This window comes from Paenibacillus alba (genome assembly GCF_013204855.1).
Lineage (GTDB): Bacteria > Bacillota > Bacilli > Paenibacillales > NBRC-103111 > Paenibacillus_E > Paenibacillus_E alba.
The window spans coordinates 173,014-288,356 of sequence record NZ_JABMKZ010000006.1 but is presented as its reverse complement, the minus strand read 5'-3'; the positions used below and the strand labels follow the sequence as shown (position 1 = coordinate 288,356).

The 115,343-nt window shown below is 42.9% G+C and carries 102 protein-coding genes, 4 tRNA genes and 1 pseudogene (2 of these 107 only partly in view); 12 read left to right on the top strand and 95 right to left on the bottom strand.

Annotated elements, in window-relative coordinates; translation table 11 throughout:
* From glmS to HQN90_RS11490, 13 genes are all read right to left on the bottom strand, one after another.
* Positions 1-921: the 5' portion of a glutamine--fructose-6-phosphate transaminase (isomerizing) gene (gene glmS / locus HQN90_RS11550; protein WP_173218334.1), read on the bottom strand. Its footprint begins 882 nt before the window's first position; the window shows 921 of its 1,803 coding nt (coding positions 1-921); it begins with the start codon at positions 919-921; its stop codon lies off the left edge, out of view.
* 26 nt (positions 922-947) lie between these two features.
* Positions 948-2,114: a DegT/DnrJ/EryC1/StrS family aminotransferase gene (locus HQN90_RS11545; protein ID WP_173218332.1), complete on the bottom strand. Its 1,167-nt coding sequence runs from the start codon at positions 2,112-2,114 to the stop codon at positions 948-950.
* 63 nt (positions 2,115-2,177) lie between these two features.
* Complete coding sequence (locus HQN90_RS11540) at positions 2,178-2,810, bottom strand: acetyltransferase (RefSeq protein WP_173218330.1); 633 nt, start codon at positions 2,808-2,810, stop codon at positions 2,178-2,180.
* 15 nt (positions 2,811-2,825) lie between these two features.
* On the bottom strand, positions 2,826-3,422 hold the full coding sequence (locus HQN90_RS11535) for a sugar transferase (RefSeq protein WP_173218328.1): 597 nt from the start codon (positions 3,420-3,422) through the stop codon (positions 2,826-2,828).
* A gap of 22 nt (positions 3,423-3,444) precedes the next feature.
* A complete protein-coding gene (locus tag HQN90_RS11530; protein ID WP_173218326.1) occupies positions 3,445-4,410 on the bottom strand; it encodes a glucosamine inositolphosphorylceramide transferase family protein in 966 nt (321 codons plus the stop codon).
* On the bottom strand, positions 4,398-4,559 hold the full coding sequence (locus HQN90_RS11525) for a YwzD family small protein (protein ID WP_173218324.1): 162 nt from the start codon (positions 4,557-4,559) through the stop codon (positions 4,398-4,400). Before HQN90_RS11525 ends, HQN90_RS11530 begins: the two co-directional genes overlap by 13 nt.
* A gap of 55 nt (positions 4,560-4,614) precedes the next feature.
* Positions 4,615-5,658, bottom strand: coding sequence for a UDP-glucose 4-epimerase GalE (galE, locus tag HQN90_RS11520; protein WP_173218481.1), 1,044 nt, complete (start codon positions 5,656-5,658; stop codon positions 4,615-4,617).
* A 22-nt stretch (positions 5,659-5,680) separates the two neighbouring features.
* The gene (locus HQN90_RS11515) at positions 5,681-6,754 is read right to left on the bottom strand and encodes an EpsG family protein (protein ID WP_173218322.1); all 1,074 of its coding nucleotides are present in this window, start codon (positions 6,752-6,754) and stop codon (positions 5,681-5,683) included.
* A gap of 21 nt (positions 6,755-6,775) precedes the next feature.
* The gene (locus tag HQN90_RS11510; RefSeq protein ID WP_173218321.1) at positions 6,776-7,660 is read right to left on the bottom strand and encodes a glycosyltransferase family 2 protein; all 885 of its coding nucleotides are present in this window, start codon (positions 7,658-7,660) and stop codon (positions 6,776-6,778) included.
* Positions 7,661-7,664: 4 nt separating this feature from the next.
* Positions 7,665-8,774 (bottom strand): glycosyltransferase, encoded by a 1,110-nt coding sequence (locus HQN90_RS11505; protein WP_173218319.1) that lies wholly within the window; start codon positions 8,772-8,774, stop codon positions 7,665-7,667.
* Positions 8,759-9,913: a glycosyltransferase family 4 protein gene (locus HQN90_RS11500; RefSeq protein WP_173218317.1), complete on the bottom strand. Its 1,155-nt coding sequence runs from the start codon at positions 9,911-9,913 to the stop codon at positions 8,759-8,761. Before HQN90_RS11500 ends, HQN90_RS11505 begins: the two co-directional genes overlap by 16 nt.
* A 9-nt stretch (positions 9,914-9,922) precedes the next feature.
* Positions 9,923-10,798: a UTP--glucose-1-phosphate uridylyltransferase GalU gene (gene galU / locus HQN90_RS11495; protein WP_173218315.1), complete on the bottom strand. Its 876-nt coding sequence runs from the start codon at positions 10,796-10,798 to the stop codon at positions 9,923-9,925.
* A gap of 15 nt (positions 10,799-10,813) precedes the next feature.
* Positions 10,814-12,643 (bottom strand): nucleoside-diphosphate sugar epimerase/dehydratase, encoded by a 1,830-nt coding sequence (locus tag HQN90_RS11490; protein ID WP_173218479.1) that lies wholly within the window; start codon positions 12,641-12,643, stop codon positions 10,814-10,816.
* 471 nt (positions 12,644-13,114) lie between these two features.
* On the opposite strand from HQN90_RS11490, the gene HQN90_RS11485 reads away from it, so the two are divergent.
* The gene (locus HQN90_RS11485; RefSeq protein ID WP_173218313.1) at positions 13,115-15,517 is read left to right on the top strand and encodes a right-handed parallel beta-helix repeat-containing protein; all 2,403 of its coding nucleotides are present in this window, start codon (positions 13,115-13,117) and stop codon (positions 15,515-15,517) included.
* Positions 15,518-15,583: 66 nt separating this feature from the next.
* On the opposite strand, the gene HQN90_RS11480 is transcribed toward HQN90_RS11485, so the two are convergent.
* From HQN90_RS11480 to HQN90_RS11325, 32 genes and pseudogenes are all read right to left on the bottom strand, one after another.
* Positions 15,584-17,719: a right-handed parallel beta-helix repeat-containing protein gene (locus tag HQN90_RS11480; RefSeq protein ID WP_173218311.1), complete on the bottom strand. Its 2,136-nt coding sequence runs from the start codon at positions 17,717-17,719 to the stop codon at positions 15,584-15,586.
* Between the two features lie 98 nt (positions 17,720-17,817).
* On the bottom strand, positions 17,818-18,921 hold the full coding sequence (locus HQN90_RS11475; RefSeq protein WP_173218309.1) for an acyltransferase family protein: 1,104 nt from the start codon (positions 18,919-18,921) through the stop codon (positions 17,818-17,820).
* The gene (locus HQN90_RS11470) at positions 18,914-20,677 is read right to left on the bottom strand and encodes a class I adenylate-forming enzyme family protein (protein WP_173218306.1); all 1,764 of its coding nucleotides are present in this window, start codon (positions 20,675-20,677) and stop codon (positions 18,914-18,916) included. Before HQN90_RS11470 ends, HQN90_RS11475 begins: the two co-directional genes overlap by 8 nt.
* 14 nt (positions 20,678-20,691) lie before the next feature.
* Positions 20,692-22,248, bottom strand: coding sequence for a lipopolysaccharide biosynthesis protein (locus tag HQN90_RS11465; RefSeq protein WP_173218304.1), 1,557 nt, complete (start codon positions 22,246-22,248; stop codon positions 20,692-20,694).
* Positions 22,245-22,808, bottom strand: a complete 564-nt coding sequence (locus HQN90_RS39320) for an acyltransferase (protein ID WP_173218302.1) — start codon at positions 22,806-22,808, stop codon at positions 22,245-22,247. Before HQN90_RS39320 ends, HQN90_RS11465 begins: the two co-directional genes overlap by 4 nt.
* Positions 22,805-23,998 (bottom strand): glycoside hydrolase family 88 protein, encoded by a 1,194-nt coding sequence (locus tag HQN90_RS11455; RefSeq protein WP_173218300.1) that lies wholly within the window; start codon positions 23,996-23,998, stop codon positions 22,805-22,807. The genes HQN90_RS39320 and HQN90_RS11455 overlap by 4 nt, the downstream gene beginning before the upstream one ends.
* Before the next feature lie 19 nt (positions 23,999-24,017).
* The gene (locus HQN90_RS11450; RefSeq protein ID WP_173218298.1) at positions 24,018-25,199 is read right to left on the bottom strand and encodes a glycosyltransferase; all 1,182 of its coding nucleotides are present in this window, start codon (positions 25,197-25,199) and stop codon (positions 24,018-24,020) included.
* 4 nt (positions 25,200-25,203) lie between these two features.
* On the bottom strand, positions 25,204-26,403 hold the full coding sequence (locus HQN90_RS11445) for a glycosyltransferase (RefSeq protein WP_173218296.1): 1,200 nt from the start codon (positions 26,401-26,403) through the stop codon (positions 25,204-25,206).
* Between the two features lie 15 nt (positions 26,404-26,418).
* Complete coding sequence (locus HQN90_RS11440; RefSeq protein ID WP_173218294.1) at positions 26,419-27,576, bottom strand: polysaccharide pyruvyl transferase family protein; 1,158 nt, start codon at positions 27,574-27,576, stop codon at positions 26,419-26,421.
* 14 nt (positions 27,577-27,590) lie between these two features.
* Positions 27,591-28,628: a glycosyltransferase gene (locus HQN90_RS11435; RefSeq protein WP_173218292.1), complete on the bottom strand. Its 1,038-nt coding sequence runs from the start codon at positions 28,626-28,628 to the stop codon at positions 27,591-27,593.
* A gap of 2 nt (positions 28,629-28,630) precedes the next feature.
* Positions 28,631-29,824: a glycosyltransferase gene (locus HQN90_RS11430; protein WP_173218290.1), complete on the bottom strand. Its 1,194-nt coding sequence runs from the start codon at positions 29,822-29,824 to the stop codon at positions 28,631-28,633.
* A complete protein-coding gene (locus tag HQN90_RS11425; protein ID WP_173218288.1) occupies positions 29,817-30,422 on the bottom strand; it encodes an acyltransferase in 606 nt (201 codons plus the stop codon). Before HQN90_RS11425 ends, HQN90_RS11430 begins: the two co-directional genes overlap by 8 nt.
* Positions 30,419-31,183: pseudogene (locus tag HQN90_RS11420) on the bottom strand (glycosyltransferase family 32 protein); the annotation flags it as partial. The gene HQN90_RS11425 and the pseudogene HQN90_RS11420, both read right to left, overlap by 4 nt.
* A 156-nt stretch (positions 31,184-31,339) precedes the next feature.
* Positions 31,340-33,139, bottom strand: coding sequence for an ABC transporter ATP-binding protein (locus HQN90_RS11415; RefSeq protein WP_173218284.1), 1,800 nt, complete (start codon positions 33,137-33,139; stop codon positions 31,340-31,342).
* Positions 33,139-34,338, bottom strand: coding sequence for a nucleotidyltransferase domain-containing protein (locus HQN90_RS11410; RefSeq protein ID WP_173218282.1), 1,200 nt, complete (start codon positions 34,336-34,338; stop codon positions 33,139-33,141). Before HQN90_RS11410 ends, HQN90_RS11415 begins: the two co-directional genes overlap by 1 nt.
* 18 nt (positions 34,339-34,356) lie before the next feature.
* Complete coding sequence (locus HQN90_RS11405) at positions 34,357-34,812, bottom strand: lasso peptide biosynthesis B2 protein (protein ID WP_173218477.1); 456 nt, start codon at positions 34,810-34,812, stop codon at positions 34,357-34,359.
* Positions 34,799-35,107, bottom strand: a complete 309-nt coding sequence (locus HQN90_RS11400) for a lasso peptide biosynthesis PqqD family chaperone (RefSeq protein WP_173218280.1) — start codon at positions 35,105-35,107, stop codon at positions 34,799-34,801. The genes HQN90_RS11405 and HQN90_RS11400 overlap by 14 nt, the downstream gene beginning before the upstream one ends.
* Positions 35,108-35,110: 3 nt before the next feature.
* On the bottom strand, positions 35,111-36,046 hold the full coding sequence (locus HQN90_RS11395; protein WP_173218475.1) for a phosphoenolpyruvate carboxykinase (ATP): 936 nt from the start codon (positions 36,044-36,046) through the stop codon (positions 35,111-35,113).
* 143 nt (positions 36,047-36,189) lie between these two features.
* Positions 36,190-36,324, bottom strand: a complete 135-nt coding sequence (locus HQN90_RS11390; RefSeq protein ID WP_144028442.1) for a paeninodin family lasso peptide — start codon at positions 36,322-36,324, stop codon at positions 36,190-36,192.
* Positions 36,325-36,339: 15 nt separating this feature from the next.
* The gene (locus HQN90_RS11385; RefSeq protein WP_173218278.1) at positions 36,340-38,271 is read right to left on the bottom strand and encodes a lasso peptide isopeptide bond-forming cyclase; all 1,932 of its coding nucleotides are present in this window, start codon (positions 38,269-38,271) and stop codon (positions 36,340-36,342) included.
* 193 nt (positions 38,272-38,464) lie between these two features.
* Positions 38,465-39,484 (bottom strand): nucleotidyltransferase family protein, encoded by a 1,020-nt coding sequence (locus HQN90_RS11380; protein ID WP_173218276.1) that lies wholly within the window; start codon positions 39,482-39,484, stop codon positions 38,465-38,467.
* Positions 39,453-41,249 carry an ABC transporter ATP-binding protein gene (locus HQN90_RS11375; RefSeq protein WP_173218274.1) on the bottom strand — a complete coding sequence of 599 codons (1,797 nt, stop codon included), beginning with the start codon at positions 41,247-41,249 and terminating at the stop codon, positions 39,453-39,455. The genes HQN90_RS11380 and HQN90_RS11375 overlap by 32 nt, the downstream gene beginning before the upstream one ends.
* Positions 41,250-41,276: 27 nt before the next feature.
* Positions 41,277-41,729 (bottom strand): S24/S26 family peptidase, encoded by a 453-nt coding sequence (locus tag HQN90_RS11370; protein ID WP_173218272.1) that lies wholly within the window; start codon positions 41,727-41,729, stop codon positions 41,277-41,279.
* Positions 41,716-41,985, bottom strand: a complete 270-nt coding sequence (locus HQN90_RS11365) for a PqqD family protein (RefSeq protein ID WP_173218270.1) — start codon at positions 41,983-41,985, stop codon at positions 41,716-41,718. Before HQN90_RS11365 ends, HQN90_RS11370 begins: the two co-directional genes overlap by 14 nt.
* Positions 41,982-42,767, bottom strand: a complete 786-nt coding sequence (locus HQN90_RS11360; RefSeq protein WP_173218268.1) for a hypothetical protein — start codon at positions 42,765-42,767, stop codon at positions 41,982-41,984. The genes HQN90_RS11365 and HQN90_RS11360 overlap by 4 nt, the downstream gene beginning before the upstream one ends.
* A gap of 2 nt (positions 42,768-42,769) precedes the next feature.
* Positions 42,770-42,970 carry a hypothetical protein gene (locus HQN90_RS11355; RefSeq protein ID WP_173218266.1) on the bottom strand — a complete coding sequence of 67 codons (201 nt, stop codon included), beginning with the start codon at positions 42,968-42,970 and terminating at the stop codon, positions 42,770-42,772.
* An 11-nt stretch (positions 42,971-42,981) separates the two neighbouring features.
* On the bottom strand, positions 42,982-44,694 hold the full coding sequence (locus HQN90_RS11350; RefSeq protein WP_173218264.1) for a hypothetical protein: 1,713 nt from the start codon (positions 44,692-44,694) through the stop codon (positions 42,982-42,984).
* Between the two features lie 20 nt (positions 44,695-44,714).
* Positions 44,715-45,998 carry an efflux RND transporter periplasmic adaptor subunit gene (locus tag HQN90_RS11345; protein ID WP_173218262.1) on the bottom strand — a complete coding sequence of 428 codons (1,284 nt, stop codon included), beginning with the start codon at positions 45,996-45,998 and terminating at the stop codon, positions 44,715-44,717.
* 43 nt (positions 45,999-46,041) lie between these two features.
* Entirely contained in the window at positions 46,042-46,707 is a 666-nt protein-coding gene (locus HQN90_RS11340; protein WP_173218260.1) for a CpsD/CapB family tyrosine-protein kinase, read from the bottom strand.
* On the bottom strand, positions 46,688-47,455 hold the full coding sequence (locus tag HQN90_RS11335; protein ID WP_173218258.1) for a YveK family protein: 768 nt from the start codon (positions 47,453-47,455) through the stop codon (positions 46,688-46,690). The genes HQN90_RS11340 and HQN90_RS11335 overlap by 20 nt, the downstream gene beginning before the upstream one ends.
* Positions 47,456-47,662: 207 nt before the next feature.
* The gene (locus tag HQN90_RS11330) at positions 47,663-47,959 is read right to left on the bottom strand and encodes a helix-turn-helix domain-containing protein (protein WP_173218256.1); all 297 of its coding nucleotides are present in this window, start codon (positions 47,957-47,959) and stop codon (positions 47,663-47,665) included.
* On the bottom strand, positions 47,956-48,978 hold the full coding sequence (locus HQN90_RS11325) for an HD-GYP domain-containing protein (RefSeq protein ID WP_173218254.1): 1,023 nt from the start codon (positions 48,976-48,978) through the stop codon (positions 47,956-47,958). The genes HQN90_RS11330 and HQN90_RS11325 overlap by 4 nt, the downstream gene beginning before the upstream one ends.
* A gap of 261 nt (positions 48,979-49,239) precedes the next feature.
* Here HQN90_RS11325 and HQN90_RS11320 point away from each other — a divergent pair, with 261 nt between their 5' ends.
* Positions 49,240-49,896 carry a hypothetical protein gene (locus tag HQN90_RS11320; protein ID WP_420851045.1) on the top strand — a complete coding sequence of 219 codons (657 nt, stop codon included), beginning with the start codon at positions 49,240-49,242 and terminating at the stop codon, positions 49,894-49,896.
* 137 nt (positions 49,897-50,033) lie between these two features.
* On the opposite strand, the gene HQN90_RS11315 is transcribed toward HQN90_RS11320, so the two are convergent.
* Genes HQN90_RS11315 through HQN90_RS11300 form a run of 4 tightly spaced genes read right to left on the bottom strand, consistent with a single transcriptional unit; the run spans position 50,034 to position 54,360 of the window.
* Positions 50,034-50,978, bottom strand: coding sequence for a DUF1861 family protein (locus tag HQN90_RS11315; RefSeq protein WP_420851044.1), 945 nt, complete (start codon positions 50,976-50,978; stop codon positions 50,034-50,036).
* A gap of 19 nt (positions 50,979-50,997) precedes the next feature.
* Complete coding sequence (locus HQN90_RS11310) at positions 50,998-52,077, bottom strand: mannose-1-phosphate guanylyltransferase (RefSeq protein ID WP_173218252.1); 1,080 nt, start codon at positions 52,075-52,077, stop codon at positions 50,998-51,000.
* A complete protein-coding gene (locus HQN90_RS11305; protein ID WP_173218250.1) occupies positions 52,070-53,179 on the bottom strand; it encodes a glycosyltransferase in 1,110 nt (369 codons plus the stop codon). The genes HQN90_RS11310 and HQN90_RS11305 overlap by 8 nt, the downstream gene beginning before the upstream one ends.
* Positions 53,179-54,360: a glycosyltransferase family 4 protein gene (locus tag HQN90_RS11300; protein WP_173218248.1), complete on the bottom strand. Its 1,182-nt coding sequence runs from the start codon at positions 54,358-54,360 to the stop codon at positions 53,179-53,181. The genes HQN90_RS11305 and HQN90_RS11300 overlap by 1 nt, the downstream gene beginning before the upstream one ends.
* A 322-nt stretch (positions 54,361-54,682) precedes the next feature.
* On the opposite strand from HQN90_RS11300, the gene HQN90_RS11295 reads away from it, so the two are divergent.
* Complete coding sequence (locus HQN90_RS11295) at positions 54,683-55,261, top strand: 50S ribosomal protein L25 (protein ID WP_173218246.1); 579 nt, start codon at positions 54,683-54,685, stop codon at positions 55,259-55,261.
* 41 nt (positions 55,262-55,302) lie between these two features.
* Here HQN90_RS11295 and HQN90_RS11290 read toward each other — a convergent pair whose 3' ends face one another.
* From HQN90_RS11290 to HQN90_RS11260, 7 genes are all read right to left on the bottom strand, one after another.
* On the bottom strand, positions 55,303-55,536 hold the full coding sequence (locus HQN90_RS11290) for a helix-turn-helix domain-containing protein (RefSeq protein ID WP_079414172.1): 234 nt from the start codon (positions 55,534-55,536) through the stop codon (positions 55,303-55,305).
* Between the two features lie 90 nt (positions 55,537-55,626).
* On the bottom strand, positions 55,627-55,995 hold the full coding sequence (locus HQN90_RS11285) for a response regulator (RefSeq protein ID WP_173218244.1): 369 nt from the start codon (positions 55,993-55,995) through the stop codon (positions 55,627-55,629).
* On the bottom strand, positions 55,988-57,730 hold the full coding sequence (locus HQN90_RS11280; RefSeq protein WP_173218242.1) for an ATP-binding response regulator: 1,743 nt from the start codon (positions 57,728-57,730) through the stop codon (positions 55,988-55,990). Before HQN90_RS11280 ends, HQN90_RS11285 begins: the two co-directional genes overlap by 8 nt.
* A complete protein-coding gene (locus HQN90_RS11275; RefSeq protein ID WP_173218240.1) occupies positions 57,730-58,278 on the bottom strand; it encodes a heme NO-binding domain-containing protein in 549 nt (182 codons plus the stop codon). The genes HQN90_RS11280 and HQN90_RS11275 overlap by 1 nt, the downstream gene beginning before the upstream one ends.
* A gap of 24 nt (positions 58,279-58,302) precedes the next feature.
* A complete protein-coding gene (locus HQN90_RS11270) occupies positions 58,303-59,343 on the bottom strand; it encodes an HD-GYP domain-containing protein (protein WP_173218237.1) in 1,041 nt (346 codons plus the stop codon).
* A gap of 507 nt (positions 59,344-59,850) precedes the next feature.
* A tRNA-Leu gene (locus tag HQN90_RS11265) sits at positions 59,851-59,932 on the bottom strand.
* Positions 59,933-59,947: 15 nt separating this feature from the next.
* Positions 59,948-60,019 (bottom strand) — tRNA-Glu (locus tag HQN90_RS11260).
* A 149-nt stretch (positions 60,020-60,168) separates the two neighbouring features.
* Between HQN90_RS11260 and corA the strand changes: the two genes are divergently transcribed.
* Entirely contained in the window at positions 60,169-61,098 is a 930-nt protein-coding gene (corA, locus tag HQN90_RS11255) for a magnesium/cobalt transporter CorA (protein ID WP_173218235.1), read from the top strand.
* A gap of 56 nt (positions 61,099-61,154) precedes the next feature.
* Here corA and HQN90_RS11250 read toward each other — a convergent pair whose 3' ends face one another.
* The 4 genes from HQN90_RS11250 to HQN90_RS11235 all read right to left on the bottom strand — a co-directional run bounded on the left by HQN90_RS11250 (position 61,155) and on the right by HQN90_RS11235 (position 63,716).
* Entirely contained in the window at positions 61,155-62,897 is a 1,743-nt protein-coding gene (locus HQN90_RS11250) for a methyl-accepting chemotaxis protein (RefSeq protein ID WP_173218233.1), read from the bottom strand.
* Between the two features lie 150 nt (positions 62,898-63,047).
* Positions 63,048-63,136, bottom strand: a tRNA-Ser gene (locus HQN90_RS11245).
* A gap of 8 nt (positions 63,137-63,144) precedes the next feature.
* Positions 63,145-63,220, bottom strand: a tRNA-Asn gene (locus HQN90_RS11240).
* A gap of 22 nt (positions 63,221-63,242) precedes the next feature.
* Entirely contained in the window at positions 63,243-63,716 is a 474-nt protein-coding gene (locus tag HQN90_RS11235; RefSeq protein ID WP_173218231.1) for a SprT family protein, read from the bottom strand.
* Between the two features lie 113 nt (positions 63,717-63,829).
* Between HQN90_RS11235 and HQN90_RS11230 the strand changes: the two genes are divergently transcribed.
* The 3 genes from HQN90_RS11230 (at position 63,830) to HQN90_RS11220 (ending at position 65,186) form a co-directional block, all read left to right on the top strand.
* Entirely contained in the window at positions 63,830-64,183 is a 354-nt protein-coding gene (locus tag HQN90_RS11230; protein WP_173218229.1) for a hydrolase/acyltransferase, read from the top strand.
* Between the two features lie 223 nt (positions 64,184-64,406).
* On the top strand, positions 64,407-64,571 hold the full coding sequence (cmpA, locus tag HQN90_RS11225) for a cortex morphogenetic protein CmpA (protein WP_144028447.1): 165 nt from the start codon (positions 64,407-64,409) through the stop codon (positions 64,569-64,571).
* Between the two features lie 255 nt (positions 64,572-64,826).
* Complete coding sequence (locus HQN90_RS11220; RefSeq protein ID WP_173218227.1) at positions 64,827-65,186, top strand: hypothetical protein; 360 nt, start codon at positions 64,827-64,829, stop codon at positions 65,184-65,186.
* Positions 65,187-66,190: 1,004 nt separating this feature from the next.
* Here the strand turns inward: HQN90_RS11220 and HQN90_RS11215 are convergent.
* The 6 genes from HQN90_RS11215 to HQN90_RS11190 form a co-directional block, all read right to left on the bottom strand.
* A complete protein-coding gene (locus HQN90_RS11215) occupies positions 66,191-68,518 on the bottom strand; it encodes a Tex family protein (RefSeq protein ID WP_246362221.1) in 2,328 nt (775 codons plus the stop codon).
* Between the two features lie 76 nt (positions 68,519-68,594).
* A complete protein-coding gene (locus tag HQN90_RS11210; RefSeq protein ID WP_028553893.1) occupies positions 68,595-68,945 on the bottom strand; it encodes a type II toxin-antitoxin system PemK/MazF family toxin in 351 nt (116 codons plus the stop codon).
* A 3-nt stretch (positions 68,946-68,948) separates the two neighbouring features.
* Positions 68,949-69,230, bottom strand: a complete 282-nt coding sequence (locus tag HQN90_RS39315) for a CopG family ribbon-helix-helix protein (RefSeq protein WP_326072266.1) — start codon at positions 69,228-69,230, stop codon at positions 68,949-68,951.
* A 215-nt stretch (positions 69,231-69,445) separates the two neighbouring features.
* Entirely contained in the window at positions 69,446-70,618 is a 1,173-nt protein-coding gene (alr, locus tag HQN90_RS11200) for an alanine racemase (protein WP_173218225.1), read from the bottom strand.
* 151 nt (positions 70,619-70,769) lie between these two features.
* Complete coding sequence (locus HQN90_RS38630) at positions 70,770-72,137, bottom strand: YecA family protein (protein WP_246362219.1); 1,368 nt, start codon at positions 72,135-72,137, stop codon at positions 70,770-70,772.
* Positions 72,138-72,291: 154 nt separating this feature from the next.
* The gene (locus HQN90_RS11190; RefSeq protein ID WP_173218223.1) at positions 72,292-73,470 is read right to left on the bottom strand and encodes an outer membrane lipoprotein-sorting protein; all 1,179 of its coding nucleotides are present in this window, start codon (positions 73,468-73,470) and stop codon (positions 72,292-72,294) included.
* 215 nt (positions 73,471-73,685) lie between these two features.
* Between HQN90_RS11190 and HQN90_RS11185 the strand changes: the two genes are divergently transcribed.
* Positions 73,686-74,765 (top strand): acyltransferase family protein, encoded by a 1,080-nt coding sequence (locus HQN90_RS11185; RefSeq protein WP_173218221.1) that lies wholly within the window; start codon positions 73,686-73,688, stop codon positions 74,763-74,765.
* Between the two features lie 93 nt (positions 74,766-74,858).
* Here the strand turns inward: HQN90_RS11185 and HQN90_RS11180 are convergent, their stop codons facing one another.
* The 5 genes from HQN90_RS11180 to HQN90_RS11165 form a co-directional block, all read right to left on the bottom strand.
* On the bottom strand, positions 74,859-75,143 hold the full coding sequence (locus tag HQN90_RS11180; protein WP_173218219.1) for a hypothetical protein: 285 nt from the start codon (positions 75,141-75,143) through the stop codon (positions 74,859-74,861).
* Positions 75,144-75,239: 96 nt separating this feature from the next.
* Positions 75,240-75,785, bottom strand: a complete 546-nt coding sequence (rfbC, locus tag HQN90_RS11175; protein ID WP_173218217.1) for a dTDP-4-dehydrorhamnose 3,5-epimerase — start codon at positions 75,783-75,785, stop codon at positions 75,240-75,242.
* A gap of 104 nt (positions 75,786-75,889) precedes the next feature.
* Positions 75,890-76,015, bottom strand: coding sequence for a hypothetical protein (locus HQN90_RS39310; RefSeq protein WP_275942563.1), 126 nt, complete (start codon positions 76,013-76,015; stop codon positions 75,890-75,892).
* Between the two features lie 85 nt (positions 76,016-76,100).
* Positions 76,101-77,507, bottom strand: a complete 1,407-nt coding sequence (locus HQN90_RS11170; RefSeq protein ID WP_173218215.1) for an undecaprenyl-phosphate glucose phosphotransferase — start codon at positions 77,505-77,507, stop codon at positions 76,101-76,103.
* Positions 77,508-77,513: 6 nt separating this feature from the next.
* On the bottom strand, positions 77,514-78,380 hold the full coding sequence (locus HQN90_RS11165) for a glycosyltransferase (protein ID WP_173218213.1): 867 nt from the start codon (positions 78,378-78,380) through the stop codon (positions 77,514-77,516).
* 174 nt (positions 78,381-78,554) lie between these two features.
* Between HQN90_RS11165 and HQN90_RS11160 the strand changes: the two genes are divergently transcribed.
* Together HQN90_RS11160 and HQN90_RS11155 are read left to right on the top strand one after the other, a co-directional pair.
* Positions 78,555-78,815, top strand: a complete 261-nt coding sequence (locus tag HQN90_RS11160) for a hypothetical protein (protein ID WP_173218211.1) — start codon at positions 78,555-78,557, stop codon at positions 78,813-78,815.
* Complete coding sequence (locus HQN90_RS11155; RefSeq protein ID WP_173218209.1) at positions 78,793-79,377, top strand: hypothetical protein; 585 nt, start codon at positions 78,793-78,795, stop codon at positions 79,375-79,377. Before HQN90_RS11160 ends, HQN90_RS11155 begins: the two co-directional genes overlap by 23 nt.
* Positions 79,378-79,413: 36 nt before the next feature.
* Here HQN90_RS11155 and HQN90_RS11150 read toward each other — a convergent pair whose 3' ends face one another.
* The 19 genes from HQN90_RS11150 to HQN90_RS11060 form a co-directional block, all read right to left on the bottom strand.
* Positions 79,414-80,364, bottom strand: coding sequence for a glycosyltransferase family 2 protein (locus HQN90_RS11150; protein WP_173218207.1), 951 nt, complete (start codon positions 80,362-80,364; stop codon positions 79,414-79,416).
* Positions 80,351-81,211, bottom strand: a complete 861-nt coding sequence (gene rfbD, locus HQN90_RS11145) for a dTDP-4-dehydrorhamnose reductase (RefSeq protein WP_173218205.1) — start codon at positions 81,209-81,211, stop codon at positions 80,351-80,353. The genes HQN90_RS11150 and rfbD overlap by 14 nt, the downstream gene beginning before the upstream one ends.
* Positions 81,211-82,230 carry a dTDP-glucose 4,6-dehydratase gene (gene rfbB / locus HQN90_RS11140; RefSeq protein ID WP_173218203.1) on the bottom strand — a complete coding sequence of 340 codons (1,020 nt, stop codon included), beginning with the start codon at positions 82,228-82,230 and terminating at the stop codon, positions 81,211-81,213. Before rfbB ends, rfbD begins: the two co-directional genes overlap by 1 nt.
* Positions 82,231-82,251: 21 nt before the next feature.
* The gene (galU, locus tag HQN90_RS11135; protein ID WP_173218201.1) at positions 82,252-83,121 is read right to left on the bottom strand and encodes a UTP--glucose-1-phosphate uridylyltransferase GalU; all 870 of its coding nucleotides are present in this window, start codon (positions 83,119-83,121) and stop codon (positions 82,252-82,254) included.
* Between the two features lie 11 nt (positions 83,122-83,132).
* Positions 83,133-83,684 (bottom strand): dTDP-4-dehydrorhamnose 3,5-epimerase, encoded by a 552-nt coding sequence (gene rfbC / locus HQN90_RS11130; RefSeq protein ID WP_173218464.1) that lies wholly within the window; start codon positions 83,682-83,684, stop codon positions 83,133-83,135.
* Between the two features lie 14 nt (positions 83,685-83,698).
* Complete coding sequence (locus HQN90_RS11125; RefSeq protein WP_173218199.1) at positions 83,699-84,442, bottom strand: sugar phosphate nucleotidyltransferase; 744 nt, start codon at positions 84,440-84,442, stop codon at positions 83,699-83,701.
* 4 nt (positions 84,443-84,446) lie between these two features.
* Complete coding sequence (locus HQN90_RS11120; RefSeq protein WP_173218197.1) at positions 84,447-85,238, bottom strand: glycosyltransferase family 2 protein; 792 nt, start codon at positions 85,236-85,238, stop codon at positions 84,447-84,449.
* Between the two features lie 18 nt (positions 85,239-85,256).
* Complete coding sequence (locus tag HQN90_RS11115; protein WP_173218194.1) at positions 85,257-86,060, bottom strand: sugar phosphate isomerase/epimerase family protein; 804 nt, start codon at positions 86,058-86,060, stop codon at positions 85,257-85,259.
* Positions 86,041-86,826: an NAD(P)-dependent oxidoreductase gene (locus HQN90_RS11110; RefSeq protein ID WP_173218192.1), complete on the bottom strand. Its 786-nt coding sequence runs from the start codon at positions 86,824-86,826 to the stop codon at positions 86,041-86,043. The genes HQN90_RS11115 and HQN90_RS11110 overlap by 20 nt, the downstream gene beginning before the upstream one ends.
* Entirely contained in the window at positions 86,823-87,830 is a 1,008-nt protein-coding gene (locus HQN90_RS11105; protein WP_173218190.1) for a glycosyltransferase, read from the bottom strand. Before HQN90_RS11105 ends, HQN90_RS11110 begins: the two co-directional genes overlap by 4 nt.
* A complete protein-coding gene (locus HQN90_RS11100; protein ID WP_173218188.1) occupies positions 87,827-88,951 on the bottom strand; it encodes an FAD-dependent oxidoreductase in 1,125 nt (374 codons plus the stop codon). The genes HQN90_RS11105 and HQN90_RS11100 overlap by 4 nt, the downstream gene beginning before the upstream one ends.
* Positions 88,952-89,462: 511 nt before the next feature.
* Positions 89,463-89,666: a hypothetical protein gene (locus HQN90_RS11095; protein ID WP_173218186.1), complete on the bottom strand. Its 204-nt coding sequence runs from the start codon at positions 89,664-89,666 to the stop codon at positions 89,463-89,465.
* Positions 89,667-90,871: 1,205 nt separating this feature from the next.
* On the bottom strand, positions 90,872-94,252 hold the full coding sequence (locus HQN90_RS11090; protein ID WP_173218184.1) for a hypothetical protein: 3,381 nt from the start codon (positions 94,250-94,252) through the stop codon (positions 90,872-90,874).
* Between the two features lie 93 nt (positions 94,253-94,345).
* Positions 94,346-94,696 carry a hypothetical protein gene (locus HQN90_RS11085; protein WP_173218182.1) on the bottom strand — a complete coding sequence of 117 codons (351 nt, stop codon included), beginning with the start codon at positions 94,694-94,696 and terminating at the stop codon, positions 94,346-94,348.
* Positions 94,697-94,832: 136 nt separating this feature from the next.
* The gene (locus HQN90_RS11080) at positions 94,833-95,930 is read right to left on the bottom strand and encodes a hypothetical protein (RefSeq protein WP_173218180.1); all 1,098 of its coding nucleotides are present in this window, start codon (positions 95,928-95,930) and stop codon (positions 94,833-94,835) included.
* 14 nt (positions 95,931-95,944) lie between these two features.
* The gene (locus HQN90_RS11075) at positions 95,945-96,784 is read right to left on the bottom strand and encodes a glycosyltransferase (protein ID WP_173218178.1); all 840 of its coding nucleotides are present in this window, start codon (positions 96,782-96,784) and stop codon (positions 95,945-95,947) included.
* Positions 96,777-99,206 (bottom strand): class I SAM-dependent methyltransferase, encoded by a 2,430-nt coding sequence (locus HQN90_RS11070; RefSeq protein WP_173218175.1) that lies wholly within the window; start codon positions 99,204-99,206, stop codon positions 96,777-96,779. The genes HQN90_RS11075 and HQN90_RS11070 overlap by 8 nt, the downstream gene beginning before the upstream one ends.
* 45 nt (positions 99,207-99,251) lie before the next feature.
* Positions 99,252-100,898 carry an ATP-binding cassette domain-containing protein gene (locus HQN90_RS38625; RefSeq protein ID WP_246362218.1) on the bottom strand — a complete coding sequence of 549 codons (1,647 nt, stop codon included), beginning with the start codon at positions 100,896-100,898 and terminating at the stop codon, positions 99,252-99,254.
* Between the two features lie 15 nt (positions 100,899-100,913).
* Positions 100,914-101,693 (bottom strand): ABC transporter permease, encoded by a 780-nt coding sequence (locus tag HQN90_RS11060; protein WP_173218174.1) that lies wholly within the window; start codon positions 101,691-101,693, stop codon positions 100,914-100,916.
* 185 nt (positions 101,694-101,878) lie between these two features.
* Between HQN90_RS11060 and HQN90_RS11055 the strand changes: the two genes are divergently transcribed.
* Positions 101,879-104,398, top strand: coding sequence for an O-antigen ligase family protein (locus HQN90_RS11055; RefSeq protein ID WP_173218171.1), 2,520 nt, complete (start codon positions 101,879-101,881; stop codon positions 104,396-104,398).
* A 38-nt stretch (positions 104,399-104,436) separates the two neighbouring features.
* On the opposite strand, the gene HQN90_RS11050 is transcribed toward HQN90_RS11055, so the two are convergent.
* The 4 genes from HQN90_RS11050 to HQN90_RS11035 form a co-directional block, all read right to left on the bottom strand.
* Complete coding sequence (locus tag HQN90_RS11050; RefSeq protein WP_173218169.1) at positions 104,437-107,418, bottom strand: DEAD/DEAH box helicase; 2,982 nt, start codon at positions 107,416-107,418, stop codon at positions 104,437-104,439.
* Positions 107,415-108,989: an SWIM zinc finger family protein gene (locus tag HQN90_RS11045; protein WP_173218167.1), complete on the bottom strand. Its 1,575-nt coding sequence runs from the start codon at positions 108,987-108,989 to the stop codon at positions 107,415-107,417. The genes HQN90_RS11050 and HQN90_RS11045 overlap by 4 nt, the downstream gene beginning before the upstream one ends.
* Before the next feature lie 133 nt (positions 108,990-109,122).
* Complete coding sequence (locus HQN90_RS11040) at positions 109,123-109,374, bottom strand: hypothetical protein (RefSeq protein ID WP_173218165.1); 252 nt, start codon at positions 109,372-109,374, stop codon at positions 109,123-109,125.
* A gap of 149 nt (positions 109,375-109,523) precedes the next feature.
* Positions 109,524-110,201, bottom strand: coding sequence for a Rossmann-fold NAD(P)-binding domain-containing protein (locus tag HQN90_RS11035; RefSeq protein ID WP_173218163.1), 678 nt, complete (start codon positions 110,199-110,201; stop codon positions 109,524-109,526).
* A 213-nt stretch (positions 110,202-110,414) separates the two neighbouring features.
* On the opposite strand from HQN90_RS11035, the gene HQN90_RS11030 reads away from it, so the two are divergent.
* On the top strand, positions 110,415-114,665 hold the full coding sequence (locus HQN90_RS11030) for a GGDEF domain-containing protein (protein ID WP_173218161.1): 4,251 nt from the start codon (positions 110,415-110,417) through the stop codon (positions 114,663-114,665).
* Between the two features lie 303 nt (positions 114,666-114,968).
* On the opposite strand, the gene cysC is transcribed toward HQN90_RS11030, so the two are convergent.
* Positions 114,969-115,343 carry the 3' portion of an adenylyl-sulfate kinase gene (cysC, locus tag HQN90_RS11025; protein ID WP_173218159.1) on the bottom strand. It continues 222 nt past the right edge of the window, so 375 of the gene's 597 nt are visible here — the last part of the coding sequence; its start codon lies off the right edge, out of view; its stop codon occupies positions 114,969-114,971.

Below are 115,343 nucleotides of genomic sequence, written 5' to 3'. Positions count from 1 at the left end.
CGCTAATCCAGCGTGGTAGCTTGTACCACAAGCAATAATATAGATCCGATCAGCTTTCTTCATGCACGTGCGAATCTTGCTATCAATAACCAATTCCCCAGCAGCATCTTGATATTTGGAAATAACCTTGCGAATAACGACCGGCTGTTCGTCGATTTCCTTCAGCATATAGTGCGGGTAAGGCCCTTTTTCTATATCGCTGGCATTCAGCTTGACGTGAAAAGGTCTGCGCTGAATGACCTCACCGTTCAAGTTTTGAATCCTTTTGAAGTTCTGCCGCAGAATGACGATTTCCTCATCCATCAATTCGACAAATTGATTCGTTACTTGCAGCATGGCCATAGCATCACTAGCAATAACATGGAAATCTGGACCGAGTCCGATCAGCAGCGGGCTCTTATTTTTCCCCACATAGATCGTTTCCAAATCTTGATTGTCTAATAAGGCAACGGCATAGGAACCTTTGATCTCCAAGAGCAGCTGCCTGAAAGCCTCCTCCACAGCTAATCCACTGTCCACCCATTTATCCAGCAATTGCACAATAACTTCTGTATCCGTTTCACTAGCGAAAGGTGTTCCCAGCAAGTATTGTGTTCTAAGCTCTTCATAGTTTTCGATCACTCCGTTATGCACAACCGTAAATCGCCCGCTGTTGCTAAGATGAGGATGAGCATTTCTCCGACTTGGCTTCCCGTGCGTGGCCCATCGGGTGTGACCGATTCCTACTGTCGCCTGCTCCTGCTCATCGATTGCCTCGCGAAGGGCAGCAATGCGGCCCTGTTCTTTGTAGACATGCAGTCCACTGTCGTTTAACAGGGCGATCCCTGATGAGTCATAACCTCTGTATTCAAGCTTCTCCAGCCCTTTCACTAAAATTTCCTTCGCATCTTGATTACCGATGTATCCGACAATTCCGCACATGGCTAATGATACCTCCTGTATAGTAGTTAACTGGAATGAATCGTTTGCAGGATTGATTTCTTCACACACGAGATTACCCTGGTCTGGTCATCTTCTGTCATTTGAGATCCGGAAGGCAGACATAAACCTTTATGAAACAATTGTTCAGATACCATTTCCTTGTCCTGATGCGGATAAAATACGGCTCCTTCAAACAGCGGCTGCAGATGAAGCGGCTTCCATACCGGACGAGCTTCAATGTTTTGTGCCGTCAAGGCTGCGAACACTTCCTGCACGCTAGCCCCCGCTTCTTGCTCGTCTATGGTTAAGACGGTGAGCCAACGATTCGAACGGGAATTGGCTAGTTCCGGCATGAAATGAATGCCAGGTACAGAGGACAACGCTTCTTGATACCTGTCAAAAATCAATCTTCTAGCTTGAACACGCTCATTCAGCACCTCTAATTGAGCTCTGCCAATGCCTGCCAGCACATTACTCAGCCGGTAATTAAAGCCCAATTGGCTGTGCTGGTAGTGGGCAGCTTGATCTCTTGCTTGTGTAGCTAAAAAACGAGCTCTCTTTAGCTGTTCCATATCATTAGACACCAGCATGCCGCCGCCTGACGTGGATATGATTTTGTTCCCGTTAAAGGAATACACGCCAAATCGGCCAAAGGAGCCGCTTGCTTTGCCGCGATAGGTGGAACCCAAGGATTCAGCCGCATCCTCGATAATCGGAATATCAAAGTCATCGCACAACTGAACAATTTCGTCCATTTTAGCACTTTGGCCATAGAGATTGACGACGATAACGGCTTTGGGCAATTGCCCCGCGCGCCTCGCGTCAAGCAGTGCGCGCTCCAGAGCCTGTGGCGACATATTCCATGTCTCCGGCTCAGAATCAATAAAGACAGGCCTTGCTCCGCAATAGACAATTGGGTTTGCGCTGGCTACAAAGGTAAGGCTTGAGCAGAAAACCGTATCGCCTGCTTTCACATCCAGCAGCTGCAAAGCGAGATGAATGGCCGCTGTCCCTGAGCTGACTGCCGCGGCATCCTTAACGCCTACATAGGCAGCAAGCTCCTTCTCAAAAGCGTCCACATGCGGACCCAGCGGCGCGATCCAATTTGTATCAAAAGCATCCTGGATATATGTCATTTCATTCCCGCTCATGTGTGGAGGAGAAAGAAATATTTTCTTATTTTGTAGCGACATAGAATTAATTTCACTGCCTTCCTAATTGGTGATATAAATCAATAGCCATGTTCCCTCAGATTCCTATGAAGACTTAGCAATCATCCGTGCAGGCGTGCCTACTGCTGTACGATAAGCTGGAATATCATGGATGACTGTTGCACCTGCTCCTACAGTCGCCCACTCCCCCATCCTCTTTCCTGGAATAATCGTTGCACCTGCACCGATCATAGCCCCTTCATGGGCAACGACAGCGCCTGTCAGCAAGGCTTTTGGGGCGATGTGGACATAATCACCGACATAGGAGTCGTGTTCAACGATTGCGCCCGAATTAATGATAGCGTGATCCCCTATGATTACATCGGCATTGACAATGGTATAAGCCATGATCACCGACCCGACTCCGATTGAAGCACTTCCGCTAACGATGGCAGAATCATGAATGAGAGTCACATAGCTTTCGCTGGTTAAACCAAGTCGATCTGCAATGGTCTTGCGAATTTGATTGCTGCCGATTCCAATCACAAATTTGAGCGAGCTGATCTGATCTGCCAGATCATGTGCGGAGGATATAGGACCTCGGTAGACGTCGCCAACGAGTTGTAATTGTTCATACTTGTCATCCAAGATAGCCCTGACCGTGTACCCTTGCTTCGATCCGATTAAATCCTTGATTACTTTGCTATGACCGCCTTCACCTATGAGGGCAAGATCCATTATGTATCACAACCTTCATGAGAGGTTCGAACCCGAGAATTTCTCCATCGTTACATGATTGCCATGACTGATCCCATCGGACTTCAGAACCTTCACAACGGTTAATGCGAGGATTTTCATATCAAGAAGAAAACTTTGATTCTCCACGTACCAGACATCCAGCTTAAATTTATCTTCCCAGGAGATTTGGTTTCTGCCGTTGACTTGGGCCCATCCGGTAATGCCCGGCCGAACCAGATGCCGTTTGGCTTGTTCCTCTGAATAAAGCGGCAAATAATCCATTAATAGCGGTCTTGGCCCTACCAAGCTCAAATCCCCTTGAATCACATTAACCAATTGCAGGAGTTCATCCAGACTATACTTCCTTAGCAATTTGCCAAATGAGGTTAATCTAACGGAATCCGGAAGCAATTTCCCCGCGTCATCGCGTTCATCCGTCATGGTACGAAACTTATACAGTTGAATCGGTTTCCCATGCAATCCAGGTCTCTGCTGCTTGAAGATCACAGGAGCTCCCAGCTTGAATCTTACGAGAACCGCGACAATCCCGATGATCGGGAGAAATAAAACAAAGCAAGGAATCGCTGCCAATAAATCAAATAATCGCTTCATATGCTATCTTCTCCTACTGATCTTAACTAAACATCCGTGATTTAATCCGATCCAGCTTCCATGCAAAATAGTTCCACCTTTTCGTCCTCTGGCCATCTACCGCTACCAGCCACTGCGTATCGCTAATCATGAGCTGGTCAATATGGTGCATGCCGTCTTTCCGCCAGTCTCGCTCTTTATTCGTGCCTCGCAGCACGAGCGACACTTCCTCATCCGTATACTCAAATTCAGAAAGTGTATGTACTTTGAACACGCGCACAGAATTTCCGTAATATTGGGAACCATCTTGGGTATAGCGGTACAGTTGACTTCCCATTGCGACGAGGCGTCCTCCAGGTCTTGTAATCCTTTTGTCATTCGTAATGATAGGATTATGAGGATGCTCCATCCATGGACCCAATAACTGGTCTGCGTGGAATAAATGAAGGTTGCCTCCTTCGGAGCCGGCAAATATCCACCACTTGTCTTCATGCTTCACAATGGAAGGATCCAGGAAGTTTCCTTCAAATAACACCGAAACGACTTCCCATTGGAATGGAAATTGCTTCGCCTTGTATAACAATACACGCCCAGCTCCTGAGGTCTCCGGCAGCATATAGACGTCATCCCCGATGACAAACACCTGCGGGTACGACAGATGAAAGCTTTCACGCAGCACAATTCGCTGATATTCCCACTTCGCTCCGTCATCACTGATCGCTAAACCAATTTCCCCCCGTGCCGAGCCCTTATTAAAGACTTCAAAAAACAAGTAAAATTTCTGCTTATATGTGATGATAAAAGGGTCCGCTACAAATTCGGCTTGCACATCACGAACATCGGATGCTTGCAGAGAGGGCGTATCCAAATTGGTCTCCATACAGAAAGTCGAAATCATATGTTCGGATTGGAAAACCTTAATTGACCAAATTTGAGCAACCATTCCCTTCTGCATCAAAGACAGCAAATTCGAGAATTTCCGCATAGATTTGCTGTTTAGGATTGACAAGTCACTTCCTCCCTCAGGACCAACATAATCTGCCTTTTTATTTCTTCAATGAGCTCATTGGCCTTCAGATGTTCCGATTCCTTACCGATCCTGTAGACGTCGATGACAATTTCTCTCATCTGTTGACTTGTCAATGCAGATATATCCATGAATAAGACCTCTTTATCTATTAATAATGTATGTGTGGTGTCTACAGGATCACTGCTAGGATATTCCCGCGCGAAGCAGAGGCTTCTCCTTGTTATACCCTTGCGGATTATTCACTTGCCAACGCCAAGCATCCTCGCACATCTCTTCAATGCCCTTCTGGGCAACCCAGCCGAGTTCTCTTGCCGCCTTGGAAGGGTCTGAATAACAGATGCCGATATCTCCTGGCCGCCGGTCCGTCATCCGATACGAAATATGCTGGCCGGTTACTTTTTCGAAGGAGATCACCATTTCCATCACGCTGTAGCCACGCCCAGTCCCTAGGTTGTACGCTTCTACGCCCGTAGATGACAGCACCTTCTCCAGTGCTTTCAAGTGCCCTCTAGCCAGATCCACAACATGGATATAATCCCTTACCCCCGTGCCGTCCAGTGTCGGATAATCGCTTCCGTAAATGTGCAGCTCCGTTAACTCGCCTACGGCCACTTGCGTAATATAAGGCATCAGATTATTCGGTTTTCCACTCGGGTCCTCACCTAGCTTGCCACTGCTGTGAGCACCAATTGGGTTAAAATAACGCAGCAGCGCAATACTCCATTCCCTATCTGAAGCATACAGATCGGTCATGATCTCTTCGATCATTAGCTTCGTTCTCCCATAAGCGTTCGTTGCGCTAAGCGGGAAATCTTCAGAAATCGGCACGCTGTCCGACATGCCATACACCGTAGCGGATGAGCTGAATACGATTGCCTTAACCGCATATTCCTGCATTAACTGGCAGAGTACGAGCGTGCCCGTAATATTATTATGGTAGTAGCGAAGCGGGAGCCGAACCGATTCCCCTACGGCTTTGAAACCAGCCAGATGAATGACTGCGTCTATCTCATTTTGCTCAAAAATGATTTCCATTGCCTCTCGGTCCAAGAGATCTGTCTCATAGAAGGTGAAATCCTTCCCCGTTAATTCCTTCACCCGTCTTAGCGATTCCATACTGCTGTTGGCAAGATTGTCTACAACCACGATCTCATATCCTGCATTTAATAATTCCAAACAGGTATGACTCCCTATATAACCAGCACCACCAGTAACAAGGACTGCCATCATCTATACCCCCTATCCATTATTAGAACCTTAAGTAATCGCTATTATAAAAAATATGCAAGGTCACTACGTTCTCGTAGTAGAAATACACGAAATAAAAAGCAAGAATCGCGTAGTAAATCAGTTTCTGCTCTCTTCTGACAAATAAGCTAATGACCCATGACATGAGAATGACATTATATAAGCCGAAGTAGATCGTGAACCTCGCGAAAATCCAATTCTGCGTAGCCACAGCCATGATCACAAAATTCAGCAAGGACATATTCACGATGTAATCGCTTTGCGGAAATAACGCTCTGAGTTTATGTCTTCCCAAATAAGCAAACACGAGAGGGACAGCGCTCACGGCTACGCGAATGACATTAGCTCCGCCTTCCTGAAAGTTCTTGTACTCACTGTAATGCGTATCCGCGATAGCTGAGAATATGGCATCCGACAACACGTTATATCCCAGAATTAAGATGACCGCCATGAATAGGAGTACGAACGTCGAGGCTGCCCATGCCTTTCTTCGAACAATGAAATAGATAGGAATAAGGATTAGAGCACTCTCATGAAAAGTAGAAGCGAAGGCAACTACGAGAAAGTACTTTTGCCAGCTTCCAGAGAATAAATACTTGGTAGCCGCAAATACAAGGGCAGATGCCAGAAACTGGCGAACGCCGTTCATCGAAACAATGTACAGCCCCGATGTGATATAGACATAGATACTCATCTCAAATAGCTTTGAATACTTGTAGAACACATAGACAATGAGCACATTGGTCACTAGTGCAGTTAAGAAGATTAACAATTGCGGATTCGCCGTAAATGATTTCAAAATCATTTGCAGGATGCCAAAGCCAATATCCTTTTCTGCCAGAACCTGCTCCCAGGTGAAATCATTGAGCTTGTAGGCATACATATAAAAGAACGTATCGCCTATGTTGTTGCGCAGCCCTGCTATGACAACAAATGTAGCCATAACGATGGCAGCCAACCATTTATTAGGCTTTATCATTAGTGGTCCAGAGCCGATTGTCACTGGTTTGCCCAAATATCTGGAGAAGAAAGATGCCACATAAACGACAATCAGATTAACCCATAAGATAGCCATTTGGATATTCCTTTCGCGTGCCTAAGAGATTCTTGTTTTCCTAATCATGTACCAATAGAGGACGATTCCCAGAGGAATAGCTAGAAAAGTCAGCACCTTAGCCGGTGTTTCCTTCATAAACCTGCGATTCCCCGAAGTCATGCTGCTCGACACATAGTGGATGGATTGCCTGAATTTGAATAATAGGCTGGCATAGGGAAGCTTCATAAGTTCTTTCCTGTAGAAAGCAAATCCCTTGGGGTTCTTGCGATACTGCTTGAACATATTCATCGAGGAGCCGTCCGGCAAATACTCCACACAGCAAAGCACTTCATTCATCAACAGCATTTCATATTGTTGATCCAGCTTATAATACTTATAAGCTAAGCCCACATACTTCTCATTCTCAAAAATGGGATAAGGATAGCTGCGGGTTAGTTCTGTTCGATACACCAGCTTCTTATCCCCCGTCACGCGATGCTTGCTGTATAGCTCAAAAAGTGTTGAGCTTGCAAGCTCTTCAGGCATCCTTGAGCCAATGATGCGGCCATCGGTGAAGGCGTCGAGCCCAATGATTCCACTTACACGATCATGTCCGTGTTTCTCCCAGAAAGTGTTTATTTGTTCTACAGCGTTATCCGGCATATAATCATCGGAATCAATACAGACATTTAATTCCGTGTTGATCAGTTGATAGGCGGTATTATGGGCTCCATGCATCCCCTGATTCTCCTGATGATGATAACGGATAAGAATTTCATTCTCCGCCTGCCAGCTTGCCACCAGCTCATGCGTGTTGTCCGTAGAGCCATCATCAATAATTAACCAGATGAAGTCTTTGGAGGTTTGCCGCTTCAGACTTTCGTAACAATGAACCAGACAATAGGCTCTGTTATAAGTCGGTGTAAACACGGTAAGCTTCTTCATACGATCACCTCGATATGCCTAAATAAAAACCTTCTGTCCATGCTGCTGTACTCTTGATGTCGTAGCCTTTGTTCGATAAGGATAAAGCCGGAATCTGACGGGGGAAGTTCCCCGTTATGATTTGCTTCATTCTGTCTACCCACAGCTGCTTGTCGCTTAACGACAGCCGCTCTACCAAATGAATATCCATATCCACTTCCTGGGTAATTTCGTCAGAAATAAGGCAAGGCAGCCCTGCGCCCTGCGCCTCAATGAGCGTGACAGGCAATCCTTCGTGCAGGGAAGGAAATACGAACAGATCAAAAGCTTGCAGCAAGCGCGTAATATCACTGCGGACCCCGAGGAATCTGACCTTGTCCTGCAAGAGACAAGCTTTCACTTTCTTCTCGATGACAGCTCGCAGCGGTCCATCTCCAGCTAGGACCAGCACTGTATCCGGTCTCTCCCGATTCATTTGAGCAAAGACGTCAATGAGGAAGGCATGATTTTTCTGATGAGCGAATCGGCCCACATGGCCAACTACATAACAATCCGGTGAAAGCTTCAATTCCCGCCGAACTTGCGCTCTCACCTCGGGGGAAAACGCAAATTTATCACTCTCGATGCCATTTTTGAGGATTACCGCATTTTTCTCTTTTTTGTCAAACAGCCATTCTGCTGCTTTCGTCGAACAGGCTAGAAAGTGCGTTGCACACGAGGTAATGAAAGTACCGGCAAACCATTTATAGAGCTTAGCGGCAATTCCGCCTTCACTGCTCGTATTATGACTATGGGCAATTCGTATAGGTGCGCCCGCTTTTTTGGCGGAACGCAGGACGAATCCACTCATTTTATCCATATGGGCATGCACAATTTTATAATTTGTATACGTCGCGAAAAATTGATCCAACGCTTGGATATACTTCCCATGACCAATCTCCGAAACATAGGGAATCCGATGAATGATTCCCCCCATCCCCATAATCTCAGCATCATAGGCTCCTGCTTTGCAGGTTAAGAAGTCGAATTGGACCTTGGTTCGATCCATATTCCGATATAGATTCATCAGGAGCGTTTCGGCTCCGCCTCGATTCATATTCACGACAACATGCAGAATTCTTATTGGATCGCCCACATGACTTCCACCTTTTCGTCCATAAATAGGGAATATATTCTGCTCTTTTCTTCCAGCACCTGATGGATGGCGTATCGACTTTCAACCCATTCACGCCCGCTCTTCCCCAGCTTCATTCGTAATGCCTGGCTGTGAGCAGCCTGCTTAATTTTCTCAGCCATAGCTGTATGATCATTGGGAACGATAAGCCAGCCATTCTGCTCATTGCGTACCAGCTCATTATGGCCTCGGTTTTCACTTGCTATAATCGGAAGTCCGCTCGCCATGGCCTCCATGAGATTCACCGGCAGTCCTTCGCGCAGACTTGATGCTACTGCCACATCGCACATCTGCAAAAGTTGATCGATATCACTGCGATACCCCAGAAATTCGACCCGATCCGCCACCTGCAACTGCTCGGCTAGTTCCCGGCATTGTTCTTTCAATGCTCCTTCACCGGCAAGCAGAAGCTTGACTTTGGGTGCATCCTCTTTGGCTGAAGCTAAGGCACGAATAAGCATTTGCTGATTTTTATTGCTATTAAACTCTGCTGCATAGAAGAGCAGAATGTCATCCGGTTGATACCCGTTTGCCATCTTTAACTCCCGCTTATAGAAGTCTTCCACCGGTTTGAACCGTTCTGTATTCACCCCAACGCCGTGAACATGTTCAACCCGACTTGCCCGGAATCGGTGCTTAACAGCTAATCGGTAATCTTCCTCATTAATTGTTATCAAGCAGTCCGTCAAATAAGAAAGCAATTTCTCTAAGGGATAATACACCAGCCAATGAAGATAAGGCGCTCCCTTGCAAAAGTGAAAACCATGCGCGGTATAGATGACCTTCGTGCCCTTCTTCCGCGCTTGTCGCGCTGCGAGGCGCGCCAGCACACCGCCCATCGGGGTATGGCAATGGATGATATCATAGTGATTCTCATTGATAATTGACTTTAATTGCGCGTAAGCTTTTAAATTGGCTTGCTGGAGTGGGGATCGTTGAATGGGGATGTTCATCTTCTTGTCGACATACGGAAGCTCCATATTCCCGTTCGCGGCAATATGGACTTCCCAACCCTGCTCTTTGAACCATTTCATATAGGGGATATGGAAGGCTTTGAAGTGATAATCAACAGTGGCACATAACAGCACTTTCTTCGGCATCCGCATCCCCTACTTAATGAGTTCCTTCTCCAGGATCGAAGAAAGGTATTTCAACAGTTCATATTTCAGATCCTCACGCTGAAGCGCGTAGTCGATGGTGGTTTGAATAAAACCTAATTTCTCGCCCACATCGAATCGTTGGCCTTCAAATTCGTAAGCATACACAGATTCAAGGCGATTCAATTCCGCAATGGCATCCGTGAGCTGGATTTCCCCACCGGAACCTGGCTCTTGATTGCTCAGAATATCGAAAATCCGCGGTGTTAAAATGTAACGCCCCATAATCGCAATGTTCGATGGCGCTTCCTCTTTCTTCGGCTTCTCCACTAAGTGATTAACGCTAAATAACCGCTTAGTGATTTCCATTCCGTCCACAATGCCATAGCGGGACACCTCATCGGCCGATACATGCTGCACACCGATAATGGATGCTTCCCTTTGCTCATATTGATGAATCATTTGCTTCAAACAAGGCGTATCTGCCCGAACAATATCGTCGCCGAGAAGAACAGCAAACGGTTCATCACCGATGAACTTGCGCGCGCACCAAATGGCATGTCCCAGACCCTTAGGCTCCTTTTGCCGAATATAATGAATCTCTACTTTGGACGACTTTTGAACTTCCGTTAACAGCTCGAATTTCTGCTTCTCAAACAAATTCTGTTCGAGCTCAAAGCAATTGTCGAAATGGTCCTCAATCGCTCTTTTCCCTTTGCCGGTGACGATAATAATGTCCTCGATTCCCGACTCAATAGCTTCTTCAACGATGTATTGAATGGTAGGCTTATCGACGATGGGCAGCATTTCTTTGGGCATAGCTTTGGTTGCAGGCAAGAATCTGGTTCCTAAACCAGCTGCTGGAATAATCGCTTTTCTTACTCTCATGAATGTTTGCTCCTTTTAGCCAATCGAGACTAGCTTTTTCGGTATTGGAATGACTTTGCTATTGGCTAGATCTAATAGTTGCGTTCTGAGACTTTCTTTATCCAACGTAGCGTAGGTAGAGATCATTTCTTTGATTTCTTCCATATACAGATTGGCCGTTTTGCCAATATAAATTTTCGGGAAGACATGCTTTCCATCGATTTCATCTGCTTTTAACAATTCTTCATACAGCTTTTCTCCCGGTCTCATTCCGGTGAATTCGATGCCGATATCTTCTAAGGTATTGCCTGAAAGCTTAATAAGATTCTTAGCCAAATCAACAATCTTGACCGGTTCTCCCATATCTAGAACAAAAATCTCTCCACCTCTGGCTAAAGCACCCGCCTGGATAACTAATCTGGAGGCCTCGGGAATCGTCATAAAGTAACGAATCATGTCAGGATGCGTAACGGAAACAGGACCGCCTTTGACAATTTGCTGCTTGAATCGAGGAATTACGCTGCCACGGCTCCCGAGCACATTGCCGAAACGTACAGCAACGAACTTCGTCTTGCTTGATTTATCCATATCTTGAATGATCATTTCGGCCATTCGCTTGGTCGCGCCCATCACACTGGTTGGATTGACAGCTTTATCCGTAGAAATCATCACGAAGGTATCCACCTCGTATTGACTTGCGGCCATCGCTACATTCATCGTGCCGATGACATTGTTCTTGAACGCTTCTTCCGGATTTCTCTCCATAAGAGGCACATGTTTATGCGCAGCGGCGTGATACACGACATTTGGCTTATATTTGTTCATGATCGACATCATTTTTTTGACATCCTGTACATCTGCTATTTCAGTAATGAATTCAATCTCTGTATGCCCATCAGAGTCCTTTAATTCCATCTCAATGCTGTAGATGCTGTTCTCGCCATGACCCAGTAAAATTAACTTCTGAGGACTGAACTTCGTAACCTGACGACAAACTTCCGAGCCAATCGAGCCTCCGGCGCCTGTAACCAGTACGACTTTGCCCGTGATATATTCGGAAATACTTTCAATATCCAGCTCAATGGGTTGGCGGCCTAGCAAGTCCTCGACCTGCACGTCCATGAAATGATTCACGGACAGCTTCCCGGATACCAAATCTTCCAGCATCGGAAGGGTTTGCGTCCTTGCTTTGGTTTTCGAGCATTCTTGGAAAATAAGATTTAATTCCTTTTTTCCCAAGGATGGAATGGCAATAATGATGTTGTCGATGTTTAACTCTTCCACCGCTTTTTCGATCTGATCAACCCCGCCATACACGGGTATTCCAAGAATATCCAAACCGTGAATATTCACATTGTCATCAATGAAAACAACAGGAATGAATTCCGCATCATTGCTTTTAATTAATTGCCTCGCGACCATCATCCCAGCTGAGCCTGCGCCAACAATGAGCGATCTTTTTTTATTAACAGACTTATTCATGTAGGTACTTACAATAAGTCTCCAGCAGAAACGAGAGCCTCCGATTAATAGCGAATGCAGCATCCATGTCACAGCGAGCAAGCGAAAATAAATATCATGGACAACGATTTGCTGAACAAACGCAACAGCAATCATCGAAAAGGTGATCGCCTTAAAAATAAACAGCAACTCCGTGATGCTCGCATGCTCCCATGCCTTCTTATAAAGCTTATAGATGAACGAAAAGATATGATGACTCAGCAGCAAGGTTACTGAACTGACAACTAAGGGAAGAGACAGGACATGAAGGTTGGCATTTACCAAAAAGTGACTAAAGAAAATGGACGTTAACACGATGACAGAGTCTATTATGACTAATAGGGATAAACGTTGACGATATGACAGAATAATTCACCCTTTCATTAAAGTTCTTAAGTATAGGGCCTTTGAGGAAAGACCTTATAATTAAAGCCTTTAATCCTTCTAGGGCATCTAACCCTGCCTCGCACCACACTTTTGACGACTGGCGTCTAAGGCTTGCATCGCCCACAGCATGATCGAGTACTTCCTTTGATAACGGTAAGGAGGCATCACCGGCTGATCCATCAGCTTGCGCGGGAGTTCTTTATAAAGAATAACAGCTCATTGCATGCTCTAAATTCTTTTATAAAGAACGCATAACTTTCTATTAATTCTTTATAAAGAACATTTATTCAAAAAAAAATAGGTGAATCTGCTCTTTCTTATCTTGTTTTTATTGTAGTTCTTTATAAAGAACGTGTCAATGGGGAATATTTATTTAACCTTCTAGTCTATAACCCTCACTCATCGATCTAGCAATTCATACACTATACAAAAACGAAGAGGTGAGTATAGATGATAAAAGTTAATCTTAGTGATCTTGATGATATTAATCTAACCACCAAACTTCCTTCAGCGAACGATGTTCTCAGTTATGATAGCACGCAATCCAGCTGGGTACCCAAGAGTCTGAGCATTGATAGCGCTGTCTCCAAACCTTATGTCATCGATCTGGCGACATGGAATATTAAAAATGACGGAACAAGTTCTGCCGCTACAACCAAAGGCATTAACGACGCTTTAGTGTGGGCAAGCTCTCAAGGAATTACCCATTGTCTCCTCCCCAATGGTACCTATACACTCAAGATCGATAATACCTCTTTCTCTTGCCTCCTTATCCCCAGCCGCATGCACTTTGAAATGGCCGACGGCTGCCTCGTGCAATTGGAAGCTACCTCTTCTCCTTGGTATAGAATCTTTAGTTTAAAAGGCACATCTAACTCGAGAATATCAGGCGGAACCGTCATTGGCGATAAGAAATCGCATATCTATCAATTAGCCGTCAAGTTTGTACGCGGCGGAGTCAACCCGGATGGTTCCCTAAATGCGAATCCCAATTTCATCCGCAGCGAGGTTGTAGACAGATACAGTAATCCAGGATTACTTAAGAGTTTCCGATTATGGAGCATGACTGGCGTTAGTTCCACGGGTTATAGCTTCTTTCAATATAAAGATACGGTATCCAGCAGCACCTTAGCCGGGTCTCGAACGAACGGTCTGTTCGCTCCGGCATCTCCAACAGGACGTGGTTGGTTTGCAGAAATCGAAAATGCCAACAAGATGATATTCACCATTGATATTACATCCTCCCCACTTACCGACGATCAGATCGCCCAGCTTGCTGCCAAAGTCGATTCTCAGAATTATACGCATGAATGGGGACATGGGATTGAACTTGCCGGCGCAAACCATATTCAAATAGATAACGTAGACATCAGTAATTGCACGGGGGACGCCATCTTCGCATCCTGGTTCGAATACAAGCTTAATCCCGCAGATTACACGCAAGATCAGATGGGCTCCCATATTTATATCCATAACTGTGATCTCCATCACTGTAGAAGACAAGGAATCTCTATCGCAGGCTCCAATGACGTCACGTTTACGAACAATAAAATACGTTACATCGGTAGAGCTGACGATGGGAAAACCGAAGATGGCACAGCTCCCATGTTTGGCATCGATATTGAATCCATGTGGTCAGAAACCAACATACCGACCTGGCGCCCTGAATTAAATCAAGCAGGCTTTGAGCTCAATACAAGAATATATATTAGAGACAATTATTTGTTGAACAATAACCGCGGGCACTTCGTGAATGCCGATGGTATCTATGTGACCTTGGACAACAATACATTTGAAGGCTATAATGTCGGCGGAATAAGCTCCTATTTGAACAATATGTATGTGAAATATCTAAACAACACAATGATTAGTTGTGAGCTTACCGTTAAAGGGGACAATTTCGTTGATGGGGCACTCTGCACGAATGGGAATATCAAAATTGCCGACATCGCGGGAGCTGTCATTACGAACAGCAAGGTTGTAAATGGACTCTTCTACGGCTCAAGTACCTATGGTTACTTTGGTACTCCTACTGTTGATCTTGCAACTGGTACCTTCACCTTCAGCACGCCGCACGGCTTAGGAAATGGCGCAAAGGTTATCTTTGAGCAATGGATTGGCAAGGTTCCTGCGGGTGCGAGTGTCGATAAGCTTTATTATACGGTAAATATTACTGCAAACAGCTTTCAGGTCTCTGAAACTTTAAGCGGAAAGCCCATCACCATCACGGATATCGGCACGAATGGATTCAATCTAAGCCGTTATAATTATGGCCGATGTTATATCTCTGATATTACGGTTGAACGAGACTGGCGGGCTGATAATTCGTTATCACCGAATTTCCAGCTGCTTCTCACAGGCGGCATTCTCCGGAATATCACGGTCAAAAACTTTGAAATGGATATTCGAACGCCAGCCAACTATGCAGGCAGACCGATTACCATCGACGGGATTACACTGATTGAAGGCGGGGCCAATTTCGAAGCCTGCAATTTAAGCAACAGCTCGTTCCTACGCGCAAAAACAGGCATACTTGGAGGCGATATCGCTCTAGGCTCCAATGATGCACGTTATACAAGAAAAGTCATCGCTGATAATTGTTTATTTCAAAATGTTGGTATCAACTACAACGGGAACGTTACGAATAATCGCAGTACGCTGATCAACTCAAGCATAGGCAAAACTGACAGTACCACCATAGCGGTTGTTACCAATAGCTACCTCGAGAACACCAAAATCAATTTGCACTGGCTTACTCGTGATAAATCCGTGACCATAGCGAAGTGTATCTTCAATAATGTCACGACAGATATTAATGCAAATACCAGAATGCTGGATAACCTTACCCTGTAACTGGATAGCAAAAAGGAAGGATAAGCGGCCTCGCCGCTCACCTTCCTTTGCTGTTTTTCCGAGCAATTAATTGTTGCTGTGGATGTCGTTTGCTTTTAACTTTAAAATGGCCTTATTCAAAATGTTATTCCATACCTGGAAAGCAGGCGCCCCTGTTCCCACATACATCGTTGAAATCCCAACAGCTTCCATGTTGGAAGTAATCGTGTTCCCTTTGATCGTCGCGGATAAAATGAGATTGGGCTGCGCTTTTTTCCAGAAATCATTCAGCTTGATAATTTCAGTGGAAGCTGTAGTAATCCCACTTGCGGTAATTTGATTATTTTCGATATGCACCTTTTTCGCAGCAGTTACCGAAATGGCCGAAGTATTGCCAGATAGATTGAATTTAGAGTTGGTGATGGTCAGATCCAAATTCTCATTGCCAGCAGCTAATCCGCCATAGCCTGTAAATGAGCAATTATTAAATACATATTTACCGGGTTTCCCAACACTCGGAACTGCTTTGCCTCCATCGCTTGGACCATTAAACACACAGTTATTATAAGTCCCCGGCGGTAAATCTAAGCCATAAGTTGAATTGTAGCCAGTAACGGTCAGGTTATCAAAAATATTGCCCTCCACATTCCCGCCAGAGACCGCTCGCAAAGCAGGTGCTCCAGTAATCGTGACATTCGTTAGATGGACAGGATTTAGCCAGATGGATAAACCTGCTTCAGCGGTTTTTTTCGTCAGATTGATTGTAATATCCGAAGCCGTTACACCAAAAGGCTTGGAGCTGCTAATCGCGAAATTCGTATTGGTTGCTGTCATCCCCTTGATGTTAATATTAGGTCCATCGAAATGAGTCAGCGAGTCACTGATGGCATTGCCTATGAAGGTCACATCATGACTGGCATAAATACTTGTCCCTTCAAAATTATTGTCTTTAATTGTTGCCCCTGTGAAAGGATCAGAGACAGCAAGCCCAATTGCTCCAGTAGAAGCCAAATGGTTATTCTCTAATAGGCCGTCGTGGCCGTCGTAGAAGATAACATCATATCTGCTGTTCTTGTAAAACTTATTATTTTTTATGGTAATGTTTTCATTAATAAATCCGTTATCGCCGGCGCCGCCTTCAACGTCGATTCCCGCCATTGGCGCTGTACCGCCTTTGCCACCTATATCATGAAAAGCACTATTTTGCACGGTAACATTTTTACCTCCGCTAATACTCAATCCTTGTCTACGATTAAACGAAGAATCGGCATTCCGGATCGTAATATTGGTAGACTGCACCCTGTTCCATATTTCCACATAGGTGCCTTTTTGGATAGTTCCGCTAAACGCAAGCCTCATAGAATCGCTTCCTGCTGGAATAGACACATACTTCCCTTGCGGTTGTTGCTTTACTTTGGCGAGAAAAGTGCCGTTCGCTTTGTAAAAATAAATATCATAGACATCCGGCAGCTGATGACCGTTGTCAATGATGAGGCTGTGCGTCAAATCGAAGGATGGGTCTGTTAATTTCCAGCTTGCTTTGGTTCTTATTTTCGATGAATCCTTCGTCAGATTGCCTTGATCATCCAGGCCGCCTGATTCGAAGCCATTTTCATACAAATCCTGCATATACCCGCTGCCGCCGGCTATATAAAGCCCGTCACCCGTAAAGTTCTGGGTCTTTACGCCATCAATCGTAACATTAATCGCACCTTTGGTAGCAATCCCATACCCGCCTTCATGGGTGCCTCCTTTGGAATAATCATGTGTATCTCGATCGCCGCGATACGTTCCACCAGCAATGGTTACGTTCTTAACGCCTACACCGACAAGCAATGTCGTGTAGCCTTGAAATCCGTTTTGTTCCTTTTGAATGACCGCTTTCTCATCAAGCCAAAATTTCATATCACTAACCATGTTGATTCGTCCGCGTGCATCCCAAGTCCCATCCGTTCCCTTGGCAATCAAATACGTTCCCGCGGGAACCTTAAAGACGTTGAACCCCTGATCATGCGCCCATTTCAGTGCATCATTAAAGCCATCCGTCGTTTCAGCAGCATGCGAATTATCATTGTAAATATGCCATTTGGCTAAATCGAGCTCATAGATACGTTCTTGACTAGAAACAGAAGCAGGTGCAGCCGTCTCGGCATACGAAGCATGGGGCCATACTGGAAGCAAGCAAAGGCAGACGGAGCACAAAATAAAAACAAACCTATACATGTTAGAATATCAATCCTTTCACTTCTTAGAGGTTCTCCATAAAGAGACCATTTCAAACGATGACTAGCAACCGGAAGACGACAAATTCCCTGTTGCCTCTAGATGCTTTGGTCGGAATGACCTTCTTTGCGTTTCCCGTACATATAAAGGGGATTCAGCGCAAAAGCGCTGCTCCACTTATACAGAAGCAGACTAACAAGGAGGCATTCCATAAAGGTTAGCATCACATAAACAACATTCTGCTGACCACTCAACACTGCCACGTCCCAGTTCAGCAAGAAGAGGTTCAGTTGCATCAAAAGAATATGCCCGCAGAACGTCACGACACTAAATAAGTTAATAAATTTATGATACTTTTGAATCGCCTGACTTTTGACATGAAGAATCCAGTAAAAAAGCAGAACCGTATTCGGAATAATGCCGATGGTTATCTTGTACTCAGCACTCCACGCTGTGAACTGCAACAAGTAGATGAGCTCCAGCGTTGAAATGATCGCCGCCATCATAATCATCGGCCATACGCGAGCACGAAAAAACTTCTCTTCGTATTTGGCTATGACAATGCCGGTTAACACAAATGGGAACCCAAGGCCCAAATATCGATAGATGAACAATTTGAAATAGTCTAGCATGGGAATTCCAGATAGAAGCTCATTAAGACTCGTTCCGAGGACAGCCCGAAGACTACCGGTTAAGAGCAGACTTAGAAGAAAACCAAGGATCCCAAGAATCAATGCAGCGCGCATCCCGCTCCGCTTGATCAGCCAATAACAGACAAACATACTGAATAAAAGCGGTGGTATGAACCATAACTGAACTGATGGACCATTCAGAACAACGGCCGCGCTCAGGATCTTGGCTTGTAGGATAAGGTTACCCATATTAAGCCCGCCGTGAATCAATTCAGGGATAATATACTGCCCCATAAACAGTAAACAAAACGGAATGTACATATACAAAATTCTCAAGATGTTCCTTCTCATATACGTGCGAGAGTCACTTGCATTCGTCCATCCTTTATACGCTAGGAAGCCTGCAACAGCATAGAAACAAGGAACAATCGCACCTAATGGCAGTGCAAGAAATCGAAGTTGAGGATTGGCGATCGTGCCCATATAACGATTGAACATGAGGTGGGAGAACAGGACAAGCAAACAGCCAACCAGCTTGAATATGGTAATGCCCGGATAATACCTACGCATACACTCTTTCCTCTCCCATTCCTTTCATGACAAGCAATTTAATGTCTACGACAGATATTTTGCCTGTTGAAGATAACGGCAGTTCAGATAAGAATACGATGTGTTCTGGAATTTTAAAGGCAGAGACCTGCAGTGCCAAGCTGTTTCTAATGGATTGCGCATTCACATTCGATCCCTTCCTTGCGACAATACAAGCACAGACCTGTTCGCCATATAATTCGTCAGGAATCCCTAGCACGAAGGCCTCTTCTACCTCCGGGTTCGCCAACAAGGAATCCTCAATCTCGAGTGGTGATATTTTCTCTCCGCCTCGGGATATGAGGCGATGCAGTCTGCCGGAAATCGTCAATAGCTTATTCTCATCCAAATAACCTAGATCACCTGTTTTGTACCATCCGTCTGGGGTAAAATGCGGCCATCCCTGCTGGTTCTTGGCATTGCTCAGGACTCGATGGCTTCGTACCGCAATTTCACCTTGCTGAGGGCTGGGCAGCTCCTCCCCTGTTTCAAGGTGGATGATTTTCACCTCTACGCCTCGATCGATTTTGCCGGCCAGACTATGCTTGTTTTGCTCAAATTGTTCAAAATCGACAGCTCCGCTTAATAAATGGGAGCGGGTAAGCAGCTTGAATAAAAGAGACAACAGCAGATTTCTTTGTCCGCCAATGAAGCAAGTTCCATTGGCAATTGAGCCTGCTTCAGAAGAACCATAAGTGACCATAAAAAAGAGCAGGCGAAGCTCTTCGCTGACTCTGCGGAGCAGTGAACTGCTGACTGCAGCTGAAGTAAAAGAAATGCCGATAAGCGTCGACAACGAGGAGAAATTCCCTTGTGCAGCAGACAGAATCCGTTGAACCATATATGGCGTGCCAATCATAATCCGGCAAGCTTCCTTCTCTGTGATCTTCATCGCCTGTATAGGATGGAAATAGCTAAGCATGACAATGCGGATATTGCATACCTTCAGATTCGTAAATATCGTTCCAAACCCGCCAAGGTGATAAAGCGGCAGCAAATTGATGACGGAGAAATGCCGGGCGATTACATCCGTCATCTTCTGCAGCATCCCCGTCAACTTCCCTGATTTCTTGCCGACAGGGGTAGCTACTAAGAAGGAAGCTGTTGTGCGAAGCACCCCTTTGGGAGAGCCAAGAGTGCCTGAGGTGTGCAGCAGGATGAGCGGATCCTTGACATTCGTCAGCGAACATGCCGCGCGCAGCTCTTCCTCTTCGGTAAAGGAAGCCAGTTTCACTAACTGCGTAAATGAACGTAACGGTGCGGGTTGATCATCGTCAGCATCCACAACAAAAATATGCGCAGGAAGCCACGGGGATGCCAGCTCACTTTGGCGACAATCTGTGATGATGTCCATAAGCAGGGATGGATAGTGCAGATGATGCCCTTCTTTTCCAATAATCATAGCTTTAGGACTTGCGCTTTGCAGATAGGCACGGATTTCATCCTTCTTCGAGTAGGAATTAAGAGGAACGATGACAGCTCCAACGCAAGCTGTAGCGAACATCGAAAGAATCAGCTCCATTCTTCCCGTCATGAGCAGAGCGATTGAATCGCCCTTCTTAATACCTAGATGAAGGAAACCCCGCGCCAGAAGTTGAACTTCCTCCCATATCGTGCCCCATGCATAATACTGATGCAGCTCTGGAAAACAATAGGCAATATCACTTGGACATGTCTTTGCACGCTTATTCAGAAGATAAGCAATCGTATCCGGATTAAATTGAAAAGACTCTTTCATTGAAGACGCTCCTTTCACAATTCCCGTTGATTCAGGGCTGCTGCTGGCATCACTTTCCTCTGTACCTTCATCAATATGCCTATAGCAATTCTCGCCAAATATTTAAATTCATCGCTTCTATGGAAAATAAGGATATAAACTAAATTCGGTACAAGTAGACAAAGCAGCGCTTTTGCTCCAAAGGTAAGGATGGAATGGACGTCAATGAGATGAGCGAAGAATTCAGTAAGCAGGCAAGTCCCCACGCCTATCGCTGCATAGTAGAAGTAACGGACAAAGTACCGTAGAACGGACAATTGAAATACTTTTTTATACACAAAATACGGCGTAGTCCAAAACGGCACTAACATGGCACTAATCAAGGTACCAATGAATACACCCGCAATTCCGATCGATTTTACTAAAATAATAGAAAAAACGAGATTGACGGCTGCTTGGCACAGGGGCACATATCTGTCTTCATGGAAGATTCCCGCCGTTGTCTTAACGGTTGTTATGGAGTTTCTCATGCCTCTTTCGTAGAAGGTAATGACCAGAACAATCAACACCAGCTTATCCATTAGAAATTGCGAACCAATCCAAAGCGTGATAAACGGCTCGATCGTTATGAATAAAACAATTGCAAACAAGGAATACAACCAGAAATTAAGCAGCATGGTCACTTTATATACACTGTATATTCTTTCTTTGGTCTCCTTCGCCACTAAGTTGCCTACGCTATGATAAATATTATTGAAAATCTGATTAATAAACGTCCTGCAAATGTCGATTAACATAAAATAGTTGGAGTATAAGCCAACAGCAGCAACGCTTACATAATAAGAAATAATCAGATTATCCGTTCCAAAAATTAAGTAGGAGCCTACGTTTTGCAGGATTATGGCTTTAATATTTTTGATTAGATTACTTTTGGTCAGACTGTCAATTTTGCCTGCGATCTTCTCCTTGAGAAAAGGATATAGCTTATCAACAATCATCGATAAAATGATGTTGTTCGTAATCGTAATGACACTGTCAATAATTAAATATACCAAATAGTTCTGCGTCGTATAAAGAATTGCGATCTTCAGACAAGTCGAAAGGATCGATGAGACCGAGAACAGCCCCGTTATGATGTATCCTTTCTGATTCACATTAAGAAAAGAACTCTTGTACTGAAATAAATAAGGAGTAACCGTATTGATCAGGAAGACAAGATAAATCAGATGGATATGTGAGACACTCGATTCTTTGACAAAAAAATTAAGAAACGGCAGGACAGCTAGGCCCAACACAAGAACGACAACTGCAATCGCTAAATACGCTTTCTTATACAATTTCATCAGCATCAAGATCTTATCTTTATCCTGATCAGCCACTGGTTTATACAGATTATAAATAATACTTGACCCGATACCGGCCTCCGCTAACGAGAGCATCGCTAATATATTCGTGAACAGACCATTAACGCCTAAATAATCCAAGCCTAGCGTGTGAATGAACACTGTTCTTGAAAAAAAGCTTAAGAACGTAATAATCAATTGATTGCCAAGTCCTACACCTATGTTGATCAGCGAATTTTTGGTTCTCATACGACGAACCCTATTTCATCTAATAATTCTTCGTACATTTTATTTTTGTTAAGTGCAGTGATATTGCCCATATGTGTATAGGTAACATCGTAGTTTTTACTCATTTTTAGAAGACTTCTGCTTTTTTCGAGATACGCTTCTACGGAAGATACAACTTTAGCTGGATTGCCAACAGCAATGCTGCCTGCAGGTATTGATTTCGTTACAACACTTCCGGCACCAATGATTGAATTGCTACCTATGGTAACACCAGGCATGATTAACGCCCTTGCGCCAATGAAAACACCATCTTCAATCGTAATGGCTCCAATCTTCGTCATATTAATTAAGTTTTTGGTGCTGGCGTCATGTGCTAGTAGGTAAGCTTGCGGCGCGATCGTCACATTATTTCCTATTTTGATTAACCAGCAATGCGTATAGTCGAATACAACCCCGGGTTGAATGGAACAATTCTCCCCAATCTTCATCCCCATTTTCACATAATCCTCCAGCCAAATCTCTTCTAAGAAATACTTTCTAATTCTAACCTTCACAAAGGTCATCATTCTGCGTATGATCATCTCTTCACGACCTTAAAACCATGATTAAAGTTCATCATTCGGATACAAAAGCCTTGCGTGAAAGGCAGGATATTGAATAACATGGAGTACACCCCAATGTCTTTCGTATCTCCTTGCGAGAAATCTACAGCCCCATTCCGTCTCGTTACCTTCATCAAATAATTGGATGCTTGATTGGCGCTGTCTAAACACATGTCCGCAATTTCTTCGATTTTGGATGCATTCAACATAAACCAGCCCAATGTAGCCGTAGTAGATGAATCTGGCCGGCATTCACCTCTGGTTACGGTCCAGTTCCAGTTGCCATTCGCCTGTTGAAAGACGATTGCCGCTTTGGCAAATCTTTTCACACTTTCCTCTAAAATGGCTTTATACGTATGATCACTGGGCAGTTCATTCCAAGCGTCTATGAGACCTATGGCATACCAGCCAAGCCCTCTACCCCAACCAAATAAGCCTAGTGGCAGCTTATCATCTACTTCATAGGCATGACTTGGGATATGATGCCCCTCCAGCATCCCGCGCTCTTCATAGGCTTTAATCTGTTTCAATGCCAAATCTACACATTCATCTTTCTTATAACGAATGCCGTATGCAACCAGGAACGGACAAACAAAACCAATCGTATCCACATACCGATAGCCCTTCATAAAGGTACGGTATTGAACTGTACCATCATGACCAATATGATCTTTGATCATGTCCCATGTCGCATCAAGCGCCAATTTGTAGCGGTCTGTTTCAATAAACCCCAACTTCATGACGGCATACGCCAAAATGGCTGTATCCACATGTTTAGGTGTTTCCAGCCACTGGCCCTTACTGTCAAATTTCAAATTCAGAAACCTCATAAGCGCTTTTTTTGCTTCTTTATCATCATTGTTAACTAAATATTCAGACATCCCCAATAACAATGCCGCTTCCTGCCAATGCTGAATGGCAGTCTTCGTGTAATTTCCTTTCAACATATCAATGACGACTAATCGGGTGTGATCGGTCACTTTAATCTTCGGAGTCGTATGCAGCCACTTAAGCCCAACTTTGGTGATGGATTTATTCCAAATTTGTTTATCTTCATATCGTCCAATATGAATGCGACTCAGCCAGTCCCTGAATAACGGAACGATGTCAATGATGATTGTAATCGCAATGATGCTTATCAGCACTATACCTACCAATTGAATAATCACTTGAGCAGTCCCCTTTGCGTTACTTAAACATTTCATAAAGCTTATGGATTTCTGATTCTGTTCCTAATTGCTCGTTGGATAGCTGCATTGAAAATTGTTTTCTTAATGCAGGATTATCAATCAATGCTGCTATGCCTTCAAACAAGGATTTCGAGTTCATATCTACGATTAGGCCATTCTCATGATCGTTTATCTGATCTTTTGCCGTATTAAAGTTCGTTACAACGATAGGCTTTTGAAGAATTTTGGCTTCATCTACAGCTATGGATTTCCCTTCAAAACGGGAAGATTGAATGTAAATATCAGCGGCTTTGATATACGGATATGGATTTTCCTTTAGACCAATCAGTTTAAACGTATCCTTCAATTCATTTTCTGCTATTAACTTTTCTAAATTTTTTCTTTCTTCGCCTTCACCTATGATGTACCACTTCACCTGATATCCGGCTTGAACAAGTTCTTTGCATGCATCGATAGCAAGTTCAAAGCCTTTATGATGATTTAATCTGCCTACAGAAACAAGCTTGAGCTCATTCCCCGGCCAATTCACTTGCTCCAATGCTAAATTATGTATAGTTGCTGGAGATACAATATTATACATAACCTCAATCTTTTCGGTGTGCATCGGAAAGTTCTTCTTTAAGATTTCCCGGCACTCTTCCGACACTGTGACTAAATGGTCCAGTTTACCAAAATAGCTTTGATCTATATAAGCATCCATGCCCATCTTATTATAGTCACTATGAATAAATCCTAATTTCTTACCAGCATTCACTTTATCTATGCAAAAATAAATCGGATTCTTCTCGAGATATCCGACGGCTATATCATATCTTGTATGTAGGTTGGGCAATGATTTGGATATGTATTTCCATGCCCTTTGCTCAGATCTTGCCGAATTTTTTTCATTCTTATAAATAAAACCGGCAAGCAATCTATTTAGGGCTATTTTAAATTTTCCTTTACCTAGGCAATCCTGGAACGCCTTTTTCATCGACATATCGAAATACCGATAGTCACTTGGCTCTTCCAACACATTGACAGCACTAGGGATTTTGCAAAAAAACATTCCCTCATGCTTGAGTAAAAATAAATCCACATCGTAGTGCGAATAGTCCATTGTTTCCAGCAGTGAGATAAGTGCTTTCTCAGCGCCGCCACAGGTTAAGTTATTCATTATGAACAATACCTTTTTTTTCATCGTCTCACCTATTTATAAGTTCATAGAACTTGTTTATTTCATCTTCAGTACCCAGTTGTAAGCTTGCCAAATTAGTTGTTAACTTCGTTCTCAGCTCTGCATTAATAATCATTTTCTCAATCTCATCGGCAATCGCATCTGAATTCATTTCCACAATCATGCCATCAATCCCATGGGTAATTTGATCTTTAGCGGTACTGAAATTCGTTACAATAATGGGTTTATTTAAGATTTTGGCTTCATCAATAGCAATGGATTTCCCTTCAAACCTTGAGGTTTGCGAATAAATATCGGCTTGCTTGATGTAGGGATATGGATTCGATTTAAGGCCTAATAGTTTAAAATGGTTCTCTAAGTTGTATTCCTTGATTAACGCTAGCAGCCGTTCTCGTTCATCACCATCGCCAATAATGTTCCACGAAATATTGTAGCCGCGGTCAATTAGCTTTTTACAAGACTCAATGGCTATGACAAAATTCTTTTGATAATGCAATCGTCCTATCGATAGGATGACAATTTGATTTTCTTCTTTTTCGAACAGTTCTTCATGATGTTGATCCGCCATTGAGTTAATGAAGGTGGGGGAAACAATATTATAGATAACGTTTACTTTCTCCTTTTGTTCAGGAAATCTACTCTCAAGCACAGTCGCACATTCCTGGGAAACGGTAACAATTTGATCTAATTTATCAAAATAGGCTTGATCAAACACAGGATCCATGCCCAATTGATCATAGTCAATATGCACCCAACCTATTTTCCTGGCAGCTGAGTCCACCTTATCCACACAGATATAAGTGGCCGTTTTTTCCAAAAAACCAATTGCGACATCATAATTCCCTTTGATATTCTCCAGCGATTTGGAGATGTACTTCCAATTATATTGTTCTCTTAAAGCGACATTTTTCAAGTTTCTATTCCTGAAGGTAAACATCAATCTGTTGTAGGCTAGCTTCCCATTGCCTTTGCTTACTAATTTCCATAGCGATTGAAGCAGCGGCAAGCTAAACATATGATAAGTATCCGGCAATGGAATGATCCGTACTTCTTTTGGGACGAACTCTACAAATAGTCCTTCATGCATCAATAGGAACAAATCTACACTATACAAATCAAAATCAATTTTGTTTAATAACGTGACTAAACTTCTCTCTCCACCACCCGATGTTAAACTGGGCATAATAAAAAGCAATTTTTTTTTCATTTTATACCTCATTTACTAAACTAGTTGATTTAAGTACTCAACAGCTTTATAAGACATTTCTTTGATGCGCGGAATCGTTTGGCGTAGTGTCGCTTTTATTTCATCTTCTTCTTGCAACATTTCATCAAATTTACTTTTCAGCTTTAATCCATCCGATATTTCTTCAATACCCAACACCAATTTCTCTTCCCCAAATATGTCTTTAGCAATCCCTTTCGACTTTACACTGTAACCAAGTACCATTGTTGGAACATAGTTGGAGTAAGCCGCTATCGTTGCATGCGTTCTGGCACCAATGAAAAATCTCATTCTTGCAATATACCCTTTGTACTGGATAGCATTTAAATCATTGGGCAATAGAATCACCCTACCCGTATGTTGAAATTCCTCGTAGTACTTCTGAAGAACTTCATAATCATCGTTTCCTGTCTGGATAACATGTGGTGTTAGCGCAATCGTCATATCGGTTTTATCTAAAATATGAACGATCAATTCTTTTACTGCGACTTGGGATTTGGCATTTCTCTCCAAAACAAGAGGACTGAAGTTAAGTCCTACGGTGTTGCCCGCCTGCCATCCATCCGGCAGATCCAATTCTTCTTTTTCCATCGTAAATGCGGGATCTGCACACAATTTCACATTATCCAAACCCTTGTCTTTCAACATTTGATACGTTAATGTTTCTCGGGCAAGTATAAGATCAAATAACTTTAAATCTGCTAATTTTCTCTCTGACATATCTTCCTGACCTATCGAGCAGCCCCATAAAACGAGTTTCTTCCCCTGTGCTTTCACTCTCTTGTTAATCTCATACCATCCTGGTTGTTCCCCATAGCAGTAATTATCCCCGCCAATGGAAAGACAAATGTCCATATTCGGAATGTGTTTGACAATATTTTGATGAATTTTACCAAGCGCATACGATTCATCTTGAAATAACTTCACTTGCACCGAGGAGTACAGCCATTCATAGGAGTACCTCTTCAGGCGACGGGACGACCCATCATAAATTCCATCTAATTTGGAGATTAAACGGTCTGTTTCCGGTTTTCCTGAAGCAAGATACACTTGCGATCCATGGATTTTCTCTTTTATGATATTCGTTGAGGATCGTACGATGGCCTCGCATCCTCGATTTAGACTGCCATTATGAGCAAACATCATTATTTTCATTCGACTTTTCTCCTTCAAAATGATTTACTTCTAAATCTACTGTACATGGTGCAAAGGTATAGCCCTAGCGTTGACTTTCTGCGAATCAGATTGGCCATAACCTTCTCATTTCTCCCCAAATATCGATATTCATGATGGTAAAAGAGAGGTAAAGCCTCCTTAACATAAGGATTTGTAATCATCTGCGTGACGTATTTCAGCCTTTTACTAAAACTAAGTTTGTTCGTTGGATTCAGATACACATAAATATTAGCCATCACACTTCGAATGAACTTAATTGCTCTCAATTCCTTGGTCTTAACTGGATCTATGTAATTGAAAGTTATATCTGATATGTCCCTTACATATACCTCCAGTGCCTTTCTGAAGTAATCCTTCTCCAATATGTTTCGAGTTGCGCTTCCCTCAACTTCTCTATAGTGATAGCCTCTATAATTCTTATAAGTGACCGTCTGCGCATGTACGAAAAATTTCATATTAAACATGCCATCTTCACCTAATGCCATTTTCTCTGGAAATTTCACATCATTGTCTATAATCAATTTACGTTTGTACAGCTTGTTCCACACCGCGTTCAATTGATCTGATTTTAAAAAGTAAGTTAAAATCTCGCGTTCTATGTATTCTCTTGTCAATCTTGTATCCACTGGGAATGGATAACTTGTAACCACTTTAAGTCCTTCCAATTCACTCTCAAAATTAGTTATAACAACGTCATAATCTTCTTGCTTCGCCGCATGATAGAAAGTTTCATACATATCAGCATCTATGTAATCATCCGCATCTACAAAACCTACGTACTCGCCCGCCGCTGCCTCCAGCCCCTTGTTGCGGGCCATGCTTACACCTTGATTGTTCTGATTAATCAGCCTGATCCTTGAGTCTTGCTTGCAGAAGCGCTCAATTATTTGCTGACTGCCATCCGACGAGCCATCGTTAATGAAGATGAACTCACATTCTCGCAACGTCTGGGCAACAAGAGATTCCACGCATGGCACCAAGAATTTCTCAGCATTGTATAAAGGAATGACGACACTTACCTTTGGATTCATGACTAGATCACTCCATACAGCTTATTTAATTCAAAGGTATTGCTGTAATCTTGGGACTTGATATGAGCAATCAAATCATTCCTTAATTCGTTTCTTCCATACAACAGCTTAATCCCTTCAGCGATCCCTTCCACACTTAACCCGCAAATAATGCCATCGACGCCATCCTCAATCTGACTGCTCGCTGTTGGATACTTGGTTATAAGAATGGGCTTGCCTAAGATTTTGGCTTCCGTCACGGTGACCGCTTTGCCTTCATATCTGGAGGGCTGCACATATAAATCACAAAATCTGATATAGGGATAAGGATTCATCTTTTTGCCAACAAGGATAAAGCTCTCCTCCAGCCTGTTTTCTGCAATTAACTGTTTCAGCTGCTCCTCATAGCCGCCATATCCGACGATGAACCATTTAATATGAGTAAGACCTTGATCATGCAGCAGCCTCAGTGCTTTAACAGCCATATCGAATCCCTTCACATAAGACAGCCTGCCAACGGATACAAGATTAAAGGTCCCTGAGAAGCTTTCGTTCAAGTGAAAAGGATCCTCGGCCATATGCTGAATAAAAGAAGGAGAAGTAATATTCTCTATTAATACAATCTTCTCTTGCAGCGAAGGGTAGCTGTGGATAAATGCCTCTGTACATGCCTCAGAGATCGAGGCTATCGCATCGAACTTACGCCAGACTGACAAGTCTATCTGATTGTCTATTTCTAATTCACTGTAATCCGTATGGATCCAGGCGATCTTCTTCACTGCGCTAACTTTATTCGCGACAATATCATGCGGCCAAGCATAGCTAATGGCGAGATCATATTTTTTTTCAAAACGAGGTAGCAGGTACGTTGTATATTTCAGCACAAGCTGCATTTGAATATAGCCTGAGCCCTCTTTGAGTTTCCTAAGCTTCGCCTTTATCCCAGCCAAGCCTTTGCTTAGCACCCGGATGAAGAGAGCGGAGAGATGTCCCTCTTTCAAACAATCCAGCATGGATTTTCGAAATACGGTGTATGCTGGAATCTCAGGCAAAAGATTGACACGATCCGGGATTAAACTCAAAAAATCACCCGAATGGTTGCAAATGAATACATCCACCTCATACTTATCGTAATCAAAGCTCTCCAGCATGTTGATTAAGCTTCTTTCAATTCCGCCAATTTCCATGTCATAGACAGTGATTAGTATTTTATGCATATTGAATATAGCTCTTTTCCCTTTTATTTAAGAACAGCGTGTTCGCAGGCACATTCCCCTTCACAACACTTCCCGCTGCGATGACGGCGTTATCACCGATGACGGTGTCCCTTAGTATCACAACGTTGGAGCCAACCCACACATTCTCACCTATGATGACTTCTCCCATAATGAGATGTTCATCTGTAAAATGCTTAAAATTATGATCATGGTCATTAATACTGACATTAGGGGCTATTTTCGTGTTCTTGCCGATAGAGATTCGGTATACACAGTTGATGTTGCAGTTATCATTGATAAACACTTTGTCGGCGATATGCAGTTCACCATGATGATCGACTCGGATACTTGCATTTTTCCTAATAAACACAAACTTGCCGATATCAATCCTGGCGTGCTTGCTGAAGGCTTCAATTCTGCTGTTAGCTTGGAGAGAGAAGATCGACGATTTAATATTTTTAAAATAAAGAAGCTTATTGAGGTAGGCTCTGAGAATGCCTATGGCATGTGACAGATTCATAACTATGGTGTAATACAGTCCTCTGCCGCGGCTTTCCGCAATAAGTGTCTTCATTATTTTTCGCAAAATAGGTATCATTCTGTTCTCCCAATGGACTTATTTGAACTAAGCAGCCTTCGTAGTCTTGCAATGTTATGACCACCTATGACTTTGGCCAGCGTCAACTTCATCTGCCCCTTCCATCTTGCCTTCGGCGGGAGCCAGCTTTTATAGAAATGGTGCATGGCGTAGGTTTGTTCTGTGGTGAAGGTTCTACAGTTGATGTAATCATAGGGGGAGAAATAGATTTGCGGATAGAAGGTGCCCATGCCGGGTATTTCTTGCCATTGACCATTGGGGGCAATCCCCATATCGCCTAGTATTTTCGTAATCATCGCTACATTCGTTAAGGAATCGAAGGTCCCGTCCGCGCGCAGGAAGCTTTTGTCCTGATAAGAGTCCATAAATACTTGAATCAGCTTATTCCCTTTGGCTGCCCCAATCGTACTCGTCGCAATAAAATTCTCCTGCTCGAATCCCCAGAAGGATTCATGGTGCAATAGATCATCAAATGACTTATAGACCTCTACATCCGTATCTAAATAAATGCCGCCAACGTGATATAAAGCGTGAACTCTGGCGTAATCGCTGACAAAAGCGAATTTACCTGCTTCATAAGCTTCTTTCACATATTGATTGCTGCTTAGATCAAAATTGCTTTCATTCCACTCCATGAAACGGTAATCGGATAAATGACTGTGCCAGCTCGCTATGCAGCGATTGACGATGTCAGGTTTGTCCTGCTTGCCGAACCAGCAATAGTGAATAATCTTGGGAATTGTCATAACCGAATCTCCTTCTTCCGATGACTCACGACTAAAGGTTCGCCATTCTTAATAAAGAACATTTATTACCTCTAATAATAGTTCTTTATAAAGAACTTGTCAACGCGTATATGCTTCAATAGAGAACATTTACACCAGCTTAATGATTTACTTACGCATTGATTTCATTGGCTAAGCATTTACAGCGCCGCTTATGGGATTTCCCAACATCGTTGAGAACATTCCTCCTCGTTCACCAGCTAATTGGTCATAGTCTCCCATCTGAATGATTTTCCCCTCATCGATAACAATAACCTGTTCTGCTTTGCGAATGGTTGATAATCTGTGCGCTATAACGATCATCGTCAGTTTTCCTTGCAGCCGATCCAAGGCTTCTTGAATTTTGGCTTCATTCTCCCGATCTAACGCACTGGTTGCCTCATCCAAAATAAGAATTGACGGCTTGCGAAGAATCGCTCGCGCTAGGACAAGACGCTGCCGTTCACCGCCAGACAGCCGAACACCACGATCTCCAATCATCGTATCCAAGCCTTGGGGAAGTTTACTGACGAAATCTGCCGATGCCGCGAATTCAAGTGCCTCCCACAGTTGTTCCTCTGTCGCATTCGCATCAATCAATAACAAATTATCCCGGATGCTTCCGTTAAATAAGAATGGGTCCTGAGGCACATAGCTGATCGATTTCCTAAGGGATAACAAGTTGTCTGGTGTAAGCGGAACTCCGTCCATGCATACTTGCCCTTGCTGCGGCTGCAGAAGCCCCATGAGGATGTCAATCAATGTACTCTTGCCCGCACCGGATTTACCAATGACAGCTGTCATTTGTTTCGCTGGAATACTTACGTTTATATCCTGAAGAGCATACCGCCCTTCATTGGTGTTATAAAAGAAAGATACGTCTCGGCATTCCAATCTCTCCATGATTTGGACTGGCTCTGCGAAGTCTCCCGTTTCTCTGATCTCTCTGGCTTCTCTGCATTCATTTTGCAGTTCCATGAGTGTTTTGAAGGCAGGTATCGCTGCGGCAATTTGCTCCAAATTGGACTGGATGCTAGTAAATCTCGGCCACAGTCTTGAGAAAATGAGGACAACCAAGACGAGCTGCTGCCCCTGAGTTTGAAAAAGCAGGACCGATAGGCAGATGAAGAAGGCTATAATAAGAGAGGACGATATTTTAAAATACAGCTGGGAATTGGCACTTATTCGGGCCAGTGCCAAACGCTCCTGCGCGAACTTCTGACACCACGTCATCAACCATTGAATCCTCGATTGTTCCAGCATATTGCTTTTGATATCCTTAATGCCATTCAAGTGATCCGTCATACCGCCGATGTAGCTTCTGCCAAGCTCGGACGTCTCTTGGCCCAGCAGCTTAGACCTCTTGATGAATACCCGGGAGAAATAAGAGACAGCCAGTCCGCAAATGATCACAAATATGGTCATCATCGGGGACAGCCAGAAAGCTATGCCGACCTGAATAAGCGTGAAGACAATGGATGCTGCGAATTGCAGGAAGATGAAGGTTCCACTGGTCACCCGCCCTAATTCATCCGTCAGGGAATTAATAAGATCCGATTTCCTTCTTTTGATAAAAAAGTCCCAATTAGCCTGCATGATTGCTCTATAGGTCTCTAACCTTACATGATTAATAAAACCGGTATGAATGCGCACATCCCGAAGATTGAAATTACGTTGAATGATGCTTTGACCGGAGATCAATACGAGGTAAATACCCATGATAAGAAGCAGTGCCCCTGACTTCGGAAGCCCATTGATGACGCCTAATAAAGCTGTCGGGAGACTGAAGCCGGTACTGCTGCTCAAGATTCCGCTAATACTGAGCAATGGAATCAATAAGAATATCGCTAGCCCGTCGAGGAGACTGATCAGTGTCATGCCGATTAGGTTAAAATATATAATCTTGCCGGCATAGGTGTGCAGCTGCTTCGTAAAATACAACAGATGTTCCATTATAATTCTCCCTGTGAAACAACATTCTTCCTCGTTTTTCTCCAAGCCCATAGAAACGGGCGCAAGAGGAAATACAGAACATGCAGTGACTCAGGCAACCTCAACGTCTCGGCATCCTCTGGATAAGGGTGAAGGAAGCTTAAGACAAACAGCATTTTTTGCCGCGTCGCCATGAGTGCGAATAAGTGCCGTTTGTGATAGCTGGATACATGTGGTGGCACGGGAAACGTATGCAGATTTATTTTCTGCCGAATATAAAAGTAAGCCGCTTCAGCCAGGCGATCTGCCCGCTTGACGGAGGCTAACGTTTCAAGCTCTGGTGTTAACGGTGTATGGAGAATTCGCACAGCGAGAATAATCGCTTGGGCGCCAATATGCAGCTGCTGATGCTTCTTAAGCAGATCTTGAAGCTTGCTGCCATCCAGCTCCTGTCTAGCCAGCTGATCGATATCGGCCAGCCACCGCAATCGCGACCAACCATGGCGAGCTCCATGGGAAGCAAGAAATAGAAATAAATCCTCTCTCCCCAAATAATAGATAGGATGACTGGCGATTGGGCTGATTCTTTTGCGCTCCCAGAGCTCATTGAACGTTGGCTCCTTGCCGGGACCAGGACTTAAACGCCAATGAATTTCCAGTTTAATTCCTTTTTGGAAGTGGTTATACGTAACATGGTGATGCCGCCATTTCCAATCATTGAGAATCGTCTTGTATTCATCGTCCTTGACATATCCAAGCCTGCACAGCAGATCCTCTGTTTGCTGTAAGCTCTGAATCGGGATGAGCACATCCAAATCACCCGAGGTACGCAAAGAAATATCTCCATAGAGATCGACTGCCAGAACAGGACCTTTGAGCATGATCGCCCGGATGTCGGAGTCGGAGAACACTTTCGCGATATTCGCCATCTCGGCGCTCAAGTGCAGCATCGTGAAGGTGTTATTTTGATAATCCTGCTGCAGCTCTCTTAAGACCTGCGGGGGAACGTGGTTCTCTCCTGCTTGTTTAAGCTTGGCATACAGATTGGGATACACCCGATGATGCCTGGCTAGCTGCAAGAATTCCCCCCAGTTGATCTCACTTAAACAGTCTCTATAGGTAGACAGGTCGTTATTCCCTATCTTCATTTTCATAATGGAGAGGAGCACGTTTAGTTCTTTAGAGAAAAGCGTTGAATCTGAATGGGAAAGGTTAGTCATCTTAATCTCCTTCATCCTCTATTCACTTGCATATTTAGCGAATTTGCCAATTACCGCAAACTTCTCCATACCTTCGGCTCCTGTAATATAGTAAGGACCGCTGCGGAGCCAAGCATGAGCTATCATTTGACCTGATTCGTCCCTGGCGGTTCCCAAATACAGCGTGCTGGCAATGCGCCGCTTGGCTAACATTTTGGATGCAGCAATGGCCTTCACTAAGCATTTACTTTCCCATGGCGTATGCTGACTAATCAGTTGTATTGCATCTTGAATTCGAATCAGCTCGGTTCTATTTCGATCCTGCTTCTCCTGTGGCGTTTCTTCCATCTTAACCCCAAGCGTTGGGGCAACCTTAGAGAACGGCACCGAGATTTGAATACGGGCCCAGCCCAAATAGGCTAAAACCTCAACATATAAAAGGACGGTTTTCAGCTCTAGCGAAAATAATAATTTGATTTTGCTAAAGAAGCCCATGATCTTCACCGGATTCGATTAATCCTTCTTTGGAAAGCATTTCGATAAAGGAGATCACCTCAAGCTCGCATTCACTCTGTTCAACCTCGTATTCGGACATTAATGACGTTACAATCTCCGAAATTTCCACTGGCTGCGCTAATAATTCCCATATTCTCCCGCCAATTTCACCTAAATTGTAGTACTTCCCATTGTGGATGCTGAGCATAACTTTCTCGCCACCCATATCACTTACAATGTTGCCTTTGCCTTGCACATAATAAACCTGCAGCGAAATGGCTTGATTCTTCAACATCGTCTATTCCTCCTTATGGATAGCTTGCAGAATTGTCGCTACGAGCAGAGGCGCTGTAAACCCCGTCATCGGTCTGGAGAGTCGATACATAGCAATCTGTTTCACCACGCTTACCGAGGTGTGGAAGTGCCAATCTGTCAAGCCTAATTGGGGGATAAAAAAATTCCGAAACGTATGCTCGAACAGTGTCTGCAAGCGGGCTAACTTCTCGATCGGCCGTATCTCAGCTTCTTGCCCATCCGATTTCACAAGCTCAATAACACCGGCAAGCGGAAGGGTGCCAGCATAATAGTTCCCAGCCATGGGGACATTGTATTTGGTTGCCCTGCCATAAATCGAGCGGTACTCGCTGGCTTCCATACCGAAGCTTGTCAAGCTTTCCTGCCAAAGCTTCTGCTGCGGATACGACGAGGTCACATAAGGGACATCTCCCGCCTCGGACAGCGAAACCGCTATGACATCATCTGTAAGAAGCTGGTAGCCTTGCTTCATGAATGCTGAGGCCAGCGTGGACTTCCCAGCACCTGACTCCCCAACGATGGCATAAGCCTTGCCTTGAATGGCGACAACGCTGCCGTGTAGAGGAAGCACCTTTCTCTGCATGAGGATTGCGCCCATGCATGTCCCCAGAATATACAATCGAATTTCATTCTCATCTGCATCTGTTTCAGGGACAACAGAGATGAGCTTGCCGTCCTGCACAGCAAATAAGGCAACTTTAGGCACATAGAACATTACCGCATGATCTGTGACGAGATACGTATTGGGCTTTTCATATGCCTCAGCAAACGAGCCATGCGTGCCGTCCAGTTCTAATTTAATGGCAATGTCTGAAGATGCCGCTGCGCTGTTTGTTTGCTTGAGTTCAGGGAAATCCAACTCACTTGCGATCGTTAAACCAAAAGCCAGATAACCGGTATGCTGCTCAATGCTCAACATGCGTTTCACTCCATCACATCCATAATTATGGTAAAGGTCCTTATACGGCTTGATGTATAAGGACCTTTACCTATAAACCTCAAAGTACCAGCTGCCCACATGGTTTCCTATGTACCGAAATCCAAGCAGATTGAAGTTCATTATTAGCTATACGTTAATTGGTCGCGAGGAGTACCTGATGGGTAAGCATAGTCAAGGTGGTTCCCATTTCTTGGGTCAGCCATCGTCATGCTTACTTCAAGAACCTCAAGCGCTGGTTTTTTCCATTCTTTTTTCATATCCTTCACCTCCTCTCAAGCGAATTTTTTCATGTAGCGGTAAACAATCAAGCTTCGCATTAAGATTCTATAATCCGAATCCGTCGCGAATTCTGGACGTGCCCCAGCCATAACTTTCGTTAGGGCTGCCTTGATCTGCGCCCCGTCCAGATATCTAAGCGCATCGGGATCGTTGCTTAATTGCTGCAGATCAGCGATGAATGAGCCCCAATGCGGTGTCATGCGATGTACCCAGTCAGCTCCTTGGACGCCTCTAATTCGTTGGTTCAATCGGATGGCATCGGGCAGCAGCTTTTCAGTGGATCTTCTGATCAGCGCTCGATCTAATCCATTCTGCACATACTGCTCCTCCGGTACAGATAAGCAAAACCGAATTACACGCAGATCATTCGTAGGATCTCGCTGCCATAAGGCATGCTGCAAGGATAACTTGGTTGTGAGCGTGTTCGTGGCATTCCAGTGAAATCCATCATGGAAATGCCGATGTCTTTGCTCATAGATGTTCGAGGTTGCGAACCAGCCTGAACCATCAATCCCATAATCCTTAAGCTTGGCGAACACTTTGCTTTTACTGGCAAACTCCGGATTGATGAGAACAGGAAATTTGTGCGAAGTGCCCTTCTCCATCATCCGATCGAGAAAGGGAAAGGCTACTCTCGCTACGGTCGGAAGACTGCGCAGCCGCTGGCCGCCAATATTTTGGCTATATTGATGCAGTTCCCGGACAAGCTGTACCCACTTCAATTTCTTCATCAGCTTCGCATAATGATCATAAGCAGAGCCCCAAGAAATACTCAAATTCCCTCGGGTACCGCTCAAAAGGACGCCTACGCCTTCTTCTTGCGCTTTCTCGAACATTCCTTTCATCCAAAAGGAATTCTCAAAAAACTTGTAGGGCATCTCCATCGTCTCAAGCAAGCTATCGATATCCGAATATGAATTTTTCCCTTGGAAGTCCAAGTAATGATCCGCTATGCCTCCAACATGCTTAACCGTTAATTGGATCATGGGGCTCTCATCGGCCATTAATTGATTTGCTGTGTAATCCTTGAAATCACTCGTAGGAATATAACTGAATGTATGCAATCGTTTATTATCTTTCCGAAGCGACTTCGCCGCAAAGCTTACGACAGAACCTGAGTCTAATCCGCCGCTCAAATGCGCGCCTATTCCACGATAAGTGCGAAGCCGAGCATCTACCGATCGTTGAAACACTTCCTGAAAGGCTTCTACATACTCATTTGACTTCAGCTTTAGCGGCTCTGCCGTTATCGTGCTGTACTTCTGCAATGAGATTTGGTCTCTGGTTGCCGTCAAGCTATGGGACGGAGGTACTTGTTCAATATGCAGATAAGGCGTGATGAAACCGTCAACGCCATCAACGGGCGCCGATATTGCCAGGTATTCAGCCAGCCACTGTTCATTCATCTTCTTCTCCATATGAGGAAGGGACAGGAGCGGTTCAATAATCGTGCAGAAAGCAAATCTGTCTCGATCATGGAAATAATACAAGGTGCGGCTTCCGGAAAAGTCTCTAGCTCCGAATAATCTTTGATTTCTTTCGTCCCAGATCATGAAGGCGAAATCTCCGACCAAGTAGTTCGGGGCATCCCGCTCCCATTTCTGGTAAGAACGCATAATCAATTCACTATCCGACATGCTGTTTCGTAGACTGGGCTCCACCTGCAAAAGCTGAAACAATTCATCACGGTTATCAATAATCGCATCGGCTGTAATGACCAGCCCGCTCTCCGAGTCGTGGTAGGGCAAGCGTTCATGGACCGCTTCAGGCGTAATCCACTGGGCATGGCAGCCAAGAAACATGTGTCCGCTAGTCCACGTTCGGATATCGTTCGCTGGATATTTCTCCAGACCTTGCATTAAGAGATGACCCTGCTGCGTGACAGTCTCTTGATTGAGGTGATAGATTCCGGCAATAGCACTCATGCATTTCCTCCGTACTGCTATATCATACATGAAATTTTCTCTTTATCGTTCTCGTTAAAGAACGTCTTCACCGATTTAAACCAAAACATTAGCTAAACATTACATAAAAGACATTGTGAATTCGTTCGTTCTTTTGTTCTTTATCGAGAACATCCTCAGAATACCACCTTACTTCTAAACTGTCAACAACTTCCTACATCTTTTTGATTTTATGTGAAAGCGGCAGATTGCCTAACCGATTCGTGAAATGAATAAGAGCTGCCCAAGTATGGGTGAGTGAATCAAAGTTAAAAAACTTATGATATATTTTACTGGCAAATAGCTCGAAATTTCGAGGTTTAGTTGTCTGGTACTTTCCGTATAGCTTGTTTTTGTGCTGAATAGGGAGTTCTTTGATGTCTGATAGATGAGGGAAATGCGCATAGACATGAACTAGCGTCCTAATCATTCTTCTTAATGTTTGGTGAACAGCCGCATCTTGAAATAAATGAGAATAATGGATGTGATCGGAATGGCGATGAAGCATTTGGATAATGTCTATAAAATATTTGGGAGAATCCATATAATGACTCCACCCGTGCAAACAAATCATATAAAACGTATGGTACTCGGATAGTTCCTTCACAAACTGGAAAGATGCCATTGGTGTGGCCTGTTTCCAAAATTCGCTGATAGTGAGATTAGACGTTTTTTCGATAAGCAAATCCCAATGAAGCTCAACGGTCAGAGGGATTTCGCTATGCGGCAATTGCTTGGAGAAGCTTGCATGGAAATGGGAAGAAACTCCCTCCTGCTCGATGGTGTAGCCAAGAAGTTTCACACACGCAATTGCCTGCTTCAAGTCACCTTTGTGGAGCAGCACATCGATATCGGTTGTGGCTCTTGCCCCAAGATGACCGAAATATTTTTCAGCAAAATATACACCCTTAAGTGGGATCACTGGGATGCCCAGACTTTCTAGTTCTCTGAGCAACTGATCTGTTTGATGTTTAATAAATAGATTGAGGCAGAGAGTTGTATGATATTGCTCTGTTAATCGCTCTTGGAAAAAAAGCGGCACCTGCGCCCATCTGTCACATTGCTTTAATAAATAATAGATTTGCGAGGATAACGCACCGCGTTCAATCTCCTTGATTGCTTGCTCATAAAACGGCAAATCACGAGGTATCCGGGTGTGAGGATCATATAACGCTTGTATCAAAGGAATTATCAAGGCTCGGAACTCCTCTCTGCGATTGCAAGCGAATTAATCGAGGGTATAGCCCCTCCTGCTTCATGATTTCATCATGATGTCCCATTTGCACGATCTTTCCTTTATCCATCACAACAATAAGATCGGCATCCCGAATCGTTGATAGTCGATGAGCAATTATGATCGTGGTGGTCGTGCGCTTGCTCAGAAGTTTCTGCATAGCATCCTTAACTTGATACTCCGTTTCGCTGTCCAAGGCTGATGTACTCTCATCCAGCAGAAGAACAGGCGCATCCTTCAATAGAGCACGCGCGATGGCTAATCGTTGTCGTTGTCCGCCAGACAGCTTGGCTCCCTTTTCCCCTACCTCGGTATCGTAACCTTGGGGAAGAGTTGCAATAAAATCATGAATACCTGCTGCCGCTGCCGCCTCCATCATCTGGACATCAGTTAGGCCTTGCCGCGCTATGAGCAAGTTCTCCCTGATCGACCCGCTAAATAACGTGATTTCTTGAGGAACATGAGCGAAGAAACTCCTCTGCTCCGAGATGGTGAGCGTGTTCGTAGACCTGCCATTGATGAAGATGGCGCCTGACTGAGGCTTATAGAAGCCCTGAAGCAGATGAAATAAAGTTGTCTTGCCTGCCCCGCTTAATCCGACGATCGCCACGACTTTGCCAACCGGAATTTGCAAGTTGAAATGGTTAAATAGATTGCCTTTCCCCTCGTAGCTGAATGTAATATCCTTAAATTGAATCGAGGTTACTACAGGCCTAGAAGCGGGCATACATGGCAAGCTATCTGATTCCGTCTCCATCTCAAGGATTTTACATATTCTCTCCATCGCTGAAGCAGACTTTTGAAACCCTGCCCATTGTCCTGCCAACTCCGTTAGCGGATAGACCAAATGATGAACCAAATTAACAAACGTCAGCAAAGCGCCAACAGTTAGAATGCCGCCCGAGACAAAATACGAACCTATACAAAGGCTTATCAGAAAAGTAATAGAGGCAGCCGCTTGGCTTCCTACATAAAACCAACCCCGCAATCTGGCATTGCTCAGCTCTAATTCATACAACTGTTGCTGGTTAGCGGCATACTTGGCAGCTATCGTTCTTTCCATTAAAAACGATCGAATCACAAAGAATCCATGGAACGTTTCATTCAGCAATGTATTGATTTGTGCTATCCGCTCCTGAATGAACCGATTGTTCGTCCGAAGCAATAAGCCCAAGATAACACCGAAAACCATGGCAACTGGTGCAACAAATACACTTAAGAGTGCCAGCTGCCAGTTCAGCTGCGATAAATAAATAAAAACGGCTGCATAGATGAAAGGCAATTTAATCAGATGAATAAGCCCGCTGCCAATAACCCCATCCAGGTTGTGAATATCATTGGTGAAATGTGACATCAGATCGCCGGAATGTAAACCAGTGAGCTGTTTGCCAGGCACTTGCAAAATATGCTTAAAGACATGCAAGGAAAAGTCTCTTTTCACAGCATTCGTCGCCATGGTCTCCCATAGGGTATTTAGATATGTAGATGCAACACTTATTAGAACCAACGCAGCGCCCAGCGGTACTAACCATTTCATACGTTCGAAGCTGCTATGAATAGCCGCATCCGTGATCGCACCAAAAAACCACGAAAAAGCTAAGGTTAGCGCGATTTCAACGAATACTAAGAAGAATAGACCTCCGTACACCTTACGATGTTGAAGGACATAAGGCTTCAATACGGAATAGGTTCTGCGAGCATCTTTTAAGGTTAACATTCCCAACATACCTGCGACACTCCATAGAAAGAAAGTCTATGCCTTTATACCTTCTCTTCGATTTAAGTACATTCTTAAACATAACGAAATCAACGGGACTGCAAGGACCAGACGCCCCCATAGATAAACAGCCAATTCTGTCACATGGATAATGCGCTCATCTCGTTGTATCCAGGTCATTCTGCCAATGATTTGATCCCATGCAATAGCTTCGTCATACGCTAGATTGGTGTCTCCCTTGCATAGATATTGCTGATGGTCTTTCTTTACGCATTGGGCGAAACGATGCGCGACCAAGTTTCCCAGCGGCACATGAAAGAGCAGGATATCCCCTTTTCTTATATGTGCAGCCTCTGTGGGAACAAACCGGCAAATGTCTCCCTGTTTGATCAACGGATACATACTCGTTCCACGAGCTGGAAGCTCGATCCAGCCCCTCTTTTCCATCAGTTGAGTAACCAACTGCAAAGATACCTTATCCACCGGCATGCTGAACTAAACCTCGTCCAATCATGTCAATCAAAAATGCTTCAATATCTTCCTCAACCGTTGCTTCAACCGAATCGAACTCCTTGCGTACTGCTTCACTAATGGAGCCTACAGTCTGAGCTTCACCAAGCAAAGACCAGCAGAATCCGCCCACACCATTCAACTTTGTTAAGGTATACTCATCCGTATTCAAGATTATCCATTCCATATCCAGTTGAATAGACTCATAATCATTCATCCGAAGGTACCGGGTCATGACGAAATCAGCTCCCAAAAAGTATCGTTTTTTTGAAAATGCAGCTCGCTAACGGCGACATGATTGACCATTTGCTGCAACAATTGGAGTATGCTCACGTTCGCTGTAGCGCTAGGGGACCAATAAAACACTTTATCCATCAGCTCAAGAAAACCATTCGACCTGCTAAGCCTAACGACGTGGTTCTGAAGCGATTGCTTTAATAAATAAATGCCTGCTAACGGCCCTGCCTGCTCAAGTCCTGTTCGGTTCAGCTCGCTCCGGAAAGGTGAGTTATATACGCTAATCTGCTCCGAGCTGATCTTCACGATCGTTGCTTCGTCGGATAGAAGCTCCCGCGGATACGATAGCTTAGCCGCCGTCGATTTCCCCGCTCCTGAGTGACCTGCAAACAAGTACGCGCCTCCCTTTTCCATGACACAGGAAGAGTGAATCAGCAGTCCCCAACGATGATGGACCACATAAGAACTGTATAGATTCATGAAAGCATGCTTGAGCGCCAGCTCATTATGCACGGAAATCACAGCATACCCATAATCCGATTCGGCTTCGATCAAATAATCAGCCCTGCGGAAGGAGATGGCATCCTCTTCTTGCGTGATGACTACGTTATAGTCATAGAAAGGGATCCCATATCCCTCTTTCAGATAAATGACAAGATCTGCTTGACGCGAGGGGGGATCCATCGTTGGGAAGTTCTTATGCATGAAGCCCATGCAGGCTGGTGATTGGCTTATCACTTGAATGACATGATCACCAATCAGGGAATAGAAGATTTCCATCCTTATTTCCCTTTTCCTTTGCCGTTATGCGGTCCAGTGTAGGGCGGATTCGGATAGTTAATACCGCCATTTCCTTTGCCTGGGTGATTCAGGCTGCCGTGCCCTTTATTCCAGCTTTGGGCGGTCTCGAATCGCACCGGCTGTTGACTGAGAACCATCGGGCGCGAGTATTTTTTTTGCGCTGTCTTTGCCTCATCTTCCATCTGTCGCTCTCCTATCGTTTCCATGTTTGGACAAGTCTTCTTACTTCACCGAAAGGGGTATCAATAATTTCGTACATATGTAGAGATACTGTCGTCTCTAACCGATCCAAATCAAAATTAAGAGTCTGTGTTCCGCTAACCAGCTTATTTTCACCGGTAAATGAGAGAACCTTGGAAGTCATGATTCTGTTCTTCGTATCGACCAACTCAAGTCTCATTTTGGAAAAGCTTTGATCCACGACGACTTCATCCTGCAGCTTGATATTAAAATCTACATTCAGCTTATAGGCATACGGCAAGCTGCCGCCCATGTTGTAATTTGCTCCCAGCGACCAATCATTCATTGTGACTTGAAAAGGGTAGAAAGCTAACGACTTGTCTGACGTTTCTTCCATTACCTTCGTCTTGAAGGCCGCTAACGAAATATTGTAGGGCTCCACGCTCTTATTATCCAAAATCTCCATAATCAACTGCTCCCCGGTTTCCGAGCTGGGGATGATGAAGGAATAATAAATTACATAGCTAATATTCGGGATGAGGGTCTCGACTTGCGTATTTTGCCTTGTTCCCATATATTTATTGCCATTATAACTGGTTAACGCTGCTTGAAATGGCGGAACTTGCATCGGGCTATCGCTATGATTAAGCAGCTTAAACTTAGCAACCGCTGCTTTAAAGCCGCCTCCCGCACTTTCTTGCAGCTGAAGATCCACCATTGAAACGTCAATCTCCGGCCGAATCAGCTTATTAAGTGGGTCAAACCGAATAGGCTTGTTCCATTCATAGGGAATCAATTGATTGACGAAGCTCAGGTTGTTTTTAGCCCCTGGAAGAGTAATCATCAATCGTCCAATTAAAAAGTCTGTTTTTGCTTTCTCATCTGCGAAATCTTCAGGCGTCAGAATGGATAAGCTGCTTAACTCCAATCGGTTCCTAGCCGGAATCGCATAATGAATGTATACCTGTTCATTGGCTTCCAAGAAGGGCAGATCTTTTTCCAACCTTTTACCCGTGTAAACCTTCTTATCGGAAATGCCATTCATCCGGAAATCCGGGATCTTTGCTTTCTTATCCCCTTTATTGGTCACAAGCAAACCTACAATGACCATCGGGCCTTCCGGCGTGTTCTGTTCATTGAGACTGACAGGCTTAAAATCTACAGTGTTGGACAACACAGGAATCGTAAACGTATCTTCCCACTTTTTAGTCACGGCAGGATTGGCAAGGGTAGCTTTTTCTCCCTTCCACTCAATCGCCGAGATCGGGATGGTTAGAATCTTCTGCTCCTGCTTAGGATATACAAATTCATTCACATCGTACCAAGATAGATCAGTCAACGAAAACGTATCATAACGATCGACAACATTCATATAACTAAGCTCTACCGTTTCCTTAGGCTGAATATTTTTCGCATTGGCTTGACTAGCCCGCATGATATATTCCAAGCCGTCTTGCCCTTTGACGCGAACTTCATATTCCGGCACCCCGGTCAAACGGTCGCCATTATTGTAAATACGAACGGTTGCAGCAATTCTGGTTCCATCCGGCGTAGATTCATTCAGAATGCTTTTTACTTCTACCTGAATCGAATCTGTTAAGGAATAGCTTTCTACGGATGTTTGTGTGTATTTCTCATCTGCCGCGACATGAAAGGACGCGGAGGGAATGACCAATGAGGCGGTTAAGACGCAAACGACCATCGTATGTTTCCAGTTTATTTTCAATTCAAGTCACTCCATTTTTATTATTGCTCTTCAACTGCTGTCATGTGAACTTTTTCCTTGTCTCGCAACTGATTAGGGTTAGTTTTCACGACGAGCTCGCCTTCCTTAAGGCCAGCAAGCACTTCTTGATTAGGCTCATTCAGTCTACCCAACTGAACGCTTCGCTTCTCGACGGTATCCCCTGCTAGAACGTACACGTACGCAGCATCGCCTTCTTTGACAATTGCATACGTAGGAACGGTCAGCACAATTTGGTCCTTTTCCTCGCTCATCTGAACCATAAGCTTCATGCCAGGCTTCAAGGCCAGATCCTTGTTAGGTACCTGCAAGTTAATTTCGTAAGCTTTCGTTTGCGGATCAATCACTTTAGCAACATAACTGATCGTGCCTTTCAACATTTGCTTGGTACCCGTAACGTAGTAAGGCAGTTCTTTCTTATCGCTTAAATGTCTTGTTTCTTCTTCTGTCAGTTGAGCTTTAATTTTGATCGGATCTAGTCTCTGAATGATCCCCACCGGAGAGCTTGGCTGCAGTGTCATTCCCGCTTCCAAGGGCATTTCTGTCAACAACCCGCTTACTTGAGCCTTAACTTCGAGATTTTTGATGGTTTGATCGATTTGCTGCAAAGCAATCTGAGCCGTTTTGAGCTGTGTTTCCAGCTCAGAGGTTGCGTCAATCGGTTCGAGCATCGTTGCTTTCTGCTTCAGCTGGTCCAAATCCAAGCGAGCATCCATCATTTGTGTTTCCATTTGATACAATTGAGCTTTGGTCACTAAACCGATATCGTAATCATTTTTCATTTTATTGTAATTGCGAAGCAGACCGGCCATAGCTAGCTCTTTCTTCTGGATTGCATTATTCATATCCAATTTTTGGTTTTCCGTTTCCTTTTTAGCTCTTACCTTCGCTTTTTCAATAGCTTCTTGAGCCGTTTGGACAGTAAGCGCAGCCGTTTCTCGCTGGGTCGTTAACTCCCCTGATTTGAGCTTGACGATAACATCGCCTTCTTGTACCATTTCTCCCCGCTTCTTGAGGATTTGTTCCACATCCCCAGAAACTTTGGAAATGACGTCGAATTGCGCAGAGGACAGCACTTCAGCATTGCGTTCGAGAGGATCTCCGATTTTCTGCTTAATAACTTTAAATACTTTAACGGCCTTCTGACCTTGTTCGTTATATACCGAATTGGCATCGGGATTTAACGGAGCTGTATCTGAGCAACCTGATAGAACGGCAAAGCTCAGCGCCAATATACAGATGGTTTTGACGGGTTTTCTTTGCGGCTTACGTCTTTTTTGTCTCATTAGCTATAAACTCGCTCCCCCTACTTTGATTTCTTGAATATCCTTAAAGATAAGCATCCACATGGTAGTTTTTAATTTCATTCAAAACAATGCCAATCAGCTTGGCTTTCGCCAGCATCAGCTCTTCTTTCACCTTCTTGGCCATTTGGCGCTTCACTTTGCCGTACTCGACAACAAGCAAAACACCATCGCATTTGGCTGCCAGCACTTTGGCATCGGTTAATGTCAAAACTGATGGCGTATCGACAATGACCATGTCATAATTCGCTCTTAATTCGGCTAAAAGGACATCCATCTTTGGGGAAGCCAATAATTCCGAGGGATTCTGCCTAAGCGTTCCCGAAGTCAGTATCGATAAATTTTCGATATAGGATTCCCGAATGGTCTCATTTAAAGCCAATTGGTTCCCTAAATAGTTGGTCAAACCTCTCTCATTTTCTTGGCTGAAAGCCAAGTGGATCGAAGGGTTTCTTAGATCTGCATCTAGCAAAATGACTTTCTTCCCGATCTGGGCATATGCGACTGCCAAATTAATCGCTGTTGTCGTTTTGCCTTCACCTCGGCCTGAAGACGTAACCGTAATGATTTTGGCCTCTTGCCCTAGAGCCGAGCATTCGATATTAAATCTCAAAGAACGGTAGGCTTCTGAAATCGGGGAATGCGGGTTCACTTTCATCATAATTGGAAAATTAGTGGATGGTTTTGGCATATGGCGTTTCCCCTGTTTTTTTTCTAGATTTTTGATTCCGGTTCGTTCGAAGTTCCTTGCCTCGTTCCTTCGCTTTCGGTATGTAAGCTAACGTAGGCGATTCGAAAATTTCACGAATATCTTTGTCTGTTTTCAAAGTATCATCTAGCGCATCTAGCAGAAGGGTAAGACCCACCATCGCAGCTAAAGAAACGATAAAACTCAAAATAATATATTGGTTCGACTTTTGGTTAATGGGGATGGGGTTATCTTGGCTTTTGGCTCTGTTCAAAATTGTGACATTATCAACCTTCATAATTTTGGGAATCTCGGTTTGAAAGACATCAGAAACAGCGTTGGCAATCTTTACGGCTTTTTCATGCGAAAAATGTCGGGCACTGATGGTCATAACCTGCGTTTCATTGAGATTTGATACATTCACGATGGAGATGAGCTGATCTGTGGAAACATTTAAATCGGGGAAGCGTTGAACGACTTTATCCATAATAGCTGGGGTTCTAATAATTTCCTTAAATGTATTCATGAGTGCTAGATTAACACCAATCGCGCCATAATCGATCTGTTCCTTACCGGATTGATCCTGCTCAACTGTTTTGTTGACGATCAATTTCGTCGATGCCTGATAAATAGGTTGATAGTGTGATGTGGTATACATCGCTGTGAGAATGGTTACTGCCAGCACACACCCAACAATAAGCCACATGCGCTTTTTTATTATCATCAAATACTCTTTAAGATTGATCTCCATGATTCCCCTCCAAAGAAGTCTACTTTACTTTGTTCGATAAAGTTCTCCAGAACCTTGATACTATTTGTATCATGTTCTAGTTCTACTTTAAGATACTTTTTGTATCATGTCAATACAATATTTCATTTTTAGGTTCCAAATTGTATCATGCAAAAATGGCAAAAAAAAGAGAGAAACTCCCGTTTCAGGAGACTTCTCTCTTCCTTATCAATTACCTACGGCTGGGATTCTACTAAGTTCATTCGATCGTTTGGAGAAGGATAGAGACTGCTGCAAAAGAAGCGCAAGCAATCGGCGCATGGAGCCAATGCCAATCTTGCTCATAATATTCGCCAAGTGAATTTTCACTGTCTTTTCACTTATACAGCAGCTCTCTGCAATTTCTCGATTCGTATAACCATGAGTAGCAATGAGCCCAAGAATTTCCGATTCACGTTGCGTTAATCCATAACTCGTAAAAAATTGGTTCAAAATCTGATTATCTTCTACCATGTTTGGGTTCATACAACAACTTCCTTTATATGAATATGTCGTTCTCGACTAAGATCTACGAAAATATCATCAATCTTAACAAGCGGGTTTGTGTCATCCGTAGGATTAATATAAACGACCTCTCCCCACCGACCATCAGTAAGCATTACTTTCCTGCCTATCAAATTCTGAATCATATTCGTCAGAAAGACAGATACAATATGAGGATCCAATTCTCCGAAAAAACCTTCCCGCATCCTGCTGACAACTTCGTAGAAAGGCATCATTTCGTGGTACGGACGCTTCGATGACATAGCATGAAAAACGTCGGCAACCGCGACAATACGACTCATCCGATCAATTTGCGTATCTCTGAGACCAAGCGGGTATCCCGTACCGTCTGCCCGTTCATGGTGCTGCAAGGCAACAAGCGCAACTCTGTAGTTAATCCCCACCGTTTCTCTCAGCATGTTATAGCCTCGAATGGTGTGCTGCTTCATTTCATCATACTCATCCGATGTCAATTTCCCCGGTTTCATCAGAATTTCTTCTGAGATCTTGATTTTACCGACATCATGCATCGTCGCCGCCAAGGATAATAAGGCCACTTCGTTGTCTTCCAGATTCAACCATTTACCAATAAGCGTTGATAATATGCCCACACCGATATTATGCTGATGGGTATATTCATCTTTGGCTTTAACCGCCTGAAACAATTGGAAAAGATCGGGGTTTTCTGCCGCCTGTTGAACAATTGGAATTAATTCATTCTTAATTTCTAGCAAGGGAATTTTCTTTTGCGATTGAATACGCTCAAATAAATCTTTGGCATATTGAGAAGCCCTTTGGACAAGGAGTTCTGTAGAATCAAGAGAAGATCCAGATTCACTTTCTTGCTCATCCTCGGTGGTCATGATGTCCATAAGATCAATACGATGCTGTTGGAATAAATCCAGATGCTCCTGGTTGAGAACGGATTTACTTGGTAGTAAGACTAGTCCATAACTTGTAGTGACATCGTATTTCAACTTCTTACCCAATAGTTCTCTCATGGAAGCCCGCTCCAATTATTTCAAAATATAACCTTTTTCAATTATATACGACAATTTACTTTCCATCTATGGGATAGATATCCCGTATTTAAATAGATGAAATAGGATAAAGATCCTATATTCCCACAAAGTAGCCTATCGCATAGGTCTATTGATCTGCTTATTCCTTGAAAGTCGTCACCAACCGTGACATTCGTCTATCCTTCTGCATAGAGTAAGTATTGACAATTTCGCTTTTACTCAAGGAGGAACTTACAGGTTATGACTTCAAAAAAGAAACAAACGGTGCGCAACTTAGATTTGGAGACACAAATCATATCGGAGCCTGAGACGGCAGAATCCAATCGTCCACCTTATCCACAAGCAGCCCCTTACCCATACGGCTATCCCGTACCTCCATACTATGCCTGGGTTCCCACTTACGATCCGCGTGGCTTAGGCGGTATGATTCCCGGTTTAGGCGGCGGAGGCTTCCCTGGCGGGGGTATGACACCCGGGTTCCCTGGGCAGCCAGGAGGATTTCCGGGGCAGCCTGGTTTTCCCGGACAGCCCGGATTCCCTGGGCAACCTGGCTTCCCTGGTGGGGGTTTTCCAGGACCAGGCTTCCCTGGACCAGGACCGGGACCCGTTCCAGGCCCACCACAAGGAGGCGGACAGCAGCAAGCACCTACCTCGCCGCCGCCTTCCTACACACCGCAGAAACCGTTTAATGCCTCCGGGGCAGCCTTCGCGGTAGATCCACGCGGCATCTCTCGTTGCTTGTTCCGCTTTACGTACGTATGGCTCGGCAATGGCCAGTCCTTCTGGTACTTCCCGGTATTCGTGGGCTCCACATCCATCGGCGGCTTCCGTTGGAACGGCTTCACTTGGATGTATTTCGGAATTGATTTGCGCTTTATTGATGCCTTTACTTGTTAAACCAACCTCTTAGAGGCTGCGCCAGAAGGTTGTAATACCTTCAGGTGCAGCCTTTTTTCGAGCAAATCACAAAAAAGAGGCTGCTCCCAAGTAGATTTATCTGCTCGAGGGACAACCTCTTCCGCCTAGTGCTTGCTTCAAGCCAACTGCTCATACTCCGTAAAAGGATCGGCAATTTCCATGTAATGTGCTTCGGTATCGCTGGCACCGACATATAAATCTACTAGGCTGCACGCCTTTCGGACCAACCCTCCGCTGAAGATCACATCGGCTAGATCTGCCCGCTTCGCGGGTCCATCCGGGAAGTCGCTGCGGGTTGCAATGATTTTGACCGGCGACTTCTCCCTCGTCCAAGGATTAAGGACGAAGGACATGGCATGATAATGCAGCCGTCCTTCTTCATCCGTATAGGAGATATGGCCCAGCACGCCAAGATAACCATTTTGAAGCAAATGGATTTCATTAGCGCCGCCCCACTCGTCCTTCAGAAATTGATCGCGGAACAAGGGAGCCTTAATAATCGCTGTTTCCGACAAGTCATCGAACGAATCGAGGATGCTGAATCCAATGACAGCTCGTGTGCCTTCGATGCCGAACGGCCTCGAAAATACGCCAATCCGTCCATCCGATAATGCGGTCAGCCGGATATCTTTCATGTTCCACGGACCTGAAGCGGCATGTTTGAGTTCATGCAGGTTCTCTCCTCGGTAGAGCACGGTTTTCCAGCCGATAATCGCTCTTTTCGTCACCGAGTCGAAATACAGCTCGACGCCACCGAAAATCCATTCGCCATGAATCTGAGTAATGAATGGATCTTGCAGCTGAAATTTGGGCAGATCCAGCTTAGGTGTCCAGACCTCATCCCGGCATGTAAAGAAGATGATTTCGGATTCCTCTGAATCCCTTGCCTCGACCCGGCCTGCGATATAGAGTTCCCCTTCATTCATGAAAGGAGCCGTAATATTGTAGACATCCCGATCGCCGACTCCGGCAAAATGGAGTTTGTGGCCTTTGTGCCGAGCAGGCTGATAGTCCAGCAGCAGTTCTTTGCATGTCTTCGTTTGCCATTCCAATTTCATCATAGGTGACATTCAGCCTCTCTCAGGTGTATTCCAGCATGCCTTTTTCTTTCAACATGGCAACGATTTCCTTGACATCCTGCGCCTTCTCCTTCGAACAGATGAGCAGCGCGTCCTTGGTATCTGCAATAATCAAGCCATCAATACCAAGCGTAGTGATTAATCTATCTTCCCCGTAAATAATGGAATTTCGCGTTTCAATCCCTACGTAGTTCGCTTTCACAATATTCCCGTGTTCATCCGGAGGAAAGATAGCCCCGAGCGCATCCCAGCTTCCGATATCGTTCCAGCCAAAATCGCCTTCAATCACAACAACCTCGTCGCAGCGCTCCAAGATGCCGTAATCAATTGAAATGTTTTGCAGCGAAGGATAAATGTCGTTAATCATTTCTATTTCCTGGCTTGTGCCCATGTACGCCATCAAAGGCAGCATCGTTTTGTAGAGTCTCGGCAAAAATCGTTTGAAATTATCGAGAATGCTCGACGTTTTCCAAATGAACATCCCGCTGTTCCACAAATAGTGACCTGAACTAAGATAGGACTGGGCCTTCGCAAAATTAGGCTTTTCTACGAATTCAGCAACCTCATACACACTGCATGGCTTGCTCATGAACGCTTCATTTTGACAAGAGATATAGCCATAGCCTGTTGAGGGAAACGTAGGTTTGATTCCGATCGTCACGAGCTTACCGGTTTCCATCGCAATCTGGCAGGCATGATCCAGCGTCTTCTTGAATTTATCTTCTTCGGTAATATGATGATCAGAAGGAAAAACGACCATAAGGGAATCGCCATGATGCTTTTCAATAAATAAGGCAGCGAGAAGAATGCTTGCCGCTGTATTCTTGGCCACAGGCTCCGCCAAAATATTGCCGGGCTGGACACTCGTGTGCATGATGCTTTCCAGCAAAACAGCTTGGGAACGATTCGTCACTACGATCGTATTCTCCATAGGGATCACCCCATTGAACCGCTGAATCGTATCATTGAGCATAATATCATTGCCGCTGATATTCAGCAGCTGTTTGGGCAGCTCCTGCCTGGAAAGCGGCCAGAAGCGGGTTCCTCCGCCGCCGGCAAGTATCGTTGCGAATTTATTCATGCTGCATCACCAGCTTAGCCATACAGTAAGAGACGATATTTTCCGAGCCCTGGTTGAGGTTCAAGCCGGAAGCATGGATGCCATCGAAGCAGGCCCCCGTCTGAGCATCAATCAATGATTCTTGACGTGAGTTGCGTCCGTGGAACCAGTCATAGCAAAGCGACGCTTTGGCGTAATAACTGGGCTCTCCTACTACCTTGTAAGCTTCTATACAAGCTAGCAGCATCTCGCATGCCTCGATTGGCTGCTCATCAAATAGAGCTGCCTCTTGACCTCTCGTCAGCCAGCCATGACTGCCAATCGGCTTGAAATAACCTTCCTGAGCGAAGGTAACAGACGCCAAATAGTCCAAGCTTTCCTTAGCCGTTAGTCGGAATTGCTCCGTGTGCTGCAACAGCGATGTAAGCTGCGAGGCCTTGAAAAGCGCCCAAGGCAGCATCGCGTTGCCATAGGTTATACTGTCCTCAAACCACAGCCAGCTATCGCCTTTATTCGCTTGATACTGGGTATGCAGCCGCATTGCCAGCTCCTCCACCAAGGAAGCGATTTGATCTTGCGGAAGAAAATCCGGGTCTTCTTGTTTCATGCTTGGATAAGGAAACTTATAGGTTAAAGCTTGCGACGTTTCGAGCATATGCGTCAACCCAATCATCGCATAGGCCATGGCCCGCGGAGACGTTAAGCTCTTCACATGCGAGAGTGCCTGATTGATCATATATCGGCAAGTATTTTGGATATTATCCGGTACAGATGCTTCCGATAAGGTAAATCCGAGCGCCCATAAACAACGCCCCAGACAATCCTCCGAGCCTACCTGTTCCATGAATACCCGCTGATAATCCATGAAATTCCGAAAGCTGCCATTCTCGTTTTGCGCATGATGAAGAAAGGACGAATAAATCGAAATTAGATTTAGCGTTTTGCTATCTTGACTGCTTTTGTGCAGCATGACAGCAGCGATCAGAGCCCTCGCGTTATCGTCGGACGTGTACCCTTTGGAACGATCGGGGATGCCAAATTTCGTGTGCTGAAAGATGCCGGTATCGTCCGTTAAGCGATGCAAATAATCCGCTGTGAACGGCTTGACCGCCAGCTTCCCCATCAAACCGCACTCCCTTTGATCACAATCCGGCTCGCGATCGTTTCACGAAACAGCGCCGCATAAGACTTGGCAACTTCACTCCACATCATCGTACTTCCGAGCGCTTGTGTTCTGTTCTCCATCTCCAGCTTCAAATCCGGATGGTCCAGAACGTTCACGATGTGCTGCTCGAGTGAAGCTGAATCATGGAAATTGCCCAGCAGTCCGCGGCCATCTGCCAACATTTCCACCGCATAGCGGTAGGGGGTTGAAATAATGACCCGGCCATAACCGATACCATAGGCTAGCGTTCCGCTTACAGCTTGATCCTTGCCCAGATAAGGAGTCATATAGATATCGGATAAGACCAGTGATTCAACGACTTCCTCCTGTGTCAAAAGCTTATCTACAAAAGTGACATGCGCCTCGAGTCCAAGCTTCGACACTAGATCCATCAGCTTCTGTCTATAGACTTCTCCAACTTCCTGCTGCACGACCGGATGCGTTTTGCCCCAAATGATGTATAACGCTTCAGGGTGTTTCGCGACAACGCCACTCATCGCTTCGATAGCGTATTCAATCCCTTTGCCCGGGCTCAAGAAGCCAAATGTCGAAAGAATTTGCCTGTTCCTATACCCATAGCGGTCTTTCAGCTCATCTCTTGAGGCCGTCTCCACGAAAGGAACACCATGATGAAACATCGTGATCTTCTCGTTTTCGATGCCATAGACGTCCTGCAAATCCTGCACTTTATTTTGCACCATCGTAATCACTCTAAAGCTTAGCTCGGCCAGCCGCTTCATAATCAAGCGCTGCTTATCACTAGGTTCCGATAGAACCGTGTGGAAAATGACAACGAATGGAATCTTTAATTGCTCAGCCAGATCCAGTACATACTCACCGCTTTCGCCGCCATAAATCCCAAACTCGTGCTGAATGACAAGCAAATCGATGTCAGAACGATTCAAATCCAGTGCTGTCTTGCTATAATCTGCTCGTTGATGCTGGCTAATTTGTCCTATTACCTGGTTGCCATACACATACGACTTGTTATTGTTAACCGCAATCATACGGGGTGAATTAAAATCATGGATCCGTTCAATTTCATTCATCAAATCCTGTGAAAATGTAGCTAACCCGCACTCTCTGGGCAAGCTTGTTCCCAAAAAAGCGACATTGCGTTTAATCGATTTTAAAATCATTAAAAATCCTCCTATTTTTTATAAATTATTACAAATGAGTGCAAAAAAAAGAAATAAAGATCACTTTATTTCCTACGTAAATCGCTATCCAGTTAACTTCCCTAGCTCTTGCCATTCCGCTCCTATCTGCTGCTTAAACCTTAGCACGACCGTATTTTCTTGTCAATGCGGGCTCGCTAAACGTGTATGCTGTTTGACAAGCGTGAAACTTGTGATAAAATTAACATATGACAAGAAAATATGGTCATTTCCTCGGCTGATTAAACATGATATGGTTAATCGGTCTTTTAGATCTTTTCCCATTCGATTAGGAGGCAACACAATGATGAGCAATTCTATCCAGTTAAACGAACGGGACCAACTAAGCAAGTCGCAAATGAATGTATTGAGAAAACAGGGTCAGGTTCCAGCCGTTGTTTATGGCACTGACGTTGGCAGTATCTCGGTTACAGTAAGCGAAAAGGACATCCTTTCCACTTTGAAACGGAATCCCCGCGCTATTCTTCATGCGGCTATTCCACAAAACGGCAACAAGCCTGTTCTCATTCAAAATGTTCAAAGAGATCCACTTTCCAACAAGATTGTTCACGTCGATTTCTATCAACTGAATATGAATATAAGCATGGATTCGAAAGTTACCATTCATTTCTCTGGTGAGCCTGTAGGCGTTAAAGAGGGGGGAATTCTTCAAGTGGAGTTGTACGAAGTTCAAGTTCGCTGCATGCCTGATAAGCTGCTTAGCGCTTTTGAAGTTGACATTAGCGGGCTAGGTATTGGCGATCACCTGCTCGTTTCTGATCTTTCCTTTCACGAAGGAATTGAAGTGCTGTCCGACGCCACGGCCATGTTAGTGAAAATCTCACATGCCCACGCAGAAGAACCAGTCATCGTTCCGGCCTAAACAAAAAATAGGAATCCTACACATTGTGCAGGGTTCCCTTTTTAATTGGAATGGTCTTCCTCTCCATAATCGACAACGATCAACTGCCCTGGAGTCACCTTAAAATACTTGCAAAGCCGCCATATCAAGTCCCTCGGATACTGAACCATCTCATCTTTATACATCTTTCGAACCGAATCAAAATGGTAATCAATATCTTTGGCCAGCTGACGAATGGAAAGCTTAGGATCTTTTTCTCTCATCATTTCTTTCAGATTACTATGAACCCCCGGCATACCTACACCTCAATTTAATCAGCAGAGTATCTTTTAAGATAATAGCCTGATTCACTGGGCTTGTCTAGGGATGCGTCACTTCAGGTGAATTTATAGTTCTTTTAAATAACCCTGTATTTTGCCTAATAACCTCTCCCACTCAACCGGCTTCGTATCGAAGTCATCACAGCCTACTTCAAACGCCTTATCCCGATCGCTGGACATGGCATGGGCAGTTAAAGCAATAACAGGTATATGCTTCGTCTCCTGCAGCTCTTTCAGTTGTCGGGTCGCGTCCCAGCCATCCAAGACCGGCAGGCTCATATCCATTAAGATGAGATCCGGACACTCCGATTTCGCCGAATCAATGCCTTGCTGTCCATCGACAGCTATCACTACTTGATACCCTTTGCGCAATAAACGACGCGACAACATGTCACGATTCATCTCGTTATCTTCGACTAGAAGTATTTTATACATCGCCTGATTCCTCTTTGGGAGTATGCAATTGGGGTTTCACGATCTGCTCAATCGCAGCGCTGGCAATCAAATGAGAAATTTCCTGCAAAAAGTCTTCCCGTCGAAGGCTCCCCTTTTGCACAATATTTTTCACATATCCGTTTAATCGCAGCCGATCCTCTTCCGTAATATTTTTGGCGGTAACGACCACAACCGGTATGGAGCGCCATTCCTCGCGTTTACGCAATTCGGTCACAAACTCAAATCCGTCCATCGTCGGCATCATTAAATCAAGCAAGATCAATTGCGGCAGCGATTGCGCCACACATTCCAATGCTTGCTGACCATTCTCTGCTCTAGTAACACGATAGCCTTCTTTCTCCAGCATTCTGGTCATCATTTGACTGGTCGCCAAATCGTCTTCAATAACCAGAACCGAATTGGAATGCCGCTCAGATATATACTTATCCAAAATATAAATCAATCGCTCGCGATAAATCGGCTTGGTCAGAAATTCAGAAGCGCCCAGCGCATAACCCAGATTCTTATCGTCTGTCATCGAGATAATAACAACCGGAATGTTCGCCAGCTCAGGATCGTTCTTCAGCATGGCTAATACGTTCCATCCATCCATTCCAGGCATTAACACATCAAGTGAAATGACATCGGGATGCAGCTCCTTCGCCAACCTTATCCCTTCTTGACCGGTTGTGGCCAGGGCAACCTTCCATTCCTCTTTGCTAAGATAACGCTTCATCAATTGCAGCATAGCTGGATCATCGTCAATAACCAACACCGTGCTGGAACCTTTCGACTTTCCCTCGGGACTTTCCAACAAAGAGGCGTTGGCACCAGAAAAATGTTGATCCAAGAGTGGCAGCCAAATAGAGAACGTTGTTCCTACCCCGTATTCACTGTTAACCGTGATTTTCCCGCCCATGATCTGGCACAGCCTTTGACTAATAGCCAGACCAAGCCCCGTTCCGCCATATTTCCTTGTAGTTGAGGAATCGGCTTGTTTGAACGCTTGAAACAATTGTCCGATTTGATCAGCTGTCATACCGATTCCTGTATCTTTCACACGGAATTCAACCCCAGGCACCTCGTTTTCCATCGCATAAGCAGCAGAAAACCAGATTGTCCCCTCTTTGGTGAACTTCCCCGCATTGCTGAGCACATTGTACAAGATCTGTCTAAGCTTAGTAAGGTCCGTCTTCATCGTGCCTTCAGGGTAGTCGACTTCCACACGATTCTTGTTTGTCTCTATCAGAGGGTGTACGGTTGTCACGACATCATGAATCATTGTAGGAATATCACAAGTCTCCAGATAGAGCTCAAGCTTGCCTGCTTCAATTTTAGACAGATCCAAAATGTCGTTAATAAGCGCAAGAAGATGCCTGCCTGCCGTGTTAATTTTATCTAGATCATCCGAAAAGCTTTGCTCACCCAGCTCGTCAGCTTCTTCCTTCAGCATTTCACTATAGCCGATAATCGCATTGAGCGGAGTACGAAGCTCATGGCTCATATTGGCTAGAAATTGGCTTTTGATTTGATTGGCTTCAACCGCTTCATCACGAGCTCTGGATAGCTCTATCGTCCGCTCTTTCACCAATTCTTCGAGTTGATCGTTCAACTGGCGAAGTTCTTGATTCACATAATAGATATCGCGTGTCTTTTGCTCGGCTATTTGTTCGGCTGCTTTGCGTGCTTTCCTCTCGCGCTCCAGCTGCCTGCGCAGAACTTCGATATCCTCCATCACAGATCTGACCCCGCTTGTGTTAATACAAAACGGGCAGAGCTTCCATCTGACAGATTTTCTCTCTGAATGTCGATCTTCTCCCCATAATGGGCAATGCATCCGATAATCAGGCCTTCTGCCAGATCTGCGAACGGTCTTGAAGATTGATAGGTCATAATTAATGTGCCTGGGATAGAGGCGTCATACTGAAAAGCTGGCAATTCTGCATCTGGATACAGCTTGCGCACCTCAACATGAATATAGCTATCAACCTTTTGCAAAAACTCAAAGACGGAGCTGTTTTGCTCCATAAAATAGGGATGCATATCAAGCAGCTGGCTGAATAAATATTCACCAAAAGTTCGTACCAAGTCAGCTACAGGTATGTTCGTACGCCCGCTTAGCTCGATGACAAGCTTGATAATTTCATTGTGGTCATATGTACCCACCGTTGTATAGCTGCCGCCTGATGGCAGCGCAGATGCTTCAATAATGTCATCCGCGATTTTCAAAGAAAACTTACTCTCCACCATTTCAAGAAACGCCGTAAAAACCATACCCTTCATGCATGAACACCTTCCTATCTTCGCTTATCGTTTATCGTTCATTTGTACAACACCCATGAAAGCATCAACAACACGAGGATCAAAATGGCTCCCGCTCTGCTGCCTTATTTCATCCAATGCTTCTTCTCGAGTCCAAGCTCGCTTATAAGGACGTACATGTGTTAACGCATCAAAAAAGTCCGCAATAGCCACGATCCTGCCAGCCAGAGGAATCTCTTCTCCGCTTAACCCGTTCGGATAGCCCGTACCATCCCACTTCTCATGGTGGGTTAAAGCGATCGTTCTCGCTAAATTCAGAACCGGGAATAAGCTTCCTTCCAGAATATTTGCTCCAATCTTGGTGTGCATTTTCATTTGTTCAAACTCATCCGGTGTAAACCTGCCTGGCTTCAATAAAATGTCATCCGGGATGCCAATCTTCCCGATATCATGAAAGGGAGTGGCAAGCTCAATGAGTTCTACTTCATGCTCAGGTAATTCAAGAGCAGCAGCAATTTGTCCTGCTAATTGCGCGACACGCTGTGTATGCTGACCCGTTGCATCGTCGCGGTATTCCGAGGTACGCCCCAGTACTTGGAGAATTTCAAACTTAGCTTGCTTAAGCTCTTTGGTGCGTTCTTTCACTCTTTTTTCCAAATGTTGATTTTGATCCTGCAACTGGAGATGATAATATCTCGTTCTTAATAAATTTTGGATACGCAGCACAACTTCCGTTCTGTCAAAAGGCTTAGTAATAAAATCATTGGCGCCCTCATGAAGAACTCTTTTCTTCGCTTCCTGCGTAACATCCGCCGTCAGAATAAGAACCGGCAAATAGTCGCCTTCCCTTTTGAGTCCTTTTAAAACTTCCAAGGCTCTATATCCGTCCATCTCTGGCATATGTAAATCTAGCAATATAATATCCGGTTGATGTTCCTGATAGAGAGCTTCCATTTGCTTCGGCTCCATCGTACTTACTAGATTAGAAAAACCCGCGTGACGAAGAATCCGCTCCAGCAAGGTAATATTGAATTCCTGATCATCTATGATCAGAAATTTAGCGCTTTTCAACCATATTTCATCCATTGCTCTGCCTCACTCATCATTGATACTTCCATTATATTGGATTCATCGGCATTTTTCGACATTTACGCAATAAAAAAAGAGCTGTCCCAAAAGTAGATAGATCTACTTGGCAGCTCCTTGTTTTGTTTTCACATCTTGGGGTGCGCGGCGGTTCTGCCTCCGGATAAGAGTCTCCAAAGGCTCCTAATTCTGAATAAGTGCTGCTTTTTGTGCAAATAAGAGCTCCTAGAGACGCTTATCGCTTCATCTGAGGGAGTTCTTGCGTGTTTGACCGACGATAAGAGTCCTCAAAGACTTCTATTCGTGAAAAACTGCCCCTTTTTTGGCAAATAGGAGCTCATAGAGACTCTTAATTGCTAAACTGGGGGCTCCCTCAAGGTCATCTAACCTATTCAACAAAAAAACCACTCCCTAATCAGAATTGTGATGTTCTGAAAGGAAAGTGGTTTACTCATGTGCAGTTAACTAGCCACACTATCAAATTTAACCCTGTAAAGCCTTACGGGATGCGGTCGGCGGGATTTGAACCCGCACGCCTTGTGAGCGCCACCCCCTCAAGATGGTGTGTCTGCCGTTCCACCACGACCGCGAGGTATGAAGAAAATGACCCGTAGGGGACTCGAACCCCTGTTACCTCCGTGAAAGGGAGGTGTCTTAACCACTTGACCAACGGGCCACGATTGTCATGAAGCTAATGCAGCCCATTTTGACGACAATTGTTATTATAATGGATTCTTCCTAAGTTGACAAGCACAAAATCTGGAACATCACAAGCCACTTATGGTATGCTGAGACCATTCCATCTACGCGAGGTGCTTGTCCTTCATGCTCATTTATGAATCTACTCATGGCACGGTCCGTGAGGAAGCCGTACGCGTCCCCCAGAAAGATGAAGTCGCTTGGGTACGTATGGAGAATTCCTCGCCTGACGAAATTAAACATGTCCTTGGGGACCTCTATAAATGCCACCCTCTGCTGATCGAGGACGCGATTAAATTAAATCAAAGACCGAAGATGGATACCTATAAGGATCATATTTTCCTTACCTTCTTCGCCGTTTCCGAGGAGCTGGAGCCGCGCGAAATTGGGATCGTCATCGGAGCTAACTTCGTCATAACCGTCTACAAGGACGCTCTCCCCTTTCTGGATCAGCTTTATCAAAACTGCCAAGAGCTCGAGGAACGGTTAAGTCATCCCGGGTCTATTCTCCATGCGATTCTTGATCGCTGTGTCGATGATTATTCGGCCGTTGTTGACCATCTTGATGAACGCTTGGACCATATGGAACAGGCTGTGTATCTCAACCCAAGCATCCGAATCGCACAGGATATATTCCAGCTCAAAAGATCCATGCATCAGCTGCGGCGCGTTATCGCGGAGGAAAGAATTACGCTGTCAGCTATCGCCCATCATTCTTTCCCCTATACGCGAGAAGATGACGATGTGTATTTCTTAGATATTATGGACCATATTTCTCGCGTCGTGGATTCTTTAGACATCTTTCGGGAATCGCTAACTGGACTTCTGGAGCTCCAAATGAGCATGAAGTCGGACCGGATGAATGAGATTATGAAGACATTAACGATCTTTAGCACGATTTTTCTCCCGCTAACCTTTATCGTTGGCTTATATGGCATGAATTTCAAAGACATCCCCGAGCTGCAATGGAACTACGGGTACTTGTACGTGTGGATTCTGATGATCCTCATTGGTGTATGCATGTGGTACTTCTTTAAGCGCAAGCGTTGGTTCTAGCGAACGAAAGGCACATGCTGCATTTAACCCAGCATGTGCCTTTTCGATATTAGCTCCTATGCGATTTTGAAATAAGCAACAGACTCGTTAAGCGTATTCACGACGGAGCGAAGCTGCTCGGAGGCAGCAGCGATATTCTGCATCATCGCTAACTGTTGTTCCGTTGCCGCGGCAACGTTCTGGGATTTCATAAGAATATGGGTTGTACTGGAAGCCGATTGATCCATCGTAGCCGAAATCTCCTCAGAGCTCGCCGACATTTGCTCTGTAATCGCGGATGTTTCATGAATTTGAGTTACAATCTGCGTGACAGAAGCCATGATGGTATGAAAGCTTTGGTTCACTTCCTGCATCATCGTAGAACCCGATATCGCTTCTTGCTTTGTCGCATTCATGGAATCAGAGACACTAGTGATCTCGACTCTCGTCTCATGAATGAGCTGATTAATGCCATCTGCCGATTCAATCGACTGTGCTGCCAATTTGCGAATTTCATTGGCTACAACGTTGAACCCTTTGCCATGCTCACCAGCTCTGGCCGCCTCAATAGAAGCATTCAGCGACAACAGATTCGTTTGATTAGCAAACGTCGTAATGCTCGAGGCAATTAGCCCGATTTGATCGGACTTACGCGTTAAGGAAAGCACCGTTTGGGAAAGTTGCTCCACGGATGCAAGCATATTTGCAATTTGCTGTTGAAGCTTGCTAAGCAAGTCATTGCCCAGTGTGGCATGCTTAGAAGTGAGCGAGGAATGATCCGCCATCACGCTTGAATTCTCAGCAACTCGTTGAATCCCAATCGCCATCTCCTCGATGGCTCTGCTCGTTTCTTGGCTGCTTCTTGCTTGGGCTTCCACATCATGCGTCATTTCTTGGATGTTGGTTGCTACATGCTCAGCAGCCGACGCTGATTCCTTGGAACTATCCGAAAGCTCAACAGAGGCGTCCTGAACGAACTGTGTGTTATGAGCAATCGTACCAATCAACCCTTTTATTTTCAGAACCATCGTGTCGACCGACTCCGTAATTTTCCCAAGCTCATCCTTGGCATATTTGGTCTTAGCCTCATGGCGAAGATCTCCCGCAGCAACTTGACTGGTTACCAGCATGATGGCTTTAACCGTTCTCATAATCATACTAATCACAATCCCACCCGAAATCGTGAGTACAAGGATAAGCAGTGCAATCGAGATATAGACAGCTTGTTCCGTTTTTTTAATTTTGGACTGGATTTCTTCGATACTCGTCTTGGCGTAATCATCTAAAATCTCGCCGATTTGATTCATACCCTCACGGCCTTTTTCGAACGTAGCTGTCAGCTTGGCATCATTAATGACACCCTTGCCAACAGCTCCCGATTGTACAACGGCATTCGCCTCCTTCACCCACTGGTCAAAAGATGTTTGAAAGCCATCCACGTTCTGATCAATCGTTGCTTTGGTCTCCATATGAGCGACTTGAAGCAAACCCTTCGCTTTCAAAATATCATGAGCTTGGCCAACCCTTGTATTCGTTTGTTCAATATTTTCCGCCAGCACTTTGAGTTGTTTGGTTTTGTCTTCAGCATTCAGTGTACCTGAAACTAATAATTGATAAGCCGTTAATGCCTGATACATATCACGATCGGCATTCAAGATAAGCGACGTGCTCTTATCCGTTGTCTCATACAAAGAGGAAGCCAATACTTCCGTATGGGACTTGCTTTGCTGGAGTAGATAAATACTCGTACCTAAATAAAGAATGGAAGGAACTAACACTAATAAAATCAGACGCACTCGAATGGATAGTAATTTAGCCAAAGTAGATCCCCCTTATATGATGTAATGTTTACTATAAAAGAAAATCGTTTGATAGATGTTAAACAAGTGTTAGAAATGCATGTATTTGCCTAATAAAAATAAGCCCAACGGCATGAATGCCATTGAGCTTATCATTAGCTAATTATTGGACGGAGAGAGAGGGATTCGAACCCTCGCACCACTTACGCAGTCTAACCCCTTAGCAGAGGGTCCCCTTATAGCCACTTGGGTATCTCTCCTTGAAATATGGCTCCCCGAACAGGACTCGAACCTGTGACAACTCGATTAACAGTCGAGTGCTCTACCAACTGAGCTATCAGGGAATATGGAACAAGTATTATTTTATTATGAAGGCGGCTGTAAGTCAAGTGTATACGATTTCAACTTCCCTTTGCAGTTGCCGCAGGCGTATTTCCGGACATCCATCTTGCGCTTGCGAAAATATTCCGTTTTACAGTTGACGCACTCCAGCCTGTATTTAAAAGCTTGCTTCTGCGGGGGACGCGGCAGTGAACGACAGAAGCGGGTGCCTCCGACCTGCGCCAGCAAGGTTTTGAAATCATGATCCTTATGCTGATAGCCTCGCTTCAATATATGTAAATGATAATGGCAAAGTTCATGCTTAATAATTTTCTCAATCTCATCTCGGCCAAATGTTTCCCACTGCATCCAACTGATTTCGATATCATGGGATTTGGTAAAATAACGCCCTCCCGTTGACCGCAATCTCCGATTAAACCGCGCCTTATGGACAAACGGCCTTCCAAACGATGCCAGAGAGATCTGCTCGATCCATTGCTGCAATTCCTGATCCTCCATGTCTGTGCACTCCTTTGACAAGTTCTCACTTGAATTTGTACCGTATGTACCGCTATACTGTCAAGTAGAAAAGAAGATCGTCAGCTCGCCACAGAAAGGATTGGAACAACCTTATGCCACAAATGCGATATGTCATTCTCAAGCTCGAACAACAATTGCAATTCGTCGAAATGCCCTCTTCCTATGCTTATCAATTGACTGCCCTTAATCAAAGATTACACAAAGAATTAGACAAATTAACGGCTGACCACGTCCCTCAGCTTCCACGTGTGATTGCAGAATGCGATGATTTGGAGTTGGTTGGCGCTGCTCACACCTTAATTCCAGGACTTGATTACATTAATGGCTTGGAACAAACCTTCGCAGGTATTCAGGAGAAATCGTACCCGCTCATCTCTTTATTGACCGAAATCCGTGCGCTGCAAGCTCAACTGGAGCAGTGGTATGAAGAGGAAGCGGAAGGTTAAAGTAAAAACAGCCTACTGAACCCAGTAGGCTATTGCTGCAGGCACGACAGCACTCAAGATCACGATCCTGATGGAGCCGGAGTTCCAAGCTGGGGCACCTTATCTTTTCGGGAAAGGCAATAAAAATTAAAAGGCAAAAAAGTAAAGCAAATCTAAGGGACCTGCACCGGGCGGATTGAACCTTCATATGCTAGAAGTACATGGCAAGGAAGGGGATGGGCATATGCCGCAATGGCTCTGTAATCAATTAATGCGGGCCTTCCAGAACAAAAACCGCAGACAAATCCGATTACTGAATGATAGCTGGTACTTTTACCGCACCCGCCGCTCACAAGAGGAGTGGCCTGACACCCAATCGACGGACGGACCGGGCAAACGTAAACTTTGATAAAAAGCGGGTATTTGCGTGGCGGATGCTTTGCAAACATCAAAGAAAGTAAACATTTGTTAAAAAATAGTTGCATATTTGAAATGAGCCCTCTATACTGTAAATTAATGTAATTGTTAATTGAGTGAAGCACACTCGAGCCAGCAGAATGATTCTGCGGTTCGGTGTGCTTTTTTTGTTTTTTATCAAAAGGAGGCGATTGTTATTCACAGGAAACCTAGAAATTGGCTAAGAAAATTGCAGGAGACTAATTCCATGACGTTAGAACAAAAACGAAAATTATTCATGCAGCAGATGCCTCCTTTTGTTCATGGAAGCAATGTCATTCCGCTGCACATGAAGAAGCATTCAAACGTACAGAAGCAGCCTGGCTCTAGCTCTGCCAGCTTCCAATCAGACTTGTGGGAGCTGCGGAAACAGCTTGTGCTTCAACTAGCCCAGCGTCGCAACGGGACAATCCATCTATTGGATGTCGCGGCAGAATGCAACGTAAGTATTCGTATCGCAGCCGATTGGCTTAAACATTTTGCCATGGAAGGCATCCTTTCTCTTGTCGCCGGCCAGCGGAAAATAATGGCTTACTCGGTGAACGAGGCGGGCTCAGGTCAGAAGTAGTGGTGGTGGTTTGGTGATTGGGTGGCCTTGAGATAGGCAGTTGGACTGATTGAGAGGATGATGTGGAGCTGTGGCACGACTAACTTACGAGAGGATGATGTGGAGCTACGGATTGACTAACTTACGAGAGGGTGATGTGGAGCTGCGGATTGACTAACTTACGAGAGGGTGATGTGGAGTTGTGGATTGACTAGTTTACGAGAGGATGATGTGGAGTTGTGGTACGACTAGCTTACGAGAGGGTGATGTGGGGCTGCGGCACGACTAATTTACGAGAGGGTGATGTGGAGTTGTGGATTGACTAGTTTACGAGAGGATGATGTGGAGTTGTGGTACGACTAGCTTACGAGAGGATGATGTGGAGAGGCGGATTGACTAGCTTACGAGAGGGTGATGTGGAGTTTCGGAACGACTAGCTTACGGGAGGATGATGTGGAGTTGTGGTACGACTAGCTTACGGGAGGATGATGTGGAGTTGTGGATTAACTAGCTTACGAGAGGATGATGTGGAGTTGTGGATTGACTAGCTTACGGGAGGATGATGTGGAGTTGTGGATTGACTAGCTTACGGGAGGATGATGTGGAATTGTGGATTGACTAGCTTACGGGAGGATGATGTGGAATTGTGGATTGACTAGCTTACGGGAGGATGATGTGGAATTGTGGATTGACTAGCTTACGGGAGGATGATGTGGAGCTGAGTGCTGGCTGAAGAATGGATCGTGGGCTAATTTCCTAGTAGCCGGCCTATTAGGGAACTAGGATACGTTATTTGTACTAGAATTGTTGGATTGGGTGCCCAAAGAGAACTGTAGTACGCTATTTGGTTACTTTTCACCCCCACAAGCCTGAATTCCCTCCAATAGCGTACTCCAGTTCCGCTTGATCAACTTTTGTGCCCATTTCTCAATACATAGAGGATCATAGTTCCTCCTCAGCGCGGACCTCTCCCTTTCAACAATAAAAAAACAGCTGGAAGCATTCCGCTGCCAACTGTTTAATGTTTATGCTTGCTGAGGTTTTTTCATGGTCAAGCTAACGCGACCCTTCTTCTCGTCGACGCTGAGTACCCAGACCTGGACTATGTCTCCGACAGAGACTACATCCATCGGGTGTTTCACGAAGCCGTTTTTGAGCTGGGAGATGTGCACCAGCCCATCGTTCTTGATGCCGATATCGACAAAGGCACCGAAGTCGATAACATTGCGCACCGTGCCGGTCAACTCCATGCCCGGCGCAAGGTCTTCCAACTGCAGCACATCGGTGCGGAAGATCGGCGCGGGAACTTCTTCCCGCGGATCTCGCCCAGGCCGCTGCAGGCTGTCTAAGATGTCCCGCATCGTCGGGACACCAACGCCCAGCTTCGGAGCCAGCTCCTCTGGCTCCAGCGTCTGCAGCAGCGCTAGCAGCTGCTGAGAGCCCAGCTGCGCCAACTCCAGGCGCAGCTCCTTGAACAGCCGATCCACCACGTCGTAAGACTCCGGATGGATCGGGGTGTTGTCGAGCGGGTTCCGCCCGCCCGCGATGCGCATGAACCCGACGCACTGCTCGAAGGTTTTCGCGCCGAGGCGCGGAACCTTCGCCAGCTCCTTGCGGGAGCTGAACTTGCCATTCTCCTCGCGATACTTGACGATGTTCTTAGCCAGTGTCGCGTTCACGCCCGACACGTACGAGAGCAGTGACGGGGACGCTGTGTTGAGGTCCACGCCAACATGGTTAACGGCCGACTCAACGACGGCCTTCAAGTTCTCGTCCAGACGTTTCTGCGAAACGTCATGCTGGTACTGCCCGACGCCGATCGCTTTCGGCTCGATTTTTACAAGCTCCGCGAGCGGGTCTTGCAGCCTCCGTGCGATGGAGATCGCGCTGCGCTCCGCGACATCGAGCTCCGGGAACTCCGTCTGCGCCAGCTTCGACGCGGAGTACACACTCGCCCCCGCTTCGTTCACGATCAAGTACTTGAGCTTCTGCTCCTTGATCTCGCCTATCAGCTCCGCTACAAACTGCTCCGTTTCACGGGAAGCCGTTCCATTCCCAATCACGATCAGCTCCACACCGTGCTTGCTGATCAACTGCTTGAACTTCGCCTTCGCCTCCGCCACTTTATTATTCGGTGGCGTTGGGTAGGTTACGGCGATTTCAAGCATTTTACCGGTGTCGTCAATGACGGCCAGCTTACAGCCTGTCCGGAAAGCTGGATCGACCCCGAGCACTACATGCCCTTTGACTGGTGCTTGGAGCAGCAGATTCCGCAGATTTTCCGCGAAAATCTTAATCGCTTGCTCCTCGCCCATCTCCGTCATTTCTCCGCGAACTTCGCGTTCAATGGAGGGCGCCAGCAATCTTTTATAAGCATCTTCAACGACAGCACGAAGCACATCCTGCACGACCGATTGCCCTTTAATAACTTGCCGCGACATATAGTCATGAATCTTATCAACCGTAACATCCAAGCCAACCTTCAGAACTTCCTCCCGCTCCCCGCGATTAATCGCAAGAATACGGTGTGGAGGCAGACGTTTGACAGGCTCCTGGTACGCATAGTACATCTCATACACAGACTCCAGCTTGGCATCCTTCGCTTCTGTTCGCATAATCCCCTGATCTTGCGTATACCTGCGTACCCAAGCCCGAATCTTTGCATCATCCGCGATATTCTCCGCCAGGATATCCATAGCGCCTTGAATCGCGTCCGCTGCGCTTCCTACCTGCTTTTCCTCGTTCACATAACGCTGCGCTTCTTGCTCCAGCGAACCTTGACGAGGCTGTTTCCAAATCCACTCCGCTAAAGGCTCCAAGCCGCGTTCTTTGGCAACACTAGCTCTTGTCTTACGCTTTTGACGGTAAGGTCTGTACAAATCTTCGATTTCCTGCAGCTTCGCAGCACCTTCAATCGATTTGCGCAGTTCATCTGTCAGCTTGCCCTGCTCGTCGATCAAACGGACAACCTCAATCTTACGATCCTCAAGGTTGCGCAAGTACTGCAAGCGATCTTCGATATCCCTTAGTTGATTTTCATCCAGCTCACCGGTCATCTCTTTCCGGTAACGAGCGATAAAAGGAATTGTATTTCCCTCATCGAGCAGTTCCATTGTCGTTTTCACTTTGCCAGCAGGAAGCTGCAATTCAGCAGAGATTTGCTTCAGGATTCGTTCCCGAATCTCATTTTTCTTTTCTTCAGAGAGGACCAGCTTCTCCTTGGCGTCTTCTTCGTATTTGTTCTTTACATCCTTGCTTTTGGGGGTCTCTTCTGCACTTACCGTACTCCCCGAAGCATCACCAGCCGCGTGGAACATTTTACTATTCATCACACCCAACAAAGTCACTGTCATTCCCCACTTCTTTTCCTATGTATGTACAAACCAAAAAACGAGGGAATCTATCGCCCTCGTCCGTCCCAGATCTTATTCAAAATTCTATCAGTCCCACACTAATTTGCAAAGCGTCGTCAACCTTCCGCATCGTTTCTTCGTCCAAATGCGTAATTTTGTCCGTAAGCCGTTGCTTATCGATCGTTCTGATTTGTTCAAGCAGAATCACCGAATCTCGATCGAAACCGTGCGTCTCCGCATCGATTTCCACATGCGTGGGAAGCTTAGCCTTTTGGATTTGAGCTGTAATCGCTGCAACAATCACGGTTGGGCTAAAGCGGTTGCCGATATCATTTTGGATCACGAGAACAGGACGAACTCCTCCCTGCTCCGACCCTACTACCGGCGAAAGATCTGCGAAAAATACATCGCCACGTTTCACAATCACTGCTTACACCCCGCTTACTAAGCGATCAAGCGTATCGTCCGCTTCTTCCTCCGCTTGAAAAGCTTCAGATGCCATGCTGAGATTTATTTTTGCCATCTCCATATACCCACGCTGCATGGATTCGCGTAGACTGCGCTTTTTGCGTTCAATTAAATACAGCTTCATTGCCTGACGAATAAATTCGCTGCGATTGGAATTCTCCTTTTCGACAATCCCGTCCACTTCCTGCAGCAGATTGTCAGGCAAACTAATCATGATCCTTTTCGTATTATGCGCATTGCTCACACTCTCGCACCCCCAGAAACGATACAAAGACAATATTACCAGTATGTCATCTTGAAAACCAATTTATACAACAGATATATGCAACCAGTATATCAAATATGTTACATCACTGGATATAAGATTCTTACACGTAGTATTTCGTGACCTTATTCCAAAATCCCTTTAAATGAGCGATAAATTTTACATGGTAAATTATTGATGCCTTATAGAACCTTTTAATAGCGATGACGCATAAGAGGATTAAGAGCATCCACACGTTCTCCGCCGCGCACATACACACGAGCGACCCGATGCGAAATCATACAAATAACTTCATAATTAATCGTACCCAGTTGACGCGCCACATCTTCAACCGTAATGCGATCTCCCTCTTGCTCCCCGATCAGCACGACCTCATCAAGCGCCTTCACGTCAGGAACATCCGTGACATTAATCATACACTGATCCATACAGATTCTCCCAACAACGGGCACTCTCTTGCCCCGAACCAGAACCTCTGCTTTGCCCGAAAGCATGCGCGAAAATCCATCCGCATATCCGATGGGCAGTGTCCCGATTTGTTCATCACCCTCGGTATGATAAATCGTTCCGTAGCTAACTCCAGAGCCCGGGGGCAGCGTTTTCAGGTGAACAATTCCCGTTTTGAGACTCAGCACAGGTTTCAACGCTATTTTCGCTTGATCAACATCTTCCGAAGGATACAACCCATACATCGAGATCCCCAGCCGCACCATAGAATACGTCAACCCCGGCAAATCAATCGCTGCTGCACTGTTGCCTGCATGGATAAATGGAAACTCCACACCTTTATCCGTAAAATAACTCACAATCCGCTCAAAACGGCGGTATTGCTCTAACGTATAGGTTTTATCCACTTCATCCGCATTCGCGTAATGCGTGAACAACCCTTCAACCTGTACATTCGGCAGTGTCAACGCTTCCTCTATGAAAGGAATTGCATCTGCTTCCGTATGCAGGCCAAGTCGACCCATGCCGGTATCCAGCTTTATATGAATTTTAAGCTTTTTCTGATTCTGCTGAGCTTGCAATTCCTTAAGCACATCGCGGCTATACACAGCGATCGTTACATCCAGCTCACGCGCTCTCTCAACCCCTTCTGGCGGCGTGTAGCCTAGAACCAGAATCGGCGCTGTAATACCGGCATTCCTTAGCTCGAGCGCTTCATCAAAAAACGCCACGCCTAAGTAAGCCACACCAGCCGCGATAACCTCTTTGGATACTTCAACAGCCCCGTGTCCGTATGCATCCGCTTTAACGACTGCCATCTGTTTCATGCCTGTCGGCAGTACCTTCTGAAAACCTTCAATGTTGCTTCGCAGAGCATCCAAGGAAATTTCAACCCACGTAGGACGATAAAAAGCATCCATCAGCGTTCACCTCTTTTTTCCAAATGCAAAGGACAAGGGAAGACCCGCTCCTTCCGAGCAGGACTCCCCCCTCCCTCATTTCATACCGGTCAAACTAATAAACCTATGTTAATCCGAATCACAAAAAACTGTCAACCTTGCTTTCAGCTGATTACAGACAGCACTTCTTGTATTTCTTCCCGCTACCGCACGGGCATGGATCATTCCGGCCGATTTTGTTTGTAACAGGGATAGCCTGAGGCGCTACAGCCAGAGGAAGGCTTCCAATGAGGGGCGTTTTCTTCGATTCTGTGGCTTCTTTTCCAGCAAAATGACGGAACACCCGATTGCCTGCCTCCGTTGTTGCCATCACAATCGGTGTTCTTTGAAATGCGTACTTAATTTCCGATTCAGCCGGAAACGTCGCTGTAAGCAAATCAAAACGTGTCAAAATAGACACCAGACACATCAAGAACAAATCAGTGCCGACCTCAACGATTTTGCCGGAACTTGTGTGCCGTTTCCACTCTTTGTTGACATCCTGATCCTGACCTACTGCCCAGTCTGCCAAAACACTTGCGATCCCTTTTCTGCCTGTCTGGCATTTAGGACTACCCGCTTCATTCGTTTCTTGCAAATTCACCCACTGCACTTTGTTCCAAAGTGTATCCAAGAGAACAGCCGTCTGCTCTTGCTCTGTTAGAGCCAAATAACTTGAAAGTTGGTGAGTTGCCGAAGCTTTCTGCTTGCTATCATCTAGCAACCCGAGTTCCACCGCCACATAGAAAAAAAACTGAAACAACGGCATCTGATCTTGATTCAGTGTCGGTTTGTAGAACAGCTGCCAATTCAGCTCTTCATCAAGCTCTTTCCAGAAACTCCGCGGCAAATGCTTGCGGGCTGTCGTTAACTTCGCGTTTTTCGTCGTTTGCAGCATTGCCAAAAAAGCTTGAAAATCACTAACAATTTTGGGAACTGCAATAGTTCCATCCGTCCAAAGCCCGAGCAGCTTTTGGTTAACTGCGATAGGTTTCACTAATTGCAGCTTAACTGGGGAGCTTACTGCTTCTCGCTTTAAATAAGCCGAAATATCATTTGAACGCAACCATTTGGATAGCGCTGCATCACTATGAGCACCCATATATTGGTCAAATCGATCCGTAAAGTAGGCCTTATGTTTGCAAACCTCCAGCACTTCTGCACATTGGTTTGGTGATATTCTTCCGTTTTGCTTAAGGAATTGCGCCCACTTTTTGATAGACGGCAGATAGCCGATAATATCAGATTTTGAGCTATTCATCATTTTACTGATATAGAAATAGCCCAAGAATTCTACAATCGCTTCACCCGTTAACGACTCGTAATCAAATTCATAACGAATGAAAAACTCCGTCGTCAGGAAATCGATGTTGCGCAAATGCTTCTGAATCGTTTCTTGTTTTAATTTACCTTCATTCGTCAATTCGTTGTTGAACAACTCTAACTCATCTTGCCAGAATTGCACTTGTTCTTCCCACGTTAATTCAGTTGTTTTTTTCATCAAAGACACTCCAATACCGGTTTACTCAAAATTACATTATAACAAAAAAACTCCCAATAGGGGGAGTTGGTTAAATCTTCTTGTTCTCATTCATTAAAAAAGGAAAACATCTGCTCTTTTCAAGCAGTGCTTCCCTCTTATATTTACCACAAATTTACTTCCCAGACTGCCCCTCAGTCGCCATAGCGACCTTAATCATTTCATTCGTCGGCAGATCACCTGTCGATAAGCGGAACTCAACCCCATCGTTCGTCCAAGTGAGCGTCTTCTTCGCATCTCCTGTGATCACACCAATCGTGAATCCAAGATCAACGATATCCCCTGGCTGCAAGGAAACCGATTTAGCTTGCGGTCTGACTTCGACGATACTAAAACTATATTTCCCTTTATATCTCAAAAGAACGGCCGCATCCTCGCCAAGCTTCATATCCGTAATATCTTGCTTCACGACATCTTTGGGCAGATAGGATGGCTCAATAATACCGATGCTTTGCGGTTTGCTTGCCGCGGCATTTGACTTCGTCGCATCTGTGCCTTTGCCCGCAACAGCCTTCTGGCCATCCTGGGCTTGGCCCGTTGCTTGATCGGATTGGCCGCCTGTTGCTGACAAATTCTTGTCAGTTACCGATTTATCGCCTGTCGCGGGATGAGTGGCGTCCGCTGCATTGGCCATCGTCGGCATAGTTTGCATATTCCAGCTCGTCATGTTGCGCTCCATTTGGAAGAAATCCTTATCGAATTTGGCATCGAATTGGAAATTAGTGAAATTCACCTGTACCATCACATTTTGGTTCGCATCTGAAACTTGAACTTGCTTAGGTGCTAAAGTTTTCTTATTCAGCCAAATTTTTTGGCGGGACAGCTGCTCATTTTGATAATTCGCCGCTACATCGAACACATACGTGTCATTGTCCGTTGTAAATTGACGATCTTTATCTGCGATTATACTTTTCGCCAAAGATTGGAACAAATACACTTGCCCCTGATTCTCCGGCCAATCGCTTTGGAAGCGGAAGCTCTTCTTCAAATGCGGCGTCAATACAAACACGCCTTCCTCGTTGCGGAGTACAATCTGTGTGACATCTTTAGACGCATTAGTAAGCGAAATCCTGTAGAAATGATCCGGCGAGAACGCCACCTCCACTTGATACTCCTGTGGCTGTGTTCCTGTGTTCAATATCATACTTCCTGAAGCCTGATAGCTGTTCGCTTTACTGATCACATGATCCAAATCCTTTACGATAGATCCTGCATCTTTCTTGCCCATCCCGCATCCTGCGAGAACCAATGCTAAGCACATTACCACGGCTACCATCCATGTGACCCGGCGCATTCGATCATCCCCTCACTCATGATTAACATCAACATAGTACATGCATATGAGGGGACTTGGACGATTATGCAGACGAGTTGGGGCTTGGACGAGAAAAAGGTAGTAACGGAATCATTAACATTTAAGGAGCCCTTCAGATTGGGTACATAATTTATTCACATTATTCTGGCATGATGGTTTATAGGATCACCATACCTAATCTGGAGGAATTATGATTGAATACTAATCAAAGAACTGTCATTCAGGCTTCAAGAGGTGCAGCAGCCTTTTTTGTTATGCTGTTCCATACATCAGCTATGTCATTCAAGTACTTTCACTACGACTTTCTAGGCATCAGTGGGATTGGACGATCAGGTGGTGTTGATTTCTTCTTCGTACTAACAGGCTTTCTTCTTTATCATACATATGGTCAAAAAATTGGAACCAAAATGACCGTTATTCCCTTTTTAACGAGTCGGCTCATCCGTATTTATCCATTTTACTGGTTAATTACACTCACCGTTTTACCGGTCTATTTTTTAGTGCCAAGTTTTGGGTACGGCTATGAAACCTACAAAGATACCATCATTAAATCACTTCTGCTTCTCCCCCAAACACATGGGCCTGTTCTGCCCGTTGCTTGGTCATTAAGTTACTTTGTTCTCTTCTATCTGGTTTTCAGCATTCTTATGGCAGTTGGAAAAAAGCCTGCTAATCTTTTTGTTAGCCTATGGGTGCTATTAACAATCTGCCATGTATTGCGTGCACCCATCATTGGTGCCGACTTGGATCGTCATGTGTATTTAAACTTTCTCTTTAGCGAGGTTAATTTGGAATTTTTTGCAGGCTGCCTGCTGGCCAAATGGGTAGAGCATCGTAGAACCAAACATTATAAAATGCTAATTATTTTAGGAATACTTGGCTTTTTCTCCATTTGGGTGAATAATATGTACAATCTTACTACCTATCATAATTACCTTTTCTATATCATTCCTGCTGTACTTGTGCTGTTGGGCGCTTCATCCGTTCCTGAACAGTTCCGGTTGCCTTACTGGGTACAGCACTTGAACAAATTAGGAAATGCTTCCTACACGATCTTGCTTACGCATCTATTGTTTATTTCGATCATAATGAAATTGAGTGTAGTAACTCATATCTCAGAATACCTTGGTTTCCTGCTCACAGATCTAATTGTTGTCTTCTTGACAGTGCCCTTATGCTATACGGTATATAGACTGGCTGAAAAACAGCTTGTTACAGGACTCAAAAACGCAATGAAATTAAAACCTGCTAAATCATCAGTTCCTATCTCTTAAAAAAAGAGGCGTCAGCGGCAGTAACTAGCCAGTGATGCCTCTTTCTTTGTTTTACAGAAAAAAGAGCAAGATTAGTTATTCTAATCTTACTCTTTATTTGACTAATTTGAGTGTACGAATGCTCGCAGCATGTTCCATCATCGTCACCGCAATGCCAGCGATTTGCTCACTTTGTTGAATTTGGACTTGTTTGATCTCTTGTACTGTATCTTCTAACTTGCCCATTCGATTCTCTAGATTACCCATCCGGTCTTCCAAATTGCCCATCCGCCGATCCATGCTGTCTACCCGATCTTTGATGGCCTTCACATCTGCACCTATCTCATTGATCCTTCCGAGCATAGCGCTTAGGAACTCACGATCTGTCATTTCAGCCATGGCATAACCTCCAAGTCATAAGAAGTTTTCTTCTTTCATTATAACTTAGATTTCACTCAAAAAGTATCTCTTTCGACAAATGAAATTAAATCCATGCTAGAAATTAATCTCTGCATCCTTCAGAAGCGGGTGTTTTCCATCCTTTTCCGATAAAATTGGGTTCGCTGCCGGCCAATCAATCCCGATTGCCGAATCGTTCCAGAGAACGCCCCGATCATTTTCCGGAGAGTAATACTCATCTACCTTGTACAATACTTGTGTATGAGGCACAATCGTACAAAAACCATGAGCGAACCCCTGCGGAACGAGCAACTGACGCTTGTTGGACTCGCTAAGCTCAACCCCAACCCACTGACCAAATGTCGGAGAGCTTGAACGAATGTCAACAGCCACATCATAAATCGCCCCCGAGACGACCCTGATGAGCTTCGTTTGCGCTTTCGGATTTAACTGATAGTGCAGCCCACGCAGTACCCCTGCTTCTTTAGAAAGTGAGTGGTTGTCTTGGACAAACACGATATCGATCCCTTGTTCCGCCATTTTTGCACGATGATAGCTCTCCATAAAAAAACCGCGATGATCGCCATGAACATCTGGTTCAATGATCAGCAGCCCTTCCAGCTTAGTGGACATCACCTTCATTTGTCATATCACCTCTTCACTAACGTATGCCATATGAACAGAAAAAGAGACTGTAAAAGAGCCTTAAAAAGCCCTTACAGTCCCTCTCATTTATGAGCAACCCATTACCACATATACACAATTCCGGCGATAATAACCGCCCATATGAGGGAGCCGAAGACAACACCCACAATTAAACCTTTGCCGATGGACAAGTGATCCTCTTGGTAAGCGTCTTCATGATCGATCATAAACATAACCTCCCCGCACTCATTCAGTATATGCAATAGTATGGGGAAGATGTTGGCGAATCATGCGGTTGTTGGAAAAAAATTTTTAATAGGCATTTTTATTTATAAAACCATTAATGACCGTTCTCCAAATAATTTTAATATCGAATAAAAAAGTCCAATTTTCAATGTAGAAAATATCATGCTTGATGCGTTCTTCGATCGAAGTATCTCCGCGGAGTCCGTTGCTTTGCGCCCAACCTGTAATACCAGGCCGAATATGATGTTTCACCATGTACTTCGGAACTTCTTCCTTGAATTGTTCCACGAAATACGGCCGCTCCGGCCTTGGCCCAACAACACTCATATGCCCAAACAGCACATTAAAAAACTGCGGCAGCTCATCCAAACTCGTCTTGCGGAGAAACGTACCTACCTTCGTCCGCCGCGGGTCATTTTCAACCGTCCATTCTGTGTTCGAGGCACTCTCTGCGAGTACATTCATGCTGCGAAACTTATACATCATAAAACGTCTGCGATTGAGTCCCACGCGCTCCTGCTTGAAAATAATCGGCCCAGGAGAAGTCAATTTAATGGCAATAACGGATGCAATCATCACAGGCATCGTAACAATAATCGCCACAGAGGCGAAAATAATATCAAAAGCCCGCTTAAACAGCCGATTCCTGAATTCATCCAATGGAATATCACGCACATTAATTAGCGGCATATCCGCAAAATTATCAAAATAAGGCCGGGACGGCAAGAAGTCATAAAAGTCCGGAATAATTAAAGTTTTGACACCAATCTTCTCACACACATTAATAATACTGCCGAACTTGCGATGTGCATCTAGCGGGAGAGCGATAATTACTTCATCGATGATGAGATCATTCAGGATGGACTCAAGATCGTCAATTTTGCCGATAATTGGCTTATAGCTCTGGTAAGTCACATCGTGTTTCTCCTGATAATCATCAAGGAAACCTATTACTTCATACCCTAACTCTGGATGCTGTCTTAGCTTTGTGTAGAACTGACGGCCCAGTGATCCTGCTCCGAGAATTAGAATAAACTGCTTGTTATAGCCTTTTTGCCTGGCGCGCTTCAGTGAAACTTTGATCATATAACGGTAAAAGCTGATGAAAAGAATATTGTTAACAAGAAACAAGAACAGATAAGAACGGGATACGTCGACTTCTTTTAAAATAAATAACACACTTAAGAGCAATAATAAACTAATAACATGCACTTGAATGATTTTCAAAACCTCGAAGGAAAACTGCTTTTTTCTTTTGGGCGTATAAAAGTTCACCATATAACTGATCAAAATGGCAATGACCGCATAGCTAGCGCTCCACATCAAATAGTGCTTAAATGGCAGGGGAGCATCGAATGGAATCCATCCGCTTCTGAACTTAAGCCACCAGGAAAGCAAAAACACGAGCTGAATACATATGAAATCGGCCAGTGCATAAAGTTGGGTCAAGAAACCTTGACTCTGTCGAATCAATGGACATCACCTCGCTGAACGTAGTTTATTTCGTGCTAAAGATAAAGCAAATTTCAAACCTACACCTGAGTAGACGATTGCATTTGTCAGCCAGGAATATTTGTGCCGATAATGTTTATTGTGAAACAGGATCATTGCCCTATGGAATTCATATATGATCTTAAAAGGCTTCCTACGACTGCTTGCGCCTTTGTAATGAACAATGTGAGTGCGAGGGTAGTAATAATTCACCCAGCCCGCTTGTTTAATTCTATAACACCAATCTATATCCTCACCATACATAAAAAATTCCTCATCCAGCATGCCCACCTGCTCAATCGCTTCGCGGCGAATCAACATGAAAGCTCCAACGAGGGAGTCGATGGGATATTCATCATCCGGATTCAAGTATCCCAACTGGTATTGATTGAAACGCGGCTTCTTAGGAAATAACTTCGAGAAGCCAAACGCATAGTAGAAGGATGCTGAGGGCGTCGGGAAGCCTCTTTTGCAGGCTTTGTCTAATGAACCGTCTGGTAGGACGATTTTGCAGCCGCTGGCTCCCACAGATGGGTTCTCGTCCATGAAATGGACCATCGTGTCCAGCGTATCCGGTTGTACGATGGTATCGGAGTTCAAAAGCAGGACGTAGCGTCCTTTGGCGACTTGGATGCCTTGGTTGTTGGCTTTGGAGAAGCCGACGTTGTCTGTGTTGGCGATAGTGACAACCTGCGGATATTGCTCGTTGATGGCTTGAATGATGCCGTCGTTGGATGCGTTGTCGATTAGGATGATTTCGAAATTGTAAGATGTAGACGACGAGAAAACAGATTGTATACAAGCTAACGTTAGATCGCGTGTTTTATAATTTAGTACAATAATACTTAAATCCACTTGAAAACCTCATTTAAATTGATTTCGTTACTTTGATTATAGCATGGACGAATTAATGAGGTGAAATTTTAATTATTTTCCGTTAATTTAATCGGAATAAGGTTTATAGTCATTACTGTATGTTAAATACAATTTTTCTAGGATATAATTAGAATAAGAACTGGGGGTGTCTCCATGCGAAAAATCTCACTAAGCGATCTAGAATCCAAGATTGCTGAAGGGCGTCCAGATGTAGATTACGCAGTTAACGTCTTTCGCGCAAAAACCAGAGACCAAGGCTGGACAATGAAACGAATGAAACCCAGAGATCCTGATGAAATTAAAGCACTTAATTATCTTGCCCGATCCCAATATCGCAAAGCTGTTCAAGAAGGATCAATTATTTACGATAAGGAAAGTCGGGTGTTGACGATTGCCAAGTATATCCGAGGCTAAGAAAGCCATTTATGCTTTAAAAGATAAAACGAAATTCGAACGTCTCATTTATTCAGCAGCTATATTTACAGAATTACTAGCAGAACATCAAATTAAACCCATTATTGTAGGTGGATTAGCTGTTGAAATCTATTCCCAAAGCGGTTACACTACGCAAGATACCGACTTTGTCATGGATGGATATGAAATAGCAGATGAAATTTTAAAAGATTTAGATTTTCATAAGATCGGTAAAGATTGGATTCATACTACTATTGGCATATCTATTGAAATCCCAAGTAATTTCCTAACTGGTGACTATAATAAAGTTACTGAACTACCCTTAGACGAAAATAAGAAAGTCTATGTCATAGGTATTGAGGACATTATCCTTGATCGACTTCGATCTGCTGTTCATTGGAAGTCAGGAGAAGATCGAGAATGGGGCTACCGCTTATTGCTTATTTATTATGAAGATATTGATCTCGAATATATTGAAACTAGTTTTCAGCATCCCTCCGAAAAAGATGAGTTCAAGGAATGGCTTGCCGAAGCTATACTTGAGAAGAGCAAAATAGAGTAAAGGCACCTACCAAATCATTCTGGGTATGTGCCTTTCTTATTTCCCAAACCATCGAATGAACTCTGAGGCTGTTACTTTTTGCTTATCTCGAATCATAGCTCGCTTTTGGCGAAGGATTCTATATGTACTAAAAAAACTTGACCATGCTCCCAACAGCTTGGGCTCCCGTAAGAGGACAAAACCAAAGCTGAGACACTCATAGACCAACAGTGGAATGATATGCTTCAGCATCATTGAAGGCTTATCATTCTTCATCATCATTTTATATCGATTAATATAGGATAAACGTCTAACAAAAAGCGGCCTGCTGCTCCGTCCGCCTTCCTTCCAGCCTCTTTCGTGATAAGCGATTGCAGAAGATTCATAGTAAGCCTTCCAACCTAGCAACTGCGCCCGCCAAGCCACATCCACATCTTCCTTATACGCAAAAAAATCCTCATCAAAAAACTCGCCATTTAAACTAATGTCATTAATCATTTCGCGAGCGTACATCGCCGCGGCTCCTGACACGCCGAAAACTTCGTCTGACAGCATAAACTGATCGCTCGTCTGATGAGCTCCGCGGTCAAAGGCCCTGCGTGCTTTGTTAATGATGAGACCTGTGCTATCTATTTGGGTTGGATCTGCTTTGAAAAGTAGTTTTCCTGTGGCAGCGCCAGCTCGCCCATTTGCAGTCAATATCTCGATAGTTCTCCGAATATAGTCTGGATCCAGAACCACATCAGGATTCAAAATAAGACAATAATCCGAATTCGTCATTCGAATAGCCTGGTTATGACCACCGGCAAATCCATTATTAATGGCATTACAAATAGTGGTGCACTTTTCAGACCATTTTTCTAATTTGGCTAGCGTACTATCCTTAGAAGCATTATCGATCACAACGATATCTTTAACTGGGTAGGATTGATTTAGTACCGCTTGCAAACAATCGTCGATATGTTCGGAGCTATTGTATGTAACAATGTGAACACTAACCGGTTTCATCCTTACACTCACCTAGCTCCTTCAAAAATGCTTTAAGTCCTTCCCGCCAAGGCTGCAAGTCCTCAAACCCATTAGCAAGAATCGCTCCATGTGCCATAGCCGAATTTCTTGGTCTGGGAGCTGGCCGTGGAAATTCTTCCGTCGAGCAAGGATCAACCGTTACCTTCGAACCACTCTCTTCAAAAATAGCGCATGCAAAATCATACCACGAACAAACCCCAGAGTTAGAGGCATGATAAATTCCATACTTCTCCGTTTCCACAAGCTGTCCCAGAAACAAAGCAAGATCGACCGTATAAGTCGGTGACCCGAACTGATCACTAACAACTTTCAATGAATCCCTAGTCTTCGCCAGATTCAACATTGTTTTTACAAAGTTAGCCCCATAAATGCCATAAACCCAAGAAGTTCTCACGATAAAATACTTCGAAGACAGCGATTCTACATGCTGTTCACCGGCTCTTTTGGACTTTCCGTAAACACTTTGGGGGTTAGTCAGATCATCTTCTTTATTGGGGGTAACAGATGTACCGTCAAAAACATAGTCCGTGCTAATATAGCAGAACTTCGCCCCAACAGCCTCAGCCGCTAGAACAAGATTCTTCGTTCCATCTGCATTAACTGTGTAAGCTTTCTCTACTTCCGTTTCTGCAAGATCAACCGCTGTATAAGCTGCACTATGAATGACAACATCAGGTCTTATGGCCGTAATGACCTCCATGCACTGATTCTCATTCGTAATATCTAGTTGATCTCTTCCATAACCATGAACTTCGTGATCAGCTCCAAGTAATCTAACAACATCTTGCCCTAGCTGGCCGTTTGCTCCAGTCACTAAGATTTTCATTATTTAGTACCTAGTCGTGCGCCATATTGTTCATTAAAATACTTTTGATACTCACCCGTCTGAATTCGTTTCCACCAATCCTGATTTTCCAAATACCAACGAATAGTTTCATGTATACCTGTTTCAAAATTATGCTTAGGCTTCCATCCAAGCTCATTCGTAATCTTCGTTGCATCAATCCCATAACGGCGATCATGCCCTGGACGATCTTTTACGAATTGCATCAATGATTCCGGTTTATTCAGCTCACGAAGAATCGTTTGTATGATTTGAATATTCGTTCTTTCGTTATTTCCACCGATGTTATAAACTTCACCGTCAACACCTTTATGCAATACTAGATCAATCGCGCTGCAGTGATCCTCAACATACAACCAATCTCTAATATTAAGGCCGTCACCGTAAACAGGGAGAGACTTATCGTTTAAAGCATTCGCAATCATTAAAGGGATTAACTTCTCAGGAAATTGATAAGGTCCGTAGTTATTGGAACAACGTGTGATATTGATTGGCAGTCCAAATGTCTCATGATAAGCACGTACCAAAAGGTCAGATCCAGCTTTGCTAGCTGAGTACGGACTATTCGGTGCTAATGGCGTTTCTTCTGTGAAAAGACCAGTCTCGCCAAGTGAGCCGTAGACTTCATCTGTGGATACATGAACAAATTTCTTTACAGCATGTTTTCTAGCTGCCTCCAGTAGAACTTGTGTACCTAGGACGTTAGTTTTCACAAAAATATCCGGCTCTAAGATGCTTCGATCCACATGGGATTCTGCAGCGAAATGAACGACCCTATCGACTCCCTGAGCGAGAATGCTGCTTACTAATTCTTCATTTGTGATGTCACCTTTTATGAAAGTGTACTGGCTATTTTCCTGAATGGATGTTAGGTTCTCTAAATTTCCCGCGTAAGTCAGAGCATCGAGATTAATGATTTCATAGTTTGGATATCGGTCAAGCATATAATGTACGAAATTGCTGCCGATAAAGCCTGCTCCGCCAGTTACAAGTATTTTCATGTCAGTATAACTCCCTATTTGTTAATGGGTATCAATAACTTGTTTCATATATTCAAGCAAATCATTTTTCAAGTCAGAACGTTGTAATGCAAAATCTATAGTAGTCTTTATAAATCCTAACTTTTCTCCCACATCATACCTTGCCCCAACAAAATCGTAAGCATATACACTTTGGGATTGGCTTAATTCAGATATCGCATCGGTTAACTGAATTTCTCCACCACGACCAATTTGAGTAGTTTCTAAGATATCAAAGATTGTGGGAGTAAGAATATATCTCCCCATAATAGCAAGCTTGGATTGGGTAACATCGCTAGTAGGTTTTTCGAATAGTTTCGTTGCTCTATAAACCCGTTCACTCAGCTCATCCGCCTCAATAATACCATACCTCGAACGTTCTTCATCACTAACCTGTTTAACACCAATGATTGAGGAATTATAATCTCCAAATAGATCAATCATTTGCTTTAAACAAGGTATTTCAGAAACTACGATATCATCACCAAGAAGAACAGCAAAAGGCTCATCTCCTATAAATTTACGAGCACACCAAATGGCATGTCCTAGCCCCTTCGGTTCCTTTTGCCTTATATAATGAATATCCACAAGTTTTGATGATTTTTGAACTTCATTTAGAAGATCGAACTTTCCTTTGTCAAACAAATTTTGCTCTAATTCATAATAATTATCGAAATGATCCTCAATCGCCCTTTTCCCTCTACCTGTGACTATAATAATGTCTTCTATTCCAGACGCAACAGCCTCTTCAACAATATATTGAATAGTTGGCTTATCTACAATTGGAAGCATTTCTTTAGGCATAGCTTTAGTTGCAGGGAGGAATCTTGTTCCTAAGCCTGCCGCTGGAATGATAGCTTTTTTTATTTTCACAGAAGCTACCTCTACTTATAAAAGTTTATTTCCGCATTTTGGAGTAGCGGGTGATTCTTATCTTTTTCTGAAAGAATAGGCATAGAAGTTGGCCAATCTATCCCTAATGACGGATCACTCCAAAGAATGCCCCTATCGTGATCAGGCGAGTAGTACTCATCTACCTTGTAAAGTACTTGTGTATTCGGGACAACCGTACAAAATCCATGAGCAAAACCTTGTGGAACTAGAAGCTGACGCTTATTAGCTTCACTTAAGATGACGCCTACCCATTGTCCAAAAGTAGAAGAATCTTTACGAATATCTACAGCCACATCATAAATAGCTCCTGCTACCACACGAACAAGCTTAGTCTGTGCTTTGGGGTTCAACTGATAGTGAAGTCCCCTTAAAACACCTGTTTCCACCGATAAAGAATGATTGTCTTGGACGAAGAGAAAATCAATACCTAGTTCTTTAAACTTTGCACTATTGTAACTTTCCATAAAAAAGCCCCGATTGTCACCATGGACATCGGGCTCGACAATATATAAACCATCTAACTTCGTTGTTATAATATTAATCATGCAGGCACCTCTTATAATTTAAGTTTCCCAAACTCTTCCCCGAAATACAAGTCTCTGGCTAATTCATTCGCTTTTGCCAATGATGCATGTGTTCCCGCATCCGTCCACCAGCCTTGAAGTATATCGTAAGTAAGTTCATTTCTTTCGATGTATGCATTATTAACGTCCGTAATCTCAAGTTCACCGCGACCTGATGGCTTCAAGCTTTTCACAATATCAAAAACAGAATTGTCAAACATGTAAATACCCGTTACAGCAAAATTGCTCATTGGCTTCTGAGGCTTTTCTTCGATAGATACAATTTTCTCGCCTTGAAGTTCAGGAACACCATATCTTTGAGGATCTTGGACCTCTTGGATAAGAATTTTCGCACCACTTCTCTGAGCCCTGAAGTTACTTACAAATGGAACAATACTCTCTTCAAAAACATTATCACCTAGAATGACAACCATCTGATCATTTCCAACAAAATTTTCAGCTAGATCAAGTGCTTGAGCAATTCCACCGGCTTCATCTTGCACTTTGTAAGTAAAGCTTACTCCCATTTCTCTGCCGCTTCCTAGAAGGTTAACCACATCACCCATATGATCTTTTCCAGTTACAATAAGTATATCATTAATGTCTGCTTCCTTTAACTTTGCAACCGAGTGAAAAATCATTGGATATTTACCTACGGGAAGTAAATGTTTGTTAGTCACTTTAGTTAAAGGATAAAGACGTGAACCAGTTCCACCTGCTAGAATGATGCCCTTCATATTATTATTCGCTCCTCGGATTATATTTTCCATACATGAGTCCCAGCAATATTTTCAATAGTAAAACATTTCCTCGAAGCGGACTGATTTTGGTAGGTATCTTTCCCTTTGGATATTCTCTTGAAACGGGAATTTCAACAACATTAAATCCTAAACGTGGTGCTTTTACAGAGATGTATGCCAATAACTCGTATGTGCTAAAAATGCTTCGAAAAGGTTTAAGTCTGGTGTCCAATAGCAACTTTTTTGAGTGAGCACGAAAACCATTCGTAGTGTCCGTGTATTTGAAACCAGAAATGATAGATAAGTAAGGAGCGTGAATCAGTTTGATGGCTAATTTCCGAGATAACGGTGTATTTACTTCTTTTCCCCCAGGTACATAACGGGAACCCTGAATAAAATCCATTCCAATTTCGAGCTGCTTTATAAATAGTGGAATAGATTCAACACTATCTTTATTATTACCGTCGACTGTTATGATTCCTTCATAGCCTTGGGATAAAGCATAAGCAAATCCCATTCTAAGTTGAGCGCTCAACTTTCCTATATCTTTTTTTATTAAGATTGCCCTGACTCCTTTTGAAATAAGAAACTCATGATCTAATGAACCATCTGTACTTCCACCATCTAAAATAAGAATATCTATGATGTCTTCAAATTGGCTTATTTTCTTTAATTCCTTTTGAATCTTCTCCCCTTCGTTTATGACAGGAATACACACACAATACTTATGCGTCTTCGGTTTAAATTCAGTAAGTTCATATTTAGGAATTTCCCATTCTTTATTTACTTTCATTTCAATAATCACCCCATTTTATTTAAGATAGGTTTTAGTCACATAATCTAAGGCAGTCTTTACTGATATCACATCATTTTCCAGTAAATTACTTTTCATTTCAATGGAAATCCAACCTTTATAATCTAAATCTTTCAGGCAATCAGCAATATCTGAATGATCTTCATTTCCAATAAGATTTAAATATGGTTCACTAATATGAAAATGCCCTATATAAGGCAGACACCTTTTAATTACTTCAATAGAATTCTCTCTATTAATAAATAAGGTTCCTGTGTCAATTTGCAACTTTACACCTGGGTGGTTTACTTCTTTAACGAAATCTAGTGCATCGAGCGTCCCTGTTAAAAAATCACACCCGTAAGCTTGTGGATTTGCCTCAATACAGAAAAATACATTGCTTTGTAAAGCATATTCCCCTAAGCTAGAAAAAAAAATAATAGCTTGCTCACGCGCTTTTCTAGGATCCATTTTACCTATAATTCGATTCTTAGGAGATCCAAAAACAAGCGCTTTAGTTGACAGACTTGATGCCATCTCCACAATCGAATAAAGATACTCTAGAGTATCTGATTGTTTTGGTCCAAATATTGATAAATCAGGTTTTCCAAATAATAATGATTGCATTGCAATTAACTCTAAATCTTTACTTTGCCAGTATTCTTTATAATCTTTAATTATTGCTGAATTAGAATTTTCTGGTTGTGAACAAACCTTTGTTGGAGCGATTTCAATTCCCTTTACTCCATAATTTTTAACTAGTGTAACTATCTCAACATTTTTAGAAACATCCCAAGCAATATTAGAGATTGCCAGTTTCATGATGAAGATTCTCCAGTCTAATTAAATTCCGTATGCTTTCAAAAACTTGTTCTTTTGTGAGCATATACGTACTTTCAGAATTAAACAAATTGGAATATATACTTTTCATATCATAAGCAACAGGCGCTTTATCAGTGACGTTATTAAACTCGATGTTAAAACAACTTTGAGCAATCTCATGAACTGCTATAGGCTCCGTTGAGAAATTGATTAGTTTAACATTGTTATTTCTTACGGTCAGTATATTTTGCCACAATTGAGACATATCATAAAATTGAAAGACACTGCTTTTGTGGGTAAGGTGTAGACAATTATTGTTCATTAAATCGTAAATAATATTTTTCCTCAAACCAACTCCCATAAGCCCTGGAAGACGAATGATAGAATAATTGGCAAACTTGTTTGAAATAAATTGTTCCAAATAGAACCTATGTTTACCGTAAGCCTCCAACTCATCAAGATCAATTGGAGTATCCTCATTAACCCCTAAAGGATTCTTATAGACGTCAACTGTCGAAATCAAAACGAACTCCTCAGCTTCAATATGTGATAAATGACTTATCAGCATCTGAATATTAGCCAAATCCTCTTCTGGTTCTTGATTTGCTTTCCATTTTAACGCGGGAGCTCCTGCACAAATAACAGTTGAAAATTTCCCCCCTCGGATTTCTTCGATATTCTTAGTGTTATAACAATAATCAAAGTTGGTTTGTTTAATTAATGAACTTCCTACGAAGCCTGTATATCCAATTAATGCAGTCTTCACAAGTTAACTCCTCCTTCTTTTGCAATCGCAGCTTCAATACGCGCCTGGTGAATTTCATTATTCGTATACTGATTAACAGGCTTATACATTTCAGTGGAGCTAGTTGTATAAAAGGGACGATTCTGAATCTCGATCAGTAGTCGTGAAATATATTCCCCAAGCATCCCAACTATAAAGAATAATCCAGTGAACCCAAAACTAATTAGAATCATCAAAGTTGTCCAACCTTCAACAATATTTTTGTTGAAGAAATAATTATAAAAAGTATATATAGCCATGAATAAACTAAAGAGTAGAAACAAAATGGATAAATAATGAGAAACCCTAAGTCCAATATTAGAAAAGGAGACAATAACATCAAAAGCAGTACTTATATTTTCTCGATTTAATTTAGATTTTTCAGAATTCAATTTAATGATTGGGTCGTACTCAATCAATTGTTTTTTGAAACCCGTATATGCATAAAGAGCTTTTCGATAACGCACTTTCTCTTTTAAATTTAGCATCGCGTTTAGTGCGCGGCGAGATACAATTCTTATTGATTCTGTCTTTAAATCAAGCTTTAAGTAAGAAAAGCTATTCACAAGCTTATAAAATAACTTAGAGGTCCAAGATAAACCTGTATTAGGGGATGCCGCGACGATGTCATTCCCGCTTAAAGCCATTTTAAATAATGAGTATATAATTTCTAAAGAATATTCAAAATTAATATTTTCAATTTCAAAAATGAAGTCCCCAATAGACTTTACAAGGCCTGCATTCATTGCTCTTTCGATACCATGACGTCTGGAAAGATTTATTATTGTTAAATTGCCATTTAGAGACTCTTTAATTTCCCTTGCATTTAGCAATGTTGCATCCGCACTAGCATCATTAACAAGGATGATCTCATAATTTTTAAAGATTGAAGAGAGTGACATATTTAATTCCTCTAATCCATTAGCAACACTGTGTTCTTCATCATGTACATAAACAATTGCTGAGACGAAGACTTGTTCTTTCACAGTAAAACCTCCTCTAAGTCGTAAATTGTATTGAATTTACCAGAGAACACAGATATAAATTTCGGTTTATTTGAAGAGATTTTAATTACAGTAGGTCGGGAATCATCAATTTCCGCTGTATTTAAAATTGTTTTCACTGCAAATAACGATGAATCATAATGCACTGATATCTCAGATTTCAAATACTTTCTTGCTAGCTGACTCATCCTAATCCATGCTGAAAGCGGGCTATAGTTACATGAATTGCAATTACGCAAAACGTTTTCATTGCAATCTGCCCTGAAGGTTTGGCATGAGAACTTAGGAAACTGTTCAGTACTTGTTTCATGAGGAGTATCACTAACTGAAGTGAGAGAGTGTGTACCGGAAAATCCGAAAGGCATCAGTGAGAAAAAAGGCCCGTCCATGACGGTAATTCCAACATTAGAAAAGTTAGATGAAACCCTTGTAAGAATTACCTCACAAAGTTCGTACTTCGTTTGGAATAGATCATATCCGAAAAAATGCAGTAACTGATTTATGCTAGCATAAGTAGCATTCAATACGTTAGGCGTTTGTATACTTATCCCATTTTTTAAGCAAACTTGATAATCAGTTCCAACAATTTCTGCTTTCTCTATCTGACCACTAAAAATCATATCGACGTTGTTAAATTCACTTAACTCTTCAAATAGCGCATTTCTTATTTTTTGTGCATCATAAGTAAATTCATCTGTTTCGTAAGCAGCCTCAATCATCCCATTGTTAAAATATTTCGAGGTATTTACTTCTTCTGCTGGAATTCTTACATAATCACAAAATCGTTTGAACTGTTCTGCGTTTGTTAAGGAATCATACAAAGAAATTGCATATACTTTTTTGAATTGCCTGTGAATAGCATACTCAAACTCCTCGTTAAAGCGTCTATAATAATTCGCTGATTTTTCAGCGGTTGAAACACTTCTAGGGTAGTGATAGCCATTATGAACTCTAGCTTGATTGATGTAGCTTGCTCGTTGCAGCGGTTTATCATCTATTTCTATAAGTGCAACTCTGATATCTTTTGAGGCTAATAGCTTTGCCGCATACATCCCATAAATTCCAGCACCGAATATTACGTAGTCATATTTTTTTATATCCATGGTGTTCCTTTCAGCAAACTAATGAAATCTAAATAATTATATATCATATCAAAATATTTATGTAGATATGTTAATTTTGAATTAATGGCATTAATCAAGTAGTATCTGTAAACTCTAATTTAGTTGGATACTCCAATATACGTTTAGGGAAATTATCTTTTTAAACTATATTTATTCTGTCGTTACCAAGAATTGTTATCCGAGAAATTTTATGTGAAATCATTCTCCATTTAAAGTTATTTTTACTTTGTACAGTTTTTCTATTTATTCACGCATTTTTTAATAAAATAATATTTTGTGTTCGATGTATGCCTTTCTCCCAATTTTCATCTGTTAAATTTCTGCTTGAACGTATTCTTCTTTATACATATCTAATAAATCCGATGCATCACTTGGTACATTTGGTAGGATAGATTAATTTTATTTACCTTTACATTAATATTTGTAATTTGAATTGGGTATTAACTTAGTGAGAATTCTCCTAGACCATGCGATAATTTGATTGGTATATTCAAATCAATGTTTTATCCTGTAAATTATAAAGGCCCACACCTTTAGATTCTGACCATTCATCCTTAACTGCAACTATTTTCTTCAATCCTACTCCCTTTGTAAATCTATTACTTTTCCAAGTAGTATTATATTGTAAGTTAATATCTGCAATCACGTTATTTATGGATTTATCAGTCTTCACATAAATTTCTACAGTGGCCACTTGCGTTTGCTTTTGCAGTTTCTATAAAACATTGTTTATAATATTCCAGTAATTTTCTATAAAAAAACCAATTTGCTGCATGAATAATATAATCGATAGCCTGTTGGTTGATATTTTGAATTTATAAATTCTAATGCCGAAGAATACCTAGAAAAACAGCTTTTAGTTTACTCGAATTTATATAAAATTAATTTAATGTAATTTGACTTAATATACTTACATAAAAAATCAGTCTAAAATAAGGAATATAATCTTAACAAAAAAATTTCTTCTAATATTAAGAACACTATAAATAGTTGTCTCAGCTAACAAGACACTTAAAGCGTAATCATTTGACAATCCGACTCCTGCACCCAAAATAATTCCAAGAATAAATAGAATGGTATCTTATTTTATTGATAAGTTGAATTTTATTTATAATAAAAATAAATAATTAATTAATTAATTATAAAAGGCAAAAAAGCTCGAACCATTCTGTCTGAATTTAAAAAATCCGGAAAATGAAATATTACGGCTAATATGATTAGAACAGTCAAAATAATCGATCTTTTGAAATGTTTAATATTCAAATGAAATAATAGAGATGCAAAAAATAAAGCTGTAATAAAGCTAGTTAATGCTAAACTCATTGTAAAACTATTGCTTATAGTTAATAAGGTCTATATCCATTATAATTCTGAAATCACCATTTATGGGTAGAAATCAGAAAAGAATATTCGACTTAAAGAAAAATATAATATAAGCATTAATAAAACTAAAGAACTAAAAAATTTATTATCAAAGTATTTGAATTTACTTTTCCCCTCATTTTTAGTCCTTTCTATACTGCTGATTTCATTCCTATGAAAAAGCAATTTCCGTTACGATGAGTAATATAACTAAAGATACTCTCATTAATAATGAGGATTCATTCCCTGCATGTAAATATTCAGCTTTTCTATTCAATCACGAACTGGCTGAAATTCTACATGAGAGTTTTCATGAGTAACCCATTATTCTGCCATGCACATAAAGAGAATACTAAAATCTACGATGATTCCACTGTTGCTTGTAAAAAATGAATCCAAACCAACACTTTAATACTTGAAAGTTTTAACTATTAGAAAGAAACTCCGAGACCGAGAACATTCAGCAGATAGACTCTACTAAGTTAAGGAGCCTATCCGCTTTCTTGTTAAACTAGTTAGCCTTATAATTTGATGGAATCAATCTCCTTCCCTAATGTTTATAGATTCTATAGTAGTTGCGGCCTCTGGATCTAGGTTGAATACATCAATACTAGTTCTATGCCAGTTGAATTGACTACTAACTCTAATAAGATAATCATGATATTGACCATCAGCTTTAATCAAGAATGATATGGATGTATTAGACATCCCCACATTTGTCAATCCATTATATTTAACAATCATCTTATATGGATCTCTGATTTCATTAGATTTTAATCTTAAATATAAATAATTCCCATTACTTTTCTGGAGATTATTATTAATTTTAAAACTATTACTTCCAGATTGAATAATCATTTCGTTTCCAACTAATGTACTCAGTACTTTAGTTCGAGATGTTGCTTCAAGCGAGTCTTTTGAGCCCCAGTAGTACGGCAACCATGATATGTCCACACTTTCATCCAAAGGTAGTTGATAATTCTCATTAATCACTTGACTGGAATCACGTGTTTTTATAGATAAATTGTTAATATTGAATACATCATCTGATGGCGGATCTATTCTGATATCTTTTAAAAGCCCATTAAACGGAATAGGTAAATTAACAATTGTTGGAACAGAAGTCTGATCAATATGTACTTTAGTACTAAATTGTTCATTAAATTGAAAATTATCAATTTGATAAAAAATTTGAAGATTACCACCTTTTTGTGATGTGTAGATCATCTCCAAGTTGTTATAATCACCTTCCCTTAGTAATACCTCCTGCTGCTTTGATGCTCCAATTATTCCATATAATTGAGGGTCTTTAGATCCTGTGACCAGCTTTATTGTGTTCTCAGAAATCGTAGCATTGAGGTCATCTATAACATAATTTTTATCCCATGATCTATTAGAATCAAATAATGTTGTAACTTGGAACGGCTCATTTAATTTGTTTAATTTATTTTCCAATTCATTTTTTCTCGTATGAAGTACCCATACTCCTAAACCATTCATTTTTACTAGAGGTTCGTAATTTTTATAAATATATTCTGCTACACGATAAGAACGAATATTATTAGGTACTCCATCTAAGTTAGTCCATCCCCCTTTATCAGCAAATATTACGTAAGGAATTGACGACGATTTGATTTCTTCTAAAAATGACAACTGTGATATTTCATCGGATAGAAACACTGGTGTTTGATTAATATACATTGGTGTTCTTCGTTGTGTGTATACATATAAATATGGCGAATTACTAAAATCAATAAACGTTTCATCAGGGGCCATAGTTTCGTCGAAAAATTTCTTGAGAGATGAATACGTCGTTACAGAATATTCTTGTGATTCTTCATATCGGGCGATCTTAGTCTTTTCGACCTTGTAATTAACAAATGAGGATGGCATACTTTTCATTGTTTGCACTATCAAAGAATTATCGGATTTGTTTATTTTTTGAGATCCTGATGCCACTATTAATGAAATGCCAATAGCTACAATTGAAAATAATAGATATTTTTCCAATTTATTGATTTTCGAAAATAAATATAGGAAATAAGATAAACAAAAAGTAAGGAAACCCAAAATCATTACTGTATTGTTTTCCACAAGAGAATGTCGAACTAATCCACGGGGAAAATTTAATATTGAAAACAAAACCATGAATATTATTGAAACAAATACCTCTTGCTTAACTTTATTTACAAACTTATTTTTATAAATAATAAACAAAAACATTGCTAAATTCAGGATTGGCACTAAATAATAATATAAATAATATTTTATCTGTCCACTGTCCCCTATTGTTGGATACCCCCAAACTTGATTGGAAGAAATCACTGAAAACAATTCCTTTAATCTAAATATAACTGGTATATGCTTCAGAAAAGCTATTAAGAGAAATAGTGAAAACCAAAATATAAATATTAACATCCCACTAAAAACAAATTTACTAATATTAAATTTGTTTCTATAAATAACCACACAAGAAATGATTACACCCAGAGCTGACATTATTGCTGCTGATCCTAAATCAAAGCGCCACATAAATGTCAAGCTCAATATAAACCAAAATATTAAATAACCCTGAAAGCTATATTTAGCTTTAATCAATTTTAATATTCCAAAAACAGATATTAATGAGATAATATAATAATTAGGAAGCACAAAATTTGTAAGAATCCCAACAGGAAAAAAAAGTAACAATATCACTGCAAGTTCCTTAGAGAATAATCTTTTCAGAAAAAAATATGCAATCAAGTAATAAAAAATTTTATCGATTACCTCAGAATATAAATTACCTGCCCAACCTTGATATCCATTTAAGATAGAAAAAACTAATGGGCTTAAAAGTTCTGAAAAAGCATGTGCATTAAAAGTTTCTAATATTGGTATTCTACCATAGCGGAATAATTGATCTATCGCAAGTCCTGGGTTACCCGACTCAAATAATTCTGAAGGAGGTCCCATTTTGACAGCAGGCTGATACAATATCATCGCAAACATAATTAAGAATCCCGGATAATATAGATTTTCTAGAATCCCTTTTAAGCAAACTTTCCTCTCATTAAATTTTCCTATATAAGCTAGTACAAATAACACAAAGCTCACTGAGAGGATGAGAATAAATAAGATTGCTTGAATTTTTAGTGGAGAAATATTAAAAATACCTTGTTGATTTAAAATTAGAAAGGTTTCATTGGAAATAGGCAATAAAGAAGGAGTTATTGTTAAAGGAAAAGTGCTTAAGATTATTATTTTAGAAGCATTGTGCAATGAGATCTTTTTTCTGTGTGTTAAGATTAAAAGAAAAACATAGCTTGATACAATAATAATAAAAAAACTTAGTATATAAATAAATGGACTGTAGTTAAATAATGGTTTTTTTTTAAAAACATATTCAATATCAAACATTAAACTAAAAGCAGATAGAAAAAACCAAATAACAAATTTATTACTAGATAATAAATATTGAATTGTTTTCCATGACTTTATATACGCTATTCCTTTTAATATTGTAAGTAGTATTATAACAAAGTGGAGACTGATAATAACACTAATTGAAATTTTTAAACCCAAGTTCAAGAAAGATATAAAGCCAAAGAATGAAATAATATTAAAAAACTTAATATTAAAATCAAAATATCTATTATTAAATAATTTAGTTAAGTTTTGTTGACAAATATATATTAAGTAGAAAATAATTAAAGAAATTAGAACTACTGATATTAATGCTAAAAAATAAAAAGAAATTCTAGAATCCACATTAACAGCTGCCATGGTTGAGGCAGAGATGATTCTCCTATCAAAATGACTTAGTGTATTTACATTGTATAATTTCAAAAATAGCCCAATGAACAAACTAATGTAAAAACCTACAGATATAAGACTTCCAAACGTTATAAATTTATGCAATTTAAAATGTTCTAACATAAACTTCTCCTTTTACAATACACTTTAATTTTCAGCATTTATTTTGAAATCAAAGTCTTCCACTAACAAGTTTATTAACTATTAATCAATATGTTAGTGGAAAATAAACCATACACCTAGAATAAGCAGTAGGAGACCGATAGATTTATAAATTGTTAACGGTTCATGAAAGAAAAAGACTGAGACGGCCACAAGTCCTAAAATGGTAAGAACTTGGGATGCAGGAGCTACTTTACCTAATTCTCCACGGGATAATGCAAAAATATAAACTAAGAAACTTAATCCATAACTTATTGCACCTAACCATACATAAGAATTTGTTAAGATAGCGACTATCGAGTTTAAATTAGTTATTTCGATTTTTACTCCTGTGATCGCCTTCTTTAATAAGAACTGAGCAGCGAGATTAAAGCATGTCGCGATTAACAAAAAAAGAATTGTCATAGACCCTCACATTAAAAATAAATTCAAAACATTTATTTAGATATTAGAAATAGTTATTTGCAAGGATGGACTTTTTTGCAATTTTCACATTACTACTCGGGAAATGATTTGAGTCTATACCGAAGGACTAGTGACACTAATTAAATAACTTATTATAAAGCTTCTTAGTAAAGGCCCTAAAACCCTGGTAACGAATAATATTAGTTGCTCTAGTCAAAGTTTTTTTAGATTTAGTCAAAAGTTTACTCACATTTAATTTGCCCTCAAAATATTCATTACTTAGTTCAAAAGGGTTTTCTACACTAAACATCACATCATAATCCTTGCGGTACGCCACTCTAATTGAATCCTCTATATTTTCACCAGACGAATAATATCCGTAGGTCCATTGCGTTTTTGAAATATTATCGCAATTATTCGCGTCATGGAGTTCAGAGTAACTAGCGTAGAGTCTTTTAAAAGGATGATCACCTGGAGGAAGCCAGTCTCTCATGCACTTTTGTGCCGAGTCTCCATAACCTGAAAAATGAATAAATCGTAACGGATCTCCCTTTACATAGAATTCTCCGCTCTCTTCAGTCATTCCACATTCCAGTAAAGACCACGGAGCAAAATCATAACCTCTATGCTTAAATATTTCCACATCAAAAAAACATGGTGCTAGATCAATCCATTTTTGATCCGTAAAAATACCATTTTGGATATCGTCATAGCAAAATAAATACAACCTATCTGCCCACCATTTAATAAAAGTTTGTGCTTCCTGGCTCCTATTCACGCCTAAAAACCCCAAATTATACACACCATGAGCTGTACTTGAAAGCTCCATATCGATATTCCCTGGGTCAAGCAAGTGGGGACATAAAACGATAGGACGTGTTTCCAAAAGTAATTTCAACTCAATAAAATCTGAATAAACATATATATCGGGATCAAGATAAACAAATTGTTGCTCGTCAGGAAAGGCTTCATATAAATATCGAAAGAATTGCCCTTTAACTGCAGTCGATGCTTCTACTATCGCATGTTTGAAAATAAATCGATTGAAATTACCTTCCCAAGCATCCTTGGCCAATACGATTTCGTCAAAATATGAATATTCGTATTGAGGCAACACTTCACGTTCTGTTAAGCAAACAACAAAAGTTGCGTTTGGAATATTTTCTTTTACTGACTTAGCCAGTGTACGAGCTTTATGCAAATAATTCGCGCAAATTGATGTAAAGATTATCATAAATTACCTCTTCTTTATTTTATAATGAATTTCTTTATTATCGACTTAAGAATTGGAATACGCTTAATTTTCTCTAATATAGTGATACCCTCTTGTAATGCTCTATTCAAAAATATTTGCTCGATAAGTGCATCTCTTAAAATCTTTCCATATTGATTCTTATATTTCTCATATAAGTCCGGATGGTTCTGATAAATTTCTAAATAAGTTTCCTTTACAACTTGGATATTAGTCATGAATTCCGTAGTACGTGAGGTTGGTTTAATCCTATAGTGAAATAAAACCTCAGGCATTTGATGAATTTCACGACCAATCTCCAAAATAGAGAGCCAAAAATCATAATCTTCCATACCATGATGCATATTGGTATTAAAACCGCCAACCTTTTTCCAATCTTCTTTGTAAAACAATGCCGTTACAAAGACAATATTATCTAACAACATTTTCTCCAATGAATAGTTTGGGAGATCCCATCTTCCACTCTTCTCTCCGAATAATTCAGCATAGCAGTAAACAACACCAATTCGTTCATTTTCTTCTAATACTCTAACAGCTTTTTCCACATAATCCGAAGCAATGATATCATCTGAATCCACTGGTAAAATATACTTTCCTGTTGAATGCTCTATGCCCACATTTCTTGCCCCAGCTGGTCTTAAGCGATGGGTCTTTAAAATCTTGGTGTTTACATTGGATATACGATTTAAAATCTCTAATGTAAATTCATCATCAGACCCATCATCAATAATAATCAATTCGATATCCTTGTAGCTCTGGGCGTATACTGATGCAATAGCCTCCTGAATGTATGCACCATCATTATAACAGGGCATAATTACACTTACTTTACTCACCTTTTTTCCCCCTAAAGATATTGCCAAATAATAAAATCTTTATTATGGATTTTACGCGATGCTCTTTCATTTGAATAATCATAGTCTGTAGGGTGTTTTGAGTATTTGACAAAACTGATTGTTTATTAAGAAGGTCTTTCTGTAGCTTTAGCAAATCAATTTGTGCTGTTTCTAGCTCTTCCTGTTTAGATGACAATTCCATTTTGATTATTTCTAGCTCTTCCAATTTAGATGACATTTCCATTTGTAGAGTACTCAATTGAGTCGATCTCATATCTAGTTTTGCTTGAGTTTTGTTTGAAGCCTGCTGAAGTTCATTGAATTCAGTTATCAATCGTTGATTAATTAATTCTTGTTCAGCAGTTTTCTGACGGAAAAGTATCATTTCTTCTTCCCGTGTTTGATAACCCACTGTCCAATCCATTATATTGCAAGAAAAATAGATCTTCATGTAAGTAGCGCCAGAAAAATCACCGTTCAATTGAAACTGTGGATCGTAGGTGAAGAATTCATATCCTATATCTTCTGTAAACCTCTCCGCATTAATTGGTACTATACTTTCAAACTTACCGTCTGTTTCAATATTTTGAATCTTAATGTTGCTAGCGCTTCCTTCAAGGGGGTCCCATCTGAGCAATTTCGCCAATTTTAATTTTTCTTGAGTGAAAGTTACAGCAAAACCAGTAGACGTGTAGACTGCATTAATACTCTCATAATTAAAATCAGTAAATCCATTTCCCAAATCAAAAAACAAGGTACTTTGCAGTACATGTTCTTTGATTTGCCTTGCTACAGCTAACTCAATATCTAGGGGGACACTATCCTTTGCGAGGTAATACAAATCTTTTATCCCCACATAATTCTTTGCAAAATGATCCTCCCACTCAAAAAAGCATTTTTCTACTTGTTCATCAATATTGATCAATTCATACATTGAAGCTTTGTTTAAAATCGACTCTAATTGATGATCTTCTATAAGTTGCTTAAGCATGCGCCATAAAATAAATTCCTGCGGCACTTCACAAGAAACATGCCATTCATAATCAATCACTTGGAATTTATCTTTAATTTTAAAGATGTTTCCTGAAATCATGTCAACGTTAGCATTAGACACCCAATGTAGTTCCTTTGTGCATTGCAATACACCAAAAATTTCTTCAAATTCATCTGAAATAGGTTGTTTTTTCAACTTTATATCCGAAAACAATTCGTCGCGGAATTGCTTGATTTGTGCATAAAAATCATTTTTATCTAAATTGTTAAAGTCATTAAGTAAAGTTACTTCTAAACTATCTCCTGTTATATAAGGATATGAAATCCCCATTTGCTCTTCTTTACAATCGGTGTTCCTTATCCGGCTATTACTGTATTCAAAATCATTAAAATCTTTCATTCTTTTTAAATGCTCTTCAGCCTGCAGAGTCAATGCTTTTTTATAAACATTTTTTTTATCGCCATCAAAATATGTACAAATTCGAAATCTCTCATTTCGATTTGCACTTAATTTAACATAAGACATTTCAGCGGGAATTTCATTAGATTCAAGTGCTATTTCAACTAAGAATGAGTTAGAGAATTTATCCATAATTCCTTGCTTCATAAGTGATTGGTAAACTACTTGTTCATCAAATAGCTTAGCTCTAGGCATATCTAATGGATAATTTGAAACAGTAGGGGTCATATTACAAACAGTTGCATCGGTAAAGATTTCAGCAGGAAATTTATAATCGGGATATGGATAATAAAATTTAAGTGGATAAAGCTTAGCATTACATATTTGTTCATAGAGTTCCTCTTTAGAAAACGTTCTAACATTTTCACCTTCAACATATCCATTTAAGCCTGAAAAATACTTACCCGTATGGTCTTCTTTTGCACCGGAAAAGTATTTTAATCCAAGTCTATTTTCAATTGATAATAGCATTCTACCGCTAGGGTTCATATGTTCAGCAGATATTTTCAAAAAATCTTCATATGGCTGTTTGCTATTGATCATATAGGCAGCATACTCTAGGACGCCATTAATGACTATATAATCGAACTTCCATTCAGATGGAATACTCTGAAAATCACAAACTACTATTTCGAGATTATCCCAATGTTGATGGCGATGGAAATTCACATCTGCGCGCCTCTTTGTTAATTCAACTGAAACAACTTTGGCCGCGTGCTCGCAAAGTAGACCTGTAAGCGCACCACAACCAGCACCGATTTCCAAGATGCTGCAATTTTCTTTAAATGGAAACCAATTTAATATATTGTGCCTAAGATGGGACATATGGTACACGATTGGCCATCTTCCATCTTGATACCAATCGCATTCGCCACTTTTGGCATAATGTAGTAAGTCATTTTCAATATCGCCATCTGTATAAACATCATCAGCATTTGATTGGTAATAATCGAAATTTAGCTTCGCCAAAGTAAGCACCTCCAAACTTTATGTTCCAACATCTTTTCTTATAATTCATCTCTGCTTACGTCTCTTCAAGGAAGGGTCATCGGGCATACCTATATCATAGTGAACATGAAGATCGATAAATTGATCATCAATCACTTTAAAAGAAATTATTGATGAATAGGAATCAACTTCTGTTAAAAAAACTCGGTCGTCTATTAAGGAAAAACTGTAAGGCACACCTTTTAAATGTAGCAATTCATAAATATCCTCATAGTTAGTTTCTAATTCGTTCAAATCCTTAACTCTTACTAAACTTGGTTTTATCTCGCCTGCTCCATTTTGATATACTGTAAGATAATAATACGAACCGATTTTAACAATATCATTCATTCCTTGTAGTTCAAAAGGCACTTTATATTCTATTAATAAATCAAATGATAAGTTATTGACATCAGCTACAATAATTTTACCTGGACCAGATACAAAATAAATCTTCTCGTCAATTAAACTAATTGATCGAACATATGCAGATTCTAAATAGTCTAACTTTATGACTTTTTCAGTGACAACCTCTGTTCCTGTATTCCTTAATACAAACACTTGTTGTGACGATGCAGCAATTCCATAAAACAATTTGTTAGTAGCATCATAAACAATCTTGTTAGGCTGACTCCCGATATTTCCAATTGATTGTATTTCTATGAAAAAAGCTCCATTACTCCTTAGAACCTTTACTCTATCATTTCTAGTATCCTCGACTAAAAAAACATCCCCGTCACTAACAATAGAATGCGGATTGCTAAATTTACCGGTCATTGTAGCCCATTCTTTTATAGGGTCAATTAAATTATCATTATAAATGACTCTATGATGCCAACAATCAACGATAAGATAATGATTATCGTACTTTGTAATAAATGTAGGTGAATATAACTTATCTGTGTAACTTATTAAACTTACAGATGTTGATTCAGTCTGCGAATTCCCCCCTCTTGAGTGGCTCATATACGCATCGCAAACCTCTTCAGTATTTCCGACCATTCGTAAACTCCCATGATCTAGCCATACCACTCGGGAACACATTTCGGTAATTTGTTCAATGCTGTGTGATACAAGTATAACTGTTGCTCCACCCGTCATCAGCTCGCGCATTCTCTTCGCACTTTTTTGTTGAAAATGAGCGTCTCCTACTGACAAAATTTCATCCACTATTAATACATCTGGCTTCACTAGTGTTGCAATTGAAAATGCTAGACGCATCGTCATACCAGAGGAAAAATTGCGAATTGGCACGTCCATAAATTGCTCTAGTTCAGAAAATTCCACAATCTCATTATATTTATCCGTTATGTACTGCTTTGAATATCCCAAAACAGCCCCATTAAGAAATACATTCTCTCTTGCAGTTAAATCAATGTCAAAACCTGCACCTAGTTCAAGCAAAGGGGCAATTGTTCCATTCACCCTAGACGTTCCAATTGTTGGAGTTAGAATACCTGATATAATCTTTAGTAAAGTACTCTTACCAGCACCATTACCTCCAATGATACCTACAACCTCTCCCTTTTTTATTGAGAATGAAACATCCTTTAATGCAACAAACTCTTTGTATTTAAGTTCACCAGTCAATTTCTTTACAATAAATTCCTTGAGACTCATAATTCTGTCATTGGCCATTCGAAACTTCATTGAAACATTATTTAATTCAATCAAAATGAATCCTACTCCTCACAAATTAAGAATAAACTTGTTCTGGTTACGTTTAAACACATATGCACCGATAGAAAATGAGATGACTGCAAAAATAGCGCAATAAACCCATGCCATAAGATCAGGAATACCACCATACAAAATAACAAAACGAAAAAACCGGATGAAATGATACATTGGATTAAATTTCATCACAAATATCATAATGGGTGGGAGAATGCTCTCTGGATAGAAAATAGGTGTTAGATAAGTCCATATTGTTAATCCAATGCTATATAAAAATTGTGTATCCCGAAAAAAGACCATCATAGAAGCTAGCAAGAGAGATAAACCTATAATGAAAACAAACATACAGAGTATTACATATAATATAGCTATGTGAGAGAATGTAACGTGAGTTCCAGTAACTATAATTACTAAGTATAATGCCACAAGGGAAAATAAAAAATTCACTCCTGTTGATAGAACACGAGAAAATGGATAAATATACTTAGGAATATACACTTTGTTAATAAGGGAAGCATTTTGTATAATACATGTCATTGCCTGCGATGTAGCTTCCGACATGTAATTAAACATTACAATTCCACTTAATAAATATACAGAGTAGTTTGGTATGTCAAAGCGAAATAATGTAGAAAAAACCATAAATTGTACTACCATTATTAAAAGCGGATTTAAAAGGCTCCATAATATGCCCAATACTGATCTTCTGTATTTCGTTTTAAAATCTCTTTCTACTAATTGAGAAAGAAGAAAACCGTACTTACGTTGAATTGTAATTGCTTGCTTGAACATAAATAAAACCCCGCATTTTCTTAGTAAGAATATATTAACAAACTTAAACAAAATTTAAATGTAACAAATTATGTATTAAAATCAAAATTGAACCCTACATCGCTATGGAACATTTCCATTTGGAAACTCCCTTCCAACTATGCTAAAATAAAGTCGAAGTTTAGCAAAAAGGAGACTATCCGTCAATGAGTGCAAGTAAAAATGCCTACACGGCTTCACGTGCAAAAACAAATGGAACAATAACGACAGAGAAGAGCTCTATCATCTTTTGGTTTTTAGTAGTTTTCACAGGTTTGTTTTTATTCTGGGCGCCGTTTCAGAGGGCGCTGTTCAATGGTGGTACTTATGACTTCGAGCGTTCCATTTACTCGGCATCGGTCTGGTCCTCCATCATTTTATTACTGATTGCCATTCTAGCTTTCTTTGTTTTCAAGCTTAATGAACAGAAAGATGTCTTGACCATTCTAGTTCTGCTCATGCCACTAACTTATGTGATATCTTTGTCGAATTCGGCATCTCACTATTTGGCAACTAATATGGTCTATATCCAAATGCTGTATGCAACCTTCTTCATTTTAGGTGTATTTCTGACAAAAAACAAGCTTGGGACGTCGATTGTTGCCGCATTATTTTTGATTTCTGGTTACTTCATTGTTGTGTTCGGACTTTTGTACTGGTTGGGCAATGGAAATTTCGCCGGGCATCTGGTTGGATGGTTCGCATTTATGGATACGACCAATGCTTATTTGTACCGGGATGCGATTATGACGGACTCGAACGGACTCCGTTTAACGTCGGTTTTCCAATACGCAAATACGTATGCGGCCTTTTTAATTACGTTATCTCTATCGGCTTTATTCTTTATTGTTAAGTCTCGCAAATGGTACTCGATTCTACCGCATGCGTTCCTATTAGTACCTATCATCGTATCTTTCTGGTTGACACTTTCCCGCGGCGCCATTGTGGTGATTCCGGTTGTTTTCTTGATTATGCTGTTCTTCTTTTCGATTAGCAGACAGATTTTGGCACTTGTACAATTTGGACTAGCCTTCGTTACGTCGCTTGTCATCTTACAGAAGGTAACCGATATCGGCATTGGCTTGCAAAAAACTCCTAGTGCATCCGAATCTTGGCATGGCTGGTCCATTTTGCTCCTAGCTTCTGTAGTTTACACTGTGCTTGCTATCGTTATTCAATACTTCGTAGGGCCTTGGTTAGAACGGTTAACGGCTCGATTGGATGCTAAAAAGTATGCAACTTTTATTCTTCCGATCGCTGCCATTGTGATTGGTGTTGTGGGAGCCTTTCTGATCATCAGTGATACGGGCTTCAAAAACATTCTTCCTGATAACGTGAAGACGCGTGTGGAGAACATTAACTTCCAGCAGCACAGCGTTTTGGAGCGTGGAACTTTCTATAAAGATGCGGTGAAGTTGTGGTCGGATTATCCGATTATCGGTGCCGGTGGCGGTGCCTGGGCTTCTTTATATGAGAAATATCAGAACAACCCGTATACAAGCCGTCAGGCTCATAACTTTGCTCTGCAATACTTGGTTGAGGCCGGTGCGCTTGGATTCCTTGTTTTTGTTGGGTTCGTAATCGCTGTCCTTGTGTTCTATATAAGAAGTTATATCAAAAGTTCACAAGAGAAACGGGATCTGCATTTCCTCTTTTTCATTGTGATGATCTCGCTTTTGGTTCACAGTATGATTGACTTTGATTTGAGTTATGTATATTTGGGGGCTATATTGTTCCTTGCACTTGGTAGTATGCTCAGCAACAGTTCATCTGCTCCGCTTCGTCTGAAGTCGACGTCCGTGGCCATTCACAAAGCGTTCCCTGCGCTTCTGGCGGTTCTGTCGATTGTGGTTTTCTTCATCTCGGCAACGCTGGTTTCAGCGAACAGCTCTTATAAGCAAACGCTGGAAGTTATCCAAAAGAGCCAGGATTACAATCAAATCGTCACACCGCTGGATAAAGCAATCTCTTTGCACCCTGCTCATCCGGACTATGTATTAACGGGACAAATTAACCGAATTGGTATCCTTCTTCAAGTTTACAATCAGATGCAGAAGGAAGATCCGAGTAAAGCAGATGGTTTTTTCAATCAAGCCCAAGATCTGCTCACTCAATTATTGAAAAAAGAACCGCATAATCGCACTGTTGCTATGCAGCAGCTTAATATGTTTCTCATGAAAGGGAAGAAACTGGAAGCACTGAATTGGTCCAACGCTCAGATTCCTAACTACCCTTGGTATACGGAAATGTATGAAAAGAGTATTTCTCTGAACATTGAGCTTGCTAATCAAGCCAAAGAAAAGAATAATACACAGGAGTTCAACGAAAGACTGGATAGTGCTCTTGCTACTTACAAGGAAGTTCTCACGAGGATTGATTCTTTGAAGAATTTGCCTAAAGAACAAGCGCAAGGTCGTGAGTTTGCTGTAACGCCTGGCATGGCTTTGTCGGTCGGACAAATCAGTTACATGCGTGGCGACTACGCAGGAGCGGCTGCCAACATCCAGCCTCACATCACGGAGAATCTGGATAATCAAACTAATCGTGTTCTGATCAGATGGTACTTAGTTGCTTTACAGAAGCAAGGTTCGAAAGATCAAGCCCTTATGGACAAGCTGATTGCTAAGGATCCTGCTGAGAAGCAGAATATGGATACGATTCTGGCTACGAGTTTTCCGGCTAAATGAGAAAAAGCGCCACAGCGATGTGGCGCTTTTTTACATTGTCACTTCTCCATCCACTCACGCCGCAAGGCAAACAACTCGCGCAGCTCGCCCGTGGACATCTCCGTGACCCAGTTCTCGCCGGTGCCGACGAATTGGTCGCTGAGGCCTTTTTTGCGCGTGATCATCTCATCGATGCGCTCTTCGAGCGTGCCCAAGGTGACGAACTTGTGCACCTGCACGTCGCGGGTCTGGCCGATGCGGAAGGCGCGGTCAGTGGCCTGGTTCTCCACGGCGGGGTTCCACCAACGATCGTAGTGGAACACATGGTTCGCCGCGGTGAGGTTGAGCCCGGTTCCTCCTGCTTTCAGCGAGAGGATGAAGATATGGCAGCGCTCCTCTGCCGGGAGCGACTCGTCCTGGAAGCGCGCGATCATATCATCGCGCTTCGCCTTGCTCAGCCCCCCGTGCAAGAACTGCACGGGCTCGCCCCGCTCCTGCGCGATCCGCGCCTGCAGGAGGTGGCCCATTTCGACGAACTGGGTGAAGATGAGGCAGCTGCCTCCTTCGCTCCTAAGTTCGTCGATCATTTCAAGCAGCCGCTCCAGCTTCGCTGAGCGCGCTGCCTTATCTATGCCGGTTGCTGCTATACCGGCACCCGCCCCACCATCCTTCAAGAACAATGAAGGATGATCGCAGACCTGCTTCAGCTTCATCAGCGAAGCCAAGATCAATCCCTTCTTCTCGATGCCGCTCACAGCTTCGATCTTCTCCATCAAGCTTTGGACGACGTTCTCGTACAAAGCCCCCTGCTCGGGAGTTAGAGCCACGTAGGCTTTGGACTCATACTTATCCGGCAAATCCAATTGGATGGCCGGATCTTTCTTGACCCGTCTGAGCAGGAACGGTCGAACCAGCCGCTGCACCCGAGCAGCGAGCAAAGGCGAGTCTTCTTCGCTATTCTCAATGGGTCCCGCATATTGATGATTAAAGTGCTTCAGTGTGCCCAAGTAACCTGGATTAATAAAATCAAAAATCGACCAAAGCTCCGTCAAGCGATTCTCAATCGGCGTCCCGGTCAGAGCAATGCGCTGGACAGCATCTAAGCCGCGTATCGCTTGGGATTGTTTGGTGTAGACGTTTTTGATGTTCTGCGCTTCATCCAAGCAGAGTGCATCCCACTTGACACCTGATAGCTCTTTTTCATCCAGCTGGGCAATGTTGTAAGAGGTGATCACGAGGTCTGCCCCCTGAATGGAGGCCTCGAACTCTTCGCCTCTAGCCCGCTGTGCACCGTAGTGGAGATGGATGTTCAGCCCGGGCGCGAAGCGCGCGAGTTCTTTTTGCCAATTGCCCAGCACAGAGGTTGGACAGATCAATAGAGACGGCGTTGAACCCGATTCCATCGCCAATAAATAAGCGATAAACTGAATCGTTTTTCCTAAGCCCATATCGTCCGCCAGACAGCCCCCTAGGCCGATTTTGCGTAGAAATAGGAGCCAAGACACTCCCTCCTGCTGATAATGTCTTAAATCGGCCTCCAAGCCCTCAATCCGCTCCACAAGCGGGATGGATTTGGTCTGATTCAACTGTCTCAGCAAGGTCTTCAAGCTGCTGTTCAGCTCTACGCGAATCTTCATCTTCGCTTTGTCTTCTTCTTTGGCCGACAGCGCCGTATCTGCATCCGCTTCCTCGCCGCTGTCGAGCAGATGCATCTCCAGAACTTCGCGGAACGAGAGGCCCTTCTTTTTCTCCATTTGACGCATCGTAGCCTTAATCTGTTCCAGATACGCAGGATCCAGTTGCACCCATTTGCCGCGAATATAGATCAGTCGCTTTTTCTGCTCTGCCAATTGCGCGAATTCTTCTTCCGACAAATCCACGCCGCCCAGTGCCACGCGCCAATCGAACTGAATGATTTGATCCATCCCAAACATCGCTTTTCGCTTAGAGCCAACTGAGCTTTTCAGCTTGGCCTTAAGCTGTGGACGCAGACGCTGCAGTTCGTCCCACCATGAGGGAAGAAAGACGGAAATACCTGCCCCCACCAGCTGCAGGCTCCAATCCGTCAGGAATTCCCAGGCTTGTTCATCGGATAGCTGCTCATAAATTTTCCCCGATTGAAACTCGCTCTCGAGCTGGGGAAGAATACGCAGCAGGCGATCCGTTTGCTCTTGGATGCTCATATCCATCGTTTCCTGCCAAGCGGCGGGAACTATGCCTGACAAGCTACTGCCCGCCGTACTGAACTCCACGAACCGGTTCGCATCCTTGCGGTCCTGCGCAATGAATCTGAGCCGCCAGTCAGCAGCGTTATCTTTGGCTGTTGTCGTACCGTCGACATATGTCTCCGCATACGGCTCTACCAGCTGCACACAAATACGATAAGGGGTGTTGTCTTGTGTCCAACCAATCGCTAACAGCCAGTCTTCCTCTTGCATCCAGTTTGCATGGGCACTGGCCGTGTCAACCTGTGAGCCGCTCTCCCGCAGTAAGATGCTCTCCGCCACGAGTCGACGCCACTTTGTACTTATCTCAGAATCAGGATCCTGCAGCAGCATCTCCTGAGCAATGTCATTGAACCATTTCCGCCAAAAAGCTTCATCCAACCTCTTCCCGCTAGCAAGCTGCTGAAGTTCAGCCATTTGAGCAACCGGGAGATTTAGTTTCCATCCTGTCCTGCCTTCGCGCCACTCTTCAAAAGAAGGCACGTACCAGCTTTCTTCCAATGCTTCTTTAAATAACAATGCCGCTTTCTGCATCAACAGCACATCGTCATCCCATGACAATTTGGCATGCAATAAAGCTCCCGGTTCAGCCAAATAGTCCATGGCCATATAAGGGCTAAGCTCTATTCCCTCTCCACGCGAGGAATGCACCTGCTTAAGCTGATTCCCATAAAAGGACCGCTCATGCCAAGCAAAAAGCAGCCTTCTTAGTCTATATGCAGGAACTTCGTTCGCTTCTTCCGTTTCGCCGCAGCAGACAAAGCTCCCTGTCGGGAGCTTTTGCATGCTGATATGAATCTGTGACAAGCTGATCATGGGATAAGTTTTCCTTTCCGTAATTCCTCTTGAAACGCGCGGTAGCGTGCATACTCTTGACTTAAATACGCTACGTAGGCCTCGAATCGAGACGTTTGTTTCAGTTTTTTATAAGCAGACGCAAGCTTCTTAAGCAGTTTGACGGCTTCTCTGTAAGCATCCCGATTTTTCGCTTGAATGCATTCTTCCGCCGCATAATGATAGATAGGGAGCACCCAACGCGGATCTGCTTTTTCGACGAGCTTCAATTCTCCTGCCGAAATCTCCAGCGGTGTTAAATTCAGCAGCAGGCAGAGATCTGCCCACGTTTGGTACTCCTTCTTCTGAAACAAGAAGCTCGAATACTCGCGATAGCTCGCCGGCAGCAAAGTCACCATCGCTTGTCTATGTTCTTGTTCCACATCTAGATAACGTGAAGCTTCTTGCCAGAAGTACAAAAAATCACTTGCATAATAAGCCGCATCCTTCTGCACTTCAGGCCCTAACCAGCGCAGCCATTTGAGCAGGCGTTCTCCTTGTTCTTCTTGTACAAACACCTTTAAATAGCCAAACCAATCGTCCGGCTCAACAGACGAACATTCCTGCGTGACCCGCTCCCAAGCGTTCTCATCTTCTTCATTCATTATATCGAAATGAGCTAAAGCAATGACCGCAGCTTCGTGCACATCGCTATCCCGATCTGCACCCGCAACAATGGATCGCAGTCTGGCAAGCTCGTCCGCCACCAAACTTTTCTCATATAGCAATTCAGACCATAGAACTTTATAGGTGTCAAACCATTGGTTTTGCGAATTGAAAGCTTCTTTTTCCATATAGGCAGCCAGATAAGTGCTGATTTCTTTCAGATGCGAGGGATACTTGTGATGTGCCTTTTCAACATTTATCTCCCATAATGAGGTATGCAGCCGTTCTTGGCTGTGCTTCGCTATTTTCGCCAGAAAGTACTCCGCATTATAAAAGAAATCATACACGCCGGACTTGGACTGCATCAAAGTGTCGCACAATTGCATGAGATAAAGCACAACCTGTATATCATAGATGCTTCTTATAACAGGCTCCCAGTCATCCGCCAGCTTGTTCAACTGGCCCCAAGCGCGCATGTACAACTCTTCGATACTGAACGCATTGTACACTTTGGAATTGGCATACTGCTTAGCGAAATAAACAACCCACGCTTCACAGCTGTCTGTTTCTTTCGGCTTATGGACTGCCGGCTTTGGCGCTGTATGAACCTGTTGAGACGTTGGCATCTTTTTGGCATTTGGATATAACAAGGCATGGGGATCATAACCCTCTTGCTCCGCCACTTGAAATAAAACAGCCGCCATATGCTTGCATGTATCAAAATAAGGACAGCTGCAGGTGCTCCTACTGAACGCTTTTAAATCCAGTTGAACCCTGTAAGGGCTTGATCCCGAGACACGCGCTTTAACTACGGAAGGCCCTTCTGTTTGGATAGCTCCAACGGCGCCAGCCTGATAATACTTCCAACCACGTTTGAGAATGGTACTGTCAAAATCAGACCGAATCCTCGTCATCCAGTAATTCCAGTCTATTGTTAGCTCTGACATGATGGTGTTCCTCCGCATTTCGACAATTTCATCTTTTAATTATAGCGAATGTAGGCGTTCCTGGACACCTTCCAGAAAGAAAAGAACCCCCAAGCAGAATCATGTAGATTCCGATCAGGGGTTACAAAGCAAATTATTTGCGCAGCATGCCTTGGTGTGGGTGCGGGTGAGTTCCGCAATACTCGTCGACCTCAGAACACGTATACACATGCTCATAGACAGGAACGCAGTGGTGTCTGTTCACGACTTGAATTGGGTGAATAACTTGAACTTTTTGCGGGTGGTAGAAGTCTCTGACCACTCTTTCTGGATCTGTCATTATAGGGTCAGCCGGTGGACACTGAAATTGTTTGCCTTGCATTGGTTGATTAGGTTGGAAAGCCATTGTTGCTTCAACTCCTCTGTTGGTTTGAGATAGTATACGTCTATCCCTAGTCCAAGGAATGTACCAATGCCTATATTTGCAATATTTAGGCGGTTTCCCGTAGGCCAAGCAGGCAATCTGTCCAAGCAAAACGTAAGCAGCCAGGCACTCTACTTCGCCTTAGCCAATTGATTCATATCCTTCACATCAAGAATAGGCTTCTCGCTTCCGATCGTTACCGTATGAATCATGGCAAGAGCTATATCTTTAACTGTTGACATGTAGCTGGACAAGAACAACTTGAACAGCGGTTCAAATGGAGCCAGCCAGAAGATAAAGGGATGAACATTTTTCTGCCCTTTCGTTGGCTTGATGTAGCCAGGACGGAACATATAGGCTTTGCGGAAAGGCAGCTTCAGCAGCTCGTTTTCAGTTTTCCCTTTGACGCGTGCCCACATGGATTTCCCTTGTTCCGTGCTGTCCGTTCCGGCTCCGGTGACGTAGCAGAACACCATATCGGGATTCAACCTGACCAAGGTTTTGGCCACATGCAGAGTAAGCTTATAAGTCACTTCCGTATACGCTTCTTCTTTCATCCCCACTGAGGAAACGCCTAAACAAAAGAAACAGGCATTATAGCCGACTAACTCGTCTTCAATGGCCGATAAATCAAAAAAATTTTTAACGATGAGCTCCGTCAGTTTCGGATGTGTAACCCCGCACGGCTTGCGGTTGATAACGAGAACTTGTTCCACATCCGGCTGGTTTAAGCATTCCAGCAGCACACCTTCGCCTACCATTCCTGTTGCGCCTGTTAGGATCGTTCTAACTTTTGTATGTGTATTCATAAGAACTCCTCTCGAGGATGTGTGGACCGATTGTTCATGACATAACCTTATAATAAATGATCGTTCAGTAATTATCAATGTTTCCTCTTATCCATGTTTCCTCTCCCATTTGTCCTACATTTTTGTTACAATTGAGAAATCCTTTTTCATGATCGCATTAATTAACCAAGACATAATAAATTTCTTCATACCTTTAGAAGCAGGAGGGGTAAGATGAAGCCTACAACCCAAGAAACTATAACGAATAATCGTCATCTCACCTACTCGCACGCCCTTGAACATTCCGATATGCACATTCATCATAAGCTATGGCATTATTTCCACTATAAACAGATCGACAACCGACTGCATGCTTGGGCCTCAGCCGCCAAGGGAGCTTTCTTCCGCCAGCCCACCCATTGGCAGCTTGTTGACGGTGATCTTCGTATTCAGCTCCCTCTTTTGCCTGAGGGCTATTTACCTTTCTCTGAAATCCTGCATGGACAACGAAGTGATCAAGTAAGTGATGCTGCCAAAGTGCAATTGCTTATATCCATTTGTAAAGCGCTTTCCATCCTGCATGAAGACCGTTTTTATATGGGATTTTTGCTGCCGGACATGCTGTTTTTCCACCCAAGGACGTTAAGCATCCAGATAGATGTTCAGCCTTTCCCCTCCGCGAACGAGTTTATCAATTATTTGCTGACCGATTATCCGTTCACTTCATTCCCGCGTTATGCGAGGCGGTTTCTGCTATCGCGCGCGGCGGACTTTGAAGCGGTTCATCTGCTCATGCAATCCCTGTTCAGCACAATTCCAGCCTCTCTTGAGCCGCTAAGCGAGCGTCTTCGCACTCAGCCGGAGTCCTTCTTATTTGCCGATGAGATCGCGGATTCCCTGTTGGCCAGCTTAGGCATGCCTGTAGAGCATAAACCGGTTACTTATAGGGGACACCATTTGCTGCACCCTGCGACTGCGCCCGTGACAGAGGAACAACAAGCCCATTTCCGTTATTTCCTGCAATCAGGCGGGGAACGATTATTAGGACTTATCTGTGAAAATGAAGCCATTCGCTTCGATGTTTACACGGAGCATATTAACGAAGTGCTCGAGAACGGCTACTTTTTCAAAATTGTTTCCCAGTCATTGCCCTACGCGACTTTGCGTGAAGTGGTGACTCGAACCTTGCATCTAGCCTACGGGGTTCTGCCGGAATCTGTTACGATGCTGCGCAACTTGTCGCGGAAATTCGATCAACTGCTGAAAAAGCATTATGAAGGCGATGATCTCCTTTATTTGCTTACGGAGTGGCTGGTGCAATTTTTCTCTTCAGTGATTCCGATGTTTCCTGTTCACAATTTCTTTTATATTTTTGAGAACTGCGAACATTTCGATGAAGATTCCCAGCTGATCTTGCAAAATTTCTGGAGAGAACAAGGGCGAGGCATGACGGGGTTGCATTTTATTTTTAGCGGCAGCCAGCTTCCCCAGCAGTTTGCTGAGCTTTCTTTTCAAATTATCAACATACATGACTTTGATCCTGCAATCTATAAGCAATTGCTCGTCTCACAGCTCGGTCGTGCTGATTCTGAACTGCTTTGCGACCTTAAAGACTGGCTGCAAGCGAATCAAATTAATATCAGTCACTGCCGTATCTTCCTGGAAGAACTCATTCAATTGGAGCATATTATTCTAACCGAAAATGGCTGGCACAAAACACCAACCTTCCATCTGGATGCCGCAAAACTATATCCTCCCAGCTTGTTTGCTAGGCGTATTGCCCTTTTGGACCAAGATGAATTGGAGCTCTTGCGGCTCTTATGCTGCTTGCCGATGCCGATCAATCTATTTGCCTTGTTTACCGCGAATCAAATTGATTTGGGCAGCATTCTGCCAGCCCTTGCACGATTAGCCGAGCTTGGTCTTGCTCATGTCAGCCACAACGACAGCGTTTTTATTTCCAATGAGATCACACTCATGGTACGCGAGCAGCTTGGGGCAGCAGCGTTGCCAGCCTACTATCAAACTGCTTTGCAGTATCAGCATCAATTCCGTCCATTTGCGCTGCCGCAGCTCATTACACTAGCCAGTTTGGCGTGTGAGTACAAGGTCGAATACTATTTGCTTTTAAAATATTACAAGCAGCTTCGCTCGCTTCTTTCGTATGGACAAAAGATTGAATTGCTGGAGCGCATTAAATATTTGCTGGAAAAGCTGGAGCGGCCGTACCTGATATTCCTGGATCGTTTGCTTAGCCGGATCTATCATCTTCTGAATCAATTTACGCTTTCGGAACAATTAGCCTTAACCGTCTACGAGCATACCGGCAAACTAACGGATCGCTTCGCTTGGCTGTTCATCCGCATCATTCAAAATAAAGAAGACGTTAATGCGCTGCGTGAAAAGCTTTTTCCTTACATTTTTGATGCAACGCAAGCTTTGGAGAATCGCGTCCGGGCAGCTTTCTTGCTGAATACCAGCAATCTCTGCATCCCTTTGCAGGATGAAGAGATGAGTCAACTGCACATCTTTTATACAGAGACGGTTTTTCCAAATCGAAATCAGTTGACACTGCGCCATTTTGCCGAAGTTTCGAACTATTATGCGATCAATATTCTGATTCACTTCCCAGAGTTGGAAGAATGGGCGCTATCCATCGCTGCCAAAATGGAGCCGCTGCTCGATACCTCACCACATACGGATTTAATGCTGCGGCTTTACGATATTTATTCCTATCAAAGCAATAACAAGCTGATCAGCAAATATGTGTACCGCGGGATCGAGGGCGCCAAACGTTTGGGCTACACGCTCAAGGAACAAGTCGGTCATCTGAATGCGATGGAATTTTCGCTCAATCAAGGGGATATCGCCAGCTATCTGTACCACAAGGAACGCGTCGTGCAGGTCGACGAGCTGAGGCGCAAAGATTTGGCCGAAAATTATTTGACCAATCAGCTTCTTTTTGCGCTGGAGTGGGAGCAGTGGGCGGCGTTTCAAGAGCTCGAGACCATTCTAATTGCCCAGCATATTACGGAGTCCAGTCAGGCTCTTCTATTCGTCTTTCGAGGTTATGCGGCTTTCCGCCAACATCAAGCGATCGTCATTCCGTCATCTTTGGAAAATGAGAACAACAGGGTTTTCCTGGAGGCACTCCAACAAACAAGTCTCGGGAATTTGGAATCAGCTTGCCAACTTTTCGGGCAATTCATTGCCAAGAACAATTCCGGCCTTTTCACAGGCTGGGCGTATCGAGAACTGCTTACCCTTCTGCTGAAGCTTCAATCGGAGCATGTAGATGCAGCATTCGAACTTTTCGAAAGTTATCTCAAGCGGTATGCGTACGATGTTTTCTGGCCGGATTACTACCGACTTTCTGCGGATCGGGCGATGCACGAAGGCGATATCCAACCTGCCATGCTGTATTTAAGGCGGGCTTTGAACGGCTATCAAATGATTCAAAAAGACACGTGGCAGCCTTACTTGAAGGCTTGTATGGAACTCGTTATCCAACCTTCCTTTTACCCGGCCACACCGGCTATCATGCAGAATGATTTTGTGCAGAAAATGATGGCGGACCGGGAGCAGTGGCTGCTCCTCTCGCTCGATTTGCAGATCATCATCGAGTTAAGCGAGCAAGTCACCGAAACCTTGGATCTAGTCACAACTATGCAAAGGCTGACGAAAGCGTTGTTTGACTACTTCCCTGTGATTCAGCTCGCGGTTTCCTACAATCTGCTGCATTACAAACAGAAATACTTTGTCACTGCCTCAGGACTCAGGGATCACGATGAGCTGGTCGCCTATCAAACCCGAAGCGAGGGCAGCTCTACACTAGCCTTCACGCTCTTTCAACGCGGCGATCAAATGATCACCCTGCAAGTTTATGTGGACGGCATGACCAAAACCAAGCTCCAGCACATGGAGCACTTCCTTTCGTTCATTAAACCGCACATCATTAATGTTCTCCTACATCGGGAAATGGTCATTGACAACCTGACCGGCTTTTATTTGCGGGGCTACTTTATGGAAAAACTGAGGGATGAATTCGAGCTTGCCAGTCGCTATCATCTGGATTTATCCGTGATCATGATCGATGTGGACAACTTCCGGCAGGTGAATGAATTCGGTCATCCCGAAGGGGATCGTGTGCTGCGGGAAATTGCCGATATCTTCCGCTTCAATTTACGAAAAAGCGATATCGCAGGACGCTACGGCGGTGAGGAGCTTATGCTTATTTTGCCAAAAACAGATGGCAAAGAAGCGCTCAAGATCGCCCACCAATTGCGCGGCGAGATTGAGAAGGAATTCGCCTTCGGGCGGCCTTACACGATTACCGTCAGTGTGGGGGTCTCCTCCCTCGAGCTTTGTCAGCCGAGTTCCATCGAGCAGCTTATTGAACAGGCGGATATGGCCGAGATTATGGCGAAGAAGACGGGGAAAAATAAAGTTGTTGCAGCTTGGGAAACCCAGGATGCCAGCCTGTAAACGAAGCTTCCGATGTTCTGCCTTGAGGGGGAACCGGGGGCTTTTTTCATGAAGCGCTGCCTCCATGCAACTCCCATCTGGCAAAACAAAATAAGAGCCCCTAGGAGCTTCTATATGCGGTCAAAAGGGGCTTTCACGCGAAATAAGAGTCCCGGGGGACTCTTATTTGTTGTAGATGGGAAGAAATAGTCGGTTCTCGGCGGAATAAGAGCCTTCAGAAGCTTCTATTTGCGGCAAAAAGAGGCTTTCACGCGAAATAAGAGCCCCGGAGGACTCTTATTTGTTACAGCTATGAAGTTCCTCCTACAACAGCCTATGGTCTATCAAGTAGGAAATAATTTGATTCACTGATTGTTCCACGGTTAATCGATCCGTCCGTAGGATAAGCTCAGGTGCAAGCGGCTCCTCATAAGGGGAGCTAATCCCCGTAAAGTCAGCAAGCTCGTTGTTTCTGGCTTTCCGATATAAACCTTTGGGATCCCTGGTCTCGCAAACCTCCAGCGAACATGAGATATAAACCTCGATAAACGTTCCCTCGGGGAACAAGTGCCTTGCAGCTGCTCGCTCTTCGCGGAATGGGGAAATTAACGATGTAATTGCGACTATACCCGCTTCTACGAGAATTTTGGCCATTTCTCCCGTTCGACGGATGTTCTCTTTGCGATCCTCGGCGCTAAA

What these genes read in the sequence shown, in the direction of transcription:
- HQN90_RS11440 (WP_173218294.1), bottom strand. Translation starts at nt 27,576, where the DNA reads ATGAAAATAATGATGTTTGCTCATAATGGCAGTCTAAATCGAGGATGC.
- galU (WP_173218315.1), bottom strand. Translation starts at nt 10,798, where the DNA reads ATGAGAGTAAGAAAAGCGATTATTCCAGCAGCTGGTTTAGGAACCAGA.
- HQN90_RS11355 (WP_173218266.1), bottom strand. Translation starts at nt 42,970, where the DNA reads ATGGAAGATGAGGCAAAGACAGCGCAAAAAAAATACTCGCGCCCGATG.
- HQN90_RS11045 (WP_173218167.1), bottom strand. Translation starts at nt 108,989, where the DNA reads ATGTCAGAGCTAACAATAGACTGGAATTACTGGATGACGAGGATTCGG.
- HQN90_RS11085 (WP_173218182.1), bottom strand. Translation starts at nt 94,696, where the DNA reads ATGACAATTCTTTTTTTGTTAATCGCGACATGCTTTAATCTCGCTGCT.
- HQN90_RS11305 (WP_173218250.1), bottom strand. Translation starts at nt 53,179, where the DNA reads ATGGGGAAGCTGGCGGTCAAGCCGTTCACAGCGGATTATTTGCATCGC.
- HQN90_RS11325 (WP_173218254.1), bottom strand. Translation starts at nt 48,978, where the DNA reads ATGAGAGAACTATTGGGTAAGAAGTTGAAATACGATGTCACTACAAGT.
- HQN90_RS11390 (WP_144028442.1), bottom strand. Translation starts at nt 36,324, where the DNA reads ATGAAAAAAGAATGGAAAAAACCAGCGCTTGAGGTTCTTGAAGTAAGC.
- HQN90_RS11100 (WP_173218188.1), bottom strand. Translation starts at nt 88,951, where the DNA reads ATGGATATAAAAAAATATGACTACGTAATATTCGGTGCTGGAATTTAT.
- HQN90_RS11090 (WP_173218184.1), bottom strand. Translation starts at nt 94,252, where the DNA reads ATGTTAGAACATTTTAAATTGCATAAATTTATAACGTTTGGAAGTCTT.
- HQN90_RS11405 (WP_173218477.1), bottom strand. Translation starts at nt 34,812, where the DNA reads ATGGGCTTCTTTAGCAAAATCAAATTATTATTTTCGCTAGAGCTGAAA.
- HQN90_RS11215 (WP_246362221.1), bottom strand. Translation starts at nt 68,518, where the DNA reads ATGACAGTGACTTTGTTGGGTGTGATGAATAGTAAAATGTTCCACGCG.
- HQN90_RS11335 (WP_173218258.1), bottom strand. Translation starts at nt 47,455, where the DNA reads ATGGAGATCAATCTTAAAGAGTATTTGATGATAATAAAAAAGCGCATG.
- HQN90_RS39320 (WP_173218302.1), bottom strand. Translation starts at nt 22,808, where the DNA reads ATGATCATACGCAGAATGATGACCTTTGTGAAGGTTAGAATTAGAAAG.
- alr (WP_173218225.1), bottom strand. Translation starts at nt 70,618, where the DNA reads ATGGATGCTTTTTATCGTCCTACGTGGGTTGAAATTTCCTTGGATGCT.
- HQN90_RS11345 (WP_173218262.1), bottom strand. Translation starts at nt 45,998, where the DNA reads ATGAGACAAAAAAGACGTAAGCCGCAAAGAAAACCCGTCAAAACCATC.
- HQN90_RS11480 (WP_173218311.1), bottom strand. Translation starts at nt 17,719, where the DNA reads ATGTATAGGTTTGTTTTTATTTTGTGCTCCGTCTGCCTTTGCTTGCTT.
- HQN90_RS11300 (WP_173218248.1), bottom strand. Translation starts at nt 54,360, where the DNA reads ATGATTTTAAAATCGATTAAACGCAATGTCGCTTTTTTGGGAACAAGC.
- HQN90_RS11320 (WP_420851045.1), top strand. Translation starts at nt 49,240, where the DNA reads ATGACTTCAAAAAAGAAACAAACGGTGCGCAACTTAGATTTGGAGACA.
- HQN90_RS11415 (WP_173218284.1), bottom strand. Translation starts at nt 33,139, where the DNA reads ATGGAACATCTGTTGTATTTTACGAAGCAGCTGCACACCTATGCCGGC.
- HQN90_RS11125 (WP_173218199.1), bottom strand. Translation starts at nt 84,442, where the DNA reads ATGAAGGGCATCATTCTAGCAGGTGGAACTGGTTCACGTCTTTATCCT.
- HQN90_RS11450 (WP_173218298.1), bottom strand. Translation starts at nt 25,199, where the DNA reads ATGAAAAAAAAGGTATTGTTCATAATGAATAACTTAACCTGTGGCGGC.
- HQN90_RS39310 (WP_275942563.1), bottom strand. Translation starts at nt 76,015, where the DNA reads ATGATCGATCATGAAGACGCTTACCAAGAGGATCACTTGTCCATCGGC.
- HQN90_RS11540 (WP_173218330.1), bottom strand. Translation starts at nt 2,810, where the DNA reads ATGGATCTTGCCCTCATAGGTGAAGGCGGTCATAGCAAAGTAATCAAG.
- HQN90_RS11270 (WP_173218237.1), bottom strand. Translation starts at nt 59,343, where the DNA reads ATGGATGAAATATGGTTGAAAAGCGCTAAATTTCTGATCATAGATGAT.
- HQN90_RS11180 (WP_173218219.1), bottom strand. Translation starts at nt 75,143, where the DNA reads ATGGCTGAAATGACAGATCGTGAGTTCCTAAGCGCTATGCTCGGAAGG.
- HQN90_RS11395 (WP_173218475.1), bottom strand. Translation starts at nt 36,046, where the DNA reads ATGTTGAGCATTGAGCAGCATACCGGTTATCTGGCTTTTGGTTTAACG.
- HQN90_RS11050 (WP_173218169.1), bottom strand. Translation starts at nt 107,418, where the DNA reads ATGATCAGCTTGTCACAGATTCATATCAGCATGCAAAAGCTCCCGACA.
- HQN90_RS11315 (WP_420851044.1), bottom strand. Translation starts at nt 50,978, where the DNA reads ATGATGAAATTGGAATGGCAAACGAAGACATGCAAAGAACTGCTGCTG.
- HQN90_RS11150 (WP_173218207.1), bottom strand. Translation starts at nt 80,364, where the DNA reads ATGAAACCGGTTAGTGTTCACATTGTTACATACAATAGCTCCGAACAT.
- cmpA (WP_144028447.1), top strand. Translation starts at nt 64,407, where the DNA reads ATGCCGCAATGGCTCTGTAATCAATTAATGCGGGCCTTCCAGAACAAA.
- HQN90_RS11535 (WP_173218328.1), bottom strand. Translation starts at nt 3,422, where the DNA reads ATGAAGCGATTATTTGATTTATTGGCAGCGATTCCTTGCTTTGTTTTA.
- corA (WP_173218235.1), top strand. Translation starts at nt 60,169, where the DNA reads ATGCTCATTTATGAATCTACTCATGGCACGGTCCGTGAGGAAGCCGTA.
- HQN90_RS11485 (WP_173218313.1), top strand. Translation starts at nt 13,115, where the DNA reads ATGATAAAAGTTAATCTTAGTGATCTTGATGATATTAATCTAACCACC.
- HQN90_RS11080 (WP_173218180.1), bottom strand. Translation starts at nt 95,930, where the DNA reads ATGATAATCTTTACATCAATTTGCGCGAATTATTTGCATAAAGCTCGT.
- HQN90_RS11525 (WP_173218324.1), bottom strand. Translation starts at nt 4,559, where the DNA reads ATGGATATATCTGCATTGACAAGTCAACAGATGAGAGAAATTGTCATC.
- rfbD (WP_173218205.1), bottom strand. Translation starts at nt 81,211, where the DNA reads ATGAAAATCTTAGTGACTGGAGCAAACGGCCAGCTAGGGCAAGATGTT.
- HQN90_RS11275 (WP_173218240.1), bottom strand. Translation starts at nt 58,278, where the DNA reads ATGAAGGGTATGGTTTTTACGGCGTTTCTTGAAATGGTGGAGAGTAAG.
- HQN90_RS11030 (WP_173218161.1), top strand. Translation starts at nt 110,415, where the DNA reads ATGAAGCCTACAACCCAAGAAACTATAACGAATAATCGTCATCTCACC.
- HQN90_RS11435 (WP_173218292.1), bottom strand. Translation starts at nt 28,628, where the DNA reads ATGAATCCAAAGGTAAGTGTCGTCATTCCTTTATACAATGCTGAGAAA.
- HQN90_RS11060 (WP_173218174.1), bottom strand. Translation starts at nt 101,693, where the DNA reads ATGTTCAAGCAAGCAATTACAATTCAACGTAAGTACGGTTTTCTTCTT.
- HQN90_RS11295 (WP_173218246.1), top strand. Translation starts at nt 54,683, where the DNA reads ATGATGAGCAATTCTATCCAGTTAAACGAACGGGACCAACTAAGCAAG.
- HQN90_RS11360 (WP_173218268.1), bottom strand. Translation starts at nt 42,767, where the DNA reads ATGGAAATCTTCTATTCCCTGATTGGTGATCATGTCATTCAAGTGATA.
- HQN90_RS11515 (WP_173218322.1), bottom strand. Translation starts at nt 6,754, where the DNA reads ATGGCTATCTTATGGGTTAATCTGATTGTCGTTTATGTGGCATCTTTC.
- HQN90_RS38630 (WP_246362219.1), bottom strand. Translation starts at nt 72,137, where the DNA reads ATGAAAAAAACAACTGAATTAACGTGGGAAGAACAAGTGCAATTCTGG.
- galE (WP_173218481.1), bottom strand. Translation starts at nt 5,658, where the DNA reads ATGGCAGTCCTTGTTACTGGTGGTGCTGGTTATATAGGGAGTCATACC.
- HQN90_RS11040 (WP_173218165.1), bottom strand. Translation starts at nt 109,374, where the DNA reads ATGGCTTTCCAACCTAATCAACCAATGCAAGGCAAACAATTTCAGTGT.
- HQN90_RS11430 (WP_173218290.1), bottom strand. Translation starts at nt 29,824, where the DNA reads ATGCATAAAATACTAATCACTGTCTATGACATGGAAATTGGCGGAATT.
- HQN90_RS11120 (WP_173218197.1), bottom strand. Translation starts at nt 85,238, where the DNA reads ATGAAAGTAAATAAAGAATGGGAAATTCCTAAATATGAACTTACTGAA.
- HQN90_RS11385 (WP_173218278.1), bottom strand. Translation starts at nt 38,271, where the DNA reads ATGAGTGCTATTGCCGGAATCTATCACCTCAATCAAGAGACTGTCACG.
- HQN90_RS11340 (WP_173218260.1), bottom strand. Translation starts at nt 46,707, where the DNA reads ATGCCAAAACCATCCACTAATTTTCCAATTATGATGAAAGTGAACCCG.
- HQN90_RS11545 (WP_173218332.1), bottom strand. Translation starts at nt 2,114, where the DNA reads ATGTCGCTACAAAATAAGAAAATATTTCTTTCTCCTCCACACATGAGC.
- HQN90_RS11230 (WP_173218229.1), top strand. Translation starts at nt 63,830, where the DNA reads ATGCCACAAATGCGATATGTCATTCTCAAGCTCGAACAACAATTGCAA.
- HQN90_RS11425 (WP_173218288.1), bottom strand. Translation starts at nt 30,422, where the DNA reads ATGATACCTATTTTGCGAAAAATAATGAAGACACTTATTGCGGAAAGC.
- HQN90_RS11280 (WP_173218242.1), bottom strand. Translation starts at nt 57,730, where the DNA reads ATGGAGGATATCGAAGTTCTGCGCAGGCAGCTGGAGCGCGAGAGGAAA.
- HQN90_RS11035 (WP_173218163.1), bottom strand. Translation starts at nt 110,201, where the DNA reads ATGAATACACATACAAAAGTTAGAACGATCCTAACAGGCGCAACAGGA.
- HQN90_RS11500 (WP_173218317.1), bottom strand. Translation starts at nt 9,913, where the DNA reads ATGCCGAAGAAAGTGCTGTTATGTGCCACTGTTGATTATCACTTCAAA.
- rfbB (WP_173218203.1), bottom strand. Translation starts at nt 82,230, where the DNA reads ATGAAAATACTTGTAACTGGCGGAGCAGGCTTTATCGGCAGCAATTTC.
- HQN90_RS11400 (WP_173218280.1), bottom strand. Translation starts at nt 35,107, where the DNA reads ATGTTGAAGAATCAAGCCATTTCGCTGCAGGTTTATTATGTGCAAGGC.
- HQN90_RS11055 (WP_173218171.1), top strand. Translation starts at nt 101,879, where the DNA reads ATGAGTGCAAGTAAAAATGCCTACACGGCTTCACGTGCAAAAACAAAT.
- HQN90_RS11220 (WP_173218227.1), top strand. Translation starts at nt 64,827, where the DNA reads ATGACGTTAGAACAAAAACGAAAATTATTCATGCAGCAGATGCCTCCT.
- HQN90_RS11310 (WP_173218252.1), bottom strand. Translation starts at nt 52,077, where the DNA reads ATGAATAAATTCGCAACGATACTTGCCGGCGGCGGAGGAACCCGCTTC.
- HQN90_RS11470 (WP_173218306.1), bottom strand. Translation starts at nt 20,677, where the DNA reads ATGAAAGAGTCTTTTCAATTTAATCCGGATACGATTGCTTATCTTCTG.
- HQN90_RS11475 (WP_173218309.1), bottom strand. Translation starts at nt 18,921, where the DNA reads ATGCGTAGGTATTATCCGGGCATTACCATATTCAAGCTGGTTGGCTGT.
- HQN90_RS11465 (WP_173218304.1), bottom strand. Translation starts at nt 22,248, where the DNA reads ATGAGAACCAAAAATTCGCTGATCAACATAGGTGTAGGACTTGGCAAT.
- HQN90_RS11190 (WP_173218223.1), bottom strand. Translation starts at nt 73,470, where the DNA reads ATGCGCCGGGTCACATGGATGGTAGCCGTGGTAATGTGCTTAGCATTG.
- HQN90_RS11410 (WP_173218282.1), bottom strand. Translation starts at nt 34,338, where the DNA reads ATGACTAACCTTTCCCATTCAGATTCAACGCTTTTCTCTAAAGAACTA.
- HQN90_RS11160 (WP_173218211.1), top strand. Translation starts at nt 78,555, where the DNA reads ATGCGAAAAATCTCACTAAGCGATCTAGAATCCAAGATTGCTGAAGGG.
- HQN90_RS11235 (WP_173218231.1), bottom strand. Translation starts at nt 63,716, where the DNA reads ATGGAGGATCAGGAATTGCAGCAATGGATCGAGCAGATCTCTCTGGCA.
- HQN90_RS11510 (WP_173218321.1), bottom strand. Translation starts at nt 7,660, where the DNA reads ATGAAGAAGCTTACCGTGTTTACACCGACTTATAACAGAGCCTATTGT.
- HQN90_RS11290 (WP_079414172.1), bottom strand. Translation starts at nt 55,536, where the DNA reads ATGCCGGGGGTTCATAGTAATCTGAAAGAAATGATGAGAGAAAAAGAT.
- HQN90_RS11115 (WP_173218194.1), bottom strand. Translation starts at nt 86,060, where the DNA reads ATGAAACTGGCAATCTCTAATATTGCTTGGGATGTTTCTAAAAATGTT.
- rfbC (WP_173218217.1), bottom strand. Translation starts at nt 75,785, where the DNA reads ATGAAGGTGATGTCCACTAAGCTGGAAGGGCTGCTGATCATTGAACCA.
- HQN90_RS11445 (WP_173218296.1), bottom strand. Translation starts at nt 26,403, where the DNA reads ATGAAAAAAAAATTGCTTTTTATTATGCCCAGTTTAACATCGGGTGGT.
- HQN90_RS11330 (WP_173218256.1), bottom strand. Translation starts at nt 47,959, where the DNA reads ATGAACCCAAACATGGTAGAAGATAATCAGATTTTGAACCAATTTTTT.
- HQN90_RS11375 (WP_173218274.1), bottom strand. Translation starts at nt 41,249, where the DNA reads ATGTTGGGAATGTTAACCTTAAAAGATGCTCGCAGAACCTATTCCGTA.
- HQN90_RS11285 (WP_173218244.1), bottom strand. Translation starts at nt 55,995, where the DNA reads ATGTATAAAATACTTCTAGTCGAAGATAACGAGATGAATCGTGACATG.
- HQN90_RS11365 (WP_173218270.1), bottom strand. Translation starts at nt 41,985, where the DNA reads ATGACCCGGTACCTTCGGATGAATGATTATGAGTCTATTCAACTGGAT.
- HQN90_RS11370 (WP_173218272.1), bottom strand. Translation starts at nt 41,729, where the DNA reads ATGCCGGTGGATAAGGTATCTTTGCAGTTGGTTACTCAACTGATGGAA.